The following is a 115,343-nucleotide window of genomic DNA, read 5'->3' on the forward strand; positions in this document are numbered from 1 at the left end:
TCGGCGGTCTCGATGGCGCCGACCTGGGCAGAGGTCAGGGCACCCATCTGCGCGGTGGTGAGGCCGGCGACGTTGGCGGTGCTCAGCGCCTTGATCTGGGCGGTGGTCAGCTTGGCCAGGTCGGCGGTCTCGATGGCGGCCACCTGGGTGCTGGTGAGGGCGCCCAGCTGGGTGCTGGTGAGGCCGATGACGTTGGCGGTGGTGAGGCCGGCGATCAGGGCGGTGCTGAGATCGGCGGCGGTGATGCCCGCGATCTGGGCAGCGCTGAGCTTGGCCAGATCGGCGGCCTCGATGGCGGCCAGTTGAGCGGTGCTCAGGGCATCCATCTGCGCGCTGGTGAGGCCGCTGATGTTGGCGGTGCTCAGCGCGGCGATCTGCGCGGTGCTGAGCTGGGCCAGGTCGGCGGTCTCGATGGCACCGACCTGGGCGGAGGTCAGGGCGCCCATCTGCGCGGTGGTGAGGCCGGCGACGTTGGCGGTGCTCAGCGCCTTGATCTGGGCGGTGGTCAGCTTGGCCAGATCGGCGGTCTCGATGGCGGCCACCTGGGTGCTGGTGAGAGCACCCAGCTGGGTGCTGGTGAGACCGGTGATGTTGGCGGTGGTGAGGCCGGCGATCAGGGCGGTGCTGAGATCGGTGGCGGTGATGCCCGCGATCTGGGCAGCACTGAGCTTGGCCAGGTCGGCCGTCTCGATGGCGGCCAGCTGGGCGGTGCTCAGGGCATCCATCTGCGCGCTGGTGAGACCGGTGATGTTGGCGGTGCTCAGCGCGGCGATCTGGGCGGTGCTGAGCTGGGCCAGATCGGCGGTCTCGATGGCGCCGACCTGGGCCGAGGTCAGAGCGCCCATCTGTGCGGTGGTGAGGCCGGCGACGTTGGCGGTGCTCAGCGCCTTGATCTGGGCGGTGGTCAGCTTGGCCAGGTCAGCAGTCTCGATGGCTGCGATCTGGGCGGAGCTCATCGCACTCAGCTGGGGGCTGGTGAGGCCGGTGATATTGGCGGTGCTCAGCGCGGCGATCTGCGCGGTGCTGAGCGATGAAACTTGGCCGAGAGCTGCGGTTTGTGTAGTGGATAGCCATCCGAACTGCACAGTCAGGCCAGTGAATGAGAGCTGGCTGATCTGCTCTGGAGTGATGCCGGCAAACTGTGCCTGCGTCAGATTGCCAAGGCCATAAGCGTTGATCTCGGCGACGGAAGCCGCAGCAATCTCGGCGGCTGTCGTTCCTGATGTGATTGCAGCCATTTTTCAACTCCTTGAAGAGCATGGGTATTTGGTAATAAAGGGGGAGCAGGGAGCTGCAGCCGCGAAGCCGGCGAGCCTCTGTAGTGGTCTGAGCCGCCTTGAGGCAGCATCAGTCCGAGAGGTCTTCCCCTTTGGCTTCCTCCAAACCGTTCAGCCAGTGGCAATGCACTCGATGAACCGGTTGGCTGCACTGCCATAGCCTCTCGGCTTAATGGGGGATATGCCCGTCGCTCTCCAACTGCTGCAGGTGAGCCGGTGTGCCCGTCCTGCTGAATGGTTGGCAGCAATGCGCCATCAGCCCTTAGCAATGGCTATCGGCAGAGGTTCGCTCGCTCTTTAGGGAGGGGGTTGAAAAAATCAGGGGTGGCGGGTGTGGCCCGTTGCAGAAGACGACGGGAGGGGGAGGCATCGCGTGTCTGCGCACAGGCTGAGATTGATCGTTTGCGGCTCATCAGGCGAAACCAGCCATTCGTTGACCTTGCGCACGTCATCGTTGACCAGCGTGCCACTCCAGCGGCGCAGTACCATGATGTTCATAATGAAGTCGTACTGCGACTTCAGGAGGTCGCGGTGGGTTGCGTACTCTTCCTTGACGGTATTCAGGACATCCACCGCATTCATCATGCCGAAGCCGAATGCCTTCTCTGCGGCCTGCCGAGACTTTCTCGCCGACTCCAGCGCTTTGCGTGAAGCGGCGATCTTGTTCAGCCCGGCCTCCATGCCGGAGTAGGCTGTCCTGGTTTCGCGTATCACCTCGCGGCGCACGGCTTCCAGCTCATGTTCGGCGGTCATCAGGTCCTCGTAGGTGGACGATACCTGGGCGCTGGTCGAGCCGCCGCTGTAAATCGGCACCATCACGCCCACACTTGCGACATAGGTGTCAGTGCGGGGGGTCATGCTGTTCTCGTAGCCGATATCGCTGCGTTGAGCCGCTAGATTCAGGTTGACGCTGGGGAGGTGCCCCGACTTTGCTTGCCGCAGGGAGGCTTGGGCCGCATCCACGGCCTTCTGGCGAGCGAGTAGCGTCGGGTTGGATGCCATGGCCTGTTGCTCCCAGTACTCGAGCCCCTGTGCAGGCGGGTAGAAATTGGCTTGCTCGCCGATACGCTTGAGCTGACCGGAAAGGCTGTGCCCGACCAGTTCGGATAGCGCCTCGCGGCTGGTGGCGACGGTATTGTGCGCCTTGATCTCGGCAGCCTCGAGCGCATCGACGCGGGCGGACATCTCCAGGGTGTCGGTGATCATCGCCAGTTGCCGTGAATACAGTGCGTTGACGCGGTCGAGATTGTGCTGGGTAGTCCGGAGTTCGGCCCTGACCAGCTCAAGCTGATCCTCGGCGGCCAGCACCATGAAGTAACGCTCGATCAGGTCGACCGTGGCTGCTTCGCGTGTCGCTTCGTATTCGGCTGCCTGCTGCTGTGCCAGCGCGCTGAAACGGCGATAGTTGTGCCAGATTTTCGGATCGTAAAGTGCCTGACTCAGGCCGAGCATGTAGCGGTCGCCGTTGTAGAGCAGGCGATTCTGTTCGGTTTCCTGTTCGCTGCGGCTGAAGGAACCGCTGGCATTTACCTGTGGCAGCAGTTGACCAAGCGCCTCACGTTTGCGCCATTGGCTGCTCTGGTTGCGCGCCCGCGCTGCAAGGATGCGTTGGTCTTCGAAGGTGGCCTCTTGGGACAGTTGCCAGAGATCGACAACAGCCTGCCCGTCCCTAGTCCTTTCCGCGGCTGCTCCGCTGTGCACTTGTGGCGCATGAGCCAGCGCCTGCAATGGCTCACCCAAGGTGGTCATCATCGCCAGCCAGTACAAGGCGCTTTTGAATTGACTCATGCACTCAATCCTCGATCAGTGAGCGGGCAAAGGCATTGCTGGCAGGCTGTACCAGGTAGCTGAACAGGGTGCGCGCGCCTGTATTGATGAGGACTTCGGCTGGCATGCCTGGTACCAGTAGCAGGTTGCCTAGGTCCGCGCGGCCTTGTGCGGTCAGTGCGATGCGCCCCAAGTAGTAGGCCATGCCGGTCTGCTCGTTGGTCAGGCGATCCGCCGAGACATGGATGAGCCTGCCCTCGATCACCGGAGTGGTGGCGTTGTTGAAGGCGCTGAAGCGAATGTCGGCCAGTTTGCCGATGGCGATGCGGTCAATGTCGGTCGGTGCTATCTGCACTTCGACGATCAGCTCCTCGCTGGCGGGTACGATGTCCAGCAGCGGGGTGCCCTGGCCGACCACGCCGCCGACGGTGTGGACCCTCATGCCTAGCACCATGCCGGACTCGGGGGCGCGGATCTGGATGCGGTCGGCGCGATCCTGGGCGGCAGATAGCCGCTCGCGCAGGTCGAAGCCCTGGGTCTGCACTTCGGCCAGCTGCTTGACCACCTCGGCAACGAAGTTCTTCTGCAGCTGGGCGATCTGTAGTTCCGTCTCGCCGATTTGCAGGCGGGTCTGGGCAATGGATGACTTGAGTTCCGCCATCTCGGAGCGCAGGCGGCTGAGGCTACGTTCTTGCTCGTGCAGGCGCTGCTTGTCGACGAAGCCTTCCTTGAGCAGGGCGCTGAGGTCGCCGACTTCTTCCTGGTAGGAGTCGGCCAGTTCCTGCTTGCTGGCGATCATCGCCTGGAAGCCGCGAATCTGCTCGTCGAGCTGCACGCGCCGCTTATTGAGGACGTCGATTTCACCCAGGCGCGCATTGCGGCGGGCGAGGAAGATGCGCCGCTCGTTTTCCTCGGCCTCGATCACGCGCTGGTCATTGCCTTCGGGCGTCGAGGCAAAGGTGACGCTGGGCTGGTCGTCGCGTTCGGCGAGCAGGCGGTTCTCCATGACGCGTATGGCTATCGACTGGCTGCGCAGCATCTCCAGCTCTGCCAGGGTCTGGCTGCCGTCCAGCTCGATCAGTACGTCGCCGGCCTTGACCAGGTCGCCGTCGCGCACGTGCAGGGCCTTGACGATGCCGCCTTCGAGGTGCTGCACGGTCTTGCGGTAGCTCTTCACCGTGACCACGCCGGGCGCCAGGGCGGCGCTGTTCAGTGGCGCCAGGGCGGCCCAGGAGCCGAACAGGCCGAAGGTCAGAAAAAGGATGAGGTAGCCGATGCGGCGGATCGGCTGGTCGTCGATATGCGGCTGGGCGGCTTGTTCGGGTTCGGCCGGCTGTACGGCTTGGTGGTCCACGTCGGTTGCCATCGGTTTCATCCGTTACGCAGGGGTGGCTGCAGGCTGAGGGGCGATCACCTGTTGGGCTTTCTGCAATTCGGCCAGAACCTGGCCGAGCGGCCCGAACATCACCTGCGCGCCGTCGCGCAGCACCATCAGTTTGTCCATCGCAACCAGTATGTTGGTGCGGTGGGTGATCACGAACAGCGTGGTGCCGTCGGCCTTGAGCTGTTGCAGGGCGAGGGTCAGGGCGCACTCGCCCTGCTCGTCTAGATTGGAGTTCGGCTCGTCGAGCACCACCAGCCGGGGCTTGCCGTACGCTGCGCGGGCCAGGCCGATGCGCTGGCGCTGGCCGCCGGAGAGGGTGCCACCACTGGCACCGATCCGGGTGTCGTAGCCTTGGGGCAGTTGCAGAATCAGCTCATGGACGCCAGCGAGACGCGCGGCCTCGACTACGGCAGCGGGGTCGACGGTGCCGAAGCGGGCGATGTTTTCGCTGATGGTGCCTTCGAACAGTTCGATGTCCTGAGGCAGGTAGCCAATGTGCGGGCCGAGTTCGTCACGCTTCCAGCTGAACACGTCGGCGCCGTCCAGGCGCACCTTGCCGTGGGACGCCGGCCAGATGCCGAGCAAGGCTCGCGCCAGGGTCGATTTGCCGGCGCCGCTGGGGCCGATGATGCCGATCGCTTCGCCGGGCACCACACTGAAGTTGAGGCCGCGAATAACCGGCTGCGCCGCGCCGGGCGGGGTCACCATCAGCGCCTCGGCGGTCACTGCGCCGGCAGGCGTGGGTAGCGACATGCGCTCCGGTTCGGCGGCGATCTTGCCGAGCAGATCGTTGAGGCGTTCGTATTGGCCTCGGGCCGAGATGAAGCCTTTCCAGGAGCCGATCATCAGGTCGATCGGCGCCAGTGCTCGGCCGAGCAGAACGGAGCCGGCAATCATCATGCCGGAACTGATCTCCTGCTCCAGCGACAGGTAGGCACCTAAGCCGAGGATCAGCGACTGCACCAACAGGCGAAAGGTCTTGGAGAGGGAGGTGATGGTGCCGGCGCGGTCACTAGCCACGCCCTGCAGTTCCAGTACGCGGTTGTTGCGCTCCTGCCAACGGCGACGCAGTTGCGGCAGCATACCCATCGATTCCACCACCTCGGCGTTGCGCAGGTTCTTGTTGGTGAAGGCGGTGGCAGCGAGATTTTCCTGGTTTGCATTCTTGAGCGTCTGGCTGGTCAGGCGCTCGTTGGCGTATGCCAGGGCGATGAGGATGGCTGCGCAGAGCAGGGCAAACCAGCCGAACCAGGGATGGAACATAAACATCAGTGCTAGATAGATCGGCAGCCAGGGCGCGTCGAAGAAGGCGAACAGGCCGTTGCCGGTGAGGAACTGGCGCAGCCCAGTCATGTCGTTGAGCGGCTGTGCGGAGGCATTCATGCCGCCGGAGTAGAGCGCTTGCTTGAAGCTGGCGTTGTAGAGCCGGCCGCCGAGCAGGATGTCCAGCCGGGTGCTGATGCGCACCATGATGCGTGAGCGTACCCATTCCAGCGCGCCCATGGTGGCCAGCAGCAGCACCAGGATCAGGGTCAGCATCAGCAGAGTCGACTCGCTGCCGGAGGCGATCACCCGATCGTAGACCTGCAGCATATAGAAGGTGGGGACGAGCATCAGAATGTTGACGAACAGGCTGAAAAATCCGGTTGCTATGAAGCTGCCCTTGCAGGTGTGCAGGGCAGCCCGGAGGTCCGTCTTGTGGGGGGGGGTCATGTGCTGCGACTCGCTGGCAGGCGGAAACGTGGGTGGTGAGTAACTACGCGGTCGAAGAGTACCGTTAAGGAGGGGAGGCGCTTGCGTGGAAAAGGCCACTGTGCAGGGGGTATATCAACGAACAAGGCACCCGTGGGTGCCTTGTTCGTTTGCAGGTGGGGAGTGCAGTTTTAGTGGCTGCACTCTAGCTAGGCTGATTAGCCCAGCAGCTTCAGTACGGACTGGGTCGACTGGTTGGCCTGGGCCAGAACCGAGGTGCCGGCCTGCTGCAGGATGCCGGCGCGGGTCATCTCGGCCACTTCCACGGCGTAGTCGGCGTCTTCGATGCGCGAGCGCGAAGCAGACAGATTGGTCTGGTTGTCCTGCAGAGAGGCCACGACAGAGTCAAGGCGGTTTTGTTTGGCACCGAGGGTGCTGCGAGCGGTGTCAATGGTTTTGATGGCGGCATCGACGGAGTCGATTGCAGCCTTTGCCGCGGTATTGTCGTTTACAGCAAGAGCAGAGACAGTCAGAGTGGCCGCTGTCGCGTCCACAGTAGCGATCTTAATGTTGTCGTCACCGCTAGTGCCGGCACCGATCTGGATATTAAGGTCCACAGGAGTAGCAGTATTCAGCAGCTGGGTGCCGTTGAATTTGGTGTTGCCGGCGATACGATCGATTTCGGCGACACGCTCGTCAATTTCGATCTTGATCGAGGCGCGGTCTTCAGTAGTGTTGGTATCGGAAGCGGCCTGCACTGCCAGCTCACGGATACGCTGCAGGTTGTCGTTGATGCTGCTCAGGCCGCTTTCCATGGTCTGGGCCAGGGAAATGCCGTCGTTGGCGTTGCGCTGAGCTTGGGACATACCCTTGACCTGGGCGGTCATGCGGTTGGCAATGGCCTGACCCGCGGCGTCGTCCTTGGCGCTGTTGATGCGCAGGCCGGAGGACAGACGCTCCATGGCGGTGGACTGGGTTTTGGCCGAGTTGCTCAGGTTCTTCTGGGCAATCAGGGAGGACATGTTGGTGTTGATGGTAGACATGGTCTGTTCCTTCTCTTGAGTTGAGCACCAGTGGCGAGCTGTGCTGCGCGCGTGCTGCGCCTGGCGACAACGGCGCCGTTGGCCGTTACCTCAGATATCGACGGGGCAGGGGGAAGCTTTAGGGCGAGTGGCGATTTTTTGTGAATGAATTGGCATTTTTTGATCTGCCTCAATCATCTGCCCATGCGGTGGACTATCCCGCCACCTGCGCCAAGGTGAAATTCGGTCCCTGTCTTTCTCAGGCAGTCGCCAACTGCTGCCGCTCCGCACAGAACTCCACGAACTGCTCCACTTTGAGCGGCGGCGAGTACCAGTAACCCTGCGCCAGCTCGCAGCCCATGGCCTGGAGCATCTCGGCCTGCTCCGGTTTCTCCACGCCTTCGGCGACGGTGATGCAGCCGAAGTTGCGCGCCATGTCGATGACCGTTTCGGCCAGGCGCTGGTCCTGGGGGTCGGTGTCCATCTGGCTGACGAAAGTGCGGTCGATCTTCAGTACCGAAACCGGCAGGGTCTTCAGGTAGGCCAGCGAGGAGTGGCCGGTGCCGAAGTCGTCGATGGCGATCGACAGGCCGTGCTCAGCGAGGCGTTGTAGCTGGTGGCGGGCCAGCTGGACGTCCTGCACCAGGCCCGTTTCGGTGACTTCGATTTCCAGTGCACCGAGCGGCAGGGTGCTTGCGCTCAGGCGTTCGAGCAGCCGCGTGGCGAAGTCGTCCTGCATCAGCTGCAGCGGGGCGACGTTGACCGCCAGGCTGAAGTCGGCGGCGACCTCGCCGGTGTCCCGCCAGGCTTCGAGCTGGTGGATGGCTCGGTCGATCACCCAGTCGCCGATCGGCAGGATGTCGCCACTGGCTTCGGCCATCGGGATGAACTCGGCCGGCGAGACGAAGCCGAGTTCGGGGTGTACCCAGCGCAGTAGCGCCTCGGCGCCGAGCACGCGGCCGTTGCGCAGGTCGATCTTCGGCTGATAGACGAGGAACAGCTGATCGCGCGCGAGGGCTTCGTGCAGGGCCTGGCGGCAGCGGGTGCGCTGCTGCAGCTCGGCTTCCAGACTGGCCTGGTAGAGGCGCCACTGGTCGCGCTCCTCCGGCACGGCGAGGGCGGCGAGGCGCACCAGGTGGTCGGCGTCATCGTGGGGCATGTGGCTGTGGCTGACGCCCAGGCGTGCGCCGAGGCGGATCAGCAGGTGTTCGAAGCTGAAAGCGGCGCCGGCGCAGTCGAGGATCAGCCGGCAGCGGCGGGCCAGCTCGGCGTCGTCGAGCAGCGGCTGGTGGATCACCCATTCATGGCTGCTCCACACGGCGATGCTGGCTTCGCTGCCGAGCTGTTGGCGCAGGCGCTCGCGCAGGTGGCGGGCGAGGGTTTCGCTGCTGCGTGTGCCGTGCAGGCGGGCGACTTCGTCGAGGCCATCCAGCGCCAGGTGGCAGAGCGTCAGCGCCTGACCGCGGGCAGCGGCCTGGGCGAGGCTGGCCAGCAGCGCCGGGCGGTTGGGCAGGGCGGTGACCGGGTCCTGGAAGGACAGGCGCTGGATCTCGGCGGTGCGCTCGTCGACCAGGTGGCCCAGCAGCAGGGCCTGGTCGCTGCGCTCGCGGAGCAGGAAGTGCACCTCGAGGGTGTTGTGGATGCGCTGCAGGACTTCCTGCTGGTCGAAGGGCTTGCCGACGAAGTCGCGGGCGCCGCGGGCCAGCGCCTCGAGGCGGGTTTCGAGGTCGGTCTGTGCACTGAGCACGATCACCGGCGGCGCCTGTTCGCCCCAGCGCGTCCTGAGCTGGTCGAGAACCTGCAGGCCGCTGAGGTGCGGCATGCGGATGTCGAGCAGCAGCAGGTCGGGCAGGCCCTGTTCGAGCAGTGCGGCGAGCTGGCGCGGTTCGCAGAGGCCGCGCACGTTGCCGTAGCCGTGTTCGTCGAGCAGGTCGAGGAGCAGCTCGACGTTGTTCGGGTTGTCGTCCAGCACCAGGATGCGGGCATCCCGGTAGCCGTTGGCGGTGACAGGCATCAGGCGCGCTCCGTGCGAGCGAACTGGTCGAGCAGGGTGAGTAGTCGCGGGATGTCGAGGGGCTTGGTCAGGTAGGCTCTGAAGCCGGCGGCCGCGGCTTTGCGCAGGTCGTCGGGCATGGCGCTGGCGGACAGGCCGATGACCGGAATGGCGCGGGTCACCGGGTTGCCGGCAAGCCACTGCATGGCCTGGTAGCCGTCCATGCCGGGCAGGTTGATGTCGAGAAGGATCAGCTGCGGCGGTTGCGAGCAGGCCAGTTCGAGGCCTAGCTCGGCGGAGTGGGCGCAGTGCAGGACGAAGCCGTCGAGTTCCTCGAACAGCTCTTGGAGCAGGCGCTGGTTGGCCGGGTTGTCCTCGATGTAGAGCACCCGCAGGGTGGGCGCCTCCGGCTCCTCGAGCGCTGGCGGCGCGGTTTCGCTGCGCCCGCGGCTGGCCTCGGTGGCGCCTACGGTAGCGTCTTCGCCGTGGGGCAGTTCGAACCAGAATTCGCTGCCGACGCCTTGCTCGCTGCGCACGCCGATGCGGCCGTCCATCAACTCGAGGAGCTTGCGGGTCAGCGCCAGGCCGACGCCGGTGCCCTCAATGCTGCCGCTCTCGGCGCCGAGGCGGTTGAACGGCTGGAACAGCTGGTCGAGACGGTCGGCGGGGATGCCGATGCCGGTGTCGCGCACGACGACGCGCACGCAGCCGTCGTGACGCTGGCAGTCGAGCTGCACGCGGCCCTGGGCTCGGTTGTACTTGATGGCGTTGGTGATCAGGTTGATCAGCACCTGCTTGAGGCGGGTGTAGTCGGCCTGCAGCCAGCAGGCGCTGCCCAGGCCCTGCGGCAGTTGCAGGTCGATGCCGTACTGGCGGGCGATGGGCATCAGGGTGGTGCAGGCGTCCTCGAGCACGTCGCCGAGCTGGATGCGTTCGATGGACAGGTTGATCTGCCCGGCCTCGATGCGCGCCAGGTCGAGCACCTCGTTGATCAGGGTGAGCAGGTGCTGGCCGCTCTTGTAGATCTGTTCGACCTGGCGCTGCTGGCGTTCGCCGAGCGGGTACTTCTGGCTGTTCTGCAGCAGCTGGGCGAAGCCGAGGATGGCGTTGAGCGGGGTGCGCAGCTCGTGACTCATCGAGGAGAGGAATTCGCTCTTGGCGCGGCTGGCGTTTTCCGCCTGGTCGCGGGCCTGCCGCAGCTGTTCGGTAAAGCTGTCGCGTTCGTTGAGTTGGCGGTACAGCTTGATCAGCAAGGCGCAGGTGGAAATGAACGGCTCCAGCCATTCGACCAGTTCGGCGCTGTAGGGCTGTGCGCCATTGGCGATGGCGAACATGCCGATCACCTCGCCCTGATCGAGGATCGGCACGCCGAGGAAGTTGCTCAGCGCGGGATGGCCGGGCGGGAAGGCGCTGTGCGGCGTGTGTGCCTGCATGTCGTTGCGCAGCACGGTCTGGCCGTCGGCGAACACCCGGCCGAGCAGGCTGTTGGGGTTGCTGAGCAGCATGCGGCCTTCCTTGAACTGCTCCATCAGTTGGCGCGAGGCGTCGTCCCAGGACAGGTCGGTGATGGCGTGGATCTTCAGCGCCGGCTGGTCGTCGACCGTCAGCACTTCGCCGATCAGCGCGTAGTCGCTGCGGGTCAGCTCGCGCAGGGCCTGCTTGAGAAAACTCCACAGGCGGTTGCCGGACATCAGCGCCTGATAGTCGGTGAGGCCGCGGTGCAGCACGCCGAGCAGCTGTTGCTGGCGCTCGAGCAGGTGGTTGGCCGTCTGCACCTCGCTGAGGTCGGAGAGGATGCCGATGAAGTCGCAGCTCTGGGTGGCATCGTCGTAGTGCACCTGGCTGACCGCCAGGTGGACGGGGATGGCGTGGCCGTCGCGATGCTGGGCCTCGACCCGGCGGCCCTTGCCGATGATGTGCGCCTCGCCGCTGGCGTGGTAGTTGCGCAGGTACTGGTCGTGGTCGACGGCCCAGCGCATGGGCATCAGCCGGCTGACGTTGCTGCCGAGCAGCTCGTCGCGCTGGTAGCCGAGCAGGCGCAGGGCGAAGTCGTTGATCTCGAGGATGTGCCCCTGGCTGTCGATGCGCACGATGCCGGCGGCGGCGCCGCGCACGATGGCCTCGTAGCGGGCGGCGCGCTTCTGGCTGCGCAGGCTCTCGTGGTCGAACAGCAGGCGGTGGTGGTGCAGCTTGAGCAGCTCCTCGACCTGGCCGGCGAGGGTTTCCAGCAGGTGCAACTGGCTCGCTGAGAGCTGGCGCGGGCGGCGGTCGATGACGCACAGGGTGCCGAGCACGTGGCGACCATCGGGCATCAGCGGGATGCCGGCGTAGAAGCGGATGTGCGGCGCACCGCTGACCAGGGGGGGGGCGGCGAAGCGCGGGTCGGCGAGGGCGTCCTCGATCAGCAGCGGCCGGCGCGAATCCACAGTGTGGTTGCACAGGGAGAGATCGCGCCCGGTCTGGCAGGCGTCGAGGCCGACGGCGGACTTGAACCACACGCGATTGGCGTCGATCAGGGTGATCAGCGCGATGGGCGCGTCGAGCAGTTCGGCGGCCAGTGCAGTGAGGCGGTCGAAGGCCGGCTCGCGCGGGGTGTCGAGGATCTGCAGGTCATGCAGCAGTCGCAGGCGTTCGGGTTCGTTGTGCGGGGTGTGCATGGCTCATCCGTGCTGGGGCGCGCTCAGCAGGCGATCTGTTCGCGTGCGGCGCAGAATTCGACGAACTGCTCGACCTTGAGCGGCGGCGAGTACCAGTAGCCCTGGGCCAGCTCGCAGCCCATGTCCATGAGCATTTCTGCCTGTTCGGGCTTCTCCACGCCTTCGGCGACGGTGATGCAGCCGAAGTTGCGCGCCATGTCGATCACCGTCTCGGCCAGGCGGCGGTCCTGGGGTTCGGTGTCCATGTTGCTGACGAAGGCGCGGTCGATCTTCAGTACCGAGACCGGCAGGGTCTTCAGGTAGGCCAGCGAGGAGTGGCCGGTGCCGAAGTCGTCGATGGCCACCGAGACGCTGTGACGGGACAGCAGTTGCAGCTGCGTGCGGGCCAGGTCGACGTTCTGCATCAGGCCCGACTCGGTGACCTCGACTTCCAGCGCGCCGGCCGGCAGGCGGCTGCGCAGCAGGCGCTGGAGCAGGTTGCGGGCAAAGTCCGGTCGGGTAAGTTGCTGCACGGAGACGTTGACCGCCAGATGGAAGTCGTTCGCCACCTGGCGGGCAGCGAGCCACTCCTCCAGCTGGCGGATGGCGCGCTCGATCACCCAGTCGCCGATGCGCAGGATGTCGCCGCTGGCTTCGGCCATGGGGATGAAGTCGACCGGGGAGACGAAGCCCAGCTGCGGGTGGACCCAGCGCAGCAGTGCCTCGGCGCCGATGATTCGGCCGCTGCGCAGTTCAATCTTCGGCTGGTAGACGAGGAAGAACTCATGGTTGTCGAGCGCGCCTCGCAGGGCTTCGTGCAGGCGGATGCGCTTCTGCAGGGCGTCCTCGATGCTCGGCTGGTACAGGCGCCAGCCCGAGCTGGTGTCGGGCAGGGCGAGGGCGGCCAGGCGCAGCAGTTGTTCGGCGGACTGGTGCGGCATGCCGGTGTGGCTGATGCCGATGCGTGCGTCGATGCGGACCTGAACCTGGTCGATGGCAAAGGGCTGGGCGATGCAGCGCAGGATGGCCTGGGCCTGTTCGCCCACGGCGCCCTCGGCCAGCGGCTGGCGGGTGATCAGCAGCCATTTGTTGGTATTCCACACGCCCACGGTGGCCTCGCCGCCGAAATTATCGAGCAGGCGGTCGCGCAGGTGCAGGCTGAGCGCCTCGCTCATCGCATAGCCGTGCAGGCGGGCGATCTCGTCCATGCCCTCCATGGCGAGGAAGTAGAGCAGCGCGGGTTGGCCTTGCTGCAACAGTTCATTTAGCTGGGCGAGCAAGGCGCGGCGGTTGGGCAGCTGGGTGACCGGATCCTCACGGGACAGGCGCTGGATGGCGGTCGTGCGTTCTTCCACCAAGCTCTGCAGCAGGGTGGCGCGGTTGTTGCGCTCCTTGAGCAGAAAGTGCACCTCGAGGGAGTTGCGGATGCGCTGCATCACTTCCTGCTGGTCGAACGGCTTGGTGAGGAAGTCGCGCGCGCCGAGGTCGAGGGCCTGCATGCGGGTATCGCGGTCGGTCTGGGCGGTCAGCACGATGACCGGCGGCGCCTGTTCCGCCCAGCGAGCTTTCAGCCAACCGAGCACCTCATGGCCGCTCAGGTGCGGCATGTTGATGTCGAGCAGGATCAGGTCGGGCAGCTTTTCCTCGAGCATCGGCTCGATCCAGCGCGGGTCGTTGATGCCGTGGCAGTTGTGGTAGCCGTAATGCTGGAGCAGGGCCAGCAGCAGCTTGACGTTGACCTGGGTGTCGTCGACGACAAGGATGTAGGCGTCCTTGTGAGGTGGTGCGGGCGACGGCATGGGTCCTCCTGCCTGGCGGGTTCTGGGGCGCCGGATTCGATGGGGTGTTGTCGACCGGCAGGCGGTGCAGCGTGCCCGGCCCGTGCCTGTTCTTCCCCAGGGCATGGGGGCGTAATCAGCAGTCGCCCCCATGGGGAATAACGGCCCGGCGCGCGAAAACTTTATAAGGCTTTTTGCGTTTTGTGATTCATGTCTCGTCTTACGGGCGGTAAATCTGGGTTTTCGTCTGCAGTCCGGCCCGGAGGGTGCCTGGTTCGCTGGTCGCCCCCTACAGAAAATCTCCCTGCGGCCGATAGAGCAGGCAGACGCGCCCGCGGCCGGGCGCATTGCCTGCCCATTGGTCCGCACACGGAGCCCGCATGAATCCCTCCACGCTTATCGGCATTCTCGCCAGCGTCATTCTGCTGGCGGTAGTGCTGATCTTCTCCGCCGAAGATGCTTCGCTGTTCCTCGACCTGCCGAGCCTGGGCATTGTGCTGGTGGGTACACTGGCGGCGACCTTCATCAGCTACCCGCTGGGCGAGGTGCTGCGGGTGTTCGGCCTGTTCGCCACGGTGATGCGCAACGAGAAGATGTATACCCGCGACGATATGGAGGAGCTGGTGAACATCTCGCGGCTGTGGATGTCCGGCAACCTGCGCCAGGTGGAGGAGGCGCTGCAGCATGTGCGCAACCCGTTCCTGCGGACCGGGGTGCAGCTGGTGGTCGACAACACGCCGGAAGAGGACATCATCGAGCTGCTGCAGTGGCGCATTTCCCGCTTGCGCGCCCGCGAGCATGCCGAGGCGCAACTGTTCCGGGCAATGGCCAGCTTCGCACCGGCCTTCGGCATGGTCGGTACCCTGGTCGGCCTGGTGAACCTGATGTTCCTGCTCGGCGATGGCGACATGGCGTCGATCGGCAGGCAGATGGCGATTGCGCTGATCACCACCTTCTACGGCGTGTTGCTGGCCAACCTGGTGTTCAAGCCGGTGGCGGTGAAGCTGGAGCGGCGCACCGAACAGCGGGTGGTGGTGATGAACATGGTGGTGCAGGGTATTTCCATGATGTGCAACAAGCGCAGCCCGGGCCTGATGCGCGAGACGCTGAAATCGTTCATGGCCCAGTACCAGGACGAGATCAACGATGGTGGCGCCGGCGCGCGCGGCTACGATGGCGGTCGGGCTTGAGGAGCGCGTGGCGATGAGCGATCAGTCGGCCGAGAGCGCCGCAAGCGACGTCGGCAGCACGACGGCAATACCCGCCAAGCAGGCGCTGCTGATGCGCCAGCGCGAACTGGAAAGCGAGCTGGCCCATGCCCGCCAGGCCGCTGGGCGAGCCAAGCGTGGCGTGGGCACGGACGATTCCCTGGTGATCGAGCCTGAGGAGGAGGGCTGGCTGCTGACCTATCTCGATACCATGACCCTGCTGCTGGTGATGCTGGTGGTGATGCTCGCGTTCGCTGGCAAGAATGGCGGGCTGGAGGGGATCAAGCAGGCTGGTAGTGCCCGGCAAGCCGCGCATGATGGTTTGCTGCCGGCAACCGATGGCGTGTTGCCCGAGACGGCCCTGCAGGTGCCGACGCCCTTGCCGTCCAAGCCAGTCAGCGATCCGCTCAAGGGGCTGGCGCTCGACCAGTTGGGCGATGACATCGAGGTGGTGGTCAACGAGAGTACGGTGAGCTTTCGCATCAGCAGCGAGATCTTGTTCAGTTCCGGCCAGGCCGATCTCAGCCTGGCCGGTTTGGCGGTGCTCAGGCGCCTGGTTCCGGTGCTCAACGCCAGTGCACACCGGATTGCCGTAGAGGGGCATACTGATTCGGTGCCGGTGCGCAGCGGCCGCTATCCGTCCAACTGGGAGCTGTCCGGCTCGCGGGCCGGCGGCGTGGTGCGCTACCTGGAGGCCAATGGCGTGGCCAGCCAGCGCCTGCGGGCGGTGGGCTATGCCGACACCCGTCCGCTGGTAGACAACGCCACGGCCGATGGGCGGGCCAGCAATCGGCGGGTGGAGCTGATCATGGAAGCGCCCGGCTCATGATGGGGCATGGCATTGCGCGTTTCTGGTGCGCTGCCCCGTTTCTCGTGCACTGCCAAGCCGGTAAATAGGTATTCGGGTGATGTCATTTTGATGGCATGTTTCTTGCTGTGATGTAGTTATCACTTTGCCGCAGGGAATATTCATCATGTCGTCACTTCAGAGCAAAGGCATGGCGCTGTCCTCCGCCGAGCGGCGCTGGCTGCCCTGGCTGGGGCGCAACGGCAAGCTGGCCATGGCCTGGTCGTGTTGGCTGAACCGTGATGCGTTGCCCGAGGTGGAAAAGATCTTCGAGGGCATCGCGCAGACGCGGGTGCGCCTGCTGCAGAACTGGACCCGCTCGCAGTGGAGCTGGCTGGCGGAGCTGGCCGATGGGCTGGCGCGCGACTTCACCTGGCTGGACAACCGTTTGCTGCAGGACAAGCTCGGCCAGGCAAGCGACTTTTCCGAGCTGTTCGTGGTGTCGCCGGAAGGCGTGGTGCTGGCCTCCAGCTGGCCGGAACACTGCAAGGTCAGCGATGTCGATCCCTATGCCCTCGATGCCGGCCTGCACCAGCCGTTCCTGCACGGGCCGTATGTCGACCCGCTGACCTTGGCGATCGGCCCGTCCAGTTCGCGCTTTCACGATGAAGTGACGCTGATGTTCTATCAGCCGATCCGCCGCGACGGTCAACTGCTCGGCTGCCTGTGCGGGCGGGTGCCCAACGATGTGCTGGGCGACCTGATCCAGCGCGAGGCCGGGCATGTGTACGCCGAGTCCGGCGACAACTACCTGTTCATGGTCGAATCGCGCTTCGATTCGCGTATCCGGCCGGGTACCGCACTGTCGCGTTCGCGCTTCGAGGACAACACCTTCAGCCATGGCGACAACCTCAAGAGCGGCGTACACACGCGTTGGGGCACGGTACGGGTGCGGCGGCACACCGAGCTGGAACTGCGCTTCGTCGATCCGGCCACCGGCGAGCTGCATCCGGGGGTGCGCGAGACCATCCGCAACGGTTCCAACCTGTTCGTAACCTATCCCGGCTATTCCGACTACCGACACATCCCGGTGGTGGGCAAGGGGGTGACCTTCAAGTTGCCCGGCTCGCCGGACCGCTGGGGGATGATGTGCGAAGCGGATCTGGAGGAGGTCTACCGTCGCCGCTCGCTGACCTTCGGGCTGATGCGCACTTTCCTGCTCACGATGGGTAGCTGGTACGCCATCGATACGGCCCTGCAGAACTACAGCGGGCTGGCGCAGAACGTGCTGGACCTGCTCAGCCTGGGCCTGCTGGTGCTGTTCAGCCTGCTGTTTGCCGCCTTCGGGCCGCGGCGACTGGCCCGGCGCATGGGCGAGATGACCGGGGTGATCCGCACCATTGCCGAGGGGGGCGGCAACCTCAGCCAGCGCCTGGACCGCAACCGCCTGGCGAACGACGAAACCGGCGACATGGGCCGCTGGATCAACAGCTTCATCGACAACCTCGACGGCATCGTCGGCGAGGTGATCAGCGCCTCGCACAGCGTCGGGCAAACCAATGCGCAGATGCTGGTGCACAACAACGAGGCGTGCAGCACCTCGACCTCGGTGGCCGAGGCGATGCGCAGCATGCTGCAACTGGTGGAGGAGCAGCTGGGCGAGATCCAGCAGGCGTCGATGACCGCCGAGGACATGAAGCACGCCATGGACGCGGTGATCAGCAGTGCCCGCGAGAACACCCAGTCGATCCGCAATGTGGTCGACCGTTCGGCCAGCAGCGTGCAGTCGCTGGACAGCCGCATGGGGCAGATCGGCAACATTGTCGAGCTGATCAGCGAGATCACCATCCAGACCAACCTGCTGGCGCTGAATGCCGCCATCGAGGCAGCGCGGGCCGGCGCCCATGGCCGCGGTTTTGCCGTGGTGGCGGGGGAGATCCGCACTCTGGCCTCGCGCACCGCCAGTGCCGCAGACGAGATCCGTCACGTGGTCGAGGGGCTGCAGGCGGAGACCCGCGACGCGGTGGCCTTCATGAACCATGGCGTGGAGAACGTCGATGCCAGCCTGCGCCAGGCGGAGCAGGGCGCATCCGAGAACATGCGTCTGCAACAGGCGGTGGAACGCATGTTTGGCCTGATCAAGCAGTTGGATCAGCGCAGTCAGCACTATGGCCTAACGGTGCGCGGAGTCGATGAGGTGTCCCAGGAGATGAACCAGACCCTGCGGGCGCTGCAGGGCAGCACCTCCAGCGTGCGGCACACCACCAGCAAGTTGCAGCAGTTGGTGGGGCAATTCGCGGTGAGCCAGGGTTAACCGCGCTGAGCCCGGACGGGGAGTCCGGGCTTGCCCTTGGCGTCTTAGCCGGCCATGGCCGAGGCCAGGGAGGCGGCGAGCTCGTTGTCTTCCTCGTTGTCCACTTCGGGATCGAGGCCGAGCTTGGCGAAGGCGGCGACTTGGCTCCAGTCGACGGCGGCCAGCAGGTGGCCGGTGCCGAGATAGCTCTGCAGCACGGCGACCTGGATCACGTCGGTGTAGTCGACGGCGTCGCTGTCGCGACTGAAGTTCAGGTGCTGGGTGGGAACCGAGGCAATGGAGTCGGGGAAGTTCCAGTGTTGCAGGATGCGGTCGCCGATGAGCGGGTGGATCTCGTCGATGACGAACGCGAGGCTCTGCGGGTCTTCCAGCAGTTGGGGGTGGCTTTCCGCATAGGTCAGAATCGGCAGCGCGCCAATCTGGTGGACGAGGCCGGCCAGCGCCGCCTGGTCGGGAACCAGCCGGGTGTAGTGGCGGCACAGGACGTAGCTGATGCTGGAGATCTCGAGGCTCTTGCTCCACACCTCATGCATCCTGCGCTCGATGACTCGCGACCTGGAACGGAACAGCTGTTCCATGGCGAGGCCTATGGCAAGGGTGCTGGTGTAGTTGATGCCGAGTCGACTGATCGCCATCTGCAGATCGCTGATCTCGCTGCGCGCCCTCAGCAGCGGGCTGTTGGCAACCCGGATCAGGCGTGCGGTCAACGCGGTGTCGCTGCCGACCTCCCTGGCCAGTTCGGCAATGCCGATGTCGGGCTGCTGTGCGGCCTCACGGATGCGCAGGGCGGCCTCGGGCAGGGTGGGAAGTACCAGTTGATCATTGCGAATGGCTTGCAGCAATTCCTGGCAGACCGTCTCGGTGAGTCGGTTCATTTCTCAGTATTTCCTTGTTGGTTCTGCACCGCCCCGGAATCTCGGAGGCTTTTTGGTTTGAGTCATGCCGCCAGGGCCGACTCGTCGGGTTGTCGATAATACGCTATGCACAATGCTGCCGTGTGGCAGGGGGCGTGCTGGGGCAGGGCCATCGCATGAAGCCAATTTCCCGGTCCGTAGGGGCGAATTGACCAGGCTCGGTGGCCATGCATGCGATTGCCCGACCTGCCGGGGCTCGAAGGGCCGAGCATCAACCAGATAGACTGGGCGACGGTCCTGCGTCACCTGGGGCCATTCACCTCCGCCGATAGCTGTGAGCACTACATTGTCCGACTCGATAGCCGCTGCGCCCACGCGCAGCATTTACCGTCACCCCGGGTTCATGCCTTTTCTGCTCGGCCGCCTGGCCGCGGTGGGGGCGATTCATATCCAGGCGGTGGTGGTCGCCTGGCAAGTCTACGACATGACCCGCGACCCGCTGTCGCTGGCCTATGTCGGCCTCGCGCAATTCATTCCCATGCTCCTGCTGCTGATGCCGGCCGGCGATCTGATCGACCGCTACGACCGCAAGCTGATCCTCGCCATCAGCTGGGCGGTGGAGGCGCTGTGCAGCGGGCTGCTGGCCTGGCTATCGCTGAGCGGATCAGACAATCCCCATGCCATCTACGCCGTGCTGGCGCTGTTCGGCTGCGCCCGCGCCTTCACCGGGCCGGCGCTGCAGAGCCTGCTGCCGCAGATCGTGCCGCGCGACCAGCTGGCCGCGGCGATTGCCGCCAACAGCATGATCATGCGCGGCGCGACCATCATCGGCCCGCTGGTCGGTGGCGGCATCTACGCCTGGGGTGGTGGCGGCACGACCTACGGCGTCTGTCTGGCCTGCTTCCTGCTCGGCCTCGCGCTGCTACCCTGGGTGCCGGTGCGGTTTGCCGAGAAATTGACGGCCCTGGAAACCAGCGCGTGGAAGCGCTTCACGGCCGGCATCGCCTTCATCCGCTCGCGGCCCATCGTCCTCGGAACCATTTCCCTCGACCTGTTCGCCGTGCTGCTCGGTGGGGTGATCGCCCTGTTGCCGATCTATGCCCAGGACGTGCTGCAGGTCGGTCCGCAAGGGCTTGGCGCGCTGCGCAGTGCGATCGCCATCGGTGAGGTGGGCGTCGGCTTCTATCTCAGCGTGCGGCCCTTCGACCGTCGGGTCGGCTTGAGCATGTTCATCGCCGTCGCGGTGTTCGGCATCGCCAACCTGGTGTTCTCTCTCTCCAGTCTGTTCTGGCTGTCGTTCATGGCCTTGATGGTCGCCGGCGGCGCCGACATGGTCAGCGTCTACATTCGCTCGACGCTGGTGCAGTTCTCGACCCCGGATGCCATGCGCGGGCGGGTCAACGCGGTGAACATGCTGTTCATCAGCTCCTCCAACGAACTCGGCGAGTTCCGCGCCGGTGCCAGTGCCGCCTGGTTCGGCGTGGTCGGCGCAGCGGTCGGTGGCAGCCTGTGTACCCTGGTGGTCGTCGGTGTCTGGATGTGGGGCTTCAAGCAACTGCGCAGCCTCGATCACTTCGCCGATGCCGCGTTCGAGCGCGCCAGGCCGGTCAAGCCGGTCGAACGGTCATTGCCAGACGCAGCCCCAGCGTCTGCCACTCGGCCGCTCTGACTCGCTCGTGGTTCCGAAATCCTCCTTGAAAGGCCTGACTACAGGCCTTTTTGCTGCCTGATCTTGCCCGGTCTCGGCAACGAATCGCCGCTGCCTGGCGAGTAGCTGCGGCTGATGCCGGGAAGCTGCGGTGGCGGCTTGCCCGAGGGGCGGCCACGGTCGTTTGTCTATCTGCGCGGATCAGGTGGCGCAGGTAGCTTCGACTATAAGGATGGTTAAAAAAGTTATTTAAAATAATTTTTATATTCCCATATATTGAGGCTGCCGCGTACTTATAGGCCAACCGTTGAGCCGCGCATGAAGTGAATGGACGCGCCATTCGCATCCAGTATCGAGCCATCACGTCGTCACGTGATCCTTCGCTTGGAGTGCCTCATGTCTGCGGTTGAATCCCTGCTGTCTGCATCCGAAGTTCCCTCCCAGTCGTTCGAGATCCGCCCGCTGGGCGACACTCTGGGCGCGGAAATCATTGGGCTGGATCTGTCCCGCCCGCTCAATACGGAAGATTTCGCCCACATCCACCTGGCGCATCTGGACCACGGCCTGCTGGTGTTCCGCGACCAGCACATCACTCCGGAGCAGCAGATCGCCTTCAGCCGCCTGTTCGGCGAGCTGCAGATCCACGTGCTCAAGCAGTTCCTGCTGCCAGGGCACCCGGAACTCTTCGTCATCTCCAACATCGTCGAGAACGGCCAGCCGATCGGTCTCGGCGATGCCGGCAAGTTCTGGCACTCCGACTTGTCTTACAAGGAGCTGCCCAGCCTCGGCTCGATGCTCTATGCCCAGGAACTGCCGGAGGAGGGTGGCGACACCCTGTTCGCCAGCCAGCAGCGAGCCTACGAAACCCTGCCCGAGGCGCTTCGCCAGGCTATCGAGGGCAAGCGCGCCGCGCACTCCTACACCGCTCGTTATGCCGACGAGGTGTTCGAAGGCATCCAGCGTCCGCAGCTGAGCGCCGCGCAGCTCGCCGAGGTCAAGGCGGTGGTCCATCCGGTGGTGCGTACCCATCCGGAAACCGGGCGCAAGGGCCTGTTCGTCAACGAGAACTTCACCACCCACATCGAAGGCATTCCGGAAGACGAGAGTCGCCAGCTGCTCGCCGAGCTGTTCGCCCACAGCGCGCGCCCCGAGTTCGTCTATCGCCACCAGTGGCAGCCCAACGACCTGCTGTTCTGGGACAACCGTGCGCTGATCCACCTGGCCACCGGCTGCCCGTCGCACCTGCGCCGGCGCATGCACCGCACCACCATCCAGGGCTGTGCGCCGTTCTGAGCCGCGCCCGAGGGAAACGCTGAAAACGCCGTCATCCCCGCGCAGGCGGGGATCCAGCAGGCCGTGGCACCTGGGCTCCCGCCTGCGCGGGAGCGACGCCAAGTGGCTTTTCCCGGGTTTCCCAAGCCAAGCCGATTTCGCAATTCACCAGGAGTTCATCATGTCCCGAGATAAACGCTTTCCCGGCCTGTCCCGTTTCGGCCGTCTGGCCGGCGGCGTCGGCCTGTCCCTCAGCCTGCTGGCCGGCAGCCTGGCGCTACCCACCGTGGCCCACGCCGAAGGCGAGATCCGCATCGCCGAGCAGTTCGGCATCGTCTACCTGCTGCTCAACGTGGTGCGCGACCAGCAACTGATCGAGAAGCACGGCAAGGCCGACGGTCTCGACATCAAGGTCGACTGGACCCAGCTGTCCGGCGGCTCGGCGGTCAACGATGCGCTGCTGTCCGGCTCCATCGACATCGCCGGCGCCGGCATCGGCCCGCTGCTGACGGTCTGGGACCGCACCCACGGCAAGCAGAACGTCAAGGGCGTGGCCTCGCTAGGCAACTTCCCTTACTACCTGCTGAGCAACAACCCCAAGGTCAAGAGCATCGCCGACCTCACCGAGCAGGACCGCATCGCCGTGCCGGCGGTGGGCGTGTCGATCCAGTCGCGCTTCCTGCAGTACGCAGCCGCCCAGCAGTGGGGCGACAAGGAATTCAACCGCCTGGACAAGTACACCGTGGCGCTGCCACACCCGGAGGCCACCTCGGCGCTGACCAGCGGCGCCACCGAGCTAACCGGCCACTTCTCCAACCCGCCGTTCCAGAACCAGGCGCTGGACAACCCCAACGTGCACGTGGTGCTCGACACCTACCAGCTGCTCGGCCCCAACTCGCCGGTGGTGCTGTACACCACCGAGAAGTTCCGCGCGGAAAACCCGAAGACCTACCAGGCCTTCGTCGCCGCGCTGGCCGAGGCCGCCGAGTTCGCCCAGAACGACAAGGCCGCGGCCGCCGATACCTACATCCGCGTCACCAAGGCGAAGATCAGCAAGGAAGACCTGCTGAAGATCATCGACAACGAGCAGTTCCAGTTCAGCGTGACGCCGACCGGCACCCTCCAGCTGGCCGAGTTCCTCCATCGCGTCGGCGCGCTGAAGAACAAGCCGGCCTCCTGGCAGGACTACTTCTTCGCCGACCCGCGCCTGGGGCAGGGGAGCTGATGCGATGAACGCTCCGTTGCCAGGCCACACGGTCAGCAATCCGGACTCCGCAGCGCCCGTGCGGGCGCTGCTGGAGGTGGACCGGGTCAGCCTCGAATACCGCACGCCGCAGCGGGTGGTGCGCGCCACCCACGAGGTGAGCTTCGCGGTCGATCCCGCCGACCGCTTCGTCCTGCTCGGCCCGTCCGGCTGCGGCAAGTCGACCCTGCTCAAGGCGGCAGCCGGCTTCATCGCGCCGAGTGCCGGCGAGATCCGCCTGGACGGCGTGCCGGTCAGCGAGCCGGGGCCGGACCGCATCGTGGTGTTCCAGGAGTTCGACCAGTTGCCGCCGTGGAAGACGGTCAAGCAGAACGTCATGTTCCCGCTGCTGGCCTCGCGCACCCTGGGGCGCAAGGAGGCCGAGCAGCGTGCCCTGCATTACCTGGACAAGGTAGGCCTGGCGGCCTTCGCCGACGCCTATCCGCACACCCTGTCCGGCGGCATGAAGGCGCGCGTGGCGATCGCCCGCGCGCTGGCCATGCAGCCGAAGATCCTCTTGATGGACGAGCCGTTCGCCGCCCTCGACGCGCTGACCCGGCGCAAGATGCAGGAGGAGCTGCTGGCGCTGTGGGAGGAGGTGCGCTTCACCCTGCTGTTCGTCACCCACTCCATCGAGGAGGCGCTGGTGGTCGGCAACCGCATCCTGCTGCTGTCGCCGCATCCGGGGCGGGTGCGCGCCGAGGTGCACAGCCACCAGTTTAGCCTGCACAGCCTGGGCGGCGTGGCCTTCCAGCAGACCGCGCAGCGCATCCATCGCCTGCTGTTCGACGAGCAGGTGGACCAGCCGCAGCTGGACCTGCGCTTCCAGGACATCCGCCTGTCCTGCTGACTCCCCGCTCCACTGTTACAGGAAATCCGCCATGAGCCTTCCATCGCCCGTACCTCGCGTGGAATACGAAATCGACCTGCCGCCGCTGAGCGACGGCCCGCTGGAACGCGAGCTGCCGCTGGCCACCCGCCTGTGGCAGCAGGGCTGGCTGCGCAAGGGCCTGATCCTGCTGCTGCTCGCCCTGGCCTGGGAGCTGGCCGCGCGCTACCAGGGCAACGACCTGCTGCTGCCGAGCTTCCTGCAGACTGCCCGCGCCTTCGCCGACGGCGTCGCCAGCGGCGAACTGCTGGAGAAGGTGGTCATTTCGCTGAGTGTGCTGCTCAAGGGCTACCTGCTCGGCATCGTGTTGGCCTTTGCCCTCACCACCCTGGCGGTGTCGACCCAGCTGGGCCGCGACCTGCTGTCGACGCTGACCGCCATGTTCAACCCGCTGCCGGCCATCGCCCTGCTGCCGCTGGCGCTGCTGTGGTTCGGCCTGGGCGAGGGCAGCCTGATCTTCGTGCTGGTGCACTCGGTGCTGTGGGCGCTGGCGCTGAACACCTACGCCGGCTTTCTCGGTGTCGCCGAGTCCCAGCGCATGGCCGGGCGCAACTACGGGTTGCGCGGCCTGCGCTTCGTCGCCCTGATCCTGATTCCGGCGGCGCTGCCCTCGATCCTCTCAGGCCTCAAGGTCGGCTGGGCCTTCGCCTGGCGCACCCTGATCGCCGCCGAGCTGGTGTTCGGCGCCAGCTCGGGGCAGGGTGGCCTCGGCTGGTACATCTTCCAGAACCGCAACGAGCTGTACACCGACAAGGTGTTCGCCGGGCTGGCCGTGGTCATCCTGATCGGCCTGCTGGTGGAGAACCTGGTGTTCAGTCTTATCGAGCGGGCCACCGTCAAGCGCTGGGGCATGCAGCGCTGAGAAGCTGCCCACGATCTGCTGCGCGTCGGCCATGCTGCGTTGAGATCGGTTTCGGAATGCTCATTTGCAACCAGCAAACTCCGCTTCCTCAACCGACTTCGCGGGGCCGCCAAGGCCTTGCCTGGCTCTAGCTCGCGAGATCGTGGACAGCTTCTGATCCCTTTCAATTCATGTAGTCGCAACAAGAGGTTTGCAGATGAGCAAGATCGTCTTCATCACCGGCGCCACCTCCGGTTTCGGTCGCGCCGCGGCGCGGCGTTTCGCTGCCGACGGCTGGTCGCTGGTGCTCACCGGGCGCCGCATGGAACGCCTGCAGGAGTTGCAGGACGACCTGGGCCGCCAGGTGCCGGTGCACATCGCCGCGCTGGACGTGCGCGACGCCGAGGCGGTACAGCAGGTGGTCGCCGAGCTGCCGGAAGGCTTCCGTCAGGTGCATGCGCTGATCAACAACGCCGGCCTGGCGCTGGCACCGCAGGCCGCGCAACAGGTCGATCTGGCCGACTGGCACACCATGATCGACACCAACATCAAGGGCCTGGTCAACGTCACCCACGCGCTGCTGCCGACCCTGATCGCCAGCGGCCGTGGCGCCAGCATCGTCAACCTCGGCTCGGTGGCCGGCCAGTGGCCCTATCCGGGCAGCCACGTCTACGGCGCCAGCAAGGCCTTCGTCCAGCAGTTCAGCTACAACCTGCGCTGCGACCTGCAGGGCACCGGCGTGCGGGTCACCGACATCGCCCCGGGCATGGCCGAGACCGAGTTCACCCTGGTGCGCACCAAGGGCGACCAGGCCGCCTCGGACCGCCTGTACCGCGGCACCGAGCCGCTGAGCGCCGAGGACATCGCCGAGCAGATCTTCTACGTCGCCAGCCTACCGGAGCACATCAACATCAACCGCCTGGAGGTCATGCCGACCCGCCAGGCCTGGTCGCCGTTCGCCGTGGATCGCGACTGACCGGCCGTTTGCCCAGACACGGCGGCGCTGGACCGGCCGCCGCATCCGGGTAATCTTGCTGCCTTGTTACCTCCGGATCAGCCGCGCAGGACCACCATGAAAAAGAACGTCTTCGTCTTCAGTCGTCTCAGCCCCGAGCATCAGCAACGCCTGCGGCACAACTTCAACGTCACCCTGCTCGACCCGGCCGGCGACATCGACGCCCAGTACGCCGAGGCGCTGCCCAAGGCCCACGGCCTGCTCGGCGTCGGCCGGCCGTTCGGCCGCGCCCAGCTGGCGCAGGCCGGTCAGCTGGAAGTCATCTCGACCATCTCGGTGGGCTACGACAACTACGAGCTGAGCTATCTGAACGAGCGCGGCATCCTGCTTGCCAACACCCCGGACGTGCTCACCGAAACCACCGCCGACCTCGGTTTCACCCTGCTGATGGCCGCCGCGCGGCGGGTGCCGGAGCTGGACGCCTGGGTCAAGGCCGGCCACTGGCAGGCTCCAGTGAGCCCGGCGCAGTTCGGTAGCGACGTGCACGGCAAGACCCTGGGCATCCTTGGCCTGGGCAACATCGGCGCGGCCATCGCCCGCCGCGGGCGCTTCGGCTTCAACATGGAGGTGCTGTACCACGGCAACAGCCGCAAGCCGGCGCTGGAACAGGAGCTGGGCGCGCGCTACTGCGGCTTCGACGAGCTGCTCGGCGAGGCCGACTTCGTGGTGCTGGTGGTGCCGCTCAGCGCTGCGACCCACCACCTGATCGGCCGCCGCGAGCTGGCGCTGATGAAGCCGGGCGCCATCCTGGTCAACGTCGCCCGCGGCCCGGTGGTCGACGAGGTCGCGTTGGTCGAGGCGCTGCAGAGTGGCCAGCTGCGCGCCGCCGGCCTCGACGTCTACGAGAAAGAACCGCTGCGCGAGTCGCCGCTGTTCGCCCTACCCAACGTGGTGACCCTGCCGCACGTGGGCTCGGCCACCCATGAGACGCGCCAGGCGATGGCCGAACTGGCGCTGGATAACCTGGAGCGCGCGCTGCTCGGCGGCACGCCGCGGCATATGGTCAATCCGCAGGTGCGGGCGCAGTAGGGCAGGGCCGCGCCCGCCCGCCACGGGCGCGGCTCCGCTATTCGGAACGGCGGACGGCCAGGGCGGTGCCGTCGTGGGCGGATTGTCGAGTCCGGTTATAACTACAGGTCACATCGTTCTAAACGCTTATACATAAATGCCGCTATTCTCCACGCAGTTTGTAATGGGTTCGGGCTCGGACTCGGCTTGCAGGAGTGATGATGGATTCGGCGATTTTCGGTTTCGTGTTTGCAGGCTTGGTGGTTGGCTTCATCGTTGGCATGACCGGCGTTGGCGGCGGTTCGCTGATGACGCCCATCCTGCTCTGGTTCGGCATCAACCCGGCGACCGCGGTGGGTACCGACCTGCTGTACGCGGCGATCACCAAGTCCAGCGGCGTGCTGGTGCACGGCAAGAACAAGAACATCGACTGGTCCATCACCGGCTGGCTGGCGCTCGGCAGCGTGCCGGCCGCAGCACTGACCCTGTGGTTCCTGCACAACCTGAACTCCGATCCGCAGGCCCTGAATGCGCTGATCAAGCAGGCGCTCGGCTTCGTCCTGCTGCTGACCGCGCTGGCGATCCTGTTCAAGAAGCAGCTGATGGCCTTCTCCAGCCGGCACGCCGGCGATCACTACCACCTCAGCCCGCGGACCCTGAATACGCTGACGGTCGCCACCGGCGTGATCCTCGGCGTGATGGTGACGCTGACCTCGATCGGCGCCGGCGCCCTGGGCACTGTCGCGCTGTTCATGCTCTACCCGTTCCTGCCGGTCCGTCGCCTGGTCGGCACGGAAATCGCCCATGCGGTGCCGCTGACCTTGGTGGCCGGCCTCGGCCATGCCGGCATGGGCAGCATCGACTGGCAACTGCTGGGCTACCTGCTGATGGGTTCGCTGCCGGGTATCTATTTCGGCAGCCATCTGGCCGGGCGGGTTCCCGAGCACTTCCTGCGTCCCTGCCTGGCGGTCATGCTGTCCTTCGTGGGTTTCAAGCTGGCCTTCTGAGCCATCCCTACGGGCCTCCAGTCCCGGCAGGACTCCGAATCGATGGGCGAAGACACCTTGGGTGTCTTCGCCCATCGCGCTTCTGGAGCAGCCGTTACAGGCTGAAGTCGCCTTCGGCGGCTATGGCCTCCAGTGCCAGGCGCGGGCTGGGCGTCTCGCGGGCCTGCAGTGCTTCGGGCAGGCTGGCGGCGTCGCCGCGCTTGCCGACGGCGACCATCGCCTGCACCTCGTAACCGTCCGGGATCTTCAGCTCGCGGCGTGCCAGATCCTTGTCGAAGCCGGTCATGGCGTGGGTGTGCCAGCCGGCCAGGTGCGCCTGCAGGGCGAAGAAGCCCCAGGCGGCGCCGGTGTCGAAGGCGTGCGAGGGGGCGGGTTGCTCTTCGCTCTTGCCCGGCGCCACGAAGCGGGTCTTCGAGACGATCACCAGCAGCGCCGAGGCATGCTGCGCCCAGCCGCGATTGAACTCGATCAGCAGGTTCAGGTAGCGCGACCAGTCGGCGCTGTCGCGGCGGGCGTAGAGGAAGCGCCAGGGCTGCGAATTGTAGGCCGAGGGCGCCCAGCGCGCAGCCTCGATGAAGCCGAGCAGGGTGGCCTCGGGAATGTTCTCGCCGGTGAAGGCGCGCGGCGACCAGCGCTCGATGAACTGCGGGTCGATGGCATGGGTGGCGACGCGGTGCTTGTTGCTCATGGGGTCTCCTGGGAGGGGTTCGGCCCGGATCGGCCGCTGGATGCCGATCATATTGCCTGATCGGCGGTCGTGCCGGTGGCCTTGGTGAAGCGAGATGCCGCGCTGGCTGCTCTGCAGACGCTACACAGGATGCGCAGCTTCATGCTGGTTCGCCCTGGCGAGCGGGGTAGCGGTCGGGACATGACGCTGGCTGGCCGCCGGATGGCGCGCCGGCAGGCGGTCGCCCGCGCCGAACAGCTTGTGGCGCAGGCTGCCCTCGGCGTAGGCGGTCTTGTACGAGCCGCGGCTCTGCAGCTCGGGGATCACCAGGTCGATGAAGTCCTCGTAGCTTTCCGGGGTGACGGTGCGCGACAGGTTGAAACCGTCGACGCCGACGTCGTTGGCCCAGGACTCCAGTTCGTCGGCTACGTGCTGGGCGTCGCCGACCAGGGTCGGGTAGCGGCTGCCGAGGCGGAAGCGTTCGAGCAGCTTGCGCCGATTCAGGGCGTTGGCCTGGGCGGTCTGCGCCGCCGACTCGATGGCGTTGCCGCCGCGGTAGTCGATCGGCTCGTCGAGGCCGTAGCGGGCGAAGTCGACGTTGACGCTGCTGGCAAAGTGGGCGAGGCCGGCCTCGGCGCTGGCGTAGTGCCAGTAGTCGTCGAACTTCTCTTCGGCTTCGCGCTTGGTCTTGCCGACCACTGCGGCGATGCCGACGAAGATCTTCAGGTCCTCCGGGCGGCGTCCGGCCTGCACCGCCTGCTGGCGCAGCTCCTGGACCACTTTGCGGGTGGCGGCCTTGTCCTGGGCGCTGATGAAGATTGCCTCGGCGTGCCGCGCGGAGAACTGCTGGCCGCGCGGCGAGGTGCCGGCCTGGAACAGCAGCGGGGTGCGCTGGATCGACGGCTCGCACAGGTGGTAGCCGTCGAGCTGGTAGTACGGCCCCTGGTGCCGGACGCGGTGCACCCTGGCCGGGTCGGCGAACACCCGCGCGGCCTTGTCGCGGCGCACCGCGCCATCCTCCCAGCTGCCTTCCCACAGTTTGTAGACCAGCTCCAGATAGTCCTCGGCGCGCTCGTAGCGCTGGTCGTGGGCGGTCAGGCCGTCGAGGCCCATGGCCCTGGCGCCGCTTTCCAGGTAGCCGGTGACGATGTTCCAGCCGATGCGCCCGCGGGTCAGGTGGTCGAGCGTCGACATGCGCCGGGCGAACAGGTAGGGCGGCTCGTAGCTGAGGTTGGAGGTGATGCCGAAGCCCAGGTGTTTGGTCGCCGCGGCCATCGCCGAGACCAGCAGCAGCGGGTCGTTGACCGGCAGCTGGATCGACTCGCGCAGGGTCAGGTCGATGGAGTGCTGGTAGACGTCGTAGACGCCGATGATGTCGGCGATGAACAGGCCGTCGAACAGGCCGCGCTCTAGGGTCCTGGCCAGGTCGGTCCAGTACTCGAGGGTGTTGTAGTCCACCGAGTTGTCGCGCGGGTGGGTCCACAGGCCGTGGTTGATGTGGCCGACGCAGTTCATGTTGAACGCGTTGAGCAGGATCTGCTTCTTCGCCATGGTCAGAGCGCTCCGTGCCGCGGGGGCAGAGTGTCGTTGAGGTAGTAGTTGCCGATGGCGTGGAACTTCCAGCGCACCGGATCGTGCAGGGTGTGGGTGCGCGCGTTGCGCCAGAAGCGGTCGAGGTCGTGCTCGGCAAGGCTGGCGCCGCTGCCGCCCAGCTCGAACAGCTTCGAACTGGCCTTGAGGGCGATCTCGGTGGTCAGCACGCGGGCCTCGGCCACCGCCACCGAGGCGGCGGCCACGCTGCGCTCGTCGGGCGCGGCCTGGCTGGCGTCGAGCACCCGACCGGCGCGGCGCAGCAGCGCCTCGGCGGCGCTCAGGCGCACGGAGAGGTCGCCGACCCGCTCGAGGATCAGCGGATCGTCGCTGGCGCGCGCCACGCCCGAATCGATCCACGCCCTGCTGTGCTGGCGCACGAAGTCGAGGGCGGCGGCGTAGGCGCCGCGGGCGATGCCGAGGTCGAGGGCAGCATGGATGATTTGCGCCAGCGGGCCGATGGTGGTCGGGCGCTCGAAGGAGGCGGCGAACGGCACCACCCAGTCCCCCTGCACCGGCACGTCGGCGAAGATCACCGAGCCGCTGCCGGTGACGCGCTGACCGAAGCCGTCCCAGTCGTCGACCACGGTGACGCCGTAGCTCTGCCGCGGCACGAACACCAGCCAGCCGGCGCCGTCGTCGTCGACCGCCAGGGTGGGAATCCAGTGGGCGAACAGCGAGCCGGTGCAGTAGTACTTGCGCCCGTCGATGCGCAGTCGGCCCTCGGCGTCGCGCGACAGCCGGGTGCGGCGCTTGAAGTCCTTGTGGCCGATCTCGGCCAGCGCGTTGCCGAAGCGCTGGCCCTGCAGCGCCTGGGCGTAGAAGAAGCGCTTCTGCGCCTCGCTGCCGCCGACGCGCAGCACCTCCAGCGAGTAGAAGTGGTTCTGCGGGATGTGGGCGATGGAGCTGTCGGCGGCGGCGAGGATCGCCGTCACCTCGGCGAGGGTGACGTTGGACACGCCAGCGCCGCCGTATTCCTTCGGCACGCTGATGCCCCACAGGCCGCTCTGCGCGAAGCGCTCGACCTCCGCCCAGGGCAGGCGACGCTGGCGGTCGCGCGCGGCGGCGCCGACGGCGAATTCGGCGGCCAGCTCGCGGGCCACGGCTATGGCCTCTGCGTCGTCGCGGAGGATGGCGACGCTGCCGGCCGGCGGGCTGACGTAGGCGCCAGGGATAGTCTCGAAATGGGTCATGGCAGCCTCCTCAGTTCCACTGGTGGCGCTTGGGCAGCACGCCGTTGAGGGCGTAGTTGCCCAGCAGGTGGTATTTCCAGCGCACCGGGTCGTGCAGGGTGTGGGTGCGCGCATTGCGCCAGTGGCGGTCGAGGTTGTGCTCGCTGCGGGTGGCGGCGGTGCCGGCCAGCTCGAACAGCTTCTCGCTGGCCTCCAGGGCGATCTCGGTGGTGAGGATCTTCGCCGCGGCGATGGCCAGCGAGGCCTCGGCGCTGGACTCGGCGGTGACCGGCTTGGCCGCGATGCGGTCGAGGGTCTCGGCGGTCTCGCGCAGCACCTCGTTGGCGGCGTGCAGGTCGATCTGCAGGCGGCCGACCGCCTGGATGATGTAGGGGTCGTCGCTGGCGCGCTCGCCGCCGAAGTCGGTCCACGGCCGCGAGCGTTCGCGCACGAAGCGCAGGGTGTCGTCGATGGCGGCCTGGGCGATGCCGGCGTCGATGGCCGCCTGGATCAGCTGCGAGGCCGGGCCGCTGAGGCCCGGGCGATCGATCAGCTGCCAGGCCGGCAGCACGTCCTCGGGGGCGATGGCCACCGCGGAGAAGTGCACGCTGCCACTGGCGGTGGTGCGCTGGCCGATGCCCGACCAGTCGTCGACCACCTTGACGCCCTCGGCGTGGCGCGGGGCGAACACCAGCACGGTGAGGCCCTGTTCGTCCTCGGCGCGGCTGGGAATCCAGTGGGCGAACAGCGCGCCGGTGGAGTAGAAGCGCGTGCCGGAGAGGCGCAGGCTGCCTTCCTCGCGGTGCAGGCGGGTGGTCTGCGCCAGCATGCTCGACGTGCCGCGCGCCGGGCCGGCATTGCCGAAACGCTCGCCTGCCAGGATACGACCGTACAGACGCTGTTTCTGCGCGTCGCTGGCCAGCTCGTGCACGGCGAACAGTACGCCGAACTGGTTCTGCGGGATCTGCCCGAGCGCCGGGTCGGCGGCGCAGAGCAGGCGGAACACCTCGGCAATGGTGACGAAGGAGGCGCCGGCGCCGCCGTAGGCCTCCGGCACGGCGATGCCGCCCAGGCCGCTGGCGGTATAGCGGTCCAGTTCTTCCCAGGGCAGGCGACGCTCGCGGTCGCGCTCGGCGGCGCCGGCGGCGAACTCACCGGCCAGCTGACGGGCGACCTCGATGGCCTCGGCGTCGCTGTGGATCACCCGCACCTGGCTCGGATCGAGCGGCAGCGGGCGCGGATCTCGGGAGCGGAGCGCAGCCGGCCCCGGCGCCGTGGGGCGGCGCTGCAGAATTTCGGACATGGGGATACTCCTGCCGGGTGGCCGCCGGTGGCGGCGCCCGGATGTCGAATGGGTTACTTGCGTTTGTTGAGGGCGTGGGCCAGGCGGTCGCCGCCGAACTGGATCAGCGTCACCAGCAGCACCAGCAGGACGATCACGGTGACCATCACCTCGGTGTCGAAGCGCTGGTAGCCGTAGCGATAGGCCAGGTCGCCGAGGCCGCCGGCACCGATGGCGCCGGCCACCGCCGAGGCGTTGATCATGCTCACCAGGGTGATGGTGAAGCCGGCGACGATGCCCGGCCGCGCCTCGGGCAGCAGCACGTGCCAGACGATGTGCCAGCGTCGGCAGCCCATGGCCTGCGCCGCCTCGATCAAGCCGCGGTCGACCTCGCGCAGGCTGACCTCGGCGATGCGCGCGAAGAACGGGATGCAGGCCACCGTCAGCGGCACCACCGCCGCCCACACGCCGTAGCTGGTGCCGACAATCAGCCGGGTGAAGGGGATCAGCGCGACCATCAGGATCAGGAACGGGATCGAGCGCAGCACGTTGACCACGCTGCCGATGGCGCCGTTGGCCCAGCGCGCCTCGAAGATGCCGCCGCGCGTGCTGGTGACCAGGAACAGCGCCAGCGGGATGCCCAGCAGCAGGGTGATCAGCGACGAGGCGCCGATCATCAGCAGGGTGTCGAGGGTGCCCTGCAGCAGGCGGTCAAGCAGCAGCGACATAACCGAGCCCCCCCACGTGGTCGGCCAGGCCGCGCGCCCGCTCGAGGATCGCCGCGCGCGGTTCGCGCCCGTCCACCCCGACCAGCAGGTGGCCGAGGGCGCGGCCCTGGATGCGGTCGATGCCGCCGTGCACCAGGCGGCTGCGCGGCCCCAGCGCCTGGGCGATGGCCAGCAGGTCCGGCTCGCGCAGGCTGGCGCCGGTGAAGTGCAGGTCGAGCAGGAACAGGCTGTGCTCGTTCTCCGCTTGCGGGCGGATGCGTCCGACCAGGTCCTCCGGCAGGTCGTGCTGGCGGGTGCCGAGCAGGGTGCGGGTGACCTCGTGCTGCGGATCGCCGAACACCTGCCACACCGGGCCTTCTTCGACCACGCGACCACGTTCGAGCACCCCCACACGCTGGCAGATCTCGTGGATCACCTCCATCTCGTGGGTGATCAACACGATGGTCAGGCCGAGGCGACAGTTGATGTCGCGCAGCAGGGCGAGGATCGCCTGGGTGCTTTCCGGATCGAGCGCCGAGGTGGCCTCGTCGCACAGCAGGATCTGCGGCTCGTGGACCAGCGCGCGGGCGATGCCGACGCGCTGCTTCTGCCCGCCGGACAGCTGCGCTGGGTAGACGTCGCGCTTGTCACTGAGGCCGACCAGTTGCAGCAGTTCGCTGACCCGCCGCTCGATCTCGAAGGGCCGCGTGCCGGCGACCCGCAGCGGCAGCGCGACGTTGTCCCAGACGGTCTTCGCCGACAGCAGGTTGAAGTGCTGGAAGATCATCCCGACCCGCCGGCGCAGGGTGACCAGCTGGTCCTCGTCCAGTTGGCCGATGTCGACGCCGTCGATGCGCACCCGGCCGCTGCTCGGCTGCTCCAGGCGGTTGAGGGTACGGATCAGCGACGACTTGCCGGCGCCGCTGCGTCCGATGATCCCGAAGATCTCGCCGCGGCGGATGTTCAGGTCGATGTCGTCGAGCGCATGCACCACGCCCTGGCCGCCGCTGTAGGTCTTGCTCAGACCTTCGAGACGGATGTGGGTGATGGCCTGCTCGATATCGGATTCGTAGCGGCTCATGGCATCAGTTCTCCCAGCCCGGCGAGTAGAGTTTGCCCTGGGTCTGGTCGAGGGCCGCGCGCACTACCGGGGAGGTCTGGTAAACCTTGATGAAGGTGCGCAGGCGCTCGTCGTCCTGGCCTTGCGGACGGGTGACGAACTGGATGGCGTAGATCTTCTGTTCCTGGCCGTCGAAGATCAGCGCGCTTGCCGGGTCGATGGTGCCGGCCAGGCGCAGGTAGTGCGGCATGCCCTGGGCCAGGTCGACATCATCGAGGGTGCGCGCCAGCTGCACGGCCTCCAGCTCGATGATGTCGAGCTTCTTCGGGTTCTCCACGATGTCGGCCACGGTGGTCTGGTAGCCGGTACCGGGCTTGAGCTTGATCAAACCGGCCTTTTCCAGCAGCTGCAGGCCGCGTGCGCCGTTGACCGCGTCGCCGGCGATGGCCACCTTGGCGCCGACCGGCAGCTCGGCCAGGCTCTTGTACTTCTTCGAGTACAGGCCGACGTTGTTGATCACCCCAGGGGCGACCGCCTTGAGGTCGAAGCCGCCTTCCTTGTTGGCGTTGGTCAGGAAGGGGATGTGCTGGAAGTAGTTGGCGTCGATGTCGCCGTGGGCCAGGGTGACGTTCGGCGTCTTCCAGTCGCTGAACTCGACCAGCTCGACCTTGACACCCTGTTTGGCGGCTTCCGCGGCGGCGACTTCCAGCACCGGCACAAAGGCGGCGGTGGTGCCGAGCTTCAGCGGCTTGTCGCTGGCGGCATGGGCGACGCCCAGCGCCGAAGTAGCCACGGCTGCCAGGGTCAGCGACTTGAGCCACTTGGCGACGGCGCGGGACAGGGAAGTTGGGTTGGACATATATGACTCCTGAATCTGGATTCGAATTTATCGAGAGCGCTTGGCGCACTGTGAGTTCCGAGGAGCAAGTTGGATGCCAGTTTGGCGATAACGCGTTAAATGCGGGTGTCGCAGTTGTTTTTGTATATTCCGCTGTCGGAATTTCTTGCGAATTGTTTGCCATCTGTTGCGTGGCGGACAGTTGGCTGCGCAGGCGGTACGTGCGTTCTTGAGCGGCGGAGCGTGAACTTTCCATGCCGAGGATTTTCCGGAATAACCGTGTTTCAGCGGGCTGCCGGATATGCAACAGTTCGTGCGTATGGCTGTTTGTATGTGCACAGCGACGGCTCCCGGGAAGCGCTCCGCCTCTATTTATATTGCTGTTTTTCCAAGTGAATCAGCGGTTTGCAGCGGTTTTAGGGGTGGCACGCTAATTGCTGAACAACTTGGCATTCGATTCAGGCTGACTTCAGCCAAGCGTGCAAAGGAAGAACACCGATGAGCGTTAATACCAGCCGCAGAGCGGCCCTGAAAACCCTGGCCATGTTCGGCACCGCCGGTGCCGCGAGTATTATCCTGCCGGGATGCTGGGATAAGGAGAGTGGTGCTGCCAAGTCGGCCGGTGCGCCTGCCGTGGTGAAGAGTGTCGGCGACGCGATAGTGGAGTTCAAATATCCGGATAACCCCTCGTTCGATCTGATCTATCTGGCCGAGGAGCTGGGTTATTTCGAAGGGACCCGCGCGAAACCCAAATACGTCGGCAAGATTGCTGCCCCGCAGCTGATTCCCCTGGTTGGTACCGGCGAAATCGATTTCGGCACGCGCATGGTGCCGCTGGTGATTTCCGCGATCGCCAGCGGCCTGGACCTCAAGGTGGTGTCCGCTGGCGGCAAGACCCTGGAGGAGGCGCCGCACATGAAGTACTTCGTGCGCAAGGACTCGGGCATCCGCACGGCCAAGGATCTCGAAGGCAAGACCATCGGCTTCAACAGCTTCGGCGCCTGTGCCGAGTTCGTCACCAAGACCTACCTGCGCCAGCACGGCGTCGACGTGAACAAGATCAACTGGCTGGTGGTGCCGGACAACCAGGGCGAGCAGACCGTGGAAACCGGCAACATCGACTTGGCGATCATCCACCCGCCGCATTCCGGCGGCGCCGAGAACAACCCGGCGCTGCACAAGCTGTGGAGCGACTACGACCTCGACCGCGGCCTGGGCGGCATGGCGCCGTACAGCGCACATGGCAAGTTCATCCGCGAACATCCCGAGGCGACCCGCGATGTGGTTCGCGCCGTCGCCCGCGCCGGCAACTGGGTCAACGCCAATCCTGAGGAGGCGCGCAAGATCACCGCCCGACGCATCGGCATGGACCTCGGCAAGGTGGAGCGCTACGCCTACGTGGAGAACCTGGTGGTGACCGAGCCGCCGATCCAGTACTACATCGACATCCTCGAAAGCGAGGGCAAGATTCCGCGCGGCAAGGTCAAGGTGAAGGACGTCTACACCAACGAGTTCAACCCCTTCGCCGGCCAGAAGGTCTGAGGTGCGCAGCGTGAGCGGCAAGATCGTGGCGCACAACCTGCGCATGGAGTTCAGTGCCAGGAACGAGAGCGGCCAGGCCGAGCGGGTGGTCGCCCTGCAGGACTTCGACCTGGAGATCCGCGAGGGCGAGTTCCTCTCGGTGCTCGGCCCCTCGGGCTGCGGCAAGTCGACCTTCCTCAGCATCCTCGCCGGGCTGGCCGACAAGAGCGGCGGCAGCATCCACATCGATGGCAAGCCGCTGCAGGGCATCAACGCCAACCAGGGCGTGGTGTTCCAGGGTTACGCGCTGTTCCCCTGGCGCACCGTGCTGGAGAACATTGAGGTGGGCCTGGAGATCCGCGGAGTCGGCAAGGCCGAGCGCCGAGAGCGGGCCCGCGAGTACCTGGAGCTGGTCGGGCTGCACGGCTTCGGCGCGCGCTACCCCCACGAGATTTCCGGCGGCATGAAGCAGCGGGTGGCCATCGCCCGCTCGCTGGTCTACGAGCCGGACGTGCTGCTGATGGACGAGCCGTTCGCCGCACTCGACGCGCAGACCCGCGAGATCCTCCAGGGCGAGCTGCTGCGCATCTGGGACCAGCGCAAGAAGACCATCGTGTTCATCACCCACAGCCTCGACGAGGCGATCTTCCTCTCCGACCGCATCGCGGTGATGACCCACCGGCCCGGCCGGGTCAAGGAGATCATCGAGGTGCCGCTGGAGCGCCCGCGGCTGGCCGAGGTGCGCAACTCCGAGGAGTTCGTCCACTTGCGTCAGCGCGCCTGGGAGGTGCTCAAGGACGAGGTGCGCTTCGCCTCGGCACCGGTGCCGGCACCGACCTCGATACGCGCGGCCGACTGGCCGGCCAGCGCACAGACCGCCGAGATCAAGGGCTAGGGAGCTGTCATGAGAGTTTCGCTGAATCTGGCCGGGCTGTTCGAACGCAGCCTGGGCGTCCTGGTCTTCGTGCTGGTCTGGGAGCTGCTGCCGCGCCTGGGGCTGGCCAATCCGGGCTACCTCAGTCCGCCGTCGGCGGTGCTGCAGGCAATCTGGGAGCTGGCGCACAACGGCGCGCTGCTCAAGCATCTGGCGGCCAGCCTGCAGCGCTCGCTGGCCGGCCTGCTGCTGGCCATCGCCAGCGGGGTGAGCCTGGGCCTGCTGATGGGCTGGTTCGCCCGCCTGGAGGCCTTCGTCGATCCGCTGCTGCAGTTCTTCCGGCAGACCTCGGCGCTGGCGCTATTTCCGGTGTTCATCCTGTTCTTCGGCATCGGTGAGCTGTCCAAGGTGGCGATCATCTTCTGGGCGTCGTTCTGGCCGATCCTGCTCAGCACCATCAGCGGGGTGAAGCAGGTCGACAAGCTGCTGATCGACTCGGCCCGCTCCATGGGCGCCTCGCGCGGCTTCCTGTTCGCCAAGGTGGTGCTGCCGGCGGCCTCGCCGTCGATCTTCACCGGCATCCGCCTGGCCGGCGCGTACTGCGTTACCGCGCTGGTGGCGGCGGAAATGATCGGCGCGCATTCCGGGCTGGGCTTTTTGACCATCAACTCGCAGGAAGTCTTCCAGGTGCCGAGCATGTACGCCGGCATCCTGCTGCTGGCGCTGGTGGGGCTGCTGCTCAACCTGCTGCTGGCCCTGCTCGAGCGGCGCCTGACCCGCTGGCGCAAGGGGTTGAGCCACAATGCCTGAGCTGCTGGTGCCGGCCTGCCTCGACCCGTTGCGCCCGCCGCGCGAGGGCGTGCCTGGGCGTAATCCGGCTACGGTGCGCCTGGCGGTCGGGGTGCTGCTGATGCTGCTGGTCTTTGGTATCGGTCTGGTTGGCGCCGGTCGGCTCTGGCCGCGCGCTGTCCACCCCAGCGAGCTGCCGCCGGGGCCGCTGCTGGAAGCGGCGCGCGAGCGCGGCAAGCTGCTGATCGGCGTGCGTGCCTATGCCCGCCCGGCGCTGCCCGGTACGCCCGCGGTAGTGGAGCCGGACCTGGTCGATGCGGCGCTGGCCCAGGCGCTCGGTGAATACCTGCACCTCAAGGTCCAGCTGGTCGGCCTGCCGGCTGGACAGCGCGACCAGGCGTTGCAGGCGGGGCGGGTCGATCTGCTGGTAGCCGGCGTCGCCGAACGGCCGCTGGCCGGTGCGAATGCCGCGTTGCCGGCCTCCGCCCGCCACGGCGAGGGGCAGTTGCTGGCGCTGCGCAGCTTCGCCGGCGGGGGGGCGGCGAAGCTGCGCGGCCAGACCGTGTGCCTGGCCGAAGGCAGCCCCTACCGCCACGCGCTTTCCGCCCAGCAGGGCGCGGTTGCGCGCAGCTATCCCTCGGCGGTGCATGCCATCGCCGCCTTCATGGCCGGGGAGTGCGCGGCGCTGGCGGAGGAGGCGAGCCTGGTCGACTGGCTGCTGCTGCAGCCCGACTGGCGTTTCTACCGCCGCCTGCCAGTCACGCTGCAACCCTCGATTGCCGGCCATGTCCAGCTGCCCCGGGCCGAGCCGCAAACCGTGGCCTGGCTGAATGCCGCGCTGCACCACTGGCAGCGTCGCGCGGCCCATGACGCCGCGCTGGCGCGCTGGATCGGTGAGCTGAGCGTCGACGTCATCAAGCTGGAAGACGGCCTGATCTGCCATTGAAAATTCACGAATAACCGCTGATCGAGTTCATTACCCATGAGTCTGCAACTGGAAACCCTGCTGGCGTGCATCAAGGCCACTGCGGTCGAGCGCGATGCCCGTGGCGGCCATGCCGCCGAGGAAAAGGCCTTGCTGCGCGAGGCCGGTCTGCTGCGTCTGTCCATCCCCCGCGCCTACGGTGGCGATGAGCGGAGCTGGCAGGAGATCTACGCCCTGGTGCGCCGCATCGCTGCGGTCGACAGCTCGCTGGCCCACGTGTTCGCCTTCCATCATCTGCAGGTCGCCACCGTGCTGATCTACGGCAACGCGGAGCAGCAGGAGCGTCTGCTGCGCCAGACCATCGAGCGCCAGCTGTGGTGGGGCAACGGCATGAACCCGCTGGACCGCCGTCTGCTTGCCAGGCAGACCGCCAATGGGCTGCTGCTCGATGGCAGCAAGTCGTTCTGCTCGGGGATCGTCGGTTCGCAGTTGATGACCCTCTCGGCGGTGCTGGGCGAGGCGGTGCAACCACTACTGGCGGTGGTTTCCACCGAGCATCCGGGGGTGCAGATCCTCGACGACTGGGACCCCATCGGCCAGCGGCAGACCGACAGCAACTCGGTCCGCTTCGACCAGGTCCCCTTGCCGGAGCGGGATGTGCTGCGCGCGCCGGAAGTCGAGGCGACCGCCTTCCACACGCTGCGCAACTGCCTGGCCCAGCTGGTGCTGACCAACCTGTATTTGGGCATCGCCCAGGGCGCCTTCGCGGAGGCGCGCGACTATGCGCACACCCAGGCCCGCCCCTGGCTGGCTTCGACGGCGCAGCATGCCACCGACGACCCCTTCACCCAGAACCGTTTCGGGGAAATGCACGTGCAGATTGCCGCCGCCCGTGCCCTGGCGGATCGCGCGGCGGAGCTGGTCGATCGGGCCTTTGCCCGCGGCCCGGCGCTGACGGTCGGCGAGCGCGCCGAGGTGGCGGTCGCGGTGGCCGAAGCCAAGGTGCTGGCCCATCGCGCCGGTCTGTTCGCCAGGCAGGAATTGTTTGAAGTCGTGGGTGCCCGCGGCACCAGGGCCTCACTGGGCTTCGACCGCTTCTGGCGCAACGTGCGTACCCACACCTTGCACGACCCCATCGACTACAAGCTCAACATGCTCGGGCGCTGGGCGTTGAACGACGAGGCTCCCGACCCTCAGCGTTATTCGTGAGCTGTGGTGTGATGCCTGTGCGGCGCCAGCAACCAGCGGGGATCCTTGCCGTGCAGGCCCTGCAAGCCGTCGGCAAGCCAACGCTGGGTGGCTTTCTCCGCACGGTGGATGAGCTCGGCCGAGTGCGAGAAGTCGAAGGTGTTGATCGCTAGCGGGCACAAGGGCGGCAGCACGATCAGTTCACAGCGCCCGGCGAAGCGATCGACATCGGCCAGCAGCTGGCGCATGGCGAGCAGGTTGACAGCATGCAGCGCGATGGCCAGTGCGCCGTGCGGCGGCGCCTGCAGCGCGCAGGGCGTTCCGGTTGGCAGGATCACCACCCGGCTGGCTCCCAGGGCAACCGCAGCAGAGATCGGCGTGTTGCTGGCAATGCCGCCGTCCATCAACGGACGTCCGTCGATGACCACCACTGGAAACACGGCCGGGATGGCCACGCTGGCCAGTAGCGCCTGGCTGGCCGCGCCGGAAGAGAGGATGACCTCGGTGCCATCGAGCGCGTCGGTGGCGACCACATGGCAGGGCAGCGCGGCATCCTCCAGATTGCGGTAGGGAAGCCGCATCTCGATCAGACCCTGCAGTTTGCCGGGCAGCGTCAGGAAGTCGCGTTTGCCGAGCAGGCACATGAGGGTGTTGGTCGCCGACAGCGGGAAGACATCGGCGCGGTGCAGCTCCAGCCAGATGCTCTCGAGGCGCGCGACGCCGCTTTCATCGGGGGCCGCGGCGTAGTAGGCCGCATTGATCGCGCCCACCGAGGCGCCGACCACCAGGTCGGGGGTGATTTGCGCACGGCTCAGCGCCTTGAGCATGCCGACCTGCACGGCTCCGAGGCTGCCGCCGCCGGCCAGCACGAACGCGGTCTTCTGCGGACTCATGTCAGGGCGCCTCAATCGCTAGAGAATTATGCCCGCCAGTTTGTTCAGCAACTCTTCGAGCGGCATGATGGTCAGCAGTAGCGGTACCACCGGCAACAGCGTCGCAATTGACAGGCGGAGGACGACATCCCTCGTGACCGGGGCGAGGCGCATCTCCTGCACCACCGCGAAGCTGTTGCCGAGATCGGCCAGCGACTGGATATCGCCGCTGCCCACCAGCGGCTCATCGGCCGGGGCACCACCGCGCAGCCATTTGCTGTCGAACTCGCGCACGTAAGTCATTGCCAGACCGCCGTATTCGCGTAGGCCGATGCGCTTGGCGTTGGCCAGTTGCGTCGAGAACACGAAGAGCGGGGCCAGCACCAGGCACTCGACGAAGATCACCACCATGGCGATCTCGGCCTTGAACTCGGGCAGCGTGGCGCCGACGTAGAAGATCCGGTTGGCCAGCATGCCGGCCAGCAGGGCGCCGTAGGCCAGGGCCAGCGGCATGAACGCGTAGGCCGAGTTGGCCAGGAAGCCCAGGCCGCCGACCCGGTCCGGATGGGTGGGCACCAGGTTCAGCTCGATGCGCGACACCTGCCAGAGAAAGCGCATCCAGATGAGCGTGCGGAAGAACCAGCGGAGCAGCAGGAACTGGAAGATCGGTACGCTCACGTAGCCGTACCAGATCCCGGCCAGCGACAGGTCGAATCCCGAATCGGTCGGCACCGTGTACCAGGTGGCGGTGTCGAGGACGGCGGCGTTGCGCCACACTACCAGCACGCCAAACCCGTAGACGAACGCGATGAGCAGCACCTCGGCGGTCACCGAGTTGCGCAAACGCATGGTCGAGGCGACCGCGGCCTCGAATCGCGCCCGCGCAGCTTCCGGGACCAGCCGGCGGTCGAGGAACTGCCCGACCACCGGACGGATGCGCTGGTGGACGATCAGCTCGGCGCCGATCAGCAACGGCATCGCCACCAGGAAGCGGATATGCACATCGAAGTCCATCAGAAAGGGGATGGCCACCCCGCCGTCCAGCAGTTGCCCCTCGAGCGCAGAGAGCAGCAGCAACGGCAGCCAGGCCAGCAGGGCAATGACGACGATGCGTTTGCGCACCAGCTCGAGTGCATCGCCGGACAGCCGCGAGCGACGGAGCAGCTGGTATAGCGGGCCGCCCAGCACTAGCGAGAAATCAGCCGGATCGCTGATGAGTTTTTCAGGTGATGTCGGGTGATCAGCTAATGGTTTCATTCCGGCTCCCATGCCATGGCGACGTCGAGGTTCTTGCTGGCAGGCTCACTCGGCCGCCCGGAAACGGGCTCAAGCCTCGCCCAGATAATCCTTCTTGCCGATTGCCACCCCGTTATGGCGCAGGATGCCGTAGGCGGTGGTCAGGTGAAAATAGAAATTGGGCAGGGCGAAGTCGAGCAGATAGGCCTGCCCGGTGAAGTGAACTTCCTGGCTGTGCATCTTCAGGGTGATCGGACGCTCCTCGCTGCCGTCGACCTGCGCCGGCGTGATGCCTTTCAGGAAGGTCGCGGTCTGGGCGATGCGCTCCTGCAATTCGGCAAAGCTGGTTTCGATGTCCGGATAACTCGGCACCTCGATGCCGGCCAGTCGCGCGGCGCAGCCCTTGGCAGTGTCGGAAACGATCTGTACCTGGCGCAGCAACGGGAACATGTCGGGTGCGAGGCGGGCGTTGAGGAAGACCTCCGGCGCGATCTGCTGCGCCTCGGCATGGCTGGCGGCCTTCTGCAGGATGGCCGCGAGGTTCTCCAGGCCGCGGATGAGCAGAGGGATGGAGGCTTGGTACAGGGAGAGAGACATGTGCTAGCTCCTGAGCGGGAGGGACACTGGTGGCAGGAACACCGAATTGCTCGGCATCGACCGCTTCAAGATAGCTGATGGCGTGCTACCGGTCAGTTGCAGTGGTGGCTGGACTTGCAGGGGTGCATGTGTGGTGGCTGGCATGAGCCGGAAAAAGCTGATGCTGTGATGGCGTGTACCGTGAGCCCCGAGGGCAGGCGTTTCGCCTGCCCCTGGCGCTGAGTTGACGACGCGAGGCCGTGAGGTTCGTCGCGCGTGACTATCCCAGTTTGCCCGCCTGGTTTTGCAGGTTTGCCTGGGTGATGTTGCTGCCCGGCGGTACGCTGCGGGTCAGCCACACGTTGCCACCGATACTGGAGCCGGCGCCTATGGTGATGCGCCCGAGGATGGTCGCCCCAGCGTAGATCACCACGTCGTCTTCAACAATCGGGTGGCGCGGCTGACCCTTGACCAACTGGCCGGTGTCATCCGCGTCGAAGCGCTTGGCGCCAAGCGTGACCGCCTGGTAGATGCGTACCCGGTCGCCGATGATCGCCGTCTCGCCGATCACCACGCCGGTGCCGTGGTCGATGAAGAAGCTCGAGCCGATTCGCGCGCCGGGGTGGATGTCGATGCCGGTGGCCGAATGCGCCAGCTCGGAAGTCATCCGCGCCATCAGCGGCAGGCCGGCGTTGTACAGGTGATGGGCGATGCGGTGGTGGATGATGGCCACGATGCCGGGATAGCACAGCAGCACCTCGTCGACGCTGCGCGCCGCCGGGTCGCCGCGAAAGGCCGCCATCACGTCGTCGTCCAGCAGTCGGCGCAACTGCGGCAGGGTCAGGGCGAAGTCCTGCACGATGCTGCGGGCCTGTCGCTCGATCTCCAGGCTCGGTCGCAAACCATGGCCCAGCTCCAGGCAGATCTGTTGCAGGAGGGTGTTGAGCGCCGCGTCGAGGGTATGCCCGACGTAGAAGTCTTCGCTTTCCAGGCGCAGGTCGGCAGGCCCCAGCAGCATGGGAAACAAGGCGCCCGACAAAGCTTCGACCACCTCGCCCATGATCTTGCGCGATGGCAGTTCGCGCTCGTCTGGCTCGCAGCTTCGGCCATGCAGGGCCATCCAGTCGCTGCGGGCAGCACGCAACCTGTCGACAATGTTTTCCAACTGCCAGCCGTTTTGATGCAAAACCGCCAGCTTCAGGCTCTGATCGGCCATCTTTTTCCTCCACAAGTATCTTTTGTTCCCGCGCAAGATGGGAACCGTCTGACCATCCCTCTCCTTGACTCTGTCCTGCAGCCATGGTAGGCCACAAACTGGCCGGCCGCCCTGTCGCCGGTCGTAATCCCCCTCGAAACCTGCGGGCACCTTGAGCATTCGACCGCCGTCGGCCTTGGCAGCGGCACGGGCTGGCGCGAACGAGCGTTTGCCGTTGCTGTTGTTGAAGCAACTGTTGCCAGAACAACAGCAGATCAACAGTTTGCTGAAATGCGCACAGCCAGGGCCGCGGCCACGCTCCGAGCGCCTGGCCGGGAGTGGCAATCGCCACTCGCCATAATGCGATGTTGGCCAAGGATGCCGGCGCAAACGGCGCATTACTCGTACTTTTCATTGCGCATGATCGCTTTGGTACGCGCCTTGCTCTGGCTGCAGTACAGAGCGCCGCAGAGCACTCGCCTGAATATCCGCCAGCACTGCCGCTGCTGCGCGCCTTGCGATGACCGCGGTCCCACCGGGACCGCCGAGGCCATCCCACTTTCTTCTTGAGGCATGCATCCATGAGCCTGGACATTTTCTGGTTCCTTCCGACTTCCGGCGATACCCGCTATCTCGGCAAATCTTCCTCCGGCCGCCCGGCGACCAACGAGTACCTGCGGCAGATCGCGGTGACCGCCGAGAGCCTGGGCTACGACGGCCTGCTGATCCCCACCGGTTCGAGCTGCCTCGATCCCTGGGTCACCGCCGCCAGCCTGGTGCCGGTGACCAGCCGCATCAAGCTACTGGTGGCGCTGCGCACCTCGGTCAGCGGCCCGACTGCCAACGCCCGCCAGGCCGCCACCCTCGACCAGGCGCTGAAGGGTCGTCTGCTGCTCAACGTGGTGCCTGGCGGCGATGCTGCCGAGCTGGCTGCCGAAGGCGTCTACCTCAATCACGACGAGCGCTACGAGGCAGCGGATGAGTTTCTAAGCGTCTGGCGCGACCTGCTGCAGGGCAAGACCGTCGATTTCGAAGGCAGGCACGTCAACGTCAAGGGCGCGAAGAACTTCTTCCCGCCGGTGCAGAAGCCCTATCCGCCGCTGTACTTCGGCGGCTCATCAAAGGCGGCCCACGAGCTGGCGGCCAAGCACGTCGACGCCTACCTGACCTGGGGCGAGCCGCCAGCGGCGGTGGCCGAGAAGATCGCCGATGTGCGCGAGCGGGCGAAGAAGTACAACCGCACTGTGCGCTTCGGCGTGCGCCTGCACGTGATCGTGCGCGAGACCAACGAGGAGGCCTGGGCCGCGGCCGAGAAGCTGATCAGCCATCTGGACGACGAGACCATCGCCAAGGCCCAGGACAACTACGCGAAGATGGATTCCGAGGGTCAGCGGCGCATGGCCGCGCTGCACGGCGGGCGGCGCGACCAGCTGGAAGTCAGCCCCAACCTGTGGGCCGGCGTCGGCCTGGTGCGCGGCGGTGCCGGCACCGCGCTGGTCGGTGATCCGCAGACCGTCGCGGCGCGCTTGCTGGAGTACGTCGATCTGGGCGTCGACAGCTTCGTGCTGTCCGGCTACCCGCACCTGGAGGAGTCGATCCGCTTCGCCGAGCTGGTGTTCCCGCTGCTGCCGGGCAAGCAGGCGGTGACCGTCGAGGAGGAGCTGACCGGCGGCGCCTTCGACGTGCGCGCAACCAGGAAGGACGAGGCTGCGGCATGAAAGTCATCGACATGCGCTGCCGCCCGGCCTACCTGCACGACTTCTTCGGCGCCAACCCGGGTTCGCCTGGTTACGCCGCCGCGCGCTGGCTCAACCGCCGGGTCGGCACCCGTGGCAGCGACGAGCACTTCGCCCGCTCGCTGACCGCCGAAGGCTTCCTCGCCGAGGTGCGCGATGCCGGGCTGAGCCGCGCGGTGGTGGTCGGCCGCCACACGCCGAGCCAGCATCTGCCCAACGACTTCATCCACGAGATCGTCCACGGCCACGAGGAACTGCTCGGCATCGCCGGCATCGACCCGGCGCTGCAGGGGGTGGAGGGCGCCATCGCCGAGATCGACCGCGCCATCGACCGCCTGGGCCTGTCCGGCATCGATCTGGAGCCGGGCTTTGGTGAGCCGGCGCGCCATCCCGACGATCCGCTGTACTGGCCGATCTACGAGCACCTGGCGGCGCGCGGCATCCCGCTGTTTTTGATGAGCGGGCCGACCACCCCGGACCCGGCGTTCAATGATCCGGGCCGGCTGGCGAAGATCGCGCGGGCGTTCCCGACGTTGCGGATCGTCTGCTACCACGGCTACTGGCCGAACGTGGATCAGCTGCTCGGCGTGGCCTTCCGCTACGAGAACATCCTCGCCGTGCCGGACATGTACCTGTTCCTGCCCGGCAGCGCGGCTTTCGTCCAGGCAGCCAACGGCTTCCTCGGCGAGCAGCTGCTGTTCGGCTCGTCCTACCCGTTCCGGCCGATCGGCCAGTCGATCGACGATTTCCTCGCCCTCGGTTTCAAGGAAAGCGTGCTGGACAAGCTGCTCTGCGGCAATGCGGCGCGGCTGTTCGGCTTGCCGACCTGATAAGGTTGAAGAGGCCGCCGCGGTGGGTGAGCGGCAGCCGGCTAAGGCTGGGCCGATCTGCTGGCCCGGCCGTACATGGAACAGCTCGAGATACTCGATGAAAACCTTGGTGATTGTTGGCGGGGGGTTTAGCGGCGCAGCGCTGGCTGTCCAGTTTCTGCGCCATTGTCCTGAGAGCGACGAAGGCGTACGGCTTGTCCTGGTCAACCGCTCCGCCAGCATGGCACGGGGCTTGGCCTATGGCACGCCTGGCTCGCAGCACTGGCTCAATGTTCCGGCAGGCAATATGAGTGCGCTGGCTGATGAGCCGGATGATTTCCTGCACTTCTGTCAGCGGCAAATGGCCGATACGTCGGGTGAGGCATTTATCTCACGTCGCCTGTATGGGGATTATCTTGCGGAACTTGTGCAGCATGCGGCGCGCGGTGCGGCTTCCGGGGTGGAGTTGCAGCAGCGCGTCGCCGAGGTTCGAGCAGTTCATCCAGCTGCGCACGGGGTGACTGTCGAGCTGGCCGGTGCAGAGGCAATACAAGCCGACCATGTGGTGTTGGCTTTCGGTCATTTCGCCCCGATAGACCCGCCCGGCTTGTCCGTCTCCAATTTGGGAACTGCGCGTTATTGCGCTGATCCCTGGCAGGGCGATGCCCTGGCTGACCTGCCCGACGATGCCCCCGTGTTGCTGGTGGGATCGGGGCTGACGGCGTTGGACATGCTGCTGGAGCAGTTGCACCGGCAGCATCGGGGCAAGATTTTCATGTTGTCGCGCCGCGGTTTAATGCCGTTGGCCCATCGCCAGCAGCGAGACGAGACCAACCTGACCGCGGGTCTTCGCGAGCGGATATTGCAGGTACCACCGAGTACGCGTGCCTTGACCCGACACATTCGCCGGGAGGTCGATGCCTGTGCCCGCGATGGCGGTAACTGGCGTGATGTATTCGCCGCCCTGCGCCCGATCACACCGCTGTTGTGGCAGCGTTTGCCCGCAGAGGAGCGTCGGCGCTTCCTGCGCCATGTCCAGCCCTATTGGGATGTGCATCGTCACCGCGTCGCTCCGGAATCGCACCAGCGATTCCGGCAGGCGTTGGCGGATGGGCTGCTCAGGCCCATGGCGGGGCGTCTGCTCAATGTGCAGCCGCAGGGTGATGGCGTGAGCATTGATGTACGGCTGCGTGGTGCCAGCGACACGACGCGCTTGAATGTTGCACGTGTCATCAACTGCACGGGGCCAAACCTCAACCTGATGCGCATACGCGATCCGCTAGTGAGCCAGCTACGCGAGGAGGGTATCGTCTGCCCAGATGCGCACGGTCTCGGCCTTGAAGTTGATGAGAGTCTGGCGATCAAGAGCCGTGGCGGTGAGGTTTCGACACGGGTGAGCTACATCGGACCAATGCTGAAGGCTGGACTTTGGGAGGCCATAGCAGTGCCTGAATTACGCCGACATGCCCTGAATCTGGCGTTGCGATTGCAACAGATGTGAGTGAACTGTAGATGGCGGCGGGGTTATGCTCTTGGTTTCCCCGCTGCCGTTGTCTCGCTGACTGCCAGACAAAAGCCAGTATCAGACAGCCTGCGCACCTGTCGGCCCTTGTCCCCGGAATCCCGCCATGTCCGAACCTACCCCCGGTTTTGCCACCCGCGCCGTGCACAGCGGCAACGACGTCGACCGGCACATGGTCACCCACGCCAAGACCCTGCCGATCTACCAGACCTCGGTGTTCGTCTACGAATCCTTGGCGCAGGTCGACGACTTCCTCGCCGGCAACCCCGACAACTTCATGTACACGCGCATCGGCAACCCCAACCCGGCGGCGCTGGAGGCGCTGATTCGCGATCTGGAAGGGGGGGAAGACGCGCTGTTCTGCGCCTCGGGGATGGCGGCGATCAGCGCGGCGCTGCAGGGCGTGCTGAGTGCCGGCGACCACCTGATCGCCAGCCGCGAGCTGTACGGCACCACCCAGAGCCTTATCGAGAAGGAGCTGGGCCGCTTCGGCATCGCTTCCACGCTGGTCGACATCGGCGACCTGGCTGCGGTCGAGGCGGCGATCACCCCGCAGACCCGACTGATCTACACGGAAACCGCGTCCAACCCGCTGGTGCGAGTCAGCGACATCCCGGCGCTCGCCGCGCTGGCCAGGCGCCGCGGCCTCAAGCTGGTGGTCGACAACACCTTCCTGTCGCCGGCGCTGTATCGCCCGCTGGCCGACGGCGCCGACCTGGTGCTGCACAGCACCACCAAGTATCTCAACGGCCACAGCGATGCCACCGGCGGTATCCTCGCCGGCGATACCGAGTGGGTGGCGCAGGCGCGGCGCTTCCAGATCAACGCCGGCGGCAGCGCCAGTCCGTTCGAGGCCTGGCTGACCTTCCGCGGCGCCAAGACCCTGGCCCTGCGCATGCAGGCCCACTCGCGCAACGCTCAGGCGCTGGCCGAGGCCCTCGAAGCCCATCCCAAGGTGGCGCGGGTCTACTACCCGGGGCTGGCCTCGCATCCGGACCACGCGCTGGCGCAGCGGCTGTTCCGCAACGGCAACTCGGGGATGCTCAGCTTCACCCTCAAGGGTGGGCTGGCCGAGGTCGACCGGCTGATCCAGAGCCTCGAGCTGGCGGTGTTCGCTCCGTCGCTGGCCGGAGTGGCGACCAGCATCAGCCATCCCGGCAAGACTTCGCACCGTGCGCTGGCGCCGGAAACCCTGGCCAGCCTGGACATCCACGACGGCACCGTGCGTGTCTCGGTGGGCATCGAGGAGGCGGCGGACATAGTCGCCGACTTCATGCAGGCGCTGGATCGGCTCTGATTCGGGCGGACCAAAACGAACGCGGCCTCTATTCAGAGGCCGCGTTGTTGTTATCGAGCAAACATCATCCCGGCGCGTGACTCCAGCGCCGGTACAGCGCCCGCGCGGCGGCGTCCAGGCAGAAGCCGAGCACGCCGATCAGCAGCACCATGGCCATCAGCTCCGAATAGGCCAGGCGGTCGCGGGTGTCGAGGATGTAGTAGCCCAGGCCGGCGCTGACGCCGAGCATCTCGCAGGGTACCAGCACGATCCACAGAATGCCGATGGCCAGGCGCACGCCGGTCAGCACGTGACCGAGCACCCCCGGCAGGATCACCCGCGAGAGGGTTTCCCAGCGCGTGGCGCTGAGGCTGCGGGTCAGCTGCAGCCAGCGCTGGTCGAGGCTCTTCACCCCGGCGGCGGTGTTGAGCAGGATCGGCCACACCGCGGCGAAGGCCAGCAGGAAGTAGATCGGCCGGTCGCCGACGCCCATCAGCATCACCACCACCGGCATCCACGACAGCGGCGAGATCATCCGCAGGAACTGGAAGGCCGGAGTGGTTGCCCACTCCAGCTGGCGCGAGGCACCGATCAGCAGGCCCAGCGGTACGCCGACCAGCAGCGCCAGCGACAGGCCGACCAGGATGCGCTGCAGGCTGACGCGGATGTGCTCGTACAGTTCGCCGCGACCGAGCAGCTCGATCAGGCTGACAAAGGTGGCCTGCGGCGAGAACAGCGCCGCCAGGCCAGAGCCCGAGCCGAACAGCGCCACGCCCAGCCACCACAGGCCCAGCAGCAGGAACAGCCCGCCCAGGCCGAGCAGCCAGGACCAGCCGTGGTTCTTCACAGCATTCAAACGCGGATCTCCTCGGTTCTGTCAAAGCTGTCGGGCAGACCGAAGGCCTTGAGCCCGCCCACCGCCGCCAGGCTGTTGCGCACGAAGCGGTCGTCGACCAGCTCGCGGGCGGCCTGTTGCGGGTCGAGACTGGCGAGGAAGCCCTTGTCGCCCTCGATCACGGTGTCCTTGAGCCTGCGCACCAGTTCCTCGGTGTAGCTGGGGAACGGGTAGGGCTGGAAGTCGATGCGCCGGTCGTCCCACGCCTGATGCTGGATGGCGCCGCTGGCCAGGTACTGGGCGCGCTCGGCGGCCTCCGGGGCCAGCACCCGGCGCAGCACCTCGGGGGCGTGCGGGGTGTAGCGGTTGGCGCCGTCCTTGGACAGCAGCTGCGCGGCTTCCGCGCGATGCTCGCGGGTCCACAGCTGGGCCTTGACGATGGCGTTGACCACCTTCTGCGACCACTCCGGGCGGTTGTTCAGGTCGTGCTCGTGCATGAACACCACGCAGCAGGCGTGGTTGCGCCACACGTCGCCGGTGAAGCGCTGGATGCGGCCGACCTGGAGATTCTCGGCCAGGGCGTTGAACGGCTCGGCGACGATGTAGCCGGCGATGCGCTTGGTCGCCAGCGCCGGCGGCATGTCCGAGGGCGGCAGCACGACAAGGTTGACCTCGTTGGCGGCGATGGCGCTGCCCGCCGGCTTGCTCACCGGAGTCAGGCCGCTGTCGCGGAACACCTGCTGCACCACCACGTTGTGGATCGAGTACCAGAACGGGATGGCCACCGACTGGCCGCCCAGTTGCTTGACCTCGCTGATGCCGGGGGCGACGGTCAGCCCGGAGCCGCCGACGTGGTTCCAGGCCACCACCTTGGCCGGCACCTTGCTGGCGAAGCGCGCCCATACGGTCATCGGCGACAGCAGGTGGATGACGTTGACCTGCCCGGAGATGAACGCCTCGATCACCTGCGCCCAGCTACGCAGCAGCACCGGGCGCTCGGACTGGATGCCTTCGGCCTCGAACAGGCCGTTGTTGTGCGCCACCAGCAGCGGCGTGGCGTCGGTGATCGGCAGGTAGCCGATACGCACCGGGGCGTCCGGTTCGGCGGCGGCGCGCGCCTGCAGACTGGTCAGCAGCGGCAGGAGGGCCGCCCCGGCGCCAAGCAGGCTGCTCAGCTTGAGGAAGTCGCGGCGCGAGTGAATGGGGTCGTTGCAGTCGTGGCACATGGCAAGTCTCCAGCGGATCGGGTATGGGAATCGTGGCTGCGGCTTGCCCGCCGTAGGGTTTTGAGAATGTCGATGCGCAACTGGCCAAGCTCGTCGACCAGCTCCTCGCGGGGCTGCGGCAGGTCGACGTGCCACTCGCCGAGGGCGTGCGCTGGGGTTCCGCCCAGTAGCAGGATGCGCTCGGAAAGTAGCAGGGCCTCATCGATGTCGTGGGTGATCAGCACCGCGGCGGTCTGTCGCTCGCGGACGATCCTGAGCAGCAGTTGCTGCATGTCGGCGCGGGTCACCTCGTCCAGCGCTCCGAAGGGTTCGTCAAGCAGCAGCACGTGCGGCTCGCGCGCCAGGCAGCGGGCCAGTGCGGTGCGCTGGGCCATGCCGCCGGAGAGCTCCGCCGGGTAGCGGCCGCGGGCCTGCTGCAGGCCCACCGCGGCGATGGCTTGGTCGACAAGGGCATCGCGCTCGGCAGCGCCGCGCTTAGGCTGGTGCTTGAAGTCCAAGCCGAAGGCGACGTTGTGCTCGAGGTTCAGCCAGGGCAGCAGCGACGGGTCCTGGAAGGCCACCGCTACACGCGGGTGCGGGCCGGCGAGCGCCTCGCCGAACAGGCGCACCTCGCCTTCCAGTGGCGCCTGCAGACCGGCCAGCACGCGCAGCAGGCTGGACTTGCCGACGCCGCTGGGGCCGAGGAGGGTGACGATCTCGCCCGGTTGCAGGCGCAGGTCGAAGTTCTCCAGAATCCGGCGCAGTCCCTCGGGTTGTCGATAGCCGAGGGCGATGCTGCTGGCCTGCAGCACCGGTGTATTCATGCGTCGGCTCCCGCCGCCTGGCGCTGCAGTTCGCCGCGCAGCTGCACCAGGCTGGGGGTGACGATGGGCACGAAGGCCGACTCGCGCAGGCGGCGGGCGAAGCCGGCGCCGTACTGTTGCAGGTAGGCCTTGCCGCCGCTGGCCTGCAGCTCCAGCTGCACTGCCTGTCCGGCCAGCTCGGCCAGGGCGATACGCAGATGGAACATGCTGGCCGGTTCGCTCTGGAAGCGTCCGGCGCACAGGCCATGCTTGAGTTCGGCAGCGCACTGTTCGAGCTGCGCGCACAGCTCACGCCATTCCGCCTCCAGCACCGAGCGGCTGCCGGCCAGGTGGCGTTCGACCTCCTGCAGGCAGCGGCGGGTCAGGCCGATGGTCATTCCACACTGCAGACCCAGGAAGCCGGGGCGCACGCGCGGCAGGTACTGCCGGGCGTCGCCGGCCAGCAGCCAGTCGTGCTGCAGCTGCAGGGCGTCGAGCTGCAGCGCCGCGGTATTGCTCGATTGCAGGCCGAGCAGCTGCAGATCCTCGCTGCGGGTGAGGCCGGGCAGATCGTCGGGGATGGCGGCAATGAACGGCGCGGCGCCCGACAGCTCGACCGCCGCGGCGACCACGAAGCCGCGCTTGCGCAGGTTGGTGACCCACGGCAGACGACCGTCCAGTTGCCAGCCGGCGGCGGTCGGCGCGGCGCGCACGCCCAGCTCCTCGATGCCCGACAGGTACTTCATGGCATTCGACAGGCCGGTGGCGCCGGCCACTTCACCGCTCAGCAGGTCGCCGAGCAGTCGCTCGCGCAGGGTGGCGTTGTCGGTATGCAGCAGGTATTCGATGAAGGTGCGTTGGCCCCACAGCACGAAGGCGGCGGTCAGCGAGTGGCCGGCAACGGCGGCAATGGCCTCCACGGCTGCACAGGTGTCGCCACCGGCACCGCCGTACTGCTCGTCCACGCCTAGGCCGAGCACGCCGGCACTGGCCAGCTGCGGCAGGACGTCATCGGCTTCGCGCAGACCGCGATCCAGGGCGTCCGCTTCGGCTTCGAGCCAGTGGCTCAGGTTGCTATCCAGCATGGTCGTTCTCTCCCGGGCAGATGGACGTGGTATTCAGGCGCCGACGGCTTCCCAGCGGTAGCGGCCCAGCTCGGGGTTGAGCGGGGTGCGGGCAAAGCTGTTGGCGAAGTTGCACAGGGTCGCCAGGCTGACGCCGAGGATCACTTCCAGCGCCTGGCCCTCGCTGAAGCCGGCGTCGCGGAAGGCGGCGTAATTGCCCTCGGCGACGTTGCCGCGGGTGGCGATCACCTGGCGGGTGAACTCGGCCAGTGCCTCGTAGCGCGCATCCGGCAGTTCGCCACGGGCGCGCAGCGCCTCGATCACTTCGGCCGGCAGCTTGGCCTTGTTGGTGGCCACGGCGGTATGGCCGGCAACGCAGAAAGTGCAACCATGGGTGGTGGCGGCGATCAGCTGGATCACCTCGCGCTCGGCCAGGCCGAGGCTGGCCTTGCCGTTGAGGGCGGAAACGGTGACGTAGGTCTCCAGCGCCGCCGGCGCGTTGGCCAGCACCGCCAGCAGGTTGGGGACGAAGCCGGAGTTGTTCAGGGCGTTCTCGAGGAACGGACGCGCTTCGGCGGGGGCGCTTTCCAGGGTGTGCAGGGTGACGCGGGACATGGACAGGACTCCTGACAGAAAATGTGTTGGAATTCTGTTGGTTATAAAAAAACAGTTCCATATTCTAGAATCCTAATCACTTGTTCAGGAGTCTTTCGATTAGATGAATTCGTCCATGTCTCCTATCGAGTGGTTATTAGAGAGCCTGGAGCTGGATGCCAGCCTGTTCCATGTCGGCCGCTACTGCGGCGGCTGGCATGCCAGCACCCAGGGACTGGCGCGGGCCAGTTTCCACCTGCTGGTGCAGGGTCGTTGCTGGCTGCATGTCGACGGCCAGGCGCCGCAGGCGCTGGAAGCCGGCGATGCGCTGTTCATCCTGCGCGACGTGCCGTACCGGTTGTCCGGCGAGGCCAGCAGCGCAGCAGCCTGCGCGGCGCCGCGGGGTCAGATGCAGGCGCTGGAGCTGGGCGCGGAGGAGGGCGTCGGTCTGGTCTGTGGCTTCTTCCATTTCCAGCCGGGGCTCAGCGAACTGATCGTCGATTCGCTGCCGACCTGCCTGCTGCTGCGCGCTGGCGATCCGGCGCTGAGTGCGGCGCGCAGCCTGTTCGAGCTGATCCTCGCCGAGTGCGCGCGCCCGCAGGGACCGTCGGCCGGCGTGCTCGAGCGGCTCAGTCAGCTGCTGTTCCTCTATGTGCTGCGCCAGCACGGCACGACCAGCGGTGAGCTGCGCGGTCTGCTGGCCCTGGCCCGCCAACCAGCGTTCGCCGCGCTGCTGGAGCGGCTGATCGCCGCACCGGCCGAGACCTGGACGCTGGAGCAGATGGCCGCCTGCGTCGGCCTGTCGCGCGCCGCCTTCGCCAAGCGCTTCCACGAGCTGTCCGGGCAGACGCCCGGGCAGGTACTGCTCGGCCTGCGCATGCGCGAGGCGTGCCGGTTACTCAAGGAAGGCCAGGCGGTGGCCGAGGTGGCGGAGGCGGTCGGCTACCAGTCGGTGGCGGCGTTCACCCGCGCCTTCGACAAGGTGGTCGGGCTGCCGCCGGGCGCCTATCGGCGCAGCAACGGACTGGGTGGCTAGTGGCCTGTTTGGATCTGTTGGTCAGTTTCGGCGCCCCAGGTTGCGCTACGCTCGGCATTGGTATTGCCCTGTCACGCCTCGTGGCGGCGCTCTAGTCCGCGGCCGCTTCGCGCCAGGATGTCCGCAGGCCGGGCCAATGTGGCTGGCGTTGGGGCTCGTCTTTCGTCTAATTGGGGTTCTTCAAGGAAGGCTTGTATAAGCGTTGAAGCCGGTTAGCATGCCGAGCAGTCTTTTCTCTAATAATTACAAAGCTTGAGGTCCCCGATGCATACAGAGCGTATCCGCTTGGCTTCCCTTCACGACAAGGTCATGAGTGCGGCCGAAGCCGCTTCGCTGATCGAGGACGGCATGACCGTCGGCATGAGCGGCTTCGCCTGCGCCGGCGATGCCAAGGCCGTGCCCTTCGCGCTGGTCGAGCGCGCCAGCCGTGAGCCCCTGCGCATCAGCCTGGTCACCGGCGCCAGCCTCGGCAACAGTCTCGACAAGCACATGGCCGAATCCGGCCTGCTGGCGCGGCGCATGCCGTTCCAGGCCGACCCGGCGCTGCGCAAGGCGATCAACGCCGGCGAGGTGATGTTCATCGACCAGCACCTGTCGGAAACCGTCGAGCAGATGCGCAGCCACCAGCTCAAGCGCCCGGATATCACCGTGATCGAGGCCGTGGCCATCACCGAGGACGGCCACATCGTGCCGAGCGCCTCGGTGGGAAACTCGGCCAACCTGGCGGAGTTCGCCGAGCAGGTGATCGTCGAGATCAGCCTGCGCTACGGCAGCAATCTGGAAGGCCTGCACGACATCTACATCCCGCCGCACCGCCCGGAGCGCCCACCGATTCCGCTGGTGAGCGTGGACCAGCGCATCGGCAACACGGCGATTCCGATCGATCCGGCGCGCATCGCCGCCATCGTTATCAGCGAATACAGCGACTCTCCGTCCAAGGTGTTGCCGGCGGATGCGGATACCCAGGCCATCGCCAACCACCTGATCGGTTTCTTCGCGAACGAGGTGGAACACGGCCGCCTGCCGCGCAACCTGGGGCCCCTGCAAGTCGGCGTCGGCTCCATCGCCAACGCGGTGATGGCCGGCCTGGTGGACTCGCCGTTCGAGAACCTCAGCATGTATTCCGAGGTGCTGCAGGACTCCACTTTCGAACTGTTCGACGCCGGCAAGCTGGACTTTGCCTCGGGCAGCGCGATCGTCCTCTCCGAGACGCGCGGCGCCCAGGTCTTCGGTGACTTCGAGCGATACAAGGAGCGTCTGGTGCTGCGTCCGCAGGAAATTTCCAACCATCCGGAAGTGGCCCGTCGCCTCGGCATCATCGGCATCAACACCGCGCTGGAGTTCGACATTTACGGCAACGTCAACTCTACCCACGTCGGCGGCACGCACATGATGAACGGCATCGGCGGCTCCGGCGACTTCGCCCGCAACGCGCAACTGGCGATCTTCGTCACCAAGTCGATCGCCAAGGACGGGGCCATCTCCAGCGTGGTGCCGATGGTCAGCCACGTCGACCACACCGAGCACGACGTCGACATCCTGGTCACCGAACAGGGCCTGGCCGATCTGCGCGGCCTGGCGCCGCGCGAGCGGGCCCGGGTCATCATCGACAACTGCGTGCATCCGGCCTATCGCGAGGCCCTGAGCGGCTACTTCGCAGCGGCTTGCGAGCGCGGTGGCCAGACTCCGCACCTGCTGGAGGAGGCCCTGTCCTGGCACATCAACCTGGACAAGCGCGGGCACATGCTGGCGGCCGATTGATTCCCCCTCACTCCGATAGACAGGGATGTCTGCGGGGGGAGGCTCTGCACATTGCGCGTGGCTCCACAGCACATCTGGCTGGGGCGCTCCCCGGCGACGGGGTTCCGGCCGCTCGGGCGGTGGGGCCGCCTGCCCGAGGGGAGGGTGTCCGCACTATTCCGCCAGGTGGGTGCTGTCTGGGCTGGAGATGCCCCCTCCAGCCCAGGGATGGGCTCAGCCGACCTGGCCGATTTCGTGTGCTGGCAGGGTAGAGCTGCGTGTCAGTGGCGCAGCAGGTAGGTATCGTCGTCTGCCTGGACCTGTTCGAAGACCCACTGCCAGTAGCCGAGCTCACAGGCGCCGGCATTGACTGCGCGTAACCACAGGGCACGGTCGAAATGCGGGTGTTCGCTGTGATGCACCGGGGTTTCGTACTTGTGCTGCAGTTCGCTGGGCGAGAACAGGAAGTCATTCAGGTCGTAGGGGGTAGCCTTCCTCAGGGAGAGAGCAGTACCAAGCGTCGACAAAAACATCGTTGGGCTCCTTCTTGCTGGCATCGATGTGAGGTTCGGTCTGTGCCGAGTGGATGAGTCGTCGGTGTTGGATGTACTGTATATGCATACAGATAAAAATCAAGACTGCCTGACAAGGCTGTTTTGCAAAGCCGTCGGTACCTCCGTCCTGCATTAGCCGCTGCAGGCTTTTGGCTTGTCTCCTGGAACATCTTTTTTGTATTGTAGTGACGGGTGTTCGCACTGCATGTCGCAGTGAAACAGGTCAATGCGTAGGTCGGGCCGCCTGCGCGGATGATCTATGACCATGGACCGACACTCTTCCCGCCAGGCAATCCCGCGCGCCCAGCTTATCGCTGAGCGAGCATTTTCGACCCTAGAGCGCTTCCTGCACATCGAGGCCGTCAGTGGCATCGTGCTGCTGATAGCTGCGGCAGCGGCGCTGATCTGGGCCAACTCATCTGTCGCCGAGAGCTACCACGCGTTGTGGCATGCGCCACTGTCGTTTGGCCTGGGCCCTTACGTCGTTTCCCAGTCTCTGCACTTCTGGATCAACGATGCTCTGATGACCGTATTCTTCCTGGTCGTGGGCATGGAGATTCGCCGCGAGATCCACGAGGGAGCCCTGTCCAGCTGGAAGTTGGCCTCGCTGCCTATCGTTGCCGCCCTCGGTGGCGTCATGGTCCCCGCGCTGATTTATCTCGCGCTGAATGGCGATCCTGTGCCGCGGCAAGGCTGGGCGGTTCCAACGGCCACCGATATCGCCTTCGCCGTTGGCGTACTCGCCCTCCTGGGCCGCTCCATCCCCAGTAACGTGCGTGTTCTCCTGCTGGCGCTGGCCATCATCGATGACATCATCGCGGTGCTGATCATCGCGGTGTTCTACAGCGGCGGGCTCGATCAAACCGGATTGCTGGTCGCCGGCATCGGCATCCTGATGGTTCTCGCCCTCCAGTGGATCGGCATAGGTTCGGCTTACGCCTACATCATTCCCGGGGCCGTGCTGTGGCTGGGTTTCCTGAAAACTGGTGCCCATCCGACCCTGGCCGGCGTCGTGCTGGGGCTGATGACCCCGGTCTTACCCGGGCGTTCGCAGGTGCGGCCGCTGGATGCGATGAGTCGTGCCGTCAGTGATCTGTGCGAGCGTTCGACGACTCCCCATGCGGGGGTGGACCAGTTCGTACAATCGCTCAAGGCGTTGCGCAAGGCTCAACGCGACCTGCTGCCCCCCGTCACTCGCGTGCAGATGGCATTGCATCCCTGGGTTGCCTACGGGGTCATGCCGTTGTTTGCCTTGGCGAATGCGGGGGTAGGGCTGGATGGCATCGACTTGCAGGCGGATGGCTCGCTGGGCGTGATTCTGGGCGTCTTGCTGGCCTTGGTCGTAGGCAAACCCCTGGGCGTGATCATGGCCAGCTGGTGCGTGGTACGCCTGGGTTGGTGCCGCCTGCCGCCTGAAGTGACCTGGTCCGGTGTGTGCCTGGTTGGCCTGCTGGCGGGCATCGGTTTCACGATGTCCATCTTTATCGCGACCCTGGCGTTTACCAACGAGAGTTTGCTCAGCGCCGCCAAGTTGGGGGTGCTGATGGCATCGGCCATAGCCGCCATCATCGGCTTGAGTTGGGGCCTTGTGTACACCCGGCGCTTGAGGGCGGGTTCCGGCTCGACCACCCTCTGACCGTCAGCCTGCCGGTGCCGCTCGCTCAGTGGGCCGGGGTCGGATGGGAAGGCCGGAGCGTGCGCTGTTCGCGGCCATAGCGGCCGATGTCGAGGCCTTGTGGGTTGATCCGCGGGCGGCGCGCGGCCATCAGGTCGGCAAGCAGGCGGCCGGAGCCGCAGGCCATGGTCCAACCCAGGGTGCCGTGACCCGTATTGAGAAACAGGTTGCGATAGCGGGTAGCGCCGACAATCGGCGTGCCATCCGGGGTCGCCGGGCGCAGGCCGGTCCAGAAGTCGGCGCGTGCCAGGTCACCACCCTGCGCAAAGAGGTCGTTAGTGATCATTTCCAGGGTCGCGCGCCGGCGCGGGTCGAGCGTCAGGTCGAAGCCGGCGATCTCGGCCATGCCGCCGACCCGAATCCGCTTGTCGAAGCGGGTAATGGCGACCTTGTAGGTCTCGTCGAGAATGGTCGAGGTCGGCGCCATGTCCGCATTGGTGATCGGCACGGTCAGCGAATAGCCCTTCAGCGGATACACCGGCAGCTGGATTCCCAGCGGCTTGAGCAGCTGTGGGGAGTAGCTGCCGAGCGCCAGCACGTAGTGATCGGCGGTTTCGAGCCGGCCGTCGACCCAGACGCCACGGATGCGTGCGCCGTCGTGCTCCAGCCGCTCGATGCGTTGGCCGAAGCGGAATTCGACTCCCAGCGTGCGGGACATCTCCGCCAGGTGATTGGTGAACAGAAAACAGTCGCCGGTCTGGTCGTTGGGCAGGCGCAGGGCGCCGGCCAGCTTGTCGGCGACGGCCGCCAGCGCCGGCTCTACGCGGACGATGCCGGCACGGTCGAGCACTTCATAGGGGACTCCGGCACGCGCCAGCACGCTGATGTCCCTGGCGGCGGCATCGACCTGCGCCTGGCTGCGGAACAGCTGGGTGGTGCCGAGCTGGCGCCCTTCGTAGCTGAGACCGGTCTCGGCGCGTAGCTCGTCGAGGCAGTCGCGACTGTACTCGGCCAGACGCACCATGCGCTCCTTGTTGATCGCATAGCGGGCGGCGGTACAGTTGCGCAGCATCTGCGCCATCCACAGGTACTGCGCGGGGTCGGCGGTGAGCCTGATCGCCAATGGGGCATGGCGCTGCAGCAGCCATTTCAAGGCTTTCAGCGGGATGCCCGGCGCGGCCCAGGGCGAGGCATAGCCGGGGGAGACCTGTCCGGCGTTGGCATAGCTGGTTTCCAGCGCAGCGCCATCCTGACGGTCGACCACCGCCACCTCGAAACCCGAGCGGGCCAGATAGTACGCACTGGCAGTGCCCACCACACCGCTTCCCAGCACCAGAACTCGCATGCTTGCCTCCATCATCCGGCGGGTGCGGATGCATCGTCTCTAAGGTTGAGTATAGAAATAGGGGCGTAGGGGTATTCACTGTTTGCAGGGCCGTCTTTGGCGATAACTCTCGGCTCAAAACCTATTTTCAGAGGGGCACTCACCAGGGAGCGGCGCTGTGAAAGCCGACATCACCCGCAATCGGCGGCGATGACGTCGCAGTTCCGCGCAGCCCTGTAGGCATGAACTGGGGCTGCGCGGGTGGCTCGGAACGGACGGCAAACCGCACTACGTCGTAGGTCTCGCGCTCATTTGCTCGAGGCCAATGTGGCGTAGCTGGTCATCAGGTTGCGGTAGTCCGGGATGTGGTTGGAGAACAAGGCCGCGAGGCCCTCGACATCGTTGCGCCAGTCGCGGTGCAGCTCGCAGGCGACGCCGAACCAGGTCATCAGCTGTGCGCCGGCCGCGGACATGCGGTCCCAGGCAGAATGCCGGGTGAGTTCATTGAAGGTGCCGGACGCGTCGGTGACCACGAAAACCTCGTAGCCCGCGGCAATGGCCGACAGGGCAGGGAAGGCGACGCAGACTTCGGTGACCACGCCGGCGATGATCAGCTGCTGTCTGCCGGTCGCTTTCACCGCCGCAACGAAGTCCTCGTTGTCCCAGGCATTGATCTGGCCGGGGCGGGCGATATAGGGCGCCGCGGGGAACTGCTCCCTGAGCTCGGGCACCAGCGGGCCGTTGGGGCCGCTCTCGAAGCTGGTGGTGAGGATGGTCGGCAAGTTGAAGTACTTGGCCAGGTCGCCCAGGGCCAGCACGTTGTTCTTGAAGCGGTCGGGGTCGATGTCGCGGACCAGGGACAGCAGGCCAGCCTGGTGGTCGACCAGCAGGACGGCAGCCTGGTTCTTGTCGAGGCGCTTGTAGGGGGTAGCCATCTGGGTTCTCCTCGCTTCCGATAAAAGTAATGCCCCCGTGGCTGACAGGGGCTGGCATCGGTTGAGCGTAGACCCTTGCCCCGGCGGGTAGCCGGCCCCGGTTCTGCGCTTGCGGGAAAATGGCCGCACGATACGGGGACGGCGGGCGCAGCACATCACCCGGCGAGGGTGTTTCTTGCGTGCGCTATTTAACATAATGAAATGTTAGGCTGCTACGCATAGACAGCCCGCTGCACTAGAGGTAATCAAAAAGAACGGGCGGTCGCGCCGCGCTGTTTAGCCTGGCAACGTGCCAACAGAACCGGCGGGGAGGTGCTGTTCGCTGCAGGTGACTCCCCAGAAGGGATGCTCTCGGGTTAGGCTGCTGCACCTTGGCGCAGTGATTCTGTGCCGCAGACTTTCTGTTTTCTGCTACATGAAGGAGTTTTGCATGTTCATCGATCTGTCCGACAAGACAGCCATCGTCACCGGTGCCACCGGCGGTATCGGCCTGGCCATTGCCAAGGGCCTCGCGCGCGCCGGTGCCACAGTAGTCATTACCGGCCGCGATCAGGAGCGCCTGGATGCGGCGCTGGCCCGTTTGCGCGATGCGGCGCCCGCCCGCAAGTTTCGCGGCGTGCTCGCCGATGTGGCGACTGCCGCGGGTTGCAAGCAGCTGATCGCCGCTCAGCCGCAGGCGGACATCCTGATCAACAACCTGGGCATCTACGCCGTGCGCGATTTCTTCGAGATCGACGATGATCAGTGGGAGGAGATGTTCCAGGTCAACGTGCTCAGTGGTATCCGCCTGTCGCGCCATTACGCCCAAGGCATGCGCGAGCGCGGTTGGGGACGGATCCAGTTCATCTCCAGCGAGTCGGCGCTGAACATCCCGGCCGAGATGGTGCACTACGGCGTCAGTAAGGCCGCGCTGCAGGGCGTCTCGCGCGGTCTGGCCAAGGTGCTGGCGGGGACCGGGGTGACGGTCAACAGCATCCTGCCGGGGCCGACGCGCACCGAGGGCGTGGCGACTTTCCTCGCTTCGATGGCCGAGGCGCGCGGCGTATCGACCACGGAGATGGAGGCGCTGTTCATCAAGGAAAATCGTCCGTCGAGCCTGCTGCAACGCTTTGCCGATCCCGATGAGATCGCCAACCTCTGTGTCTATGCCGCCTCGCCGCAAGCCAGCGCCACCACGGGTGCGGCCCTGCGGGTCGAGGGTGGCATCGTCGAAAGCATTGCCTGATCCGGTTGGCTGGAGCGTCAATCCTTCTCCGGATCGGCGCTTATGCTAATTTGAAATAGGAAAGGTGCACGCGAGGGCACCGACGCAGGCGGCAGAGGAGAGCGAAACATGGAGCAGCCCGGCATGAAGTTGCGCGGAGTCAATCTGGGCAGTTGGCTGGTTCTGGAAAAGTGGATGGTCCCCAGCCTGTTCGAAGGGATGGCGGCCACCGATGAGACCACGTGGTGCGCTGAACTGGGCGCGGCGGCAGGCGACAAGCTGCGCCAACACTGGAACAGCTTCATCACTCGCGAGGATTTCGCCTGGCTCGCCGAGCGCGGTCTCAACGCAGTCCGCATCCCGCTGGGGCATTGGATCTTCGGTGCCGACTACCCTTATCACCCCAGCTACGGCGAGCACCGCCATCCCTTCGTCACTGGCGGCATCGAGGTACTCGACCGCGCCATGGACTGGGCACAGGAGTTCGGCTTACGGGTGGTGCTCGACCTGCACGCGGCACCGGGCTGCCAGAACGGCTTCGACAACGGCGGTATCAAGGACGTGTGCGAGTGGCACACCAAGCCGGAGTATCTGGAGCATTCCCTGAGCGTGCTGGAACGCCTGGCCGAGCGCTACCGTGCGCACCCGGCACTGCATGCCATCGAGGTGCTCAACGAGCCGCGCTGGGATGTACCTACCGACTACCTCAAGGCCTATAACCTGGCGGCCTACGAGCGTATCCGCAAGCACTGCCCGGCCGAGCGGGTGGCGGTGGTGTTTCATGACGGCTTCCGTTCGTTCCGCGAATACCTGGGCTTCATGCAGGCGCCGCAATATAGCAACGTGATCTTCGACATCCACCGCTACCAGTGCTTCGAGCGCAGCGATATCGACATGGACATCTACGGCCATATCCGCAAGGCCGCCGGCGAATGGAAGCAGGAAGCCGATGCCATCATCACCGAGCTGGGGCTGCCGACCTTCTGCGGTGAGTGGAGCCTGGGACTGGACCTGAAGGTGGTGTCGCTGTGGGCCGCAGGGCCGTTCAACCATGCCCTCGAGCAGATGGATGCGTTCCAGGAGTCGGTGGCCTACCGCGGTTATGCCGCCGGCCAGCTGGCGACCTACGAGAAGTACCTGGGCTGGTTCTTCTGGAGCTACAAGACCGAGACTACCCCGGCCTGGTGCTTCCGCGAGTGCGTGGAGCGCGGCTGGTTGCCTTCACGGTTCGCGTAGGGCGCAGGGGGCAGGCTCGGGTGAGCAGGTCAGGTACTTGTCCTCGCAGATGCGGTCGAGTACCAGCTTGCGGGTGTAGAAGTGCGCCAGGGTGCTGTGGAAGCTGATGGTCAGCAGCGTCGAGCCCTGCAGCTCGCGGTGCAGCACTTCGGTCATGGATTCCTCGCCCTGCACGTCGAAGGCATCCGTCGCCTCCTCGATGAACACCCAGGCCGGGTGATGCAGCAGCAGCCGGGCGATGCCCAGCCGCTGCTGCGCACGTAGCGGCAACACCCGGTCCCAGTCGTCGCTTTCCTCCAGCCGTGGCGCGAGCCAGGCGACCCCGGCGCAGCTCAGGGCATGCTGGATCTTGGCGTCACTGAAGTGGCCGGAGGGGTGCGGATAGCTGAGCGCCGCCTGCAGGGTACCGTCCGGCAGGAAGGGGCGCTGTGGCAGGAACACGATACTTTGCCCGGCCGGCAGGAGGATTTCGCCATGCCCCCATGGCCAGAGCCCGGCAACGGCCTTGAACAGAGCGATGGTCAGGGTCGGGTCACCGCTAATCAGTACGCGCTCGCCGCGCTGGATCGTCAGGTCGAGATTTTCCAGCAACACCTGACCATCCGGGTTGGCCAGGCTCAGGCCGCGCAAGGCCAGCTCGTCGCCTTTGTTCGTATGCAGGTCGATGCGGTGCTCCACCGGATTGGAAGCCCGCTCCTCGAGCAACAGCATGTCGTTGTACAGGCTGATGACGCGGTCTGCGGAGGCCCGGCACTTGGCCAGTTCGCCGAGATTGTCGATCGGCCAGGACAGCGCCGAAGTGAGTTTCTGGAAGGCCTGCGCCGCCTGCATGAGGATGCCGAGGGACATGGCCCCGGCAATGAACTGCGGTGCGGCGATGAGGATGGGGAAGACCGGCAGCAGCGTGCCATAGCCGGTGGAGAAGGAAACGATGCCGAGGTAGCCGAAGGTCTGGCGGTTCCAGCCGCGACTGACATCGGCGAACAGTTGATCCGCCTGGCGGTGCTCGATGCCTTCGCCGTGCATCAAGGCAATCGACTCGGAGTTCTCACGGGCCCGGGCCAGGCCGAAGCGCAGGTTGGCCTCCACGGTCTGCAGGCGGTTGGTGGCCTTGATCAGCGGACGCCCCAGCAGCAGACCGAGCACGGTACCGCCACCGGCGTAGAGGAAGGCCAGTAGGACCAGGTAGCCCGGCACCTCGAGGTTGGTGCCAGGGATCGGCAGGCTGCCTGACACGCTGAGCAGGATGTCGATGAAGCTGCCAAGGATCAGCAGCGAATAGAGCAGGGAGAGGACAAGGCCGATCGCCGCCTCGGTGGCGATGCGGATGTCCTCGGCGATGCGTCCGTCTGGGTTGTCGTGTTCGCCGCTGGTGAATTGCAGTTGGTAGTGCCGGGCATGGGCCATCCAGTAGTCAAGCAGGCGGGTGGTCAGCCAGCGCCGCCAGTCCAGTTGCAGCCAGCGCTTGACGTGCAGATGCACGGCGGTGACCAGCATGGTCAGCACGAAGATCAGCATGAAGGTGGCCCCCAGCACCAGCAGGTCATGCAGCGAGCGCGCCTCAAGGGCGTCGAACAGTTCGCGGTTCCAGTAGCTGATCCAGATCGCCAGCCCCACCTGGGCTTCGGTCAGCAGGATCAGCAGCAGTGCCGCGCCACGGATGGTCCACTTGCGCTCGCTGTTCCAGTAGGAGCTGGTCAGGCGCATGAACTGCCAGGAGAGGGGCGGGGCGGTCTTGGCGGGAGGAGGGCTGGATGGTCGCATGCGCTTACTCCGCTGGGCTGGCCAGACGTGCGGCGACCTGGGCGGCACCGCGCAGGCCAAGGTACTCGTCGAGCACGACATGCAGGGGAATGCGCTGCAGCAGCTCGTGCATCGGCGGCTTGCTGCAGAAGGCTTCGCACACGTGGGGCTGTTGCAGGAAGGGCAGGATCTTCGGGGCGATGCCACCGCACAGGTACACGCCGCCTCGGGCCAGGCCGGTTAGCGCCAGGTTGCCGGCGGCCGAGGCATACAGGCGGGCAAACAGGTCGAGGGCCGCACAAGCCGGCGCGGCCCCGGCCGCGGCCATCCGGCTGATGCCGCGGGCGTCGAGCGGCGAAGCCTCGCCGGCCCCTTGGTCGGCAATGAAGCGGTACAGCCGCTCCAGGCCGTGGCCGGACAGCAGCAGCTCAAGGCTGACGCGGCCATGCTCCGCGCGCAGCTGTTGCCACAGCGCCAGTTGTTGCTCATCCTGCGGGGCGAAGTCGGCGTGGCCGCCCTCGCTGGACAGCACCAGCGGTCGCTTCGGACTGCCAGCCAGCAAGGCCATGCCGAGGCCGGTACCGGCGCCGAGCAGGGCGCGCACGCCATCGGCCTGTGGTTCGCCGGCCTGCAGGGTGCACAGGTCTTCGCGGCGCAGCAGCGCCAGTCCATGGGCCTGGGCGGAGAAGTCGTTGAGCAGGCGCACCTGGCGCAGACCGAAACGCCCGGCCAGTTCGGCAGCATCCAGTTGCCAGGGCAGGTTGGTCATCCGTACCCGCTGGTTTTCGATTGGCCCGGCCAGGGCGATGCAGGCTGCCAGTGGGCGTTCGCCAGGCTGCAGAAAGGTCTGTAGCAGGGTGTCGAAGTCGGGATAGTCCCGGCTGGACAGGGTTTGGCGACGCAGCTCCCGCCAACCGTCTCCCTCACATTCGCCTAGCAGCAGGCGCGCCTGAGTTCCGCCGATGTCCGCTGCCAGAATGATCATGACCACCTCTCTACACGCGTCTATGCGAAGAATCCTGCCGCGACTGAGTAGCGAGACTTCTCTACCCGGCGGCGCGGGGCGGGATTCTATCGAAGATGGCTCAAAAGGTCGGCAGCTCGTATCTCTTTATGGCTGCTCGTTTTTTTGAGTATAGGAGGGTGGCGGGCATCCTCAAGCCAGCTGCGGATTTACCTGGTGCCGCCCTTCCTGGTACGTTATTTAACATAATGAAATTATGCTGTTTCTTGCAGCTTGCCGTGGCCTTTTCGATCTCAACAAAGCGGTCAGCGGGGAACCGTCGCTGGCCGCAAAGGGGACATCCCTCTCGGCAAATGGGGGATTTTGTCGGTGTGGCAAATGACCGGTAACGGCTTAGCCGCTATTCTCGCGCGACTCCATCCGGAAATTGCCATACAGGGAGAACCGACTTGGCTGGAAGTAGCTTGCTTGCACTGATCGATGACATCGCCACGATCCTGGACGACGTATCGGTAATGACCAAGGTGGCGGCGAAGAAGACCGCCGGAGTACTCGGTGATGACCTGGCGCTAAACGCCCAGCAGGTCACCGGCGTCAACGCCGACCGCGAGCTGCCGGTGGTCTGGGCCGTGGCCAAGGGCTCGTTCATCAACAAGCTGATCCTGGTGCCGGCGGCTCTGCTGATCAGCGCGCTGGCTCCCTGGGCGGTCACACCGCTGCTGATGCTCGGTGGCGCGTTCCTGTGTTTCGAGGGCTTCGAGAAGCTCGCGCACAAGTTCCTGCACAGCCAGCAAGAGGAGGCTGGCAAACACGCGGAGCTGGAGGAGGCCCTGGCTAATCCCGCGGTCGACATGGTGGCGTTCGAGCGGGACAAGATCAAAGGCGCGGTGCGCACGGACTTCATCCTGTCCGCGGAGATCATCGCGATCACCCTGGGTGCAGTCGCCGGAGCCCCGTTCATGCAGCAGGTCGTGGTGCTGGCGGGGATCGCCATCGTCATGACCATCGGCGTCTACGGCCTGGTGGCCGGTATCGTCAAGCTCGATGATCTGGGCTTGTACCTCAGTCGACGGGCCTCGAGCGCAGCGCAGGCGGTCGGCGGACTGATCCTGCGTGCCGCACCTTATCTGATGAAGGGGCTGTCGGTGGTCGGTACCGCAGCCATGTTCATGGTGGGCGGCGCCATCCTCACTCACGGGATTGCGCCGGTACACGACCTCATCGGGAACGCTGCCCAGACCGCCGGCGCCGTCGCGGGCATGGGCGCACTGCTGCAGGCGCTGACTCCGACCTTGCTCAATGCTCTGTTCGGCATTGCCGCCGGCGGCGTGGTGCTGGGCGCCGTCAGTCTGTTCGGCGCCCTGCGCAGCCGCTTGAAGCAAGCCTGACGCATTGCTGCCTGCCGCCTGCGGGTAAGCGGGCGGCAAGCGCGGCGCTATCAGCGCATGTCGAACAGTTCCTGATGGAAGTCCTCGCCGGCCAGGCCGCGGGCGAGCAGATCCTGGCGCAGCGATTGGCCGAAGCCGGCCGGCCCGCAGAACCAGACGCTGGCCGATTGCCATTCGGGAACCATCTGACACAGGCCGTCAGCCGTCAGCCGACCGTCCTTGCCGCTGACCAGCACGTGCAACTGCACGTTCGCGCGCTTGGCCAACTGCTGCAACTTGTCGATGAAGCCCTGGTCCGGTGCGCTGGTGCTATAGAACAGGTCGATGCTGCGGGTTTCCGGATGCCGCTCACGGGCCTGCATGCGGGCGATGAACGGGGTGATGCCGATACCGCCGGCCACCCAGATCTGTCTTGGCTGGTTGCCGCGGAAGTTGAAGGTGCCGTAAGGCCCCTCGACCTTGACCAGATCGCCGACCTTGAGGGTTTTCGGCAGGGTGGCGGTGTAGTCGCCGATGCCCTTGATGTGGAAGCGCAGCTTGCCGTCGTTGTGCCAGGACGACGAAATGGTGAAGGGGTGCGGGCCTTCGGACGGGTCGAAGGTGACGAAGGCGAATTGCCCGGCGGCATGTCCGGACCAGCTATCTTTCAGTTTGATCTCGACGCCCAATACGCGGTTGTCGCGGTGGTGCACCAGTTGCTCGATCACGCCGACCGCGCGCCGCGTGTGCCCCACACGGCGAAACAGGGAGACGAAGGCGGCGAGGGTGCCGACCAGCATCAACACCGCCACCAGCGGGCCGATGGGCGAACTCCAGTAGGCGGTCTTCATCAGTACCAGCGAGTGGAACACCAGCACCAGGTAGACCACCGCCAGCAGTCGATGGGTCTTGAAGAAGTAGCGATAGGGGAAGCGTTTGAGCAGCGCCAGGACGACCAGGGCGACCACTGCATAGAACGCCCACTCGCCGAGGTCTTCGGCTAGACCGCGCTGGCTGCGGAAGAACTGGAAGATGGCCGGGATCGGTTCGCTCGGTCCCGAGGCAGTTGCTGCCTTGCGCACCGGCTTCTCCATCCAGCCCCAGCCGATCAGCCATTTCGGCGCTTTGACCAGCAGCCAGTGCACGACGGAAAGCACCAGGGCGGTGATGCCCAGCCACTTGTGCAGCCGGTAGGACTTGTCCAGGCCGCCAAGAAACGGCTCGATGCTGATCGGGCGAATCGCCAGGAACATGCCGAAGCTCATGACGCCGATGGCGAGAATGCCGGTGTAGTTGACCAGCGACGAGCGAAGGGCGAAGAACTGGTACGGTGCCGTCAGTACGTTATCGGCCACCAGCCAGAGCAGGCTGAGGACGATCAGCAAGAGGAGATAGCTCAGCTTGATATTCTTCATGGGCAAATCCTTTCAATCCATTTCGAAGAGGCTTTCGCTGTATAGCGTAACCGCTCAGGGGCGCGGTTGCGCTGGTGCAAGAGGCCGCAGTGCGCACCCGTAATTCATGGCGGCCACGCCCGGCACGCGGCAAGCCTCATACCACGCTAGCGGCCGGCGCGAGACGGAACCACAGTGCATAGAGCGCCGGCACGAACAGCAGGGTGATCGCCGTGCCGACCGCCACGCCGCCGATCAGCACGTAAGCCAGCGGTCCCCAGAAGCTGTCCTGGGTGAGGGGCGCGAAGGCGAACACCGCGGCCAGTGCCGTCAGCACCACGGGCCGGGCGCGCTGTACCGCCGCCTCCACGACACTGGCAAACACCGGCATGCCCGCGGCGCTGTTGTCGGCTACCTGCTGGGTGAGGATCAGGGTGTTGCGCATCAGGATGCCGGCGAGACCGGTCAGGCCGAGCAGGGCGACAAAACCGAATGGCTGGTCGAACAGCAGCAGGGCGATGACCGCGCCGATCAGGCCCAGCGGGGCGGTGGCCACGACGATGAAGGTGCCGGCGAAGGAGCGCATCTGCAGCATGATGAGGATCAGCATGAACGCCATCATCGCCGGCTGCAGCTTCTGGATGGAGACGTTGGCCTTGCCCGACTCCTCGACCGAACCGGCGATGTCGATGCGGTAACCCGGAGGCAGGCGGCCGCGTACATCGTCCATTGCCTGCCAGACGGCAGCAGTCACGTCGTTGGGCTGGGCATCGCGAATATCGGCCTGCACGGTCAGGAACGGCTCGCGGTTGTAGCGCTTGACGACCGGATCCTCGAAGCGCACCTCGACCTGGCCAAGCTGGCTGAACGGCAGCTTGCGGCCGTCGCGGGTCAGCACCTCCAGGGTGTCCAGGCTGTCGGCGTCGAGCCGGCGGCCATCACTGCTGCCGCGCGCGACGACCGTCACGCTGCGGATGTCCTGGCGCAGCTGGGTGACGGGAACACCGTCGAGCTGGAATTGCAGCTGTTGCGCCACTTCCTGCGGGGTGAGCCCCAGCAGGCGCAGGCGCTCCACATCCATGGCCAGATGCAGCAGCGGAACGCGCTCGTCCCACTCCAGGTGCGGATCGACCACATGCGCTGAGGCCGCCATCACGGCGCGCACCTGATGGGCAATGCTGCGCAGCACCACCGGGTCGGGGCCGAAGACGCGGAAGGCGACGGGCCAGATCACCGGCGGGCCATAAAGCAGGCGGTACACGCGTACCCGCGCCTCGGGGAATTCGCCCTGGTCGATGTGCTGCTGCAGGGTGGTCATGATCCTGTCCCGCGCCTCGGCGTCCTGGGCCACGGCAACCAGCTTGGCGAAGGCGGGCGAGGGCGGCTCGGGATTGGCGCCGATGAAGAACCGTGGCGCCCCGGCCCCGACGTAGGCGGACAGGGTCTTGACCTCCGGCAGCGGCGCCAGGATGGCCTCAAGCCTTTTGGCCGTGCGGTCCGTAGCGGCGATGCTGCTGCCCTGTGCCTGGTAAACGGCGATCAGCACTTCGGTGCGGTCCGAGCTGGGAAAGAACTGCTTCTGCACCAGCAACACCATGGCGGCGATGGACACCACCAGCAGCGCCACGGTTGCGCCGACTACCGTCTTGCGCCAGGTCACGCACCAGGTAATGGCGCCGCGCAGGCGGCGGTACAGCGGAGTCTGATAGACACCGGCGTGGCCGTGGCCGGTTGCCTTGGAAAAATCGGGCAGCATCCGCACGCCCAGATAGGGCACGAACACCACCGCGACCAGCCAGGACACGATGAGCGCGATGGCCAACACCCAGAAGATGTTGCCGGCGTACTCGCCGACGCCCGACTGGGCGAAGCCGATGGGGAAGAAACCGGCCACCGTCACCAGGGTGCCGTACAGCATGGGCGCGGCGGTGACCGACCAGGCATGGGCCGCGGCGCGCACGCGGTCCCAGCCTTCCTCCATCTTCACCAGCATCATTTCCACGGCGATGATGGCGTCGTCCACCAGCAGCCCCAGGGCGATGATCAGCGCGCCCAGGGTGATGCGGTCGAGGTCGATACCCATCAGCATCATCACCAGGAAGGTGATGCCCAGGGTCAGCGGTACGGCGATGCCGACGATCAGCCCGGCGCGCAGGCCGATGGCCAGCATGCTGACCGCCACTACCACGGCCACGGCGACGAGGAACTTGATCTGGAACAGGTTGACCGCGCCGGTGATGGCGTCGGCCTGGTTGGTCAGCACGTCCAGCGACATGCCCAGCGGCAGCCGCTGGCGTTCGGCGTCGAGGAAGGCGGCGAGCCGCTCGCCCAGCTCCAGGCCGTTTTCGCCCTTGGCCATGACCACGCCGAGCAGCAGCGCATCCTGGCCGCGCGAACGCACCAGGTAGCTGGGCGGGTCCTCGTAGCCACGGCGGATGGTGGCGATGTCGGCGAGCTTGAGCACCCGCTCGCCGATGCGCACCGGCGCCGCGGCCAGTTGCTGCGGATCGGACAGGTCCGCGTCCAGGCGCAGCTGCAGGCGCGGACCGTCGGTCTCCATGCGGCCTGCTGGCAGCAGGCGGTTGCTGGCGTCGATGGCGTCGAAGACCGCCTGCGGGGCGATCCCCAGGTTGATCAGCCGCGCATTGTCGAACTCGAGATACACGCGCTCGCTGCGCTCGCCCAGCAGCATGGCCTTGTGCACACCGGCGACGCGCTGCAGGCGATCGCGTAGCGCCTCGGCGTCGCGGGTCAGCTCGCGCATCGGCAGGCCCGGGGCGGTGACGGCGATCAGGCTGAAGTACACATCCGAGAAGTCGTCGTTGACGATCGGCCCGATCACCCCGGCCGGCAGGTTGGCGGCCTCGTCCTGCATGCGCTTGCGCACCTCGTAGAACAAGTCGGGGACCTTCTCCTGCGGCGAGTAGTCGTGGAACTCGATCTGCAGGTTGGCCTGCCCTGGGCGGATGGTGGTGTCGATCCGGTAGAGGTATTCAACCTCCTGGATGCGCTTCTCCAGCCGGTCGACCACCTGGGTCTGCAACTCCTCGGGCGTGGCGCCGGGCCACACCGCGGTGACCACCATGGCGCGCACGGTGAAGGCGGGGTCTTCCGCCCGGCCCAGGGCAAGGAAGGCATAGGTGCCGGACAGCACCGCGAGGATCAGCAGGAACAGGGTCACCGAGCGCTCGCGCACGGCGAGGGCGGACAGGTTGGGGAAGCTCATCGGCCGAGTTCCCGCACGGGCATGTTGTCACTCAGCAGATGGGTGCCCAGCGCGACGACGCGGTCGTCGGCAACCAGCGGGCCGCGGATGCGCGCCGTTTCGCCATCCAGCGCCAGTACGCTCACCGCAACGGGCACAGCGCGACCCTCGCTGACTCGCCAGACCCGCGGCCCCTGGCCGCGCTCATCGATGGCACCGATGGGCACCGTGAAACTGGCTTCATTCGCCGCCTGCGCGGCGAAGCGGGTGCGCAGTACCGTTCCGAGCACAAGGGCATCCTGCCGCTCCAGCAGCGTATAGCGGGCGCGGAGGGTGCGGCCTTGTGGATCGACGGCGCCGGCCGTTTCGCGCAGGCGCAGCGGCAGGGTCGTCCCGTCGGCAGCCAAGACCTCGCCGTGCTCAGGCGGTGTCACGCCCTGCGGAAAGTACACCTCGATCTCGCGCTCCTCGGCCTGGGCGAGGAGGGCCACCGGCTGCCCGGCGGCCACCACCTGCCCGGGCTCGCCCGTTACCTCGATCAGTATGCCGGCTGCCGGCGCAAGCAGCTGGCCGTAGCCGAGGCCATTGCGGGCCTGGACCAGGCGCGCGGTGGCGGCGTCACGGCGGGTCTGGGCTTCGCGGCGGGCGAGTTGGACACGCTCGAGGGCTTGCGCGCTGACGAAGTTCCGCGTCTCCAGTTGGCGATGGCGAACCAGATCGGCTTCGGCGGTCGCCAGCGCGGCATTGGCGGCGGCCAGGTCGGCTTCGGCGGCACTGACCGCCTGCGTCAGGTCTCGGGTATCCAGCGCAAACAGCACCTGCCCGGCGCGCACGGACTGCCCGGCATCTATCGCGCGTTTGGCAATCCGGCCGCCGACCTGGAAGGCTAGCGGCGACTCGACCCGCGCGCGCACCGTCCCCGACAGGCCCAGCGTCGCTTCGGAACTGCCGAGTACGGCCACTGTCTTGACGAAGGGCGGCATGGCTGCCGCTGTCTTGGGCTCCGGGCTATCATTGCAAGCTGCGAGAAATAGCGAGCAGGCAGCCATCAAAAGCAGCGAAATACGCATGACCAGTCGTTCTCTTGATAAGTGAACGAGAATGTACAGTAATCATTTTTGCTCATCCAGCACCGAGCGCAGGCGCGAAACCATGTCAGCAAAAGCCGGACGCCCCACAGATCACCAGAAGGACCGCGACATTCTCCACGCCGCCCGGGAGCTGGTGTTCGCTGAAGGGCCGCAAGCCCTCACCATGGACAAGGTGGCGAGCCTGGCGGGCATCTCCAAGGTGACGCTGTATGCACGCTACGCCAACCGCTATGCGCTGTTGCAGGCCGTGGTGAGCAGCGAGGCGTTCGGCATCCACAAGGCGCTCGGGCGCATTCCCGCGAGTCATGAGGCGCTATGTGCCGACCTGAGTGCGCTGGTCGAGGCGATGGCGACCTTTGTATGCAGCGAGCATCATCAGCGCCTGATGCAGGCCCTGGGCTCGATACCGCAAAAAGCCCAGGATCTGACCGAGGTTTACCGCAGCGGACCGGCAAACACCCACCGCGTCCTGGCCGACTATCTTCAGGCGGCTGCGGAGGGTGGTCTGATCCGCTGCCCTGAACCTGCGGAAAGCGCTGAAATGCTGATGGGTATGGTGATGGGACTCGATGTGCTGCGCGGGCAATATCGTGTTCCGCTCGAACGCCGGACCATCGAGGAGCAGAAGGCGCATGCGCAACGCATCGTGACGGCCTTCATGTTGATCCATGCATGACGCATGCAGCGTCAACGCCGAGCAGTTCCATGATGAGCGATGGCATCAGTGGATGGTTGCCGATCCGGACAGGCTCGCCAGAGTGAGCAGGGAAGACTGGAATCCAGGGCCGCCGATCCACGGCAGGCCCGGTCAACGCAGGAGATTGGTCATGACCAGCACTTCGATCATCGGCTTCGAGAAGCACTGGAATGCGACCCTGACGCTGGACCGCACCTCTTTTATCGCACAACTGACCGCGTCGATTCCGCCGCGCCCGGCCGACATGGGTCGCATCGTCGCGGCCAACCTGAAGCCGTAAACAGGGAGGCAGCATGGACCTTCAGTACGGCATCCGCCCCAACCTGGAGCAGTTCCTCCACCAGCTGTTGCAGGTGCTGCTGGTCGGCCTGACCATAGGCATGATGAGGACGGTGGTGCCGGCGCTGGCCGAGTCAGAGTTCGGGGTGCCGAAGAACTCCTTCGTCCTGCTCAGCTCCTTCGTGGTCGCCTTCGGGCTGGTCAAGGGCACGATGAACTTCGTCGCCGGCCGGCTTTCCGAGCGCATGGGGCGGAAGAGGGTGCTGCTGCTAGGTTGGCTGGTGGCCCTGCCGATCCCTCCGCTGGTCTGGTATGCCCCGGGCTGGAACTGGATAGTGCTGGCCACCGTGCTACTCGGCATCAACCAGGGGCTAACCTGGTCGATGACCCAGACTTCCAAGCTGGACATCACCCGCCTCGACGAACGTGGCCTGACCCTGGGCCTCAACGAGTTCGCCGGCTACCTCGGCGTGGCACTGGCAGGCGTCGTCACGGCCTACCTGGCAACCCTACTGGGGGCACGTACCGGTCTGCTGGTATTCGGCCTGACGGTGATCCTGCTGGCCCTGCTGCTGACCCAGCTGTGGGTCAGGGACACCTTGCCCTGGGCGCAGACCGAAGCGGCCCGCCATGTGCAGGGCTCAAGCTCACAGCCCCTGCCGCGCTATCCGCGCAATGTGTCGGCGCAGCCGGGCAGCTGGGAAATCTTCGCCCTCATGTCCTGGCGCGACCGCCGGCTGGCGGCGCTCAGTCAGGCGGGCCTGGTTGAGAAGTTCGTCGATGCGCTGGTCTGGGTGTTCTACCCGCTGTTCCTCTATCGGCAGGGGCTAAGCCTGCCCGAGGTCGGCTGGGTCATCGGCATCTACGGCTTCGTCTGGGGCGGCTCGCAGCTGTTCACCGGCCGGCTGTCAGATCATGTCGGCCGCTACTGGCCCAACGTGCTGGGAATGTGGATATGCGGCGCGGGCGTGGCGATGATGCTGCTGGGCCAAGGCATGTTCTGGTGGAGCCTATCGGCGGCGGTCTCGGGCCTAGGCATGGCAATGCTCTATCCGAACCTGTCCGCCGCCGTGGCGGACATCTCCCATCCCGCCTGGCGCGGCTCGGCTATCGGCATCTACCGCTTCTGGCGCGACCTGGGCTACGCCATCGGCGCCCTTGGTCTGGGGCTGGTGGCACATCTCAGTGGGCAGATGGAAGCGGCGTTCTGGTTCGTCGCGGTGTCGATGTTCGCGTCCGGTGCACTGCTGGCCTGGTGGTGCGAGGAGACCCATCCGCGGCTCAATCAGCAGGCGACGCCGGGCTGACTGGGGAAAGGCGATGAGCATTCATCGGTAATTTGTAATTTAACATAATCATCATTATGCGAAGCTTTGCCTGCGTGGGCCTGGATGGGAGGAGAAGCCCTTGGACAGCGCAAGTCGCCGGCGATAGCCAACCCGGCATACAGCTTCCCAACCTCGCTTTCCAGCAAACACAGTCATCTTGGAGGGTCCTCTCCCTTGCCGCCACCGTGCCTTGGCCAAAGCCTGACCTTCCTGGGTGCGCTCGGAAATCTGCTCGCTCTCGACTGGCTGCGATGATTCCACGTACCCGCTGGCCTGCCGCCGTGCTGATGCCGATCACAACGCCGTGGCCTATCCGTATCCGCAGACCAACACGCGGTGGTTAAGGAAGTATCGTAGGTCACGCCCCAGGCCGTCGAGTTTCGACACCACCTGTGGATGTCCGCAGTGAAACTGCGAGCCCGACACTGCAGAGCAAGACAGTTGTCGTCTGTTGTTCGCCAGATTGAAATCATCCACATAGAAAATAGGGATAACACCACACAACAACGAGGTTGGCCTTCAATGTCTCGCGACACTCGAAAGCTGCATATCGTCAATCGTCTCGGCGGCGCACGTGCACTGATCACCTACATGGATACCAACCGTGTGGAGACGGCGAAAACCCGCCCGACCCAGAAAACCGAGGTGCTCGCCGATTTCCGCCCACATGGTTTCATCGTGCTGCTGGGGTACGATGAAGATCTCTGGCGGCACCCCGATACCGGCGCGCAATATCCTCACGCACCGAACGCCTGGGCCTACTGCCCGGAATGACGATGCATCCAGGCAGCAGGGGAAGATGCTCCTGCTGCTGAGAGACATAAGCGACGACCGCTCTCACCATGGCAGTCGACGGTGCCAGGCACTGACCAGCTGTCTGCTCGAAGCAGCGGCGATACCGGGCGTGCAGACGGACGAGGAGCCCATACACCCAAATGCATCAATGCAATATCCGATAATCACCAGACCCGGATATTGTATATACTGCGTATTCTAGGTGTTGCGGTGGTGATTTTGCCGCGCTCACAAGATCTGTCCGCGCTCGAGTTCTCTTTATGCCCACAGCCCCGTGTCCTCTGTTCGAGACCTATGGTCGCTTCCAGGAGCTGAATTTCCAGCAGCTCAGCGCAGAGCTGCCGATCGTGCGCGACTACCTGGCTGACTTCCCGGCCGAGCTACAGGCACTGGATGGCTACCAGGCGGTCCGTGGATTTCTGAAGTCCTACGCCGGCAACGAAACCACCTTCAACTCCTATCGCACCCACGTCGAGCGCCTGCTGCTGTGGGCATTGCTGGTCGCTCACAAGCCACTGCTTGAACTGCGCCGCCGCGATGCCGAAGCTTTCATGGAGTTCTGCCTGCGGCCGCCAAAGGATTGGGTTGGGCCGATGGTCAAGTCACGCTTTGTCCGGATCGGCGGGCGCAAGCAGCTCGATTCCGATAGCTATCAGGTCAATGAAGCCTGGCGCCCTTTCAGCGTTACCGTGCCCAAACGCAACCGCTCGCTGGCCGAGACAGGCCTGCAGGACATCACCAACCGCCCTTACAAAATGGCCCAGGGATCGGTGGCCCAGGTTTTCGCCGTCTGTGGCAGCTTTTTCCAGCATGCCATCGATGAAGGCCTGACCGAGGTCAATCCGTTCCGCGCGGTCAAGCAAAAGTCGATCTACAAACAGCGCAACACCTTGGACGTCGCTGGCCGCTCGCTCAACCAGCTGCAATGGGGCTATGTGATTGAAACCGCCGAGGCGATGGCTGACGAGGATGAGGTTCACGAACGGACGCTGTTCATCCTGACCACCCTGTTCGCGATGTACCTGCGCGTTTCCGATCTGGTCGGTCGCGACAATTGGGAGCCAACGATGGGCGATTTCCGCAAGGATACGCTCGGTAACTGGTGGTTCCATGTGGTCGGCAAGGGCAACAAGGCAGCCAAGATCAGCGTCCGCGACGACTACATCCAGATTTACCTGGCACGCTACCGGCGCCACCTGGGCTTGCCTGCCCTGCCCTCGCCCCATGAAACTCAGCCACTGCTGTCGACGCTCAAGGGGCGTGCCGGCCTTTCCGATCGGCACCTGCGCCTGCTGCTGCAGCAGGTCTTCGACCGGGCGCTGGAGCGGATGGTCTCCGAAGGCTGGAGCGATGACGAAGTCGATCACCTGCGCTCGGCCTCACTGCACTGGCTTCGTCATACCTCGGCCACCTTCGATGCTCCCCGGCGTGACATGAAGGATCTGCAGGCCGATCTGCGCCACAACAGCCTGAGCACTACGCAGAACACCTACTACAACTCGCTCGACGAACAGCGCGCGCACTCGGTCAAAAACCTGCGCATCAAGGATTAGCGGCTGGCCCGATGACGCCCAGCGCATCCCCGACTTGCACGCCTGGTTTGCCCCAAAACAGCTCCTGCGAAGTCGTGCACGCACTCTTGTGGATCAAGCTGCAGCCGCAATGATTGGCCCGGCGCGGATGTGTGCCGTGATGAAGCCGGTGGCGCGGCCCCGCTGCCGTGAACGCCAGGGATGGCATGCAATCTGCATTCATCCCCCTGCAGCCTGCCGCTCTCCGGCAGGACGTCCCAGTTGGTCATCGGCGACCACCAGCCTCCACAGGCGCGGGACGGGGTGAACCGGGCAACGTGGCTCAGGCAGGCACCCCACCAACAATCCATGAATACCAGGCAAAGGCGCCTGGAGCTGCTCACCAGCTCCAGGCGCCTTTTTGCGTTTTGCTGGCCATGCCCGGCAGTGGCAAGACTGAGGAAAAGCCATGAACTCCATCGTCACCCCGATTCCGCGCGAAACCCTGATCATCATCGGCAACGGCATGGTCGGCCATCACTGCATCGAGCAGTTGATCGAGCGCGGCGCGCTGACCCGCTACGCGGTCCACGTCTTCGGCGAAGAAGCGCAGCGCGCCTACGACCGCGTGCACCTGTCCGAATACTTCGGCGGCCGGGATGCCGAGTCCCTGGCCTTGTGCGCAGCGGACTACTACGCGGATCACGGCGTGCAGGCGCACCTCGGCGTGCAGGTGCTGGAGATCGACCGCGAGCGCCAGGAGGTAGTGACCAGCAGCGGCCGCCATGCCTACGACCAGCTGATCCTGGCCACCGGCTCCTACCCCTTCGTGCCGCCGATCCCCGGTGCCGAAGGCAACTCGCGGCTGGTCTACCGCACGCTGGATGACCTCGACGACATCCGCGTCGCCGCCGCCAAGGCCCGGCGTGGCGTGGTGGTCGGTGGCGGCCTGCTCGGCCTGGAGGCGGCCAACGCGCTGAAATCCCTCGGCCTGGAAGCCCACGTGGTCGAGTTCGCCCCGCGCCTGATGCCGGTGCAGCTGGATGACGCAGGCGGCGCGGCGCTGAAGGCGCGCATCGAGGCGCTGGGCGTCGGCGTGCACCTGTCGCGCGCCACCCAGGAAATCGTCCTCGGCGAGGAATACGCCTACCGGATGAGTTTCAACGACGGCGAATTCCTCGAGACCGACCTGATCGTGTTCTCCGCCGGTATCCGCCCGCAGGACGCCCTGGGCCGCAGCGCCGGTCTGGACATCGCCGCCCGCGGCGGCGTGGCGATCGACAACGCCTGCCGCACCTCGGATCCGGCGATCTTCGCCATCGGCGAGTGCGCGTCGTGGAACGGCAGCGTGTTCGGCCTGGTCGCCCCCGGCTACAGCATGGCGCGCACCGTCGCGGCGCAACTGGCCGGCGAACCCGGCGAGCCGTTCACCGGCGCCGACATGTCCACCAAGCTAAAGCTGCTCGGCGTGGACGTCGGCTCCATCGGCGACGCCCACGGCGCCACCCCGGGCGCCAAGAGCTATCGCTTCATCGACGAGGCGACCGCCAGCTACCGGCGCCTGGTGGTCTCCGCCGACGGCAAGCACGTGCTCGGCGCGGTGCTGGTCGGCGACAACAGCTACTACGACACCCTGCTGCAGTACGCACAGAACGGCATCAAGCTGCCTTCGGATCCGTCCAGCCTGATCCTGCCGGTTTCCGACGGCGCCCCGGCGCTCGGCGCCGATGCCCTGCCGGACACCGCCACCATCTGTTCCTGCCACAACGTCACCAAGGGCGCGGTGTGCTGCCAGGTCGAGGCCGGCATCACCGACCTCGGCGAGCTCAAGGCGGCGACCAAGGCCGGTACCGGCTGCGGCGGTTGCAGCGCGCTGCTCAAGCAGGTCTTCGAGCACGAGCTGAGCGCCCGTGGCGTGGCGGTCGACAAGAGCCTCTGCGAGCACTTCGCCTACACCCGCCAGGAGCTCTACGCCATGGTGCGGGTCGAGGGGATCATCAGCTTCGAGGAGCTGCTGGCCAAGCACGGTCGCGGCCACGTCGGCTGCGACATCTGCAAGCCGGCGGTCGGCTCGATCCTGGCTTCCTGCTGGAACCAGCCGATCACCGACCCGCTGCTGGTGCCGCTGCAGGACACCAACGACACCTTCATGGCCAACATGCAGAAGAACGGCACCTACTCCATCGTGCCGCGTATCGCCGGTGGCGAGATCACCCCGGACAAGCTGATCGCCCTGGGTGCCGTGGCCAAGAAGTACGACCTCTACACCAAGATCACCGGCGGCCAGCGCATCGACCTGTTCGGCGCCCAGCTGCACGAGCTGCCGGACATCTGGGGCGAGCTGATCGCGGCCGGCTTCGAGACCGGCCACGCCTACGGCAAGTCGCTGCGCACGGTGAAATCCTGCGTCGGCAGCACCTGGTGCCGTTACGGCGTGCAGGACAGCGTGAACATGGCGCTGGTCCTGGAGAACCGCTACAAGGGCCTGCGCTCGCCGCACAAGATCAAGTTCGCCGTCTCCGGCTGCACCCGCGAATGCGCCGAGGCGCAGAGCAAGGACGTCGGTGTGATCGCCACCGAGAAGGGCTGGAACCTCTATGTGGCCGGCAACGGCGGCATGCGCCCGCGGCATGCCGAGCTGTTCGCCACCGACCTCGACGACGCCAGCCTGATCCGCTACATCGACCGTTTCCTGATGTTCTACGTGCGCACCGCCGACAAGCTGCAGCGCACCTCGGTGTGGCGCGAGAGCCTGGAAGGCGGCCTCGACTACCTCAAGGCGGTGATCCTCGACGACAGCCTGGGCCTCGGCGCAGAGCTGGAGGCGCAGATGCAGCTGGTGGTCGACCGCTACGAATGCGAATGGGCCAACGCCCTCAAGGACCCGGAAAAGCTCAAGCGCTTCCGCACCTTCGTCAACGACGGCCGCGGCGACCCGGACATCCACTTCGTCAAGGAGCGTGACCAGCGCCGGCCGGTCCGCGCCTCCGAGCTTCACCTGATCCCCGTGACCGAGGAGCTGAACTAATGAGCCAGTCAAACGCCGCACTCAACCAATCCGCAGCCAATGCCATCGAATGGCGCGCCCTGTGCAGCCGCCAGGATCTGGTGGCCAACTCCGGCGTGGTCGCCTGGCTGGACGGCGCCCAGGTGGCGCTGTTCCACCTGCCGCACACCGCGGACGGCGAGCAGCTCTACGCCATCGACAACCGCGATCCCAAGTCGGGGGCCAACGTTATCGGCCGCGGCATCGTCGGCAGCCTCAAGGGCGACCTGGTGATCGCCTCGCCCCTGTACAAGCAGCACTTTCGCCTGCAGGACGGCAGCTGCCTGGAATACCCGGAGCAGCGCCTGCGCGTCTGGCCGGTACGCCTGAACGGGGATGCGGTGGAGGTTGGCCTGGCGTGAGGCTGCGCGGCGTGCGGGCTGATCCAGCCCGGCGCCGCCGATGTCCAGGCCACAGCGGGGCATTGGTCATCCCCTGCCCCTCTGTGGCAGAGTGCGCGCTCTGCCGCGCCTTCTTCCCGCTTCCGAGAGCGCCCCGCCAGCCATGGATATCAAGCAACTGCGCTTTCTCGTCGCCCTCGACGAAACCCGCCACTTCGGCCAGGCGGCGGCGCGCTGCCATGTCACCCAGCCGACCCTGTCGATGCGCCTGCGCAGTCTGGAAGATGAGCTGGGGCTGGAGCTGGTGCGGCGCAGCCAGCGCTTCGAGGGTTTCACCGCCGAGGGCGAGCGCATCCTCGCCTGGGCGCGCAGCCTGCTTGCCGCCCAGGATGGCCTGTATGCCGAGGCGGCGGCCTGTCGCGGTCAGCTGGTCGGCAGCCTGCGCCTTGGCGTGGTGCCACTGGCCGGTTTCGATCCGCTGCGGCTGGTGCGGCTGTTCGCCGACCGCCACCCCGAGCTGCGCTTCCAGCTGTTCGCCTTGAGCAGCGAGCAGATCCTCGAACGTCTCGGCCGCAATCAGCTGGATCTGGGCATTTCCTATCTCGACCGCCTGAACCCGCAGCACTTCGCCAGTCTGGAACTGGCGGACACCCGCATGGGACTGCTGCACGATCGCCGCCATTTCCAGTTCGCCGCCGCGGCGCTGAGCTGGGAAGCGTTGGCCGCCCTGCCCCTCGGCCTGCTGTCCAGCGGCATGCACTTTCGCCAGTCCATCGATCACGCCTTGCGCAGCCGCGGCCTCAGCCCGCAGCCGCGTCTGGAGACCGATGCGGTTCACCAGCTGCTGCAGGCGGTCAGTGCCGGGCTGTGCTGCGCGGTGATGCCGCTGGACAGCGGGCTGGACGAGCTGACCGAGCACCTGACCCTGACGCCCATCGACGGTGCCCACACTCTCGCCCCGCTCGGCCTGATCCTGCGCCGCAGTGCTCCGCGCTCGGCGCTGGCCGAAGCGTGCTTTGCCGAGGCGCGGACGTTGCTCGACGCGTAGTTCGAGGGGGCAGCTGGCGGCGTGGCTTCCTTCCGGTGGCGCCCGCCGGTCCGCTGATAGATTTACTCGATCAATACATCGGCAGCAGCGATTGGACGTGCTCATGCCCGGCGACCTAGTCTGGCCGGGTCGAATTGTCGCAGAGGGCCTTGCCCATGCCCCGTCCTGCCGCCCGCTGCTCCGTCCCGCTCGCCACTGCGCGGCAACTGGACGGTTATGCCTACGCCGAACTCGCCGAGTCTGCACACGTTGCCGCCGCCGTACTGGCCGAGGAGTGTGCGCTGGCGATCAGCTACAACGGCCTCAACCAGGCGGTGATGATGGTCACCCCGCAGGATCTCGAAGACTTCGTGATCGGTTTCAGCCTGAGCAGCGGCCTGATCGACAGTGTCGATGATATCCATGACCTGCAGCTCCACGGTGAGGGCGCCACGCGCCATGCCGAGGTGCAGATCGCCAGCCGCGCCTTCTGGGCGCTCAAGCGCCAGCGCCGCCAGCTGGCCGGCAACAGCGGCTGCGGCCTGTGCGGGGTGGAGGCACTGGAGCAGGCGCTGCCGTCGCTCGCCGCGCTGCCGGGCGACGCCCTGCCGCCGGCTGACCATCTCGTCGGTCTGCGCGAGCGCATCACCGCCGCGCAGACCCTGGCCCGTCACAGCGGCGCGGTGCACGCCGCGCTGTTCGTCGACGCCGACGGTGCCATCGTCCTGTGCCGCGAGGACATCGGCCGCCACAACGCGCTGGACAAGCTGATCGGCGCCCTGCCCGGCGCCGGCAGAGCGCCCACTGCGGGCTTCGTGGCGGTGACCAGCCGCTGCAGCCTGGAGCTGATCCACAAGGCGGTGCGCGCGCGCATCGCCACCCTGGTGTGCCTGTCGGCGCCCACCGCGCTGACCGTGCAATGGGCCCGGGCACACAACCTGAACCTGATCCACCTGCCCCATCACAGCGCGCCGCGGGTCTACAGCCCGGCGCCCAGCCACTCCTGAGTATCGAGACCGACCATGCCCCGCGCCGACCGCTTCCACCCCGATGCCCGCTTCCAGCCCTACGCCGGCCCGGCCGGCGGCTGGGGCGCCCTGCGCAGCGTCACGCGTGCCTGGCTGGGCAGCGACAACGCGCTGAAGAACATCCGCACCCTGCTGAAGACCAACCAGAACGGCGGCTTCGACTGTCCCGGCTGCGCCTGGGGCGAGGCGCCGGGCAGCCACATGGTCAATTTCTGCGAAAACGGCGCAAAGGCGGTGAACTGGGAGGCCACCCAGCGCGGCATCGGTGCCGAGTTCTTCGCCCGCTACAGCGTGCGCCAGCTGCGCGAACAGAGCGATTACTGGCTGGAATACCAAGGCCGCCTGACCGAGCCGCTGCGCTATGACGCCGCCAGTGATCACTATGTGCCGGTCTGCTGGGAGGCGGCCTTCGCCCTGATCGCCAGCGAACTCCAGGCCATGGAGCATCCGAACCAGGTGGAGCTGTACACCTCGGGTCGGGCCAGCAACGAAGCGGCCTTCCTCTATCAGCTGTTCGGCCGCGCGCTGGGCAGCAACAACTTTCCCGACTGCTCGAACCTGTGCCACGAGGCCAGCGGCGTCGGCCTTGGCCAGAGCCTCGGCGTGGGCAAGGGCACCGTCACCTACGCCGACTTCGAACATGCCGACGCCATCTTCGTGATGGGCCAGAACCCCGGCACCAACCACCCGCGCATGCTCGAACCGCTGCGCGAGGCGGTGCAGCGCGGCGCCCAGGTGGTGTGCTTCAACCCGCTCAAGGAGCGCGGCCTGGAGCGCTTCCAGCACCCGCAGAAGGCGCTGGAGATGCTCGCCAACGGCGATGCGCCGACCCACAGCGCCTACTTCCGCCCGAAACTCGGCGGCGATATGGCCGCGCTGCGCGGCATGGCCAAGTTCCTCCTGCAGTGGGAGCGCGAAGCGCAGCAACAGGGCCTGCCGGCGGTGTTCGACCATGCCTTCATCGCCGAACACACCCATGGCGTGGATGCCTACCTGGCCGCGGTCGATGCCACGCCCTGGGCGCAGATCGAGGCACAATCCGGCCTGCCACTGGCCGAGATCGAGCAGGCCGCGCGCATCTACCGTCACGCCGGACGAGTGATCGTCTGCTGGGCCATGGGCATCACCCAGCACCGCCATTCGGTGGCGACCATCCAGGAAATCGCCAACCTCTTGCTGCTGCGCGGCAACGTCGGCAAGCCGGGCGCCGGTGCCTGCCCGGTACGCGGCCACAGCAACGTGCAGGGCGACCGCACCATGGGCATCAACGAGCACCCGCCGGCGGTGCTGCTCGATGCCCTGGAGCAGCGCTTCGCCTTCGCCGTGCCGCGCCAGCCGGGGCACAACGCAGTGGCGGCGATCAACGCCATGCTCGCCGGCCAGGTGAAGGTGTTCATCGGCCTGGGCGGCAACTTCGCCCAGGCCACCCCGGACACCCCGCGCACCCACCGGGCGCTGCAGAACTGCGCGCTGACCGTGCAGATCAGCACCAAGCTCAACCGCAGCCATCTCACCACCGGCCGGCAGGCGCTGATCCTGCCCTGCCTCGGCCGTACCGACATCGACCGCCAGGCCGGCGGCCCGCAGGCGGTGACGGTGGAGGACTCGTTCAGCATGGTGCATGCGTCCTGGGGCCAGCTCGAACCGCTGTCCAGGCAGATGCGTTCCGAGCCGGCTATCGTCGCCGGCATCGCCGCCGCCACCCTGGGCAAGCAGCCGGTGGACTGGCTGTGGCTGGTGGAGGACTACGCACGCATCCGCCAACTGATCGGCGACACCATCCCCGGCTTCGCCGACTTCGAGCAGCGCCTGAGTCAGCCGGGCGGCTTCTATCTCGGCAACGCCGCGGCGCGCCGGCAGTGGCATACCGCCAGCGGCCGCGCCGAATTCAAGCACCACGCGCTGCCGGAAGACCTGCTGCCGGAGCAGGTACGCAGCCAGCAGGTCAAGCCGGACCTGATCCTGCAGACCCTGCGCTCCCACGACCAGTACAACACCACCCTGTACGGCCTCGACGACCGCTATCGCGGGGTCAAGGGCATGCGCGAGGTGGTGTTCGTCAACCCGGCGGACATCCAGCGCCTGGGCCTGCAAGCGGGCCAGCAGGTCGATCTGCTGTCGCTCTGGGACGACGGCATCGAGCGGCGGGTGGAAGGCTTCACCCTGCTGGCCTACGACACCCCGCTCGGCCAGGCGGCCGCCTATTACCCGGAAACCAACCCGCTGGTGCCGCTGGACAGCTTCGGCGACGGCAGCCACACGCCGACCTCAAAGTTCGTCGCCATCTGCGTGCTGCCAACGCGCGGCCAAGGACTGATCGCACGCGCGGAAGCCGGTTAGCGCGCTGGTTCCGGCTTCGCGGGGGCGGCGATTGCTGCCGCCAGACGCTCGGCTACTCTATCTGTCAGAGGGCGGATGCACGCCACCAGTGCGCCGACAGCGAGGTAACGGGCATGAAAGTCGTCCATTGCAGAGAGTGCAAGAAGGAGATACCGCCGACCGCCAAGGTCTGCCCGTATTGCCGGGCCGAAATCCCGGGCGAGAGTTCTCTGACCCTGACGATCAAGTACGCGCTGTTCTTCGTGATTCTGGCGGCCCTGGCTTTTGCGCTGTTCAACGTCGGCCGCTAGACGCCGCGCCTTGTGTCGGTCGCCAGGCTGGCAGCCCGTTAAGCCGACCGACTGCCTCGTTGCTTGCCGCGCGCGGCCAGCACCTGCGTCGCCCCCTGGGTTTTCTGGGTATACCAGAGCACCCGACTCACGCCCCGGGTAATCGCCACATAGGCCAGGCGCAGACTCTCGTCCTGCATCGCCTGGTCGTAGCTGTTGCGGAAGAAGCCCGAGTAGGCGTACAGCGCGTTGCGTAGCGGGTGTTTTTCCGGCGGCGCGCAATCGTCGACGATGATCGCCACTTCGGCCTGCAGCCCCTTGGCGCGGTGGATGGTGTAGGCCTTGACCGGCAGCTTCTTGTCCAGCTGGCTCTGGATGTTCTGCAGGGGTTCGTTGCGGCGGCTGAGGACCAGCACGGAGGTGCGCTCGGCGCTCTGGCGGCTGGCGACGTGGGCGCACTGGGCGTGGATTTCCTTGAGCAGCTCCGGCAGGCGGGTCTTCACGTCAAAGCGCGACACCACCTCGACGCCATGGTCGCCCGGCTGCATGGCCTTGCACGCCCTGCTGGCCTTGGCCTGCTTGAATTCGACGCCGCCCAGCACCGCCTCGCCATCGCGGATCACCGGCTCGATGGAGCGGTAGTTGGTTTCCAGCATCAGCACCGCGCTGCTCTTCGCCCGGCCCTTGCCCGGGAAGTACTTGTCGAAGTCCATGAACAGCTCGGGCGAGCTGCCGCGCCAGCCATAGATGGACTGCCAGTCGTCGCCGATGGCCATCAGGCTGACCGCTGCGCCCTGACGGGCCAGGCCGCGGTGCAGCGCCTGCAGCCACTGGACGATCTGCGGGGAGATATCCTGGAACTCGTCGATCAGCAGGTGGGTGAACGGGGCCAGGGCCGGCGCCGGCATCCCCTGCCCGCCCGCCGCCAGGATCTGGGTGAGCTTGTGGAAGGCACCGTTGAAGGTCAGCAGACCCTGCTCCTGCAGGCAGGTCTCGAAGGTTTTCCAGAACAGCACCAGGGCCTCGACGAACACCCGCTCCCGCGCCGAACAGCTCAGCGCCTGCGTGTCTATCTGGTCGAGGCGGATGCCGATGCTTTCCATGAAGCCCGCCTGGGCATGGAAGGCTTCGAACAGCGGCAGCGCGGTGAACTCGCCGGCCAGCTTGAAGCCGTCCAGCGGCGCCTTGGGCACGCGGGCCTGCCGGCCTTCGCCATCGCCAGCCGGCAGCGGCGGCAGGCCCAGCAAGCTGTGCACCCGCTCGCGAAAGTCCGCTTCCTCGGCATAGCAGCGCTGGTAGGCCTGCTTGAGCAGGCGCTGCTGGGCCGGCTTCAGGCGCGCAGAGGTCAGCGGATTGTCCACTTCGGTGGCCGAGGCGTTGCGCTCGTCCAGCTGTTCGAACCACAGCGGGTTGCCCAGAGCCTCCTTGGCCAGCACGGCCATGGCCGAGTGGAAGGTGCGCACGCATTGCCTGGCCTGGCCGGCATCGAAGGAGTATGGCCAGAAGCCGAGCACCCTGGTCAGCTGCTCGCGCAGCTGCGCGCAGGAGGCGTTGGTGAAGGAAATCACCGTCAGGCTCTCGGGCTTGATGCCCATGTGACAGAGCATGAACACCACCCGCAGCACCAGGGTGGTGGACTTGCCCGATCCGGCCCCGGCGAAGATCCGCGTGACCGGATGGCGACTGAGGATCATCGCCCACTGCTCATCCGAGGGCGCGCTGACCACTCCGGCGGCCACCGCCTGGCCGACCCGCTCGCGCATGGCCTGGACCTGCGGATCGTCGATCGCCAGCGGCGCCGGCCCGTAGATGCCCTCGCTGGCCCGCTTGGCGGGCTGGGCACGGGGTTTGGCTGGCTTCTTCTCGGCGCTCACCCGGGCCTTGCCGGCGGCAGCGCCGTCCTGCTTGCCCCGCGACTTCGGCTTGGCCGGCACGGGCTGCTGGTGGAACAAGGCCGCTCCGCTGCTGGCGCGCAGGTACGCCGTGGTCCTCGGGAAGTAACGCGCCAAGGCTCCGGAGAGGAGCAGTTTGTAGCGTTTGACGGCAGACAGCATTCGGCGATTCCCGCTCAGGCCAGGAGGTGATGGGCCGCTATGGTAAGGGTTTTTGCCCGCCGATTCAGTGCGCCGCGCCGTCCTCCGCCACCCGCTGCAGCAGCACCGCGGCCAGCGGCGGCAAGGTGATTGCCAGGTTGGCCGGACGGCGCATCCATTCGCCCTCGACCGCCGCGATGGCGCCGCCATTGCCCAGGTCGCTGCCGCCATAGTGGGTCGAATCGCTGTTCAGCACTTCCACATAGCGCCCGGCTTGCGGCACGCCGATGCGGTAGCCGGTGAGCGGTACCGGAGTGAAGTTGACGGCGACCACCACGAAGCTGCCATCGCGGCCCCAGCGCAGCCAGGACAATACCGAGTGCTCGCTGTCGTGGCAGTCGATCCACTCGAAGCCCGGGGCCGCGAAGTCCTGGCTGTGCAAGGCCGGCAGATCCCGGTACAGACGGTTCAGATCGCGCGCCAGCCGCTGCACGCCGGCATGGGCGGCGTCGGCGAGCAGCCCCCAGTCGAGTTCGCGCCCTTCCGCCCATTCGCGGCTCTGACCGAACTCGCCGCCCATGAACATCAGCTTCTTGCCCGGCGTGAAGGCCTGCCAGGCCAGCAGCAGGCGCAGGTTGGCGAAGCGCTGCCAGCGGTCGCCCGGCATCTTGCCGCTCAGCGAGCCCTTGCCGTGCACCACCTCGTCGTGGGAAAGCGGCAGCAGGTAGTTCTCGCTGTAGGCGTACATCTGGCCGAAGGTCAGCTCGTCATGGTGCCAGCGCCGGTGCACCGGGTCGCGGCGGAAGTAGCGCAGGCTGTCGTTCATCCAGCCCATGTTCCACTTCATCGAGAAGCCCAAGCCGCCGACGTAGGTGGGCCGCGACACCTGCGGCCAGTCGGTGGACTCCTCGGCGATGGTCAGCGCGCCGGGAAACTCGCCGTGCACCATGCTGTTCAGCTCGCGCAGGAAGTCGATGGCCTCGAGATTTTCCCGCCCGCCGTAGCGGTTGGGCAGCCACTGCCCCGGCTGGCGCGAGTAGTCGAGGTAGAGCATCGAGGCCACCGCATCAACGCGCAGGCCATCGAAGTGGAACTCCTCCAGCCACCAGTGCGCCGACGACAACAGGAAGCTGCGTACTTCGTGGCGACCGTAGTTGAAGATGTGCGTACCCCAGTCGGCATGCAGGCCGAGGCGCGGGTCCTCGTGCTCGTACAGTGCGGTACCGTCGTAGCGGGCCAGCGCCCAGTCATCCTGCGGGAAGTGCCCGGGCACCCAGTCGAGCAGCACACCCAGCCCGGCCTGGTGGCAGGCGTCGATGAAGGCGCGCAGCTCGTCCGGCGAGCCGTGGCGCGAGGTCGGCGCAAAGTAGCCGGTGGCCTGGTAGCCCCAGGATTCGTCGAGCGGATGCTCGGTGATCGGCAGCAGCTCAAGGTGCGTGTAGCCCTGCTCCAGCGCATAGGGAATCAGTCGTTCGGCCAGCTCCGGCCACAGGTACGGCCGGCCATCGGCATGGCGCATCCACGAGCCCGCATGCACCTCGTAGATATTCAGCGGCGCATGCTGCCAGTCCCAGGCGGCGCGCTGCTGCAGCCATTGCCCATCGCCCCAGACGTATTGCGAGGGGCGCACGACGTAGGCCGCCGTACCCGGCCGCAGCTCGAAGCCGCGGGCGTAGGGGTCGCTCTTGACCAGCAGCGCGCCGTTATCACGGCGGGTGATCGCGAAGCGATAGAGGCTGCCGGGGCCGGCCTCGGGCACCCGCACCTCCCATACGCCTCCGCGCCCCAGGCTGTGCATGCCGTGCACGCCGGGCTGCCAGCCGTTGAAATCGCCGACCACCGAGACCCGCGCGGCATTCGGCGCCCAGACCCGGAAGGTCGTCCCGCCGTCCTCCAGGTGCGCGCCGAGAAGACGGTAGGCCTGGGTGTTGCGGCCTTCGTTGAACAAGTACAGGGCGTGGTCTAAGGTCATTTTCAGCCTATGGAAGAATACAAGCAGGGCCGGCAGCCGAGACAACAACAAGGAAACGGAAGGAAACCACCATGCTTCAAAGTAGCAGCGAAGCACCGCCGGCAGCGCGCGGCGTACGCGACGGCAGCGCGGTTGGGGCGCGCTTCATCAGCCAGCTGACCCGCGACACCTTCGCCATCATCCTCGCCGGCGGCCGCGGCAGCCGGCTCCAGCAACTGACCGAATTCCGCTCCAAGCCGGCCGTGCACTTCGCCGGCAAGTTCCGCATCATCGACTTCACCCTGTCCAACTGCGTCAATTCGGGCATCCGCAGAATCGGCGTGGCCACACAGTACAAGGCGCACAGCCTGATCCGCCACATCCAGCGCGGCTGGAGCTTCCTCGACGGGCGTTTCAACGAGTTCGTCCAGCTGCTGCCCGCCCAGCAGCAGACCGATGCCTGCCAGTGGTATCAGGGGACGGCCGATGCGGTGTACCAGAATCTGCCGTTCATCCACCGCTGCAAGCCCGAGTATGTCCTGGTCGTCGCCGGCGACCACATCTACAAGATGGATTACGGCCGCATGCTCGCCGCCCATGTGCGCAATGGTGCCGACATGACCGTGGCCTGCATCGAGGTGCCGATCGGGGATGCCCACGAGTTCGGTGTGATGGCCGTCGACGGCGAGGACCGCGTGGTGGACTTCGTCGAGAAGCCCCAGCGGCCGCCGGCCATCCCCGGCGACCCACAGCGCGCCCTGGCGTCGATGGGCATCTACGTGTTCCGCACCCGCTTCCTGGTCGAGCAGCTGGAGCGCGACGCCGCCACCCCCGGCTCCAGCCGCGACTTCGGCAAGGACATCATCCCGCGCATCCTCGCCGACCACCGGGTATGCGCCCACCGCTTCGCCGACTCCAGCGTCGGCAGCCCGACGCGGACGCCCTACTGGCGCGACGTCGGCACCATCGACGCCTACTGGCAGGCGAACATGGACATGACCCGGCCCGACCCCGAGCTGGACCTGTACGACATGACCTGGCCGATCTGGACCCACCAGAAGCAGCTGCCACCGGCCAAGTTCATGAGCAGCTGCGGTGCCCACGGCATGGCGATGGACTCGCTGATCTCCAGCGGCTGCAACATCTCCGGCGCCAGCGTGCGCCATTCGCTGCTGTTCTCCAGCGTCAGCCTCCTCGCTGGCGCCCAGGTGGAAGACTCGGTGATTCTCCCCGAGGTGGAGGTCGGCCCCGGTGCCGTGCTGCGCCGCTGCGTGATCGACCGCCAGTGCCGGATTCCCGAGGGCATGGCCATCGGCATGAATCCCGAGGAGGACCGCCGGCGCTTCTACGTCAGCCCGCGCGGGGTGACCCTGGTCACCGCGGCGATGCTCGGACAGAGCACGGCCGGCTTCCTGTAGATCGCCATGGCCGATCTCGCCCTGCTCTGGCACATGCACCAGCCGGACTACCGGCACCCCGAGACCGGCCACTTCGTCCTGCCCTGGGTGCTGCTGCATGCCCTCAAGGACTACACCGACATGGCCAGCCACCTGGAGCAGCATCCCGGTGTGCGCTGCACGGTCAACTTCGTGCCCGTACTGCTCGATCAACTCGAGGACTACTGCGCGCAACTGCACAGCCGGCAGTGGCGCGACCCGCTGCTGCGCATCCTCGACTGGCCACCGGCGCATGCACTGCCCGAAGCGGACCGGCTGTGGCTGCTGGACATCGCCTTTCGCTGTCACGCCCCGACCATGCTGGAGCCCTTTGCGCCGTACCGGCGCCTGCATGAGCTGGCGCGCCTGCTGAGCGGCGAGGACGCCAGCGGCTTGGCCTACCTCGCCGAGGACTACTTCACCGACCTTGCCACCTGGTATCTGCTGGCCTGGAGCGGCGAGAGCCTGCGCCGCGCCGGCGGCATCGTACCCGTGCTGATGGCCAAGGGCTGCCACTTCACCCTCGAGGAGCGGCATGCGCTGCTGGACGAGCTGGCCAAGGTCCTCGACAACCTCGCGCCGCGCTATCGCGCCCTGGCCGAGGCCGGGCAGATCGAGCTCAGCTGCACGCCTGCCCACCACCCGCTGGCGCCACTGCTGCTCGACTTCAACAGCGCCCGCGAGGCCCTGCCGGAGTGCGCGCTGCCCTGCGCGCCAGCCTATCCTGGCGGCCGTTCGCGGGTCGCCGCGCAGATCGAGGCGGCCCGGGAAAGTCACCAGCGCCGCTTCGGCCAGCCCAGCCGCGGCTTGTGGCCGGCCGAGGGGGCGCTCTCCGCGGCGTTCCTCAGGCAGATTGGCGAGGCGGGCTTCGCCTGGACGGCGAGCAGCCAGAGCGTGCTCAGGCACTCGGCCGGCGAGACGGTGAGCGTCGGTACGCCCTGGCAGGCCCCCGACGACGTGCCCGGCGATCTCACCTTGTTCTTCCGTGACGAGCGGCTCTCCGACCTGATCGGTTTCGAGTACGAGAAATGGCACGGGCGCGACGCCGCCGCGCACTTCGTCAACGAGGCGAATGCGCTGCATCAGGCCGACCCGCACCGCCTGATACCGGTGTTCCTCGACGGCGAAAACGCCTGGGAGTACTACCCCTACAACGGCTGGTATTTCCTCGACAACCTCTACCAGGCCCTGGAGCAGAGCGACAGTCTGCGCACCGTGACCCTGAGCGATGCGGTCGCCCGCCATCGCGCCCGCCGCATCCGCCTGCCGCGACTGACGGCCGGCAGCTGGGTGGCCGGCACGCTGTCGACCTGGATTGGCCATCCCGACAAGAACCATGCCTGGGAGCTGCTCTGCGCCGCCAAGCAGTGCGCGGACCGCGTCCTCGCCGGTGGCCAGCTGACGGCCGCGCGGCACGCGCAGATTCTCGAACGCCTGTCGGTCTGCGAGGGCTCGGACTGGTTCTGGTGGCTGGGCAGCGATGATCCGCAGCATTCGGCGCGCAGCTTCGACCTGCTGCTGCGCGAGAACCTCAAGGCGCTGTATCGCCTGCTCGAGCTGCCGGCGCCAGCGGCTCTGGACCAGCCGATCGCCGGCACCGCGGCAGCGCTGGCTGCCGGCGCCATGCGGCGTGCCACCTGAAACGGCGGAGGCCGAGCATGACCCAGCCCGTCACCCTGCTGTTCGGCGTCCATGCCCACCAGCCCGTCGGCAACTTCCCGGAGGTCATCGAGGAGGCCCATCGGCGCTGCTATCGACCATTCCTCGATACCCTGCACGACTATCCTGACTTCCGTTTCGCCGCACATTTTTCCGGCTGGCTGCTCGACTGGCTGCGCGAGCGCTTTCCCGCCGACATGGCGCTGCTCGCCGCGATGGTGCGGCGCGGCCAGGTCGAGCTATTCAGCTCCGGCGACACCGAGCCGGTCCTCGCTGCCATCCCGCCGCGCGACCGGGTCGGCCAGCTGGCCGCCCTCAACGCCAAGCTGTTGGCCTGGACCGGCGTGCCGCCGCGCGGCGCCTGGCTGACCGAGCGGGTGTGGGAGTCCTCCGTGGTCCCGGCCCTGGCGCAAACCGGCATCCGCTACGCCATGGTCGACGACTACCACCTGCTGTGTACCGGCAAGCAGGTCGACGAGCTGGGTGGCTACTTCAGTACCGAGGAAGGCGGCGTGCCACTCGACCTGTTCCCGATCTCGGAGGCGCTACGTTATCGCTTGCCTTTCGCCCCGGCCGCCGAGGTGATCGCCCACCTGGAGAATCTGGCCGATCGCGGGCAGGTCGCCGCCATCTACTTCGACGACATCGAGAAGTTCGGCATCTGGCCGGATACCCACGAGTGGGTCTACCAGCGCGGCTGGCTCCGCGCCGTGATCGAGGGCGTGCTGGCCAGCCCGAAGATCCGCACGGCGACCTATGCCGACTTTCATGCCCAGCAGGTCAGCCGCGGCGTGGTCTATCTGCCGAGCACCTCCTACAGCGAAATGAACCAGTGGCCATTGCCGATGCCGGCCGCCGGGGTCTATGCGCAACTGCTGGCCGGCGCAAAGGCCGCCGGGCGCATCGACCAATACCGCCCCTTCATCCGCGGCGGGATCTGGCGCAACTTCCTGACCCGCTATCCGGAAGCCAACTGGATGCACAAGCGCATGCTGGGGTTGTCCGCACGCCTGGCCGCCCTCGAGGCGCCAGCGCCGGAACTGGTCAGCGCGCTGTACCGCGCCCAGGCCAACGATGCCTATTGGCACGGGCTGTTCGGCGGACTCTACCTGCCGCATCTGCGCCGCGCCGTGTGGAACAACCTCCTGGCCCTCGAAGCCGGGCTCGACGCTCTGCAACCCCGTGCGCCGCTGGCCGCGCTCGACCTCGATCTCGACGGGCGCATCGAGGTGTTCGCGTCGACGCCGGCACTGCAACTGGTGCTGCGCGACGACGGCCTCGGCGCTGCCCACGAGCTGAGCAGCTACCCGCTGCGGCACAATTTCGCCGACACCCTGCGCCGCTATCACGAGCAGTACCACGAGCGCATCGGCGCGAGCCCCAGCCAGCACCAGGGCGAAGGCATCGCCTCGGCCCACGACATCGTCCGCAGCAAGCAGCCAATCGATCCCGCCGACCTCCGCCCCGATGCGCACCCGCGGGTGCTGTGGCTGGATGCGCTGGATGACCGCACGCTGAGCGATTACCGGTGGTCCGCTGCCGAACCGCAGAGTCTGCAGCGCGACGGCGTGGCCAAGCGCTACGCCCTCAGTGAGGGCACGCTGACCGTCAGCTGGCGCTTTGTCGGGCTGACGGGCTGCCACTTCGCCACCACGCTCAATCTCGCCATGCCCAGTTGCGACGGTTTTCTCGGCCGCTATGTGCTGGAGGATGGCAGCATTCCCGGCGGCTTCGGCCAGGCGCTGAACCTGCCGCGCTGCTCCCGGCTGCGGCTGGAGGATGGCGTGCTCGGCGGTGCGCTGCAGCTGGCCTGCTCGGTGCCGCTGCAGCTGCGCGGCCAGCCGCAGCGGACCGTGTCGCAGTCCGAAGCCGGCTTTGAGCCGATCATGCAAGCGGTCGAGATCACCCTGCTCTGGACCATTCCGGACGACGATTGCAGCCTTCTCATCCACCTCGGCATGGAGCCCGGAACATCATGACCGGTACCGTCTACAGGCTTGAAGTAAATCCGCGGATTCCCCAGCCGCTGGAGCGCATGGAAGAGCTGGCCAACAATCTCTGGTACAGCTGGGACCGCCAGACCCGTGGCCTGTTCGTCAGCCTCTCCTACTCGCTGTGGAACCTCGCCAACCACAACCCCAAGGCCTTTCTCAAGCGCGCCGATCAGAAGTGCCTGGAAGCCAACGCTGACAACCCGATCTTCCTGGGTGCGCTCGACCGTGTCCTCGCGGCCTACGACAGCTACCACGAGAGGCCCTACATGGGTCACGTGCACGGCCAGTGCTTCAGGGACGACGACCTGATCGCCTATTTCTGCGCCGAGTTCGGCCTGCACGAAAGCCTGCCGATCTATTCCGGCGGGCTCGGCATTCTGGCCGGCGACCACTGCAAGGCGGCCAGCGACATGGGCCTGCCCTTCATCGGGGTCGGGCTGCTCTACAAGGAAGGCTACTTTCACCAAAAGCTGGATGCCGAAGGGCGCCAGCAGGCGTCCTACCATGACTCGGACTTCGACGACCTGCCGATATCGCCGGTGCTCGACGCCAGCGGCCAGGAGCTGCTGATCACGCTCAACCTGCCGGATCGCCCGGTGTTCGCCAAGGTCTGGGAAGTGCGCGTCGGCCACGTGCGCATCATCCTGCTCGACACCTGGCTGGAGCAGAACTCGCTCCAGGACCGCGAGATCACCCACCGGCTGTATGGCGGCGACCGGACCACCCGCATCGAGCAGGAAATCCTCCTTGGCGTCGGTGGCGCCCGCGCCCTGGCCGCGCTCGGCCTGAAGCCGACCGTCTGGCACATCAACGAAGGCCATGCCGCCTTCCTGATCGTCGAGCGCGTGCGCAGCCTGCTCAGCGAGGGGGTGCCCTTCGAGGCCGCGCTCGAAGCGGCGGCCGCCAACACCGTGTTCACCACCCACACCGCGGTGCCGGCCGGTCACGACCATTTCGCCGATGAGATGATTCGCCGCTACGCCGAGCACTGGTGCAAGGGCGTCGGCCTGTCCTGCAACCAAGTGCTGGCGCTGGGCTCCGAGCCGGGCACCAGCGACTTCAACATGACGGCGCTGGCCGTGCGCACCTCGCGGCAACACAACGGGGTGTCGCGCATTCACGGCAGCGTTTCGGCGCGCATCCTCGCCCACCTGTGGCCGCAGATCGAACCTGCGGAAAGTCCCATGGATTACGTGACCAACGGCGTGCATCTGCCGACCTTCCTGGCGCCCGAATGGCTGGAAACCTTCGAGCGCTATCTCGGCATCGGCTGGCAGGAGCGGCAGACCGAGCCGGGCAACTGGGATGGCATCCGGCAGATTCCGGACACCACCTTCTGGGGCATCCGCCAGCAGCTCAAGTCGATGCTGCTGCACCTGGTGCGCAGCCGGGTCCGCGAGCAGCACCTGCGCAATCAGGGTTCGCCCACCCACCTCGACCGCATGCTGCGCATCGCCGACCCGGACAATCCCAACCTGCTGATCATCGGCTTCGCCCGGCGCTTCGCCACCTACAAGCGCGCCGCGCTGCTCCTGCATGACCTGCAGTGGCTGCAGGAAATCATCTGCAATGACGACCGCCCGGTGCTGTTGCTGTTCGCCGGCAAGGCCCACCCGGCCGACCTGCCGGGACAGGAAATCATCCGCAGGATCACCGAGGTGGCCAAGCAGCCTGAATTCGAGGGGCGCATCCTGTTCCTCGAGGGCTACGACCTGCACCTGTCGCGCACCCTGGTGTCAGGGGTGGATGTCTGGCTCAACAACCCGATCTACCCGCTGGAAGCCTCCGGCACCTCGGGCATGAAGGCCGCCATGAACGGCGCCCTCAACCTGTCCGTGCTCGACGGCTGGTGGGGCGAGGGCTACGACGACAGCGGCGCGGTGCCCAATGGCTGGGCCATCAAGCCGGCGCCCGGCAACCTCGACGAGACCCAGCGCGATGCCGAAGAGGCGCGCACGCTCTACGAGATCCTCCAGGACCATGTCATTCCCACCTATTACCGCACCGGCCCGATGGGCTACTCGCCAGAATGGGTGGCGATGGCCAAGCACTCGATCGCCACCATCACGCCGCGCTTCAACATGATCCGGGTGCTCAACGAGTATGCGCAGCGCTTCTATGCTCCGGCGGCCGCGCACGGGCGCCGTTTCGCCGCCGACGACCATGCCGTGGCACGCAGCGTGGCCGAATGGAAGACCCGAGTCCGCGCTGCCTGGCCGGGCGTCAGCCTGCGTGCCCTGCAAACGCCGGAGCAGCGCCTGCAGTTCGGCGCGTCGCTGCGCATCGAGGTCGCCGTCCAGCTCGATGGCCTGGTTCCCGAGGATGTCGTCGTCGAGCTCCTGGTCGAGCGACCCGAGCACGCCAGCACCGAGATCCTCTACCATCCGCTGACCGCCAGCGGCGTTACCGCCAACGACGAGCGGCTCTACGCTCTCGACCTGACGCCCGACCTGTGCGGCAAGCTGCAATACCGCATCCGCATGTACCCGTTCCACCCGGCGCTGGTCCATAAGTTCGAGCTGGGTCTGATGGTGTGGTTATGAGCAAGCTGAAGATTCTGTTCGCCACCTCCGAAATGGCCCCCTGGGTCAAGACCGGTGGCCTGGGCGACGTCTGCGCCGCCCTGCCCGCTGCCCTGCGCCAGGCAGGGCAGGACATCCGCGTGCTGCTGCCTCATTACCCGGCGCTGCAGGCGGCCTTTCCCGCCGCCCTGCCGGTAGCCGAGTTGCCTTCGCTGGCCCCGGCGCTGCCAGCCGCGCGCCTGCTCGCGGCCGAAGCGGCCGGACTGCCACTGCTGCTGCTCGACTGCCCGGAAATCTACGCCAACCCGGGCAATCCCTATCTCGACAGCTATGGCGATGACCGCTACGACAACCCGATCCGCTTCGGCCTCCTCGCCCGCGTCGCGGCGCTGCTCGGGCAGGCGCATTCGCCCATCGGCTGGCAAGCCGACGTCGTGCATGCCAACGACTGGCAAAGCGCGCTGGCCGCGGCCTACCTGCACTACGAAGGCGGCGCCGCCAGCGTGGTCACCGTGCACAACATCGCCTTCCAGGGCTGCTTCGCGCACGGCTACCTCGCCGGCCTCGGTCTGCCCAGGCACGCCTGGCGCTTCGATGGGGTCGAATATCACGGGCAGCTGTCGTTCCTGAAGGCGGGGCTGCAATTCGCCTCGCAGATCACCACGGTCAGCCCGACCTACGCCCGGGAAATCCAGGACGAGCAGTTCGGCTACGGCCTCGCGCCGCTGCTGCGTTACCGCGCCGCGTCCCTGCGCGGCATCCTCAATGGCATCGATACCCTGCTCTGGAACCCGGCGAGCGACCACGCCCTGGCCCACCCCTACAGCGCCCGCCAGCTGGCCGGCAAGCAGCAGAACAAGGCGGCGCTGCAGCAGGAAATGGGCCTCGAGGTGAGCGCCGAGCAGCCGCTGTTCGGCGTGATCAGTCGCATGACCGAACAGAAAGGCCTCGACCTGCTGCTCGCCATCGCCGATGGTCTGGCCGAACTGCCGGCGCAACTGGTCGTGCTCGGCAGCGGCGACGCAGCGCTCGAAGCCGGCTTTCTCGCCCTGGCCGCACGCCATCCGGGGCGCATTGCGGTGAAGCTCTGCTTCGACGAAGGGCTGGCGCACCGCATCGAGGCCGGCGCCGACAGCTTCCTGATGCCCTCGCGCTTCGAGCCCTGCGGTCTCAACCAGATGTACAGCCTGCACTACGGCACCCCGCCCGTGGTGCACGCCACCGGCGGCCTTGCCGATACGGTCGTCGATGTCGGCGAGGCGACGCTGGCCAACCGCACGGCCAACGGCTTCGTTATTGCCGAGGCCACGGCGCCCGCACTCTGGGCTGCCATGCAGCGGGTCTGCCGTAGCTGGCAGGATCGGCGCCTGTGGCAACAGATCCAGCACAACGGCATGCAGCGGGATTTCTCGTGGAGTCAGGCGGCGCGGGACTACCTCGAGCTCTATCGTGACGCCCTGCATGCGCCCAGGGTGGCTACGGGCTGAACGCCCCTCGCCCTCACGGAGAGCCTGCCGCGGCAATACCCAGCCGTCAGTTGACGCCGATCTGGATCGCCCCGGTCAGCAATCCGGCAAACAGAAAGTTGGCCGCCAGCCCGGTCAGGGCCAGGGCGACGCCCCCCATCCAGATGCCCAAGGCGATCTGCACGGCCAGGTTCTTCTCCCGCTGCGGCTTGCCGCTGCTACGACGGGGCGCCGTGTCCTCGTCGAAATAACTGTCGCGATCGGCACGAATGCCGCTGAAATCGTCTCTCATCGTTGCTCCTGAACAAGATTGTAGGAATTGGCATGGGGCGTTGCTTCGCTCAGAGCTTGCCTGCACTGAAAGCGGCATCAACTGAGACCGCCAGCACCGCGCTAGCGTTCGGTTACGAGCGGCACAGCAGGCTCAGTCCGCATGCTCCAGGCGTCCCTGCTCGGCCATCAATGGCAAGGCCGCTGCGTCCTGCAGGGCCAGACCGCCGAAGGACGCCGTCGAGTCGACGTAACGCAGCGCCGACTTCATGTCCTTCCAGCCGACGTAGGTCATCAGCGCCTTGAGATCCCAGCCGCTGGCGCTGGCCCAGGTGGCAAAGCCGCGGCGCAGCGAGTGGCTGCTGTACAGCTCCGCCGGCACATCGGCGCGGCTCAAGGCCTGGCGCAGCAGCGGAATGATGCTGTTGATGTGCAGGCGTTCTTCGCCCAGATTCCCCCAGCGATCGACCCGGCGAAACACCGGGCCGCGAACCAGGCCTGCGCTGCCGATCCAGTCGACATAGGCCTGCACCGGACAGAGCTGCTTGAGCGCCGGCACCCGCCAGGTGGTGCCGAGGTTGTCCCGGTCGCCCTTGCTGCGCGGCAGATACAGGCTCATGTCCTGCCCCGGGCGCACCACGATATCTTCGACTTGCAGCCGACACAGTTCGTCACTGCGAAAGCCGCGCCAGAAGCCCAGCAGGATCAGCGCCGCATCCCGCCGGCAGCGCAGCAGGCGGCCCCGATCGCCCGTCTGCGCCGCCTGCGCGCCCTCGGCGTGCAACTGCTCGACCACCTGCTGCAGCTGGCGCAGCTGCAACGGCGCGGCCTGCTTTTCCCGCGCTGGGTGCAGGGCGCGGATGCCCTTCAAGGTCTGCCGCACCACGGGTGCCTTGGTAGGATCGGGGAAGCCCTGGCTGTTGTGCCACTGGGCCAACGCCGACAGCCGCAGCTTGAGGGTGTTCAGCGACAGCTTGCCGGCATGGCTGGCCAGGTAGCGCGCCACGCTCTCGCTGGTCGCCGGCAGGAAGCCCCCCCACTCCACCTCGAAATGCTCGATGGCGGCGCGGTAGCTGCGCCGGGTGTTGTCGCGCGTGGCGGCCTGCAGGTAACGATCCAGCTCGTGCATACGGATTTCCGCCAGTAGTCACCTTGGGCGCGGAGCTTCTCGACCGCGCAGCTTGTATTGCTGGCCAGCGCAACGCGCCGGCCCTCCAGATCCGTCATTCGCGGGCCGGGGCCAGCCCACCGAAACGTTGCTGGAAACTCTCGCTGGCCTCGGGAAGTGGGCCATCGGCGGTTTCCAGAACCCGGCCGAGCCACCGCTCGGCCGGCACGCAGAGCAACCGGTAGATGTTGCGGCACAGCTGCCTGGCCGCCCGCCCTTCCCAGTCGCCGGGGAGCAGCTCTTCGGGCAACTGTGGGTCGCGCAGCAGCAACTTGCGGTATTCATGGATCAGCAGGGTGCGAGCGAGGAAGCACTCCTGCGGATCGCGCTGCTCATGCTCGCGCAGCGCCTTCCACAGCGGGCGGAACAACTGGATGAACTGGCGGTAGCGCTCGCCGAGGTCGTCGATCTTCCAGCTCTCCCTGACCTGCAGATGCAGCGCGCGGGAAGCCGAGACATCCTGGGCGGTGGTCTCGAACAGGAGGGTGTCGTCCAGCGCCTCCAGCTCCTGCAAGGTCGCGATCAGGTCAGCCCGGTCGCAATGGGGGCTGGCCAGCACGGTCGGAGCCAGCGCGCCGAAGCCCTGCCACTCAAGCTCCTCGCGGACCTGCTTGCGCTTGTCCGCCGCCAGCTGCGACAGCACCGCCAGGCACCAGCTGCCGTCCCAGGCCGGCACGCTGCTGCTGTAGATGCGCTTGAAGGCCTTCTCGAAGCGCCGGCGGCCGCCATCAGTCAGGCTGTAGTAGCTGCGCCGGCCGACCTTTTCAGCCTTCAACCAGCCGTCCTGGGTCAGACGGAACACCGAGGTGCGGATCAGCCGCTGGTTGATGCCCACGGGTTCGAGCAGCCGGATCAGGCTGCCCAGCCACACCGCACCGCCATGGGGCTCGATGGCGTCGCCATAGACGGTGACGATCAGCGAGCTGGCGCGAATCGGCGTCTGTTCCTGAAAGCGCTGGATCAGGCTGGCCAGGGGAGCGAGCGAAGTCATGGACGCTGGGAATGACCGAAAAGCGCAACTATACAGAGAGACTGCGGCGCACGGCCACCCGACGGGGCGGGCAAGCGAGGTCGCATGGCCTCCAGCGCCGCGCGGCAGCGCTGGACGAACTCCCGGCACTCTCGGCTGCCGGCTTGCGCGCCGTGCAGAAGATGCGCAAGAGCCGCCGAACGGTACTTGAATGAGAAGAGTGGCAAGGCTGGCGCCGCGAGGTCCGCCCGCCCCAGCCAGAACCTCCCGGGTCGCCCGGCGCCCCTCCTCTAACAAGAGCGAGAACGTCCCCATGAGCTTCGAACACATCCTCTTCACCCTCGAGCAAGGCGTTGCCACCCTGACCCTCAACCGCCCCGAGCAGCTCAACAGCTTCACTGCGGCGATGCACCAGGAAGTCCGCGAGGCCCTCAAGCAGGTGCGCCAGAATGCCGAAGTGCGCTGCCTGCTGATCACCGGCGCCGGCCGCGGCTTCTGCGCCGGGCAAGACCTGGGCGACCGCAACGTGGCGCCGGGCGCTACCGCCCCGGACCTGGGCGAGTCGATCGAGAACAACTACAACCCGCTGATCCGCAGCCTGCGCGACCTGCCGCTGCCGGTGATCTGCGCGGTCAACGGCGTGGCCGCCGGCGCCGGCGCCAACATCGCCCTGGCCTGCGACATCGTTCTCGCTGCGAAGTCGGCCAGCTTTATCCAGGCATTCTGCAAGCTTGGCCTGGTGCCGGACTCCGGCGGCACCTGGACCCTGCCGCGCGCGGTCGGCATGGCCCGCGCCAGGGCCCTCGCCCTGCTCGGCGAGCGCCTGAGCGCCGAACAGGCCGAGCAGTGGGGGATGATCTGGCGCTGCGTCGACGACACCGCCCTGCACGACGAGGCCCTCAAGCTGGCCCGCCAGCTGGCCACCCAGCCGACCTACGGCCTGGCCCTGATCAAGCGCGCGCTGAATGCCAGCGCCAGCAACAGCTTCGACGAGCAGCTCGACCTCGAGCGCGATCTGCAGCGCCTGGCCGGGCGCAGCGAAGACTACCGTGAAGGCGTCAGCGCCTTCATGGCCAAGCGCACCCCCGAATTCAAGGGCCGTTGAGATGAGCGCACTCGCTAAACAAGCCACCGGCGCGATGATCGACGCGCTCGACCACCTGCGCTGCACCGGAGGGCGTTTCCATGGCTGAGCACGACAATGACCAACTGCCGCCCCAGGAGCTGGCCGAGGCCTGCGCCGCCGCCATGTACGAGCGCGACCTGGCCGTGCGCCATCTCGGCATCCAGGTGCTGCGCATGGCGCCGGGCGAGGCCGACCTGCAGATGACCATCAGCGAGACCATGATCCAGGGCCATGCCAACTGCCACGGCGGCTACCTGTTCACCCTCGCCGACTCGGCGTTCGCCTATGCCTGCAACAGCTACGACGAGGTCTGCGTGGCGCTCGGCTGCAGCATCGACTACATCGCTCCCGGCCGCCTCGGCGACCTGCTTACCGCGCGCGCCACCCAGGTCAGCCGCAGCGGTCGCACCGGCAACTACGACGTGCGCATCGAGAACCAACATGGCCAGCTGATCGCCGTGTTCCACGGCAAGTCCTACAAGATCCGCGGCAGCGTCCGCCAGCAGGAGAATCAGGCTCGAGACAAAGGCGTTTGAAGACAGTCATTGGTCATAGGCGGAAGACGAGAGCCTCGACCCCTGTACGCAGGGGGCATCACATCAGCCAGCAGACTCTGCAACCCCGCGCGCGCATCGCAAAATCGAACAAAGTGACACCGCATTGATTTGTCTAATCATTATTTGTGTGTCATATAAAGATGCAGGGCGCTCGGTGCAACCAAGGCCGGAGAAATCCAGAACATGTACGCACAACTGGTCGAAACCGGAGTCAAGCGCGTCAAGGATCTCGCAGAGATGACTCCCGAGGAGCGCGCCTTCCAGGAGCGCATCGATGCCGAGATCAAGATCGAGCCGAAGAACTGGATGCCGGACGCCTATCGGCAGACCCTGATCCGCCAGATCTCCCAGCACGCCCACTCGGAGATCGTCGGCATGCTGCCGGAAGGCAACTGGCTCACTCGCGCGCCGACCCTCAAGCGCAAGCTGCAGCTGATGGCCAAGATCCAGGACGAGGCCGGCCACGGCATGTACCTGTACAGCGCCATGGAAACCCTCGGCGCCGACCGCGACACGGAGATCGCCAAGCTGCACTCGGGCCGCGCCAAGTACTCGAGCATCTTCAACTACCCGACGCTGAACTGGGCCGACATGGGCGCGGTGGGCTGGCTGGTGGATGGCGCCGCCATCGTCAACCAGGTGGTGCTGCAGCGCACCTCCTACGGCCCCTATGCGCGGGCGATGATCCGCATCTGCAAGGAAGAGAGCTTCCACCAGCGCCAGGGCTACGAAATCCTCCTGACCATGATGCGCCACGGTACCCAGGCGCAGCAGGACATGGTCCAGGACGCCATCAACCGCCTGTGGTGGCCGGCGCTGATGATGTTCGGCCCGAGCGACGCCGACTCGCCCAACAGCGCGCAGTCGCTGGCCTGGAAGATCAAGCGCATGGGCAACGACGAGCTGCGCCAGCGCTTCATCGACCAGACCGTGCCGCAACTGGAATTCCTCGGCTGCACCGCTCCCGACCCGGACCTCAAGTGGAGCGCCGCGCGCGGCCACTACGACTTCGGCCAGATCGACTGGCAGGAGTTCTACGAGGTACTCAAGGGCAACGGCCCATGCAATCGCGAACGCATCACCACGCGGCGCAAGGCGCTCGAGGATGGCCAGTGGGTCCGCGAAGCCGCTGTCGCCCATGCCGCCAAACGCCAGCAAAAACAGAGCACTGCCTGAACGGCGCCTGAATCGCGCATAAACCGGAGTACCCCAGCCATGTCCGAATGGGTCCTTTTCGAAGTCTTCGTCCGCTCCAAGCACGGCCTCAACCACAAGCACGTCGGCAGCGTGCACGCCGCCGATGCGCAGATGGCCCTGGAAAATGCCCGCGACCTGTACACCCGCCGCAACGAAGGAGTGAGCATCTGGGTGGTGCCGTCGGCACAGATCACCGCCACCGCCGGCGACGAGCAAGAGCCGTTCTTCGACCCGTCGCAGGACAAGGTCTACCGGCACGCCAGCTTCTACGAGTTGCCCGACGAAGTCGGTCACATGTGAGGACGCCGGTCATGACGGACCACCACCAGGACCTGAGCGAATACCTGCTGCGCCTGGCCGACAACGCCATGATCAGCGGCCAGCGCCTGTGCCAATGGTGCGGCCATGCCCCGGCGCTGGAAGAGGAAATGGCGCTGCTCAACGTCGGCCTCGACCTTTTCGGCCAGGCGCGCAACTGGTACGAGTACGCGGCCGAGCTGCTGGCCGACGGCCGCGACGCCGACCAGCTGGCCTTCCGCCGCGACGAGCGCGCCTTTCGCAACACCCTGCTGGTCGAGCAGCCCAACGGCGACTACGCGGTGACCACCGCCAAGCTGTTCCTGTTCGATGCCTGGCACTTCCACACCCTGAGCGCGCTGAGCGCCTCCAGCGACGCACGCATCGCCGCCATCGCCGCCAAGGGCCTCAAGGAAGTCACCTACCACCTGCGCCGATCCGGTGAATGGATCGAGCGTCTGGGTGACGGCACCGAGGAAAGCCACCGGCGCATGCTCGCCGCCAACGACGAATTGTGGCGCTTCACCGGCGACCTGCTGGCCGGCGACGAGATCCAGCAGCGCCTGGCCAGAACTGGCATCGCCGCCGACAGCGCGGTCGTGGCCGCCGCCTGGCAGGCGACCGTCGAGCAGCTGTTCGAGCGCGCCAGCCTGCCGGTACCGCCGCCAGCCAACTACCTCTACCTGGACGGCAAACAGGGCCTGCACACCGAGCACCTGGGCATCCTGCTGGCGGAGATGCAGTTCCTGCAGCGCGCCTACCCGGACGCGACCTGGTAAGCCCGGCCGTTAACCGACAGCAACCGGAGGAGCCATGAGCAAAGCATCCGAGCTCGACGCCCTGTTCGGCGGCAGTCCGGTCGCCGGCATGGTCAGCAGCGAGCAGTCCGCCGGCCTGATCGCCTCCGACGGCGGCGCCCGCGAGGCGGACGAGTCCGACCTGCCGCGCGCCTGGCAGGTGCTGGAACAGGTGATGGACCCGGAGGTACCGGTGGTCAGCGTGGTCGACCTCGGCATCATCCGCGAGATCAGTTGGGTCGATGGCCACCTGCGGGTGGCTATCACCCCGACCTATTCCGGTTGCCCGGCCACCGAATTGATCGAAAGCGAGATCGCCAAGGCGCTGGAACGCGCGGGCTTCCGCGCCCCGCGCCTGGAGCGCCGGCTGGCGCCGGCGTGGACCACCGACTGGATCAGCGCGCAGGGCCGCGAGCGCTTGCGCGCCTTCGGCATCGCCCCGCCGGCCGGCAGCACCAGCAAGCGCAGCCTGCTCGGCGAGAAGGACGCGATCTGCTGCCCGCACTGCGGCAGCCACGACACCGAGGTGGTCAGCCAGTTCGGCTCCACCGCCTGCAAGGCCCTGTACCGTTGCCGCGCCTGCCTAGAGCCCTTCGACTATTTCAAGTGCATCTGACTAGAAGCGGCAACCGGCTTTCTGCATTCAAACCGGCCTCTCAGCTCGCCTTCGGCCAGACTTCCGGGTCTCCCCCGTGGGAGCGGCCAAGCAGCTGCCTCTGCAGTGCGGCGATCAGGTCGGTCTGGCTGACGATACCCACCAACTTGCCACCCTCGAGCACCGGCAGTCCGTGCAACCCCTCGCGGGACAGCAGCGGGATCAGCTCAACCACATGGGTGTCGGCCGCTACGTTGACGGCCGGTTGGGTCATCGCCTTGGACACCCGCACCTCGCGGCGCCCCAGGTAGCCGAGCAGCCCACCCTGGACGCGGCTACGTATCAGCTCAATCAGGTCAGCCAGGGTCACCACGCCGACCAGCACATCCCGTTCCAGCACCGGAAGCACCTTGAGATGGTGGTACTGGAGAATCTCCAGGGCCTGGTCGAGGGTGGTTTCGGGCGTCACCCAGCGCAGGTCCCGCGACATGATCTGCGCCGCCGTCAGCTCGCCCATCTGCCGCCGCAGGGCATGCTGCTCGGTACGTCGGACCAGGGTCGCCAGGTCTTCGCGGGTCAGGTCGATGAAGCCACCGAACTCATCCAGAGCATGGTCGAGATCCTCGTTACCGATACCCATCCGCTGCCCGACCGGCAGATCGGCGGTGTGGTGGGACGGCTCGGCCGGCGGGCTCAATCGGGGATAACGCACGCCGGTCAGGTTGTTGAACAGCACTGCCCAAGCAAACAGGCTGCAGGCAATGAACATTACCGGCAGCACCACGGCAAAGCCCTGTGCGGACAGCCCCGGAACCAGCACCACGCACAGGGTCAGCGCCGCGGCCGGCGGATGCAGACAGCGCAGCAGGAACATCGCCAGCAGGCAGACAGCCATCGCCAGCACTGCACTACCCATGCTCGCGCCAAGCAACTGCACCATCAGTGCCCCACTCAGACCGGCGAGCAGGTAGCTGCCGAGGATCGACCAAGGCTGCGAAAGCGCGCCGGAGGACACCGCGAACAGCAGCACCGCCGAGGCCCCCAATGGACCCAGCAGCATCTGCGCTACCGCCGGATCGAACAGCCAGGTGCACAGCCAGACACTCGCCGCAACGCCCAGCAGCGCTCCCGAAGCCGCCCGAAGCCACTCCAGCGGCCGGGTGTGCGGGGTCGTCGACAGCCAGGCGGGCAGCCGCGAAGACTTTTCTGGTAATCGATTCGTCATTGGCAGTCGGACAGTAACAGGCAGCTCGAGGTACCGGTGGCCTCGGCGTCGGGCAGGTATGTTGTCGTCATGAAAGTTCCAGATGCACGCAGGGATTCGAGCGATCGCCCCACAAGGAGGCACGAGCAAAGTCGTTACAGTCTGCCGTCCGCTGAAACAGTAAACAAACTAATAATATTGAATCTTTGGTGCATAATTATTGATACATAATGGCGGGGCGCGCACCATCATGGATCGCCCGTGCGAGCCATCGCCTGCCCTGGGCAACGCGCCCCCTGTATGACGAGTCACCTTCGCTGGAAACCACCGCATGGATATCGAACTTGCCCGCACCTTCATCGAGATCGTCCGCTGTGGCAGCTTCGTCGCCGCCGCCGAACGCCTGCACGTCACCCAGACGGCGATTACCGCGCGGATACAGAGCCTGGAAGCACAGCTCAACAGCAAGCTGTTCGTACGCAACCGCGCCGGCGCCAAGCTGACTCCCGACGGCACGGCCTTCATCGCCTACGCCAACCAGCTGGTGCAGACCTGGGAGAGCGCCCAGCGCGACCTGCCTCTGCCAGAGGGATACGGCCACCGCCTCCACGTCGGCGGCGAGGTCAGCCTTAGCCATCCGCTGCTGCTGCAATGGGTCGGTCGGTTGCGCGAGCATTTCCCGCAGCATGCCATCAGCGCCGAAATCGGCGCCGCCGCCCAGTTGCTGGAGCAGCTCGAACAGGGCCGCCTGGATGCCGCCCTGGTGCACAGCCCGGCCTACTGGCCCGGCCTGCAGGTCGAGTCGCTGCTGGAGGAGCGGCTGATCCTGGTTCGCGCGGTGGCAACCCCGGAGCCCTACGTGTACATCGACTGGGGCGAGGACTTCCGCCGCCGCCACGACACCGCGCTGCCGGAGCATGCCCGCGCGGCGCTCAGCTTCAATCTCGGCCCACTGGCCCTGCAATACCTGCTGGAAAATGGCGGCTCGGGCTACTTCCGCTCGCGGGTAGTACAGACCTACCTGGAGCGTGGCCTGCTTGAGCGAGTCAGCAAGGCCCCGGAATTCAGCTACCCCATCTATCTGGTCTACAACCGCGAACGCGACTCCCGTGAGTTGCAGCAGGCCTGTGAACTCCTGCGCGAGGTTTCCCACCAGGAAAAAGACTGGTCGCAGCGCTGGGATCCGCTGATCTAGTGATCTGCGCGCTGGGACTGATTGAGCGCTTCCCGGCTTTGCTGTCAGCCCGGCAAGTCACGCCCATGGGGCTGCGCCAGATCCAGGATGGGGACGGTCACCGGACTGCTGCATGACTATTCAGCTGCGCTGCAAAACACGCGAATCGCATGGGAGGTGCCACGACACAGTCGCCTGCCGCATCGTGGCACGGCGCATGTCTACTTGCCGTCCAGCGAGTACTTGCCTGGCCCAGTAATTGCCAACAGCAACAAGCCCCCCACAATGCTCATGTTCTTGAGGAACTGCGTCATGTTGGCGGCCCGCTCGGCATCAACCATGGTCCAGAAGCTGTGCCCGATCACGGCGGTGCCTACGGTGAACAGCGCGAGGAGAAGGGCAAGTGGACGGGTATAGAAGCCCACTACGATCAGGATGGCCACGATGAACTCCATGATCACGGCAATCGCCGCAGCCAACATGGGAGCAGGCGTTCCCAGGGACTCCAGGTAGCCAACGGTTCCCGAAAACCCGGTCAACTTGCCCCATCCCGCCATGATGAACAGGATCATCAGCAGGATACGAGCCAGCAGGATGATTTCGCTTTTCTGGTTCTCGAAAAGGGTATATCTCACGACAATATCCTCTATCTGCTCAACTCCACTTCAGCACAACGACTGCGCTGTGCTGCTGGAGACCTGCAACCAGAATAGTTGCTGAATTCAGACTCGCTCGCGCCTCTTCCAGGAACAGGGCAGGCCAGCGCTGTTCGGGAGGTGCAGAGCTGGGCAGGCGCCCGTCACCGGACGCATCCCGCTGCCTGGCTCGATCAGACGATCAGCGCGCCGATCTGGGCTTCGGCCGTGGCGAAGGCCTTGTCGGCACCTTCGGCGCCCATTGCCAGGCCTTCGGCGTAGACGAACTCGACATCGGTCAGGCCGAGGAAGCCCAGGATGGTCTTCAGGTACGGCACCTGGGAGTCGGCCGGGGTATCGCGGTACATGCCGCCACGGGCCAGGGCCACATAGACCTTCTTGCCCTTGAGCAGGCCTTCCGGTCCGTTCTCGGTGTAGCGGAAGGTCACGCCGGCGCGGGCGATGGCGTCGAGCCAGGTCTTCAGCTGCACCGGCACGCCGAAGTTGTACATCGGCACGCCGAGGACGATGACGTCGACCGACTGCACCTGGGCGATCAGCGCGTCATCGAGGGCCACGCGGGCCGCCTGTTCGGCAGTACGCTGCTCGGCCGGGGTGAACAGGGCACCCAGGGCGGCTTCATCGAGAACCGGATGCGGGTGGCTGGCCAGATCGCGCAGCTCGACCACGGCGGCCGGATTCTGCGCCTGCAGGCGGGCAGTGATGCTGTCGGCCAGGCGGGTGGAATTGGCGCCGGTAGAACGGGCACTGGCGTTGATTTGCAGGATTTTCATGGTCATTCCTCTTGAGTAACTGATAAAGGGCTCAATAGAGCGGCAGTTCGTTGGGACGCAGGTCGAACAGCAGTACTTCGGCATGGTCGCCAGCGCTGAAGTCGATTTCGCGAACGTTGCGCAGACGGGCACCGTCGCCGGCGCTCAGGCGCTGGCCGTTGACGGTCAGCGATCCGCGCGCCACCTGGATGTAGGCGAAGCGGTTCTCCGGCAGCTCGAAGCGCTGCTGCTCGCTGCCATCGAACAGCCCGGCATAGACACGGGCATCCTGGTAGACCGACAGCGAGCCTTCGGCGCCGTCCGGCGAAATGATCAGCCGCAGCCGTCCACGCTTCTCGGCCGCAGTGAAGTGCTGCTGCTGATAGCGCGGCGTGACGCCCTTGCGGTTCGGCACGATCCAGATCTGCAGGAAGTGCACCAGCTCCTCACGCGAGGCGTTGTACTCGCTGTGCCGGATGCCGCTGCCAGCGCTCATCATCTGCACGTCGCCGGGACGGATCACCGAGCCGGTGCCCATCGAGTCCTTGTGTTCCAGCGCGCCTTCGAGCACGTAGGAGAAGATTTCCATGTCGCGGTGCGGGTGGGTGTCGAAGCCGCGGCCCTGCCGGACGCGGTCGTCGTTGATCACCAACAGATCCGAAAACCCCATGTGCTGCGGGTCGTAATAGCTGCCAAAGGAAAAGCTGTGCTGCGAATACAGCCAGCCGAAATTGGCTAGACCGCGCTCTGCGGCAGATCTGATTTCCAACATGTCGTTCTCCTGCGTGCCGGCTGTGGGACGGGGAGCCTCGGATGGCCCCTGCCCCGCAGCTTCAGGGTCTTGGTTCTTGATCGCTTCGAGGGCGCCGCTGATGATTCAGGGCGTGCTTGCCGGCGTTGAACACGCTGCGCTTGATGGCCTGGCGCCGATGGCGTCCTTCTGCAGATAGCGTCAAGCTGCTCGGTCCAGCAACCCAGTTATCACCCAGCAGTTGCGGTGTATTGGCGGTTCACGGTCGTCATCCTCGGTGCAGCGATGCGTTGTAAGCATCGGCGATGGGGAAACTTTACCCATGCGTACTGGTGTCAGATAGAGGACAATCAAGAACACTCTGTTGACTTGAGAATCAACAATGAACCGACTCGATGCGATGAACCTGTTCGTGCGGGTGGCCGAACTGGGCAGCTTCTCGGCCGCCGCCTGCCAGCTCGGCGTGGCACGCTCGGTGGTTACCCGGCAGATCGCGGCATTGGAAGAGCACCTGGGCATCAAGCTCATGGTGCGCAGCACGCGGAGCCTGTCGCTGACCTCGGCAGGCAGCGCCTACCTGGAAAAGTGCCGGGTGATTCTCGAGCTGGTCGAAGAGGCCGAAGCCGGGGTGATGGAGGAGCGGCTGACCCCTAGCGGGCAACTGCGCATCAGCCTGCCGCTCAGCTTCGGCTTGCGCCGGCTGGTGCCGCTGCTTCTGGAGTTCTCGCAGACCTACCCCGAGATCAGCCTGGCGATGGACTTCAGCGACCGGCAACAGAACCTGATCGAGGAAGGCATAGATCTGTCGATTCGTATCACCGGCCAGCTCGATCCGGGCGAGATCGTCCGCAAGCTCGGCAGTGGCCGGCTGCTGATCGTCGCCGCACCGGGCTACTTGGCCCAGCATGGACGCCCCCAGCACCCATCCGAACTCACCGGCCATGCCTGCCTCGGCTACTCGCCACAGGCGAACAACCGGCCCTGGACCTTCCAGGTGGACGGCCACATGGAGTCCTTCTATCTCTCCTTCCGCCTGCAGGCCAACAACGGCGACGCACTGGCCGAAGCCGCCGCACAGGGGTTTGGCATCACCGTGCTACCGGACTTCATCGCCGCCGACTATCTCGCCGCCGGAAAACTGGAGACCGTACTGGAAGACTTCGAGCCGCCGGCACTGGGCATCTACGCCGTGCTGCCCAGCAACCGCTACATGCCACACCGGGTCCGGGTGCTGATCGAGTTCCTCTCGAGCCGGCTGGCCGCCGCGCAATCAGCCCTGCAGTGAGGCGGCTCAGGGACTCGGGGCGATCTGCTCGGCAGTGCCGTCGTCGACGACCTGGGTGGTGGTCTCAGCTTGCGCGGGGTGATGCATGTGGCTGAACTGCGCAGCCATCGCGGTCAGACTGGCCTGTAGCGCTTCTGCCTGTCTCGTCTGCGCAGCTACGGTATCCACCAAGCGCGTCACTTCAGCCTGGAGATCGTTGGCCCGCGCCTGCAATACCGCTTTGCCTGACTCCGACAGGGCAAGTTGCTGCGCGAGGCTGGCGAGCTCATTTGCCTGACGTTCCAGGCCAGTCTGATTGGTGGTCAGATCCTTTCGCATCTGCCTTGCCTCCGTCACGAAGCGCTCGTTGTCACGATTCAGCTGAGTCAATTCGTCCTGTTTGATGACCAGGACTTGCTGCAGCTGACGAGTTTCCACCTGGAGCTGCTGAACCTGCGCCTCGTGACGTCGCTGCTCCTGCTCGCGCTGCTCCTTGCTGGCCAGTCGATAATGTTCCAGGGCATCACGGACATGCTGATGCTTCTCTTCGAGCGACAGGATCTGCGACTCGCGATCCGCCAGGCGTACACCCAAATCCTGATTCGCCTGATGCAGTCGGGCGCACTCAATCAGGGCTTGCTGCAACTGCTGATGGTCTTGCTGGTACGCCAGACGCACCTCCTGCAACTGCGTGGTCAAGCCCTCAGCCTCCCCCTCGAGCTGCTTGATGCGGATCTCGGACTGCTGGAGTTGGAGCAGGTACTCGGTGCGCTCCAGCGCCAACTGCTCCCGTTCCTGGGCCACTGCAGCATGGGCCTCTTCCTGCATCCGCTCCGCCAGCTGGGCAACCTGGATGGTTAACTGCTCACTAAGCGATTTTTCCCGCTCAATCGAACCAACATCGGCCTCTTCCAGCTCCTTCAGATAGCGGTGGATGGTGGTCTTGGAGCCGGTATTGCCCAGCTCGACACGCACCGCATCGATGCTTGGATGCTCGCCACGAGCCAGCAGCGCGCGCCGTGCTTTCTGGACCAAAGCCTTGTTGATGCCACCCCGAGCCATATTGTGCCCCTACGATTTGATACTGTGGTACATAGTACGTAATTACATGGCATGTTTAAATCAATAAAGACCACTTTTCCAATTAATAAATGGATTTGATAATCACGAATTATCAAGTTACAGCCGGCAAATCAGCTTGCGCAGCACCGTTTTCGAGTACGTTTGGGGCCTGCACAGGAGACTAATCACGTGGAGAGCCACAGAAAGGCAGGCACGCGGGAGAACACCGCTGCGGATGTCGGGCTGTCATCAAGCACTTCGAGGTTACGGCGCAGGTTCGGACGGCTGGTACGGCTTCCCGAGTCGAATGGCCGACCACGCGCGATGCCCCTGCCGCGCCCATCGGTCGCGGCAGTCGTTGCACCGGCTGTGTTATGGTCGCGCGCAACGCCCCATGGGCCATCCGCCATCACAAGGAGCACCAACAATGCTGATTCGCACCCTGAGCCTGGCCGCCCTGCTTGCCTGCGCTCTGCCGAGCTTCGCCCAGGACTACAAGGTTGGCGACCTGACAGTCAGCCAACCGTGGTCGCGCGAGCTGCCGCCGAACGCACCGGCCGGCGCCGCCTATTTCACCCTGCACAACCAGGGCGCCCAGGCTGATCGACTGATCGGTGCCAGCACTTCGCGCGCACAGAAGAGCGAGCTGCATACCCATGTGCACCAGAATGGCCTGATGAAGATGCAGCAGATCCCGGCCTTGGACATTCCCGCCAAGGGCGAGGTGGTGTTCCAGCCGGGTGGCAATCACGTGATGCTGTTCGGTTTGGGCAAGCCGCTGACTGCGGGCGAGCAATTCCCGCTGACGCTCGAGTTCGAGAAGGCCGGCAAGGTCGAGGTGCAGGTCGAGGTCAAGACAGCCGATGGCCACGCCGGTCACGGCATGCCGATGCAGCACGGCGAGCACAGCGGCCACTGACCGAGCCGCCGGGCAGCGCCGCCGCTGCCCGGTGCTCTACTGCTCTGCTGCTCAGAGGTAGCGACTGACCTCGATCAGGTTGCCATCTGGATCGCGAAAGTACACCGACTCGATCGGACCCAGCGCGCCGGTACGCCTTACCGGTCCCTCCTCAACAGCCACACCCTGCTCCGCCAGCCGCGCCTGCACCTGCGACAGCGGCCATGCCGTGATCAGGCACAGATCGATGGCGCCCGGCATCGGCTGACGCGCCTTGGGCTCGAACTCGCGGCCCGCCTGGTGCAGGTTGAATTTCTGCCGGCCAAATGCCAGAGCATGCCGCCCCTCGCCGAAGACCTCATGGCGCATGCCCAGCACGCGCCGATAGAAGTCGACCGTGCACTCGATGTCCGTCACGGTAAGGACCAGATGGTCCAGGCGCTCAATCATCGCTACCTCCATGCTCAGCGGCTCGCCGGCGTGCGCATGGTGACGAACTCTTCGGCCGCCGAAGGGTGGATGCCGAGGGTTTCGTCAAACACCTCCTTGGTCGCCCCCGCCTTCAGTGCCACCGCCAGCCCCTGGATGATCTCGCCGGCTTCCGGGCCGACCATGTGGCAACCGAGCACGCGATCCGTGTCGGCATCCACCACCAGTTTCATCAGGGTGCGCTCCTGGCAGTCGGTCAGGGTCAGCTTCATGGCGCGGAAGCGGCTCTCGAACACCTGCACCCGGTAACCCTGCTCGAGCGCCTGCTGCTCGGTCAGGCCGACGGTGGCGATGTTGGGCAGGCTGAATACGGCGGTGGGAATCAGCGCGTAGTCCACGGGACGGTATTCCGCGGGACGGTACAGCCGGCGCGCCACCGCCATGCCCTCGGCCAGCGCCACCGGCGTCAGCTGCACGCGACCGATCACGTCGCCAATGGCGAGGATCGATGGCACGTTGCTACGATATTCGTCATCCACCTGGATGAAGCCGCGCTCATCCAGCGCCACGCCGGCATTCTCCAGCCCCAGGTTATCCAGCATCGGCCGGCGGCCGGTGGCGTAGAACACGCAATCGGCTTCCAGTACCCGGCCGTCGCGCAGGGTCGCCAGCAGACTGCCGTTGGCCTGGCGCTCGATGGCGGCGATGTCGCTGCTGAACTGCAGGTCCAAGCCCTTCTTGCGCAGCTCCTCCTCCAGATGGGTGCGCACCGCCTCGTCGAAGCCGCGCAGGAAACGCTCACCACGGTACAGCAGCGTGGTCTGCGCCCCCAGGCCGTGGAAGATCGAGGCGAACTCGACGGCGATGTAACCGCCGCCGACCACTAGCACGCGCTTGGGCAGCTGCTCGAGATAGAAGGCTTCGTTGGAGGTGATCGCCAGCTCGCGCCCGGGGATCTCCGGCACCTGCGGCCAGCCGCCGACGGCGACCAGGATGTGCTCGGCGCTGTAGCTCTGGCCGTTCACCTCGACCTCATGGGCGCCAAGGATGCGCGCATGACCTTCCAGCAGGGTGA

At 66.2% G+C, this 115,343-nt stretch carries 94 protein-coding genes and 2 pseudogenes (1 of these 96 cut by a window edge); 51 read left to right on the forward strand and 45 right to left on the reverse strand.

Annotation, left to right across the window (positions count from 1 at the left end):
- Positions 1–41: 41 nt before the first annotated feature.
- The 8 genes and pseudogenes from KRX52_RS20875 to KRX52_RS19725 form a co-directional block, all read right to left on the reverse strand.
- Positions 42–1,238, reverse strand: a pseudogene (locus KRX52_RS20875) (hypothetical protein); the annotation flags it as partial.
- Positions 1,239–1,595: 357 nt separating this feature from the next.
- Entirely contained in the window at positions 1,596–3,065 is a 1,470-nt protein-coding gene (locus KRX52_RS19695) for a TolC family outer membrane protein (protein ID WP_254797707.1), read from the reverse strand.
- Between the two features lie 4 nt (positions 3,066–3,069).
- Entirely contained in the window at positions 3,070–4,410 is a 1,341-nt protein-coding gene (locus KRX52_RS19700; protein ID WP_217683431.1) for an HlyD family type I secretion periplasmic adaptor subunit, read from the reverse strand.
- A 12-nt stretch (positions 4,411–4,422) separates the two neighbouring features.
- The gene (locus KRX52_RS19705; protein ID WP_217683432.1) at positions 4,423–6,141 is read right to left on the reverse strand and encodes a type I secretion system permease/ATPase; all 1,719 of its coding nucleotides are present in this window, start codon (positions 6,139–6,141) and stop codon (positions 4,423–4,425) included.
- 197 nt (positions 6,142–6,338) lie between these two features.
- Positions 6,339–7,163 (reverse strand): flagellin N-terminal helical domain-containing protein, encoded by an 825-nt coding sequence (locus KRX52_RS19710; protein WP_217683433.1) that lies wholly within the window; start codon positions 7,161–7,163, stop codon positions 6,339–6,341.
- A gap of 238 nt (positions 7,164–7,401) precedes the next feature.
- Positions 7,402–9,156: an EAL domain-containing response regulator gene (locus tag KRX52_RS19715; RefSeq protein WP_217683434.1), complete on the reverse strand. Its 1,755-nt coding sequence runs from the start codon at positions 9,154–9,156 to the stop codon at positions 7,402–7,404.
- Positions 9,156–11,792, reverse strand: coding sequence for a GAF domain-containing protein (locus KRX52_RS19720; RefSeq protein WP_217683435.1), 2,637 nt, complete (start codon positions 11,790–11,792; stop codon positions 9,156–9,158). The genes KRX52_RS19715 and KRX52_RS19720 overlap by 1 nt, the downstream gene beginning before the upstream one ends.
- Before the next feature lie 23 nt (positions 11,793–11,815).
- A complete protein-coding gene (locus KRX52_RS19725) occupies positions 11,816–13,570 on the reverse strand; it encodes an EAL domain-containing response regulator (RefSeq protein ID WP_217683436.1) in 1,755 nt (584 codons plus the stop codon).
- Between the two features lie 359 nt (positions 13,571–13,929).
- On the opposite strand from KRX52_RS19725, the gene KRX52_RS19730 reads away from it, so the two are divergent.
- The 3 genes from KRX52_RS19730 to KRX52_RS19740 all read left to right on the forward strand — a co-directional run bounded on the left by KRX52_RS19730 (position 13,930) and on the right by KRX52_RS19740 (position 17,858).
- On the forward strand, positions 13,930–14,739 hold the full coding sequence (locus KRX52_RS19730) for a motility protein A (RefSeq protein ID WP_217683437.1): 810 nt from the start codon (positions 13,930–13,932) through the stop codon (positions 14,737–14,739).
- 13 nt (positions 14,740–14,752) lie between these two features.
- The gene (locus KRX52_RS21030; RefSeq protein ID WP_217683438.1) at positions 14,753–15,586 is read left to right on the forward strand and encodes an OmpA/MotB family protein; all 834 of its coding nucleotides are present in this window, start codon (positions 14,753–14,755) and stop codon (positions 15,584–15,586) included.
- A 145-nt stretch (positions 15,587–15,731) separates the two neighbouring features.
- Entirely contained in the window at positions 15,732–17,858 is a 2,127-nt protein-coding gene (locus tag KRX52_RS19740) for a methyl-accepting chemotaxis protein (protein ID WP_217683439.1), read from the forward strand.
- 44 nt (positions 17,859–17,902) lie between these two features.
- Here KRX52_RS19740 and KRX52_RS19745 read toward each other — a convergent pair whose 3' ends face one another.
- A complete protein-coding gene (locus KRX52_RS19745; RefSeq protein WP_217683440.1) occupies positions 17,903–18,733 on the reverse strand; it encodes an HDOD domain-containing protein in 831 nt (276 codons plus the stop codon).
- Positions 18,734–19,115: 382 nt separating this feature from the next.
- Here KRX52_RS19745 and KRX52_RS19750 point away from each other — a divergent pair, with 382 nt between their 5' ends.
- The 8 genes from KRX52_RS19750 to KRX52_RS19785 all read left to right on the forward strand — a co-directional run bounded on the left by KRX52_RS19750 (position 19,116) and on the right by KRX52_RS19785 (position 27,635).
- The gene (locus KRX52_RS19750) at positions 19,116–20,381 is read left to right on the forward strand and encodes an MFS transporter (protein ID WP_217683441.1); all 1,266 of its coding nucleotides are present in this window, start codon (positions 19,116–19,118) and stop codon (positions 20,379–20,381) included.
- A gap of 375 nt (positions 20,382–20,756) precedes the next feature.
- A complete protein-coding gene (locus KRX52_RS19755; RefSeq protein ID WP_217683442.1) occupies positions 20,757–21,653 on the forward strand; it encodes a TauD/TfdA dioxygenase family protein in 897 nt (298 codons plus the stop codon).
- Between the two features lie 160 nt (positions 21,654–21,813).
- On the forward strand, positions 21,814–22,857 hold the full coding sequence (locus KRX52_RS19760; RefSeq protein WP_217683443.1) for an ABC transporter substrate-binding protein: 1,044 nt from the start codon (positions 21,814–21,816) through the stop codon (positions 22,855–22,857).
- Positions 22,858–22,861: 4 nt separating this feature from the next.
- The gene (locus tag KRX52_RS19765) at positions 22,862–23,725 is read left to right on the forward strand and encodes an ABC transporter ATP-binding protein (RefSeq protein ID WP_217683444.1); all 864 of its coding nucleotides are present in this window, start codon (positions 22,862–22,864) and stop codon (positions 23,723–23,725) included.
- Positions 23,726–23,756: 31 nt separating this feature from the next.
- Positions 23,757–24,626 (forward strand): ABC transporter permease, encoded by an 870-nt coding sequence (locus tag KRX52_RS19770; protein ID WP_217683445.1) that lies wholly within the window; start codon positions 23,757–23,759, stop codon positions 24,624–24,626.
- A gap of 196 nt (positions 24,627–24,822) precedes the next feature.
- Positions 24,823–25,581 (forward strand): SDR family NAD(P)-dependent oxidoreductase, encoded by a 759-nt coding sequence (locus tag KRX52_RS19775; protein ID WP_217683446.1) that lies wholly within the window; start codon positions 24,823–24,825, stop codon positions 25,579–25,581.
- A 96-nt stretch (positions 25,582–25,677) separates the two neighbouring features.
- Positions 25,678–26,649 carry a 2-hydroxyacid dehydrogenase gene (locus KRX52_RS19780; protein ID WP_217683447.1) on the forward strand — a complete coding sequence of 324 codons (972 nt, stop codon included), beginning with the start codon at positions 25,678–25,680 and terminating at the stop codon, positions 26,647–26,649.
- A 200-nt stretch (positions 26,650–26,849) separates the two neighbouring features.
- Positions 26,850–27,635, forward strand: coding sequence for a sulfite exporter TauE/SafE family protein (locus KRX52_RS19785; protein WP_217683448.1), 786 nt, complete (start codon positions 26,850–26,852; stop codon positions 27,633–27,635).
- 94 nt (positions 27,636–27,729) lie between these two features.
- On the opposite strand, the gene KRX52_RS19790 is transcribed toward KRX52_RS19785, so the two are convergent.
- From KRX52_RS19790 to KRX52_RS19820, 7 genes are all read right to left on the reverse strand, one after another.
- The gene (locus KRX52_RS19790) at positions 27,730–28,323 is read right to left on the reverse strand and encodes a nitroreductase family protein (RefSeq protein WP_217683449.1); all 594 of its coding nucleotides are present in this window, start codon (positions 28,321–28,323) and stop codon (positions 27,730–27,732) included.
- A gap of 120 nt (positions 28,324–28,443) precedes the next feature.
- Complete coding sequence (locus KRX52_RS19795) at positions 28,444–29,853, reverse strand: LLM class flavin-dependent oxidoreductase (protein ID WP_217683450.1); 1,410 nt, start codon at positions 29,851–29,853, stop codon at positions 28,444–28,446.
- A gap of 2 nt (positions 29,854–29,855) precedes the next feature.
- Positions 29,856–31,085, reverse strand: a complete 1,230-nt coding sequence (locus tag KRX52_RS19800) for an SfnB family sulfur acquisition oxidoreductase (RefSeq protein ID WP_217683451.1) — start codon at positions 31,083–31,085, stop codon at positions 29,856–29,858.
- A 10-nt stretch (positions 31,086–31,095) separates the two neighbouring features.
- Complete coding sequence (locus tag KRX52_RS19805; RefSeq protein WP_217683452.1) at positions 31,096–32,367, reverse strand: SfnB family sulfur acquisition oxidoreductase; 1,272 nt, start codon at positions 32,365–32,367, stop codon at positions 31,096–31,098.
- A 53-nt stretch (positions 32,368–32,420) separates the two neighbouring features.
- Positions 32,421–33,068, reverse strand: coding sequence for a methionine ABC transporter permease (locus KRX52_RS19810; RefSeq protein WP_437439721.1), 648 nt, complete (start codon positions 33,066–33,068; stop codon positions 32,421–32,423).
- Entirely contained in the window at positions 33,058–34,134 is a 1,077-nt protein-coding gene (locus tag KRX52_RS19815) for a methionine ABC transporter ATP-binding protein (RefSeq protein ID WP_217683454.1), read from the reverse strand. Before KRX52_RS19815 ends, KRX52_RS19810 begins: the two co-directional genes overlap by 11 nt.
- Positions 34,135–34,138: 4 nt before the next feature.
- Positions 34,139–34,972, reverse strand: coding sequence for a MetQ/NlpA family ABC transporter substrate-binding protein (locus tag KRX52_RS19820; protein ID WP_217683455.1), 834 nt, complete (start codon positions 34,970–34,972; stop codon positions 34,139–34,141).
- A 477-nt stretch (positions 34,973–35,449) separates the two neighbouring features.
- Between KRX52_RS19820 and KRX52_RS19825 the strand changes: the two genes are divergently transcribed.
- From KRX52_RS19825 to KRX52_RS19845, 5 genes are read left to right on the forward strand one after another with little or no spacing between them, the layout of a single operon-like run.
- Entirely contained in the window at positions 35,450–36,493 is a 1,044-nt protein-coding gene (locus KRX52_RS19825) for an ABC transporter substrate-binding protein (RefSeq protein WP_217683456.1), read from the forward strand.
- 10 nt (positions 36,494–36,503) lie between these two features.
- Positions 36,504–37,367 carry an ABC transporter ATP-binding protein gene (locus tag KRX52_RS19830; RefSeq protein ID WP_367890562.1) on the forward strand — a complete coding sequence of 288 codons (864 nt, stop codon included), beginning with the start codon at positions 36,504–36,506 and terminating at the stop codon, positions 37,365–37,367.
- Between the two features lie 9 nt (positions 37,368–37,376).
- Positions 37,377–38,156 carry an ABC transporter permease gene (locus KRX52_RS19835; RefSeq protein WP_217683457.1) on the forward strand — a complete coding sequence of 260 codons (780 nt, stop codon included), beginning with the start codon at positions 37,377–37,379 and terminating at the stop codon, positions 38,154–38,156.
- Positions 38,149–39,081 (forward strand): type 2 periplasmic-binding domain-containing protein, encoded by a 933-nt coding sequence (locus KRX52_RS19840; RefSeq protein ID WP_217683458.1) that lies wholly within the window; start codon positions 38,149–38,151, stop codon positions 39,079–39,081. Before KRX52_RS19835 ends, KRX52_RS19840 begins: the two co-directional genes overlap by 8 nt.
- A gap of 36 nt (positions 39,082–39,117) precedes the next feature.
- Positions 39,118–40,269, forward strand: coding sequence for an acyl-CoA dehydrogenase family protein (locus tag KRX52_RS19845; RefSeq protein ID WP_217683459.1), 1,152 nt, complete (start codon positions 39,118–39,120; stop codon positions 40,267–40,269).
- Here KRX52_RS19845 and KRX52_RS19850 read toward each other — a convergent pair.
- The 4 genes from KRX52_RS19850 to epsC form a co-directional block, all read right to left on the reverse strand.
- On the reverse strand, positions 40,260–41,141 hold the full coding sequence (locus tag KRX52_RS19850) for a patatin-like phospholipase family protein (RefSeq protein ID WP_217683460.1): 882 nt from the start codon (positions 41,139–41,141) through the stop codon (positions 40,260–40,262). The genes KRX52_RS19845 and KRX52_RS19850 overlap by 10 nt on opposite strands.
- 18 nt (positions 41,142–41,159) lie before the next feature.
- On the reverse strand, positions 41,160–42,377 hold the full coding sequence (locus KRX52_RS19855; protein WP_217683461.1) for a hypothetical protein: 1,218 nt from the start codon (positions 42,375–42,377) through the stop codon (positions 41,160–41,162).
- A gap of 69 nt (positions 42,378–42,446) precedes the next feature.
- Positions 42,447–42,953, reverse strand: a complete 507-nt coding sequence (locus KRX52_RS19860; protein ID WP_217683462.1) for a DUF1993 domain-containing protein — start codon at positions 42,951–42,953, stop codon at positions 42,447–42,449.
- A gap of 259 nt (positions 42,954–43,212) precedes the next feature.
- Positions 43,213–44,148 carry a serine O-acetyltransferase EpsC gene (gene epsC / locus KRX52_RS19865; RefSeq protein WP_217683463.1) on the reverse strand — a complete coding sequence of 312 codons (936 nt, stop codon included), beginning with the start codon at positions 44,146–44,148 and terminating at the stop codon, positions 43,213–43,215.
- 560 nt (positions 44,149–44,708) lie between these two features.
- On the opposite strand from epsC, the gene ssuD reads away from it, so the two are divergent.
- From ssuD to KRX52_RS19885, 4 genes are all read left to right on the forward strand, one after another.
- Positions 44,709–45,845 carry an FMNH2-dependent alkanesulfonate monooxygenase gene (gene ssuD, locus KRX52_RS19870; protein WP_217683464.1) on the forward strand — a complete coding sequence of 379 codons (1,137 nt, stop codon included), beginning with the start codon at positions 44,709–44,711 and terminating at the stop codon, positions 45,843–45,845.
- Entirely contained in the window at positions 45,842–46,693 is an 852-nt protein-coding gene (locus KRX52_RS19875) for an amidohydrolase family protein (protein ID WP_217683465.1), read from the forward strand. Before ssuD ends, KRX52_RS19875 begins: the two co-directional genes overlap by 4 nt.
- A 97-nt stretch (positions 46,694–46,790) precedes the next feature.
- A complete protein-coding gene (locus tag KRX52_RS19880; RefSeq protein WP_217683466.1) occupies positions 46,791–48,173 on the forward strand; it encodes an FAD/NAD(P)-binding protein in 1,383 nt (460 codons plus the stop codon).
- A 127-nt stretch (positions 48,174–48,300) separates the two neighbouring features.
- Entirely contained in the window at positions 48,301–49,491 is a 1,191-nt protein-coding gene (locus KRX52_RS19885) for a trans-sulfuration enzyme family protein (RefSeq protein ID WP_217683467.1), read from the forward strand.
- 64 nt (positions 49,492–49,555) lie between these two features.
- On the opposite strand, the gene KRX52_RS19890 is transcribed toward KRX52_RS19885, so the two are convergent.
- From KRX52_RS19890 to KRX52_RS19910, 5 genes and pseudogenes are all read right to left on the reverse strand, one after another.
- Entirely contained in the window at positions 49,556–50,317 is a 762-nt protein-coding gene (locus KRX52_RS19890; protein WP_217683591.1) for an ABC transporter permease, read from the reverse strand.
- Positions 50,318–50,322: 5 nt separating this feature from the next.
- Positions 50,323–51,531: an ABC transporter substrate-binding protein gene (locus tag KRX52_RS19895; RefSeq protein ID WP_217683468.1), complete on the reverse strand. Its 1,209-nt coding sequence runs from the start codon at positions 51,529–51,531 to the stop codon at positions 50,323–50,325.
- A pseudogene (locus tag KRX52_RS19900) lies at positions 51,524–52,334 on the reverse strand (ABC transporter ATP-binding protein); the annotation flags it as partial. The gene KRX52_RS19895 and the pseudogene KRX52_RS19900, both read right to left, overlap by 8 nt.
- Entirely contained in the window at positions 52,331–53,398 is a 1,068-nt protein-coding gene (locus KRX52_RS19905) for an acyl-CoA dehydrogenase family protein (protein ID WP_217683470.1), read from the reverse strand. The gene KRX52_RS19905 and the pseudogene KRX52_RS19900, both read right to left, overlap by 4 nt.
- A 33-nt stretch (positions 53,399–53,431) precedes the next feature.
- The gene (locus KRX52_RS19910) at positions 53,432–53,992 is read right to left on the reverse strand and encodes a carboxymuconolactone decarboxylase family protein (protein WP_217683471.1); all 561 of its coding nucleotides are present in this window, start codon (positions 53,990–53,992) and stop codon (positions 53,432–53,434) included.
- A 103-nt stretch (positions 53,993–54,095) separates the two neighbouring features.
- Here KRX52_RS19910 and KRX52_RS19915 point away from each other — a divergent pair, with 103 nt between their 5' ends.
- The gene (locus tag KRX52_RS19915; protein ID WP_217683472.1) at positions 54,096–55,007 is read left to right on the forward strand and encodes an AraC family transcriptional regulator; all 912 of its coding nucleotides are present in this window, start codon (positions 54,096–54,098) and stop codon (positions 55,005–55,007) included.
- 264 nt (positions 55,008–55,271) lie between these two features.
- The gene (gene scpC / locus KRX52_RS19920; protein WP_217683473.1) at positions 55,272–56,768 is read left to right on the forward strand and encodes a succinyl-CoA:acetate CoA-transferase ScpC; all 1,497 of its coding nucleotides are present in this window, start codon (positions 55,272–55,274) and stop codon (positions 56,766–56,768) included.
- 260 nt (positions 56,769–57,028) lie between these two features.
- Here scpC and KRX52_RS19925 read toward each other — a convergent pair whose 3' ends face one another.
- Positions 57,029–57,280 carry a hypothetical protein gene (locus KRX52_RS19925; protein WP_217683474.1) on the reverse strand — a complete coding sequence of 84 codons (252 nt, stop codon included), beginning with the start codon at positions 57,278–57,280 and terminating at the stop codon, positions 57,029–57,031.
- A 286-nt stretch (positions 57,281–57,566) separates the two neighbouring features.
- Between KRX52_RS19925 and nhaA the strand changes: the two genes are divergently transcribed.
- Positions 57,567–58,937 carry a Na+/H+ antiporter NhaA gene (nhaA, locus tag KRX52_RS19930; protein WP_217683592.1) on the forward strand — a complete coding sequence of 457 codons (1,371 nt, stop codon included), beginning with the start codon at positions 57,567–57,569 and terminating at the stop codon, positions 58,935–58,937.
- 25 nt (positions 58,938–58,962) lie between these two features.
- Here nhaA and dadA read toward each other — a convergent pair whose 3' ends face one another.
- Together dadA and ycaC are read right to left on the reverse strand one after the other, a co-directional pair.
- The gene (gene dadA / locus KRX52_RS19935) at positions 58,963–60,261 is read right to left on the reverse strand and encodes a D-amino acid dehydrogenase (protein ID WP_217683475.1); all 1,299 of its coding nucleotides are present in this window, start codon (positions 60,259–60,261) and stop codon (positions 58,963–58,965) included.
- 287 nt (positions 60,262–60,548) lie between these two features.
- Positions 60,549–61,175 carry an isochorismate family cysteine hydrolase YcaC gene (ycaC, locus tag KRX52_RS19940; protein WP_217683476.1) on the reverse strand — a complete coding sequence of 209 codons (627 nt, stop codon included), beginning with the start codon at positions 61,173–61,175 and terminating at the stop codon, positions 60,549–60,551.
- 430 nt (positions 61,176–61,605) lie between these two features.
- Here ycaC and KRX52_RS19945 point away from each other — a divergent pair, with 430 nt between their 5' ends.
- Positions 61,606–62,400: an SDR family NAD(P)-dependent oxidoreductase gene (locus KRX52_RS19945; protein WP_217683477.1), complete on the forward strand. Its 795-nt coding sequence runs from the start codon at positions 61,606–61,608 to the stop codon at positions 62,398–62,400.
- A 123-nt stretch (positions 62,401–62,523) separates the two neighbouring features.
- Positions 62,524–63,615: a glycoside hydrolase family 5 protein gene (locus tag KRX52_RS19950; protein WP_254797709.1), complete on the forward strand. Its 1,092-nt coding sequence runs from the start codon at positions 62,524–62,526 to the stop codon at positions 63,613–63,615.
- On the opposite strand, the gene KRX52_RS19955 is transcribed toward KRX52_RS19950, so the two are convergent.
- Positions 63,601–65,379, reverse strand: a complete 1,779-nt coding sequence (locus KRX52_RS19955; protein WP_217683479.1) for an ABC transporter ATP-binding protein/permease — start codon at positions 65,377–65,379, stop codon at positions 63,601–63,603. The two genes, KRX52_RS19950 and KRX52_RS19955, sit on opposite strands and share 15 nt — an antisense overlap.
- Positions 65,380–65,383: 4 nt before the next feature.
- Complete coding sequence (gene glk / locus KRX52_RS19960) at positions 65,384–66,343, reverse strand: glucokinase (RefSeq protein ID WP_217683480.1); 960 nt, start codon at positions 66,341–66,343, stop codon at positions 65,384–65,386.
- 428 nt (positions 66,344–66,771) lie between these two features.
- Between glk and KRX52_RS19965 the strand changes: the two genes are divergently transcribed.
- The gene (locus KRX52_RS19965; protein ID WP_217683481.1) at positions 66,772–67,710 is read left to right on the forward strand and encodes a DUF808 domain-containing protein; all 939 of its coding nucleotides are present in this window, start codon (positions 66,772–66,774) and stop codon (positions 67,708–67,710) included.
- A gap of 50 nt (positions 67,711–67,760) precedes the next feature.
- Here the strand turns inward: KRX52_RS19965 and KRX52_RS19970 are convergent, their stop codons facing one another.
- The 3 genes from KRX52_RS19970 to KRX52_RS19980 form a co-directional block, all read right to left on the reverse strand.
- Positions 67,761–69,104, reverse strand: a complete 1,344-nt coding sequence (locus KRX52_RS19970) for a ferredoxin reductase family protein (protein WP_217683482.1) — start codon at positions 69,102–69,104, stop codon at positions 67,761–67,763.
- A 136-nt stretch (positions 69,105–69,240) separates the two neighbouring features.
- Positions 69,241–72,309 (reverse strand): efflux RND transporter permease subunit, encoded by a 3,069-nt coding sequence (locus KRX52_RS19975; RefSeq protein WP_217683483.1) that lies wholly within the window; start codon positions 72,307–72,309, stop codon positions 69,241–69,243.
- Positions 72,306–73,358 (reverse strand): efflux RND transporter periplasmic adaptor subunit, encoded by a 1,053-nt coding sequence (locus tag KRX52_RS19980; RefSeq protein WP_217683484.1) that lies wholly within the window; start codon positions 73,356–73,358, stop codon positions 72,306–72,308. Before KRX52_RS19980 ends, KRX52_RS19975 begins: the two co-directional genes overlap by 4 nt.
- An 82-nt stretch (positions 73,359–73,440) precedes the next feature.
- Between KRX52_RS19980 and KRX52_RS19985 the strand changes: the two genes are divergently transcribed.
- The 11 genes from KRX52_RS19985 to KRX52_RS20035 all read left to right on the forward strand — a co-directional run bounded on the left by KRX52_RS19985 (position 73,441) and on the right by KRX52_RS20035 (position 86,061).
- Positions 73,441–74,055 carry a TetR/AcrR family transcriptional regulator gene (locus KRX52_RS19985; RefSeq protein ID WP_217683485.1) on the forward strand — a complete coding sequence of 205 codons (615 nt, stop codon included), beginning with the start codon at positions 73,441–73,443 and terminating at the stop codon, positions 74,053–74,055.
- 151 nt (positions 74,056–74,206) lie between these two features.
- Complete coding sequence (locus KRX52_RS19990; protein ID WP_217683486.1) at positions 74,207–74,356, forward strand: hypothetical protein; 150 nt, start codon at positions 74,207–74,209, stop codon at positions 74,354–74,356.
- 13 nt (positions 74,357–74,369) lie between these two features.
- Positions 74,370–75,662 carry an MFS transporter gene (locus tag KRX52_RS19995; RefSeq protein ID WP_217683487.1) on the forward strand — a complete coding sequence of 431 codons (1,293 nt, stop codon included), beginning with the start codon at positions 74,370–74,372 and terminating at the stop codon, positions 75,660–75,662.
- A 543-nt stretch (positions 75,663–76,205) separates the two neighbouring features.
- Positions 76,206–76,457 carry a hypothetical protein gene (locus KRX52_RS20000; RefSeq protein ID WP_217683488.1) on the forward strand — a complete coding sequence of 84 codons (252 nt, stop codon included), beginning with the start codon at positions 76,206–76,208 and terminating at the stop codon, positions 76,455–76,457.
- 281 nt (positions 76,458–76,738) lie between these two features.
- Positions 76,739–78,031, forward strand: a complete 1,293-nt coding sequence (locus tag KRX52_RS20005) for a tyrosine-type recombinase/integrase (protein ID WP_217683489.1) — start codon at positions 76,739–76,741, stop codon at positions 78,029–78,031.
- Positions 78,032–78,458: 427 nt separating this feature from the next.
- On the forward strand, positions 78,459–81,017 hold the full coding sequence (gene nirB / locus KRX52_RS20010; RefSeq protein WP_217683490.1) for a nitrite reductase large subunit NirB: 2,559 nt from the start codon (positions 78,459–78,461) through the stop codon (positions 81,015–81,017).
- The gene (gene nirD / locus KRX52_RS20015) at positions 81,017–81,397 is read left to right on the forward strand and encodes a nitrite reductase small subunit NirD (RefSeq protein WP_217683491.1); all 381 of its coding nucleotides are present in this window, start codon (positions 81,017–81,019) and stop codon (positions 81,395–81,397) included. Before nirB ends, nirD begins: the two co-directional genes overlap by 1 nt.
- 142 nt (positions 81,398–81,539) lie before the next feature.
- Positions 81,540–82,424, forward strand: a complete 885-nt coding sequence (locus KRX52_RS20020; protein WP_217683492.1) for a LysR family transcriptional regulator — start codon at positions 81,540–81,542, stop codon at positions 82,422–82,424.
- A 155-nt stretch (positions 82,425–82,579) separates the two neighbouring features.
- The gene (gene fdhD, locus KRX52_RS20025) at positions 82,580–83,410 is read left to right on the forward strand and encodes a formate dehydrogenase accessory sulfurtransferase FdhD (RefSeq protein ID WP_217683493.1); all 831 of its coding nucleotides are present in this window, start codon (positions 82,580–82,582) and stop codon (positions 83,408–83,410) included.
- Positions 83,411–83,425: 15 nt separating this feature from the next.
- The gene (locus tag KRX52_RS20030; RefSeq protein ID WP_217683494.1) at positions 83,426–85,771 is read left to right on the forward strand and encodes an FdhF/YdeP family oxidoreductase; all 2,346 of its coding nucleotides are present in this window, start codon (positions 83,426–83,428) and stop codon (positions 85,769–85,771) included.
- 113 nt (positions 85,772–85,884) lie between these two features.
- Complete coding sequence (locus tag KRX52_RS20035; protein ID WP_217683495.1) at positions 85,885–86,061, forward strand: zinc-ribbon domain-containing protein; 177 nt, start codon at positions 85,885–85,887, stop codon at positions 86,059–86,061.
- Between the two features lie 38 nt (positions 86,062–86,099).
- Here KRX52_RS20035 and KRX52_RS20040 read toward each other — a convergent pair whose 3' ends face one another.
- Positions 86,100–88,094 (reverse strand): DEAD/DEAH box helicase, encoded by a 1,995-nt coding sequence (locus KRX52_RS20040; RefSeq protein ID WP_217683496.1) that lies wholly within the window; start codon positions 88,092–88,094, stop codon positions 86,100–86,102.
- Between the two features lie 64 nt (positions 88,095–88,158).
- Positions 88,159–90,045 (reverse strand): 1,4-alpha-glucan branching protein GlgB, encoded by a 1,887-nt coding sequence (gene glgB, locus KRX52_RS20045; RefSeq protein ID WP_217683497.1) that lies wholly within the window; start codon positions 90,043–90,045, stop codon positions 88,159–88,161.
- Positions 90,046–90,116: 71 nt separating this feature from the next.
- Between glgB and glgC the strand changes: the two genes are divergently transcribed.
- The 5 genes from glgC to glgA are packed head-to-tail and all read left to right on the forward strand — an operon-like array spanning position 90,117 to position 99,122.
- Entirely contained in the window at positions 90,117–91,442 is a 1,326-nt protein-coding gene (gene glgC / locus KRX52_RS20050; protein ID WP_217683498.1) for a glucose-1-phosphate adenylyltransferase, read from the forward strand.
- A gap of 6 nt (positions 91,443–91,448) precedes the next feature.
- A complete protein-coding gene (locus KRX52_RS20055) occupies positions 91,449–93,101 on the forward strand; it encodes a glycoside hydrolase family 57 protein (protein WP_217683499.1) in 1,653 nt (550 codons plus the stop codon).
- 17 nt (positions 93,102–93,118) lie between these two features.
- Positions 93,119–95,098 (forward strand): alpha-amylase/4-alpha-glucanotransferase domain-containing protein, encoded by a 1,980-nt coding sequence (locus tag KRX52_RS20060; RefSeq protein WP_217683500.1) that lies wholly within the window; start codon positions 93,119–93,121, stop codon positions 95,096–95,098.
- Entirely contained in the window at positions 95,095–97,656 is a 2,562-nt protein-coding gene (glgP, locus tag KRX52_RS20065) for an alpha-glucan family phosphorylase (protein WP_217683501.1), read from the forward strand. Before KRX52_RS20060 ends, glgP begins: the two co-directional genes overlap by 4 nt.
- A complete protein-coding gene (gene glgA, locus KRX52_RS20070; protein WP_217683502.1) occupies positions 97,653–99,122 on the forward strand; it encodes a glycogen synthase GlgA in 1,470 nt (489 codons plus the stop codon). The genes glgP and glgA overlap by 4 nt, the downstream gene beginning before the upstream one ends.
- Positions 99,123–99,168: 46 nt before the next feature.
- On the opposite strand, the gene KRX52_RS20075 is transcribed toward glgA, so the two are convergent.
- From KRX52_RS20075 to paaX, 3 genes are all read right to left on the reverse strand, one after another.
- Positions 99,169–99,393, reverse strand: coding sequence for a hypothetical protein (locus KRX52_RS20075; RefSeq protein ID WP_217683503.1), 225 nt, complete (start codon positions 99,391–99,393; stop codon positions 99,169–99,171).
- A 132-nt stretch (positions 99,394–99,525) separates the two neighbouring features.
- Positions 99,526–100,500, reverse strand: a complete 975-nt coding sequence (locus KRX52_RS20080; RefSeq protein WP_217683504.1) for a site-specific integrase — start codon at positions 100,498–100,500, stop codon at positions 99,526–99,528.
- A 94-nt stretch (positions 100,501–100,594) separates the two neighbouring features.
- Positions 100,595–101,530: a phenylacetic acid degradation operon negative regulatory protein PaaX gene (gene paaX / locus KRX52_RS20085; RefSeq protein ID WP_217683505.1), complete on the reverse strand. Its 936-nt coding sequence runs from the start codon at positions 101,528–101,530 to the stop codon at positions 100,595–100,597.
- 292 nt (positions 101,531–101,822) lie between these two features.
- Here paaX and paaG point away from each other — a divergent pair, with 292 nt between their 5' ends.
- The 6 genes from paaG to paaD all read left to right on the forward strand — a co-directional run bounded on the left by paaG (position 101,823) and on the right by paaD (position 106,099).
- On the forward strand, positions 101,823–102,614 hold the full coding sequence (gene paaG, locus KRX52_RS20090; protein WP_217683506.1) for a 2-(1,2-epoxy-1,2-dihydrophenyl)acetyl-CoA isomerase PaaG: 792 nt from the start codon (positions 101,823–101,825) through the stop codon (positions 102,612–102,614).
- Between the two features lie 80 nt (positions 102,615–102,694).
- Positions 102,695–103,171 carry a hydroxyphenylacetyl-CoA thioesterase PaaI gene (paaI, locus tag KRX52_RS20095; protein ID WP_217683507.1) on the forward strand — a complete coding sequence of 159 codons (477 nt, stop codon included), beginning with the start codon at positions 102,695–102,697 and terminating at the stop codon, positions 103,169–103,171.
- A 204-nt stretch (positions 103,172–103,375) separates the two neighbouring features.
- Complete coding sequence (gene paaA, locus KRX52_RS20100) at positions 103,376–104,368, forward strand: 1,2-phenylacetyl-CoA epoxidase subunit PaaA (protein ID WP_217683508.1); 993 nt, start codon at positions 103,376–103,378, stop codon at positions 104,366–104,368.
- Positions 104,369–104,407: 39 nt separating this feature from the next.
- Positions 104,408–104,689 (forward strand): 1,2-phenylacetyl-CoA epoxidase subunit PaaB, encoded by a 282-nt coding sequence (gene paaB, locus KRX52_RS20105; RefSeq protein WP_217683509.1) that lies wholly within the window; start codon positions 104,408–104,410, stop codon positions 104,687–104,689.
- 11 nt (positions 104,690–104,700) lie between these two features.
- Positions 104,701–105,465 (forward strand): 1,2-phenylacetyl-CoA epoxidase subunit PaaC, encoded by a 765-nt coding sequence (gene paaC / locus KRX52_RS20110; protein ID WP_217683510.1) that lies wholly within the window; start codon positions 104,701–104,703, stop codon positions 105,463–105,465.
- Between the two features lie 88 nt (positions 105,466–105,553).
- Positions 105,554–106,099, forward strand: a complete 546-nt coding sequence (paaD, locus tag KRX52_RS20115) for a 1,2-phenylacetyl-CoA epoxidase subunit PaaD (RefSeq protein WP_217683593.1) — start codon at positions 105,554–105,556, stop codon at positions 106,097–106,099.
- A 40-nt stretch (positions 106,100–106,139) separates the two neighbouring features.
- Here paaD and KRX52_RS20120 read toward each other — a convergent pair whose 3' ends face one another.
- Positions 106,140–107,303 carry an HPP family protein gene (locus KRX52_RS20120; RefSeq protein WP_217683511.1) on the reverse strand — a complete coding sequence of 388 codons (1,164 nt, stop codon included), beginning with the start codon at positions 107,301–107,303 and terminating at the stop codon, positions 106,140–106,142.
- Positions 107,304–107,613: 310 nt separating this feature from the next.
- Between KRX52_RS20120 and KRX52_RS20125 the strand changes: the two genes are divergently transcribed.
- On the forward strand, positions 107,614–108,477 hold the full coding sequence (locus KRX52_RS20125) for a LysR family transcriptional regulator (protein WP_217683512.1): 864 nt from the start codon (positions 107,614–107,616) through the stop codon (positions 108,475–108,477).
- A 200-nt stretch (positions 108,478–108,677) separates the two neighbouring features.
- On the opposite strand, the gene KRX52_RS20130 is transcribed toward KRX52_RS20125, so the two are convergent.
- The 3 genes from KRX52_RS20130 to KRX52_RS20140 all read right to left on the reverse strand — a co-directional run bounded on the left by KRX52_RS20130 (position 108,678) and on the right by KRX52_RS20140 (position 110,636).
- Positions 108,678–109,091: a DoxX family protein gene (locus KRX52_RS20130; RefSeq protein WP_217683513.1), complete on the reverse strand. Its 414-nt coding sequence runs from the start codon at positions 109,089–109,091 to the stop codon at positions 108,678–108,680.
- A 194-nt stretch (positions 109,092–109,285) separates the two neighbouring features.
- The gene (locus KRX52_RS20135; protein ID WP_217683514.1) at positions 109,286–109,885 is read right to left on the reverse strand and encodes an FMN-dependent NADH-azoreductase; all 600 of its coding nucleotides are present in this window, start codon (positions 109,883–109,885) and stop codon (positions 109,286–109,288) included.
- A gap of 31 nt (positions 109,886–109,916) precedes the next feature.
- A complete protein-coding gene (locus tag KRX52_RS20140) occupies positions 109,917–110,636 on the reverse strand; it encodes a pirin family protein (protein ID WP_217683515.1) in 720 nt (239 codons plus the stop codon).
- A 361-nt stretch (positions 110,637–110,997) separates the two neighbouring features.
- Here KRX52_RS20140 and KRX52_RS20145 point away from each other — a divergent pair, with 361 nt between their 5' ends.
- The gene (locus KRX52_RS20145; protein WP_217683516.1) at positions 110,998–111,900 is read left to right on the forward strand and encodes a LysR family transcriptional regulator; all 903 of its coding nucleotides are present in this window, start codon (positions 110,998–111,000) and stop codon (positions 111,898–111,900) included.
- A gap of 6 nt (positions 111,901–111,906) precedes the next feature.
- Here the strand turns inward: KRX52_RS20145 and KRX52_RS20150 are convergent, their stop codons facing one another.
- Entirely contained in the window at positions 111,907–112,941 is a 1,035-nt protein-coding gene (locus KRX52_RS20150; RefSeq protein WP_217683517.1) for a DNA-binding protein, read from the reverse strand.
- 427 nt (positions 112,942–113,368) lie between these two features.
- Between KRX52_RS20150 and KRX52_RS20155 the strand changes: the two genes are divergently transcribed.
- Entirely contained in the window at positions 113,369–113,860 is a 492-nt protein-coding gene (locus KRX52_RS20155) for a copper chaperone PCu(A)C (protein ID WP_217683518.1), read from the forward strand.
- A 51-nt stretch (positions 113,861–113,911) separates the two neighbouring features.
- On the opposite strand, the gene KRX52_RS20160 is transcribed toward KRX52_RS20155, so the two are convergent.
- Entirely contained in the window at positions 113,912–114,289 is a 378-nt protein-coding gene (locus tag KRX52_RS20160) for a VOC family protein (RefSeq protein ID WP_217683519.1), read from the reverse strand.
- A 14-nt stretch (positions 114,290–114,303) separates the two neighbouring features.
- On the reverse strand, positions 114,304–115,343 hold the 3' portion of the coding sequence (gene gorA, locus KRX52_RS20165; RefSeq protein ID WP_217683520.1) for a glutathione-disulfide reductase. It continues 319 nt past the right edge of the window; the window shows 1,040 of its 1,359 coding nt (coding positions 320–1,359); the start codon falls outside the window, past its right edge — the gene reads right to left on this strand; it ends in the stop codon at positions 114,304–114,306.

Origin of the sequence: Geopseudomonas aromaticivorans (assembly GCF_019097855.1) — a bacterium.
GTDB lineage: Bacteria > Pseudomonadota > Gammaproteobacteria > Pseudomonadales > Pseudomonadaceae > Geopseudomonas > Geopseudomonas aromaticivorans.

Coding starts and splice junctions, on each gene's coding strand:
- KRX52_RS19695 (WP_254797707.1), bottom strand. CDS start 3,065: ATGAGTCAATTCAAAAGCGCCTTGTACTGGCTGGCGATGATGACCACC.
- KRX52_RS19700 (WP_217683431.1), bottom strand. CDS start 4,410: ATGGCAACCGACGTGGACCACCAAGCCGTACAGCCGGCCGAACCCGAA.
- KRX52_RS19705 (WP_217683432.1), bottom strand. CDS start 6,141: ATGACCCCCCCCCACAAGACGGACCTCCGGGCTGCCCTGCACACCTGC.
- KRX52_RS19710 (WP_217683433.1), bottom strand. CDS start 7,163: ATGTCTACCATCAACACCAACATGTCCTCCCTGATTGCCCAGAAGAAC.
- KRX52_RS19715 (WP_217683434.1), bottom strand. CDS start 9,156: ATGCCTGTCACCGCCAACGGCTACCGGGATGCCCGCATCCTGGTGCTG.
- KRX52_RS19720 (WP_217683435.1), bottom strand. CDS start 11,792: ATGCACACCCCGCACAACGAACCCGAACGCCTGCGACTGCTGCATGAC.
- KRX52_RS19725 (WP_217683436.1), bottom strand. CDS start 13,570: ATGCCGTCGCCCGCACCACCTCACAAGGACGCCTACATCCTTGTCGTC.
- KRX52_RS19730 (WP_217683437.1), top strand. CDS start 13,930: ATGAATCCCTCCACGCTTATCGGCATTCTCGCCAGCGTCATTCTGCTG.
- KRX52_RS21030 (WP_217683438.1), top strand. CDS start 14,753: ATGAGCGATCAGTCGGCCGAGAGCGCCGCAAGCGACGTCGGCAGCACG.
- KRX52_RS19740 (WP_217683439.1), top strand. CDS start 15,732: ATGTCGTCACTTCAGAGCAAAGGCATGGCGCTGTCCTCCGCCGAGCGG.
- KRX52_RS19745 (WP_217683440.1), bottom strand. CDS start 18,733: ATGAACCGACTCACCGAGACGGTCTGCCAGGAATTGCTGCAAGCCATT.
- KRX52_RS19750 (WP_217683441.1), top strand. CDS start 19,116: ATGCCTTTTCTGCTCGGCCGCCTGGCCGCGGTGGGGGCGATTCATATC.
- KRX52_RS19755 (WP_217683442.1), top strand. CDS start 20,757: ATGTCTGCGGTTGAATCCCTGCTGTCTGCATCCGAAGTTCCCTCCCAG.
- KRX52_RS19760 (WP_217683443.1), top strand. CDS start 21,814: ATGTCCCGAGATAAACGCTTTCCCGGCCTGTCCCGTTTCGGCCGTCTG.
- KRX52_RS19765 (WP_217683444.1), top strand. CDS start 22,862: ATGAACGCTCCGTTGCCAGGCCACACGGTCAGCAATCCGGACTCCGCA.
- KRX52_RS19770 (WP_217683445.1), top strand. CDS start 23,757: ATGAGCCTTCCATCGCCCGTACCTCGCGTGGAATACGAAATCGACCTG.
- KRX52_RS19775 (WP_217683446.1), top strand. CDS start 24,823: ATGAGCAAGATCGTCTTCATCACCGGCGCCACCTCCGGTTTCGGTCGC.
- KRX52_RS19780 (WP_217683447.1), top strand. CDS start 25,678: ATGAAAAAGAACGTCTTCGTCTTCAGTCGTCTCAGCCCCGAGCATCAG.
- KRX52_RS19785 (WP_217683448.1), top strand. CDS start 26,850: ATGGATTCGGCGATTTTCGGTTTCGTGTTTGCAGGCTTGGTGGTTGGC.
- KRX52_RS19790 (WP_217683449.1), bottom strand. CDS start 28,323: ATGAGCAACAAGCACCGCGTCGCCACCCATGCCATCGACCCGCAGTTC.
- KRX52_RS19795 (WP_217683450.1), bottom strand. CDS start 29,853: ATGGCGAAGAAGCAGATCCTGCTCAACGCGTTCAACATGAACTGCGTC.
- KRX52_RS19800 (WP_217683451.1), bottom strand. CDS start 31,085: ATGACCCATTTCGAGACTATCCCTGGCGCCTACGTCAGCCCGCCGGCC.
- KRX52_RS19805 (WP_217683452.1), bottom strand. CDS start 32,367: ATGTCCGAAATTCTGCAGCGCCGCCCCACGGCGCCGGGGCCGGCTGCG.
- KRX52_RS19815 (WP_217683454.1), bottom strand. CDS start 34,134: ATGAGCCGCTACGAATCCGATATCGAGCAGGCCATCACCCACATCCGT.
- KRX52_RS19820 (WP_217683455.1), bottom strand. CDS start 34,972: ATGTCCAACCCAACTTCCCTGTCCCGCGCCGTCGCCAAGTGGCTCAAG.
- KRX52_RS19825 (WP_217683456.1), top strand. CDS start 35,450: ATGAGCGTTAATACCAGCCGCAGAGCGGCCCTGAAAACCCTGGCCATG.
- KRX52_RS19835 (WP_217683457.1), top strand. CDS start 37,377: ATGAGAGTTTCGCTGAATCTGGCCGGGCTGTTCGAACGCAGCCTGGGC.
- KRX52_RS19840 (WP_217683458.1), top strand. CDS start 38,149: ATGCCTGAGCTGCTGGTGCCGGCCTGCCTCGACCCGTTGCGCCCGCCG.
- KRX52_RS19845 (WP_217683459.1), top strand. CDS start 39,118: ATGAGTCTGCAACTGGAAACCCTGCTGGCGTGCATCAAGGCCACTGCG.
- KRX52_RS19850 (WP_217683460.1), bottom strand. CDS start 41,141: ATGAGTCCGCAGAAGACCGCGTTCGTGCTGGCCGGCGGCGGCAGCCTC.
- KRX52_RS19855 (WP_217683461.1), bottom strand. CDS start 42,377: ATGAAACCATTAGCTGATCACCCGACATCACCTGAAAAACTCATCAGC.
- KRX52_RS19860 (WP_217683462.1), bottom strand. CDS start 42,953: ATGTCTCTCTCCCTGTACCAAGCCTCCATCCCTCTGCTCATCCGCGGC.
- epsC (WP_217683463.1), bottom strand. CDS start 44,148: ATGGCCGATCAGAGCCTGAAGCTGGCGGTTTTGCATCAAAACGGCTGG.
- ssuD (WP_217683464.1), top strand. CDS start 44,709: ATGAGCCTGGACATTTTCTGGTTCCTTCCGACTTCCGGCGATACCCGC.
- KRX52_RS19875 (WP_217683465.1), top strand. CDS start 45,842: ATGAAAGTCATCGACATGCGCTGCCGCCCGGCCTACCTGCACGACTTC.
- KRX52_RS19880 (WP_217683466.1), top strand. CDS start 46,791: ATGAAAACCTTGGTGATTGTTGGCGGGGGGTTTAGCGGCGCAGCGCTG.
- KRX52_RS19885 (WP_217683467.1), top strand. CDS start 48,301: ATGTCCGAACCTACCCCCGGTTTTGCCACCCGCGCCGTGCACAGCGGC.
- KRX52_RS19895 (WP_217683468.1), bottom strand. CDS start 51,531: ATGTGCCACGACTGCAACGACCCCATTCACTCGCGCCGCGACTTCCTC.
- KRX52_RS19905 (WP_217683470.1), bottom strand. CDS start 53,398: ATGCTGGATAGCAACCTGAGCCACTGGCTCGAAGCCGAAGCGGACGCC.
- KRX52_RS19910 (WP_217683471.1), bottom strand. CDS start 53,992: ATGTCCCGCGTCACCCTGCACACCCTGGAAAGCGCCCCCGCCGAAGCG.
- KRX52_RS19915 (WP_217683472.1), top strand. CDS start 54,096: ATGAATTCGTCCATGTCTCCTATCGAGTGGTTATTAGAGAGCCTGGAG.
- scpC (WP_217683473.1), top strand. CDS start 55,272: ATGCATACAGAGCGTATCCGCTTGGCTTCCCTTCACGACAAGGTCATG.
- KRX52_RS19925 (WP_217683474.1), bottom strand. CDS start 57,280: ATGTTTTTGTCGACGCTTGGTACTGCTCTCTCCCTGAGGAAGGCTACC.
- nhaA (WP_217683592.1), top strand. CDS start 57,567: ATGGACCGACACTCTTCCCGCCAGGCAATCCCGCGCGCCCAGCTTATC.
- dadA (WP_217683475.1), bottom strand. CDS start 60,261: ATGCGAGTTCTGGTGCTGGGAAGCGGTGTGGTGGGCACTGCCAGTGCG.
- ycaC (WP_217683476.1), bottom strand. CDS start 61,175: ATGGCTACCCCCTACAAGCGCCTCGACAAGAACCAGGCTGCCGTCCTG.
- KRX52_RS19945 (WP_217683477.1), top strand. CDS start 61,606: ATGTTCATCGATCTGTCCGACAAGACAGCCATCGTCACCGGTGCCACC.
- KRX52_RS19950 (WP_254797709.1), top strand. CDS start 62,524: ATGAAGTTGCGCGGAGTCAATCTGGGCAGTTGGCTGGTTCTGGAAAAG.
- KRX52_RS19955 (WP_217683479.1), bottom strand. CDS start 65,379: ATGCGACCATCCAGCCCTCCTCCCGCCAAGACCGCCCCGCCCCTCTCC.
- glk (WP_217683480.1), bottom strand. CDS start 66,343: ATGATCATTCTGGCAGCGGACATCGGCGGAACTCAGGCGCGCCTGCTG.
- KRX52_RS19970 (WP_217683482.1), bottom strand. CDS start 69,104: ATGAAGAATATCAAGCTGAGCTATCTCCTCTTGCTGATCGTCCTCAGC.
- KRX52_RS19975 (WP_217683483.1), bottom strand. CDS start 72,309: ATGAGCTTCCCCAACCTGTCCGCCCTCGCCGTGCGCGAGCGCTCGGTG.
- KRX52_RS19980 (WP_217683484.1), bottom strand. CDS start 73,358: ATGCGTATTTCGCTGCTTTTGATGGCTGCCTGCTCGCTATTTCTCGCA.
- KRX52_RS19985 (WP_217683485.1), top strand. CDS start 73,441: ATGTCAGCAAAAGCCGGACGCCCCACAGATCACCAGAAGGACCGCGAC.
- KRX52_RS19990 (WP_217683486.1), top strand. CDS start 74,207: ATGACCAGCACTTCGATCATCGGCTTCGAGAAGCACTGGAATGCGACC.
- KRX52_RS19995 (WP_217683487.1), top strand. CDS start 74,370: ATGGACCTTCAGTACGGCATCCGCCCCAACCTGGAGCAGTTCCTCCAC.
- KRX52_RS20000 (WP_217683488.1), top strand. CDS start 76,206: ATGTCTCGCGACACTCGAAAGCTGCATATCGTCAATCGTCTCGGCGGC.
- KRX52_RS20005 (WP_217683489.1), top strand. CDS start 76,739: ATGCCCACAGCCCCGTGTCCTCTGTTCGAGACCTATGGTCGCTTCCAG.
- nirB (WP_217683490.1), top strand. CDS start 78,459: ATGAACTCCATCGTCACCCCGATTCCGCGCGAAACCCTGATCATCATC.
- nirD (WP_217683491.1), top strand. CDS start 81,017: ATGAGCCAGTCAAACGCCGCACTCAACCAATCCGCAGCCAATGCCATC.
- KRX52_RS20020 (WP_217683492.1), top strand. CDS start 81,540: ATGGATATCAAGCAACTGCGCTTTCTCGTCGCCCTCGACGAAACCCGC.
- fdhD (WP_217683493.1), top strand. CDS start 82,580: ATGCCCCGTCCTGCCGCCCGCTGCTCCGTCCCGCTCGCCACTGCGCGG.
- KRX52_RS20030 (WP_217683494.1), top strand. CDS start 83,426: ATGCCCCGCGCCGACCGCTTCCACCCCGATGCCCGCTTCCAGCCCTAC.
- KRX52_RS20035 (WP_217683495.1), top strand. CDS start 85,885: ATGAAAGTCGTCCATTGCAGAGAGTGCAAGAAGGAGATACCGCCGACC.
- KRX52_RS20040 (WP_217683496.1), bottom strand. CDS start 88,094: ATGCTGTCTGCCGTCAAACGCTACAAACTGCTCCTCTCCGGAGCCTTG.
- glgB (WP_217683497.1), bottom strand. CDS start 90,045: ATGACCTTAGACCACGCCCTGTACTTGTTCAACGAAGGCCGCAACACC.
- glgC (WP_217683498.1), top strand. CDS start 90,117: ATGCTTCAAAGTAGCAGCGAAGCACCGCCGGCAGCGCGCGGCGTACGC.
- KRX52_RS20055 (WP_217683499.1), top strand. CDS start 91,449: ATGGCCGATCTCGCCCTGCTCTGGCACATGCACCAGCCGGACTACCGG.
- KRX52_RS20060 (WP_217683500.1), top strand. CDS start 93,119: ATGACCCAGCCCGTCACCCTGCTGTTCGGCGTCCATGCCCACCAGCCC.
- glgP (WP_217683501.1), top strand. CDS start 95,095: ATGACCGGTACCGTCTACAGGCTTGAAGTAAATCCGCGGATTCCCCAG.
- glgA (WP_217683502.1), top strand. CDS start 97,653: ATGAGCAAGCTGAAGATTCTGTTCGCCACCTCCGAAATGGCCCCCTGG.
- KRX52_RS20075 (WP_217683503.1), bottom strand. CDS start 99,393: ATGAGAGACGATTTCAGCGGCATTCGTGCCGATCGCGACAGTTATTTC.
- KRX52_RS20080 (WP_217683504.1), bottom strand. CDS start 100,500: ATGCACGAGCTGGATCGTTACCTGCAGGCCGCCACGCGCGACAACACC.
- paaX (WP_217683505.1), bottom strand. CDS start 101,530: ATGACTTCGCTCGCTCCCCTGGCCAGCCTGATCCAGCGCTTTCAGGAA.
- paaG (WP_217683506.1), top strand. CDS start 101,823: ATGAGCTTCGAACACATCCTCTTCACCCTCGAGCAAGGCGTTGCCACC.
- paaI (WP_217683507.1), top strand. CDS start 102,695: ATGGCTGAGCACGACAATGACCAACTGCCGCCCCAGGAGCTGGCCGAG.
- paaA (WP_217683508.1), top strand. CDS start 103,376: ATGTACGCACAACTGGTCGAAACCGGAGTCAAGCGCGTCAAGGATCTC.
- paaB (WP_217683509.1), top strand. CDS start 104,408: ATGTCCGAATGGGTCCTTTTCGAAGTCTTCGTCCGCTCCAAGCACGGC.
- paaC (WP_217683510.1), top strand. CDS start 104,701: ATGACGGACCACCACCAGGACCTGAGCGAATACCTGCTGCGCCTGGCC.
- paaD (WP_217683593.1), top strand. CDS start 105,554: ATGGTCAGCAGCGAGCAGTCCGCCGGCCTGATCGCCTCCGACGGCGGC.
- KRX52_RS20120 (WP_217683511.1), bottom strand. CDS start 107,303: ATGACGAATCGATTACCAGAAAAGTCTTCGCGGCTGCCCGCCTGGCTG.
- KRX52_RS20125 (WP_217683512.1), top strand. CDS start 107,614: ATGGATATCGAACTTGCCCGCACCTTCATCGAGATCGTCCGCTGTGGC.
- KRX52_RS20135 (WP_217683514.1), bottom strand. CDS start 109,885: ATGAAAATCCTGCAAATCAACGCCAGTGCCCGTTCTACCGGCGCCAAT.
- KRX52_RS20140 (WP_217683515.1), bottom strand. CDS start 110,636: ATGTTGGAAATCAGATCTGCCGCAGAGCGCGGTCTAGCCAATTTCGGC.
- KRX52_RS20145 (WP_217683516.1), top strand. CDS start 110,998: ATGAACCGACTCGATGCGATGAACCTGTTCGTGCGGGTGGCCGAACTG.
- KRX52_RS20150 (WP_217683517.1), bottom strand. CDS start 112,941: ATGGCTCGGGGTGGCATCAACAAGGCTTTGGTCCAGAAAGCACGGCGC.
- KRX52_RS20155 (WP_217683518.1), top strand. CDS start 113,369: ATGCTGATTCGCACCCTGAGCCTGGCCGCCCTGCTTGCCTGCGCTCTG.
- KRX52_RS20160 (WP_217683519.1), bottom strand. CDS start 114,289: ATGATTGAGCGCCTGGACCATCTGGTCCTTACCGTGACGGACATCGAG.